Annotated in this window: 102 protein-coding genes and 5 pseudogenes (2 of these 107 only partly in view); 56 read left to right on the top strand and 51 right to left on the bottom strand. The window is 71.1% G+C overall.

What is annotated here, in order from left to right; all coding sequences use genetic code 11:
• A protein-coding gene (locus OHA64_RS05550) for a glycoside hydrolase family 2 TIM barrel-domain containing protein (RefSeq protein ID WP_405608715.1) crosses the window boundary here: on the bottom strand, positions 1-345 show its start. It extends 2748 nt beyond the left edge of the window; 345 of the gene's 3093 nt are visible here — the first part of the coding sequence; the start codon lies at positions 343-345; its stop codon lies off the left edge, out of view.
• Positions 346-610: 265 nt separating this feature from the next.
• Here OHA64_RS05550 and OHA64_RS05555 point away from each other — a divergent pair, with 265 nt between their 5' ends.
• The 3 genes from OHA64_RS05555 to OHA64_RS05565 all read left to right on the top strand — a co-directional run bounded on the left by OHA64_RS05555 (position 611) and on the right by OHA64_RS05565 (position 5369).
• Positions 611-3007, top strand: coding sequence for a SpoIIE family protein phosphatase (locus tag OHA64_RS05555; RefSeq protein WP_405608718.1), 2397 nt, complete (start codon positions 611-613; stop codon positions 3005-3007).
• Positions 3008-3206: 199 nt separating this feature from the next.
• Positions 3207-3881, top strand: a complete 675-nt coding sequence (locus OHA64_RS05560; protein ID WP_405608721.1) for a DUF4232 domain-containing protein — start codon at positions 3207-3209, stop codon at positions 3879-3881.
• Positions 3882-4112: 231 nt separating this feature from the next.
• A complete protein-coding gene (locus OHA64_RS05565) occupies positions 4113-5369 on the top strand; it encodes an arsenic transporter (protein ID WP_405623874.1) in 1257 nt (418 codons plus the stop codon).
• 78 nt (positions 5370-5447) lie between these two features.
• On the opposite strand, the gene OHA64_RS05570 is transcribed toward OHA64_RS05565, so the two are convergent.
• Positions 5448-7454 carry a ricin-type beta-trefoil lectin domain protein gene (locus OHA64_RS05570; RefSeq protein WP_405608724.1) on the bottom strand — a complete coding sequence of 669 codons (2007 nt, stop codon included), beginning with the start codon at positions 7452-7454 and terminating at the stop codon, positions 5448-5450.
• 413 nt (positions 7455-7867) lie between these two features.
• Positions 7868-8788: a helix-turn-helix domain-containing protein gene (locus tag OHA64_RS05575; protein WP_405608727.1), complete on the bottom strand. Its 921-nt coding sequence runs from the start codon at positions 8786-8788 to the stop codon at positions 7868-7870.
• A gap of 63 nt (positions 8789-8851) precedes the next feature.
• Here OHA64_RS05575 and OHA64_RS05580 point away from each other — a divergent pair, with 63 nt between their 5' ends.
• Entirely contained in the window at positions 8852-9670 is an 819-nt protein-coding gene (locus OHA64_RS05580) for a phytanoyl-CoA dioxygenase family protein (protein ID WP_405608730.1), read from the top strand.
• Positions 9671-9737: 67 nt separating this feature from the next.
• Here OHA64_RS05580 and OHA64_RS05585 read toward each other — a convergent pair whose 3' ends face one another.
• From OHA64_RS05585 to OHA64_RS05600, 4 genes and pseudogenes are all read right to left on the bottom strand, one after another.
• Positions 9738-10706, bottom strand: coding sequence for an aldo/keto reductase (locus OHA64_RS05585; RefSeq protein WP_405608733.1), 969 nt, complete (start codon positions 10704-10706; stop codon positions 9738-9740).
• A gap of 63 nt (positions 10707-10769) precedes the next feature.
• A pseudogene (locus OHA64_RS05590) lies at positions 10770-10862 on the bottom strand (flavoprotein); the annotation flags it as partial.
• 169 nt (positions 10863-11031) lie between these two features.
• Positions 11032-11232, bottom strand: a complete 201-nt coding sequence (locus tag OHA64_RS05595; RefSeq protein ID WP_405608736.1) for a ferredoxin — start codon at positions 11230-11232, stop codon at positions 11032-11034.
• A gap of 12 nt (positions 11233-11244) precedes the next feature.
• Positions 11245-12444 (bottom strand): cytochrome P450, encoded by a 1200-nt coding sequence (locus tag OHA64_RS05600; RefSeq protein ID WP_405608739.1) that lies wholly within the window; start codon positions 12442-12444, stop codon positions 11245-11247.
• 332 nt (positions 12445-12776) lie between these two features.
• On the opposite strand from OHA64_RS05600, the gene OHA64_RS05605 reads away from it, so the two are divergent.
• Both OHA64_RS05605 and OHA64_RS05610 read left to right on the top strand, forming a co-directional pair.
• The gene (locus OHA64_RS05605) at positions 12777-13409 is read left to right on the top strand and encodes a LysE/ArgO family amino acid transporter (protein WP_405608742.1); all 633 of its coding nucleotides are present in this window, start codon (positions 12777-12779) and stop codon (positions 13407-13409) included.
• Positions 13410-13553: 144 nt separating this feature from the next.
• Positions 13554-14003: a nitroreductase family deazaflavin-dependent oxidoreductase gene (locus OHA64_RS05610; protein ID WP_405608745.1), complete on the top strand. Its 450-nt coding sequence runs from the start codon at positions 13554-13556 to the stop codon at positions 14001-14003.
• Between the two features lie 62 nt (positions 14004-14065).
• On the opposite strand, the gene OHA64_RS05615 is transcribed toward OHA64_RS05610, so the two are convergent.
• Positions 14066-15037 (bottom strand): cation diffusion facilitator family transporter, encoded by a 972-nt coding sequence (locus OHA64_RS05615; protein ID WP_405608748.1) that lies wholly within the window; start codon positions 15035-15037, stop codon positions 14066-14068.
• Between the two features lie 133 nt (positions 15038-15170).
• Between OHA64_RS05615 and OHA64_RS05620 the strand changes: the two genes are divergently transcribed.
• Together OHA64_RS05620 and OHA64_RS05625 are read left to right on the top strand one after the other, a co-directional pair.
• Positions 15171-16196, top strand: a complete 1026-nt coding sequence (locus tag OHA64_RS05620; protein WP_405608751.1) for a glutathione S-transferase family protein — start codon at positions 15171-15173, stop codon at positions 16194-16196.
• Positions 16197-16239: 43 nt separating this feature from the next.
• Positions 16240-16545 carry a DUF4235 domain-containing protein gene (locus tag OHA64_RS05625; RefSeq protein WP_405608754.1) on the top strand — a complete coding sequence of 102 codons (306 nt, stop codon included), beginning with the start codon at positions 16240-16242 and terminating at the stop codon, positions 16543-16545.
• 30 nt (positions 16546-16575) lie between these two features.
• Here OHA64_RS05625 and OHA64_RS05630 read toward each other — a convergent pair whose 3' ends face one another.
• Positions 16576-16968, bottom strand: coding sequence for a VOC family protein (locus OHA64_RS05630; RefSeq protein ID WP_405608757.1), 393 nt, complete (start codon positions 16966-16968; stop codon positions 16576-16578).
• A 262-nt stretch (positions 16969-17230) separates the two neighbouring features.
• Between OHA64_RS05630 and OHA64_RS05635 the strand changes: the two genes are divergently transcribed.
• Positions 17231-17593, top strand: a complete 363-nt coding sequence (locus tag OHA64_RS05635; protein WP_405608760.1) for a DUF1304 domain-containing protein — start codon at positions 17231-17233, stop codon at positions 17591-17593.
• On the top strand, positions 17590-18153 hold the full coding sequence (locus tag OHA64_RS05640) for a TetR/AcrR family transcriptional regulator (RefSeq protein WP_405608763.1): 564 nt from the start codon (positions 17590-17592) through the stop codon (positions 18151-18153). The genes OHA64_RS05635 and OHA64_RS05640 overlap by 4 nt, the downstream gene beginning before the upstream one ends.
• 16 nt (positions 18154-18169) lie before the next feature.
• Here the strand turns inward: OHA64_RS05640 and OHA64_RS05645 are convergent, their stop codons facing one another.
• The gene (locus tag OHA64_RS05645; RefSeq protein WP_405608766.1) at positions 18170-19129 is read right to left on the bottom strand and encodes a GlxA family transcriptional regulator; all 960 of its coding nucleotides are present in this window, start codon (positions 19127-19129) and stop codon (positions 18170-18172) included.
• Between the two features lie 70 nt (positions 19130-19199).
• Between OHA64_RS05645 and OHA64_RS05650 the strand changes: the two genes are divergently transcribed.
• Positions 19200-20150 carry an NADP-dependent oxidoreductase gene (locus tag OHA64_RS05650; protein WP_405608769.1) on the top strand — a complete coding sequence of 317 codons (951 nt, stop codon included), beginning with the start codon at positions 19200-19202 and terminating at the stop codon, positions 20148-20150.
• 81 nt (positions 20151-20231) lie between these two features.
• Here OHA64_RS05650 and OHA64_RS05655 read toward each other — a convergent pair whose 3' ends face one another.
• Both OHA64_RS05655 and OHA64_RS05660 read right to left on the bottom strand, forming a co-directional pair.
• Entirely contained in the window at positions 20232-21338 is a 1107-nt protein-coding gene (locus OHA64_RS05655; protein ID WP_405608772.1) for an NAD(P)-dependent alcohol dehydrogenase, read from the bottom strand.
• Positions 21339-21363: 25 nt separating this feature from the next.
• Entirely contained in the window at positions 21364-22818 is a 1455-nt protein-coding gene (locus OHA64_RS05660) for an aldehyde dehydrogenase family protein (RefSeq protein ID WP_405608775.1), read from the bottom strand.
• A 103-nt stretch (positions 22819-22921) separates the two neighbouring features.
• On the opposite strand from OHA64_RS05660, the gene OHA64_RS05665 reads away from it, so the two are divergent.
• Both OHA64_RS05665 and OHA64_RS05670 read left to right on the top strand, forming a co-directional pair.
• Entirely contained in the window at positions 22922-23359 is a 438-nt protein-coding gene (locus OHA64_RS05665; protein WP_405608778.1) for a MarR family winged helix-turn-helix transcriptional regulator, read from the top strand.
• Positions 23360-23492: 133 nt separating this feature from the next.
• Positions 23493-23873 carry an anti-sigma factor antagonist gene (locus OHA64_RS05670; RefSeq protein WP_405608781.1) on the top strand — a complete coding sequence of 127 codons (381 nt, stop codon included), beginning with the start codon at positions 23493-23495 and terminating at the stop codon, positions 23871-23873.
• 123 nt (positions 23874-23996) lie between these two features.
• On the opposite strand, the gene OHA64_RS05675 is transcribed toward OHA64_RS05670, so the two are convergent.
• The gene (locus OHA64_RS05675) at positions 23997-24950 is read right to left on the bottom strand and encodes a ribose-phosphate diphosphokinase (protein WP_405608784.1); all 954 of its coding nucleotides are present in this window, start codon (positions 24948-24950) and stop codon (positions 23997-23999) included.
• 199 nt (positions 24951-25149) lie between these two features.
• Here OHA64_RS05675 and otr(A) point away from each other — a divergent pair, with 199 nt between their 5' ends.
• Entirely contained in the window at positions 25150-27009 is a 1860-nt protein-coding gene (otr(A), locus tag OHA64_RS05680; protein WP_405608787.1) for a tetracycline resistance ribosomal protection protein Otr(A), read from the top strand.
• A gap of 72 nt (positions 27010-27081) precedes the next feature.
• Here the strand turns inward: otr(A) and OHA64_RS05685 are convergent, their stop codons facing one another.
• A complete protein-coding gene (locus OHA64_RS05685; RefSeq protein ID WP_405608790.1) occupies positions 27082-28272 on the bottom strand; it encodes a cytochrome P450 in 1191 nt (396 codons plus the stop codon).
• A 143-nt stretch (positions 28273-28415) separates the two neighbouring features.
• Between OHA64_RS05685 and OHA64_RS05690 the strand changes: the two genes are divergently transcribed.
• Both OHA64_RS05690 and OHA64_RS05695 read left to right on the top strand, forming a co-directional pair.
• Complete coding sequence (locus OHA64_RS05690) at positions 28416-29078, top strand: DUF4230 domain-containing protein (protein ID WP_405608793.1); 663 nt, start codon at positions 28416-28418, stop codon at positions 29076-29078.
• A 208-nt stretch (positions 29079-29286) separates the two neighbouring features.
• A complete protein-coding gene (locus tag OHA64_RS05695) occupies positions 29287-29895 on the top strand; it encodes a VanZ family protein (RefSeq protein WP_405608796.1) in 609 nt (202 codons plus the stop codon).
• A gap of 89 nt (positions 29896-29984) precedes the next feature.
• Here the strand turns inward: OHA64_RS05695 and OHA64_RS05700 are convergent, their stop codons facing one another.
• Positions 29985-30221, bottom strand: a complete 237-nt coding sequence (locus OHA64_RS05700) for a hypothetical protein (protein WP_405608799.1) — start codon at positions 30219-30221, stop codon at positions 29985-29987.
• A gap of 204 nt (positions 30222-30425) precedes the next feature.
• Here OHA64_RS05700 and OHA64_RS05705 point away from each other — a divergent pair, with 204 nt between their 5' ends.
• From OHA64_RS05705 to OHA64_RS05720, 4 genes and pseudogenes are all read left to right on the top strand, one after another.
• The gene (locus OHA64_RS05705) at positions 30426-31469 is read left to right on the top strand and encodes a PHP domain-containing protein (protein WP_405608802.1); all 1044 of its coding nucleotides are present in this window, start codon (positions 30426-30428) and stop codon (positions 31467-31469) included.
• Between the two features lie 81 nt (positions 31470-31550).
• Positions 31551-32207, top strand: a complete 657-nt coding sequence (locus OHA64_RS05710; protein WP_405608805.1) for an HAD family hydrolase — start codon at positions 31551-31553, stop codon at positions 32205-32207.
• Positions 32208-32259: 52 nt separating this feature from the next.
• Positions 32260-33200: pseudogene (locus OHA64_RS05715) on the top strand (FUSC family protein).
• Between the two features lie 383 nt (positions 33201-33583).
• Positions 33584-34564 (top strand): SDR family NAD(P)-dependent oxidoreductase, encoded by a 981-nt coding sequence (locus OHA64_RS05720; protein ID WP_405608808.1) that lies wholly within the window; start codon positions 33584-33586, stop codon positions 34562-34564.
• A 128-nt stretch (positions 34565-34692) separates the two neighbouring features.
• Here OHA64_RS05720 and OHA64_RS05725 read toward each other — a convergent pair.
• Positions 34693-34776, bottom strand: a pseudogene (locus tag OHA64_RS05725) (dipeptidase); the annotation flags it as partial.
• 43 nt (positions 34777-34819) lie between these two features.
• On the opposite strand from OHA64_RS05725, the gene OHA64_RS05730 reads away from it, so the two are divergent.
• The 4 genes from OHA64_RS05730 to OHA64_RS05745 are packed head-to-tail and all read left to right on the top strand — an operon-like array spanning position 34820 to position 40621.
• On the top strand, positions 34820-36361 hold the full coding sequence (locus tag OHA64_RS05730; protein WP_405608811.1) for a site-specific integrase: 1542 nt from the start codon (positions 34820-34822) through the stop codon (positions 36359-36361).
• Positions 36358-38091 (top strand): hypothetical protein, encoded by a 1734-nt coding sequence (locus OHA64_RS05735; RefSeq protein ID WP_405608814.1) that lies wholly within the window; start codon positions 36358-36360, stop codon positions 38089-38091. Before OHA64_RS05730 ends, OHA64_RS05735 begins: the two co-directional genes overlap by 4 nt.
• Positions 38088-40211, top strand: coding sequence for an integrase (locus tag OHA64_RS05740; RefSeq protein ID WP_405608817.1), 2124 nt, complete (start codon positions 38088-38090; stop codon positions 40209-40211). Before OHA64_RS05735 ends, OHA64_RS05740 begins: the two co-directional genes overlap by 4 nt.
• Positions 40208-40621 (top strand): hypothetical protein, encoded by a 414-nt coding sequence (locus tag OHA64_RS05745; RefSeq protein WP_405608820.1) that lies wholly within the window; start codon positions 40208-40210, stop codon positions 40619-40621. The genes OHA64_RS05740 and OHA64_RS05745 overlap by 4 nt, the downstream gene beginning before the upstream one ends.
• A 91-nt stretch (positions 40622-40712) precedes the next feature.
• On the opposite strand, the gene OHA64_RS05750 is transcribed toward OHA64_RS05745, so the two are convergent.
• Both OHA64_RS05750 and OHA64_RS05755 read right to left on the bottom strand, forming a co-directional pair.
• Positions 40713-41540, bottom strand: coding sequence for a M55 family metallopeptidase (locus OHA64_RS05750; protein WP_405608823.1), 828 nt, complete (start codon positions 41538-41540; stop codon positions 40713-40715).
• Positions 41541-41772: 232 nt separating this feature from the next.
• Positions 41773-42372: a M15 family metallopeptidase gene (locus OHA64_RS05755; RefSeq protein WP_405608826.1), complete on the bottom strand. Its 600-nt coding sequence runs from the start codon at positions 42370-42372 to the stop codon at positions 41773-41775.
• Positions 42373-42480: 108 nt separating this feature from the next.
• Here OHA64_RS05755 and OHA64_RS05760 point away from each other — a divergent pair, with 108 nt between their 5' ends.
• Positions 42481-43509 carry an SDR family oxidoreductase gene (locus tag OHA64_RS05760; protein ID WP_405608829.1) on the top strand — a complete coding sequence of 343 codons (1029 nt, stop codon included), beginning with the start codon at positions 42481-42483 and terminating at the stop codon, positions 43507-43509.
• A 100-nt stretch (positions 43510-43609) separates the two neighbouring features.
• Here the strand turns inward: OHA64_RS05760 and OHA64_RS05765 are convergent, their stop codons facing one another.
• From OHA64_RS05765 to OHA64_RS05775, 3 genes are all read right to left on the bottom strand, one after another.
• Entirely contained in the window at positions 43610-43891 is a 282-nt protein-coding gene (locus OHA64_RS05765; protein WP_405608832.1) for a hypothetical protein, read from the bottom strand.
• A 418-nt stretch (positions 43892-44309) separates the two neighbouring features.
• Positions 44310-45341, bottom strand: coding sequence for a phosphotransferase family protein (locus OHA64_RS05770; RefSeq protein WP_405608835.1), 1032 nt, complete (start codon positions 45339-45341; stop codon positions 44310-44312).
• Positions 45342-45380: 39 nt separating this feature from the next.
• Positions 45381-48584, bottom strand: a complete 3204-nt coding sequence (locus OHA64_RS05775) for a cytochrome P450 (RefSeq protein ID WP_405608838.1) — start codon at positions 48582-48584, stop codon at positions 45381-45383.
• A gap of 193 nt (positions 48585-48777) precedes the next feature.
• Between OHA64_RS05775 and OHA64_RS05780 the strand changes: the two genes are divergently transcribed.
• Positions 48778-49461, top strand: coding sequence for a PAS domain-containing protein (locus tag OHA64_RS05780; RefSeq protein ID WP_405608841.1), 684 nt, complete (start codon positions 48778-48780; stop codon positions 49459-49461).
• Positions 49462-49691: 230 nt separating this feature from the next.
• Here the strand turns inward: OHA64_RS05780 and OHA64_RS05785 are convergent.
• Positions 49692-50546, bottom strand: a pseudogene (locus tag OHA64_RS05785) (DUF3626 domain-containing protein); the annotation flags it as partial.
• Between the two features lie 91 nt (positions 50547-50637).
• A complete protein-coding gene (locus OHA64_RS05790) occupies positions 50638-51840 on the bottom strand; it encodes an IS110 family transposase (RefSeq protein ID WP_405608844.1) in 1203 nt (400 codons plus the stop codon).
• A gap of 210 nt (positions 51841-52050) precedes the next feature.
• On the opposite strand from OHA64_RS05790, the gene OHA64_RS05795 reads away from it, so the two are divergent.
• The 3 genes from OHA64_RS05795 (at position 52051) to OHA64_RS05805 (ending at position 55289) form a co-directional block, all read left to right on the top strand.
• Positions 52051-52545: an FBP domain-containing protein gene (locus OHA64_RS05795; RefSeq protein ID WP_405608847.1), complete on the top strand. Its 495-nt coding sequence runs from the start codon at positions 52051-52053 to the stop codon at positions 52543-52545.
• 154 nt (positions 52546-52699) lie between these two features.
• On the top strand, positions 52700-53953 hold the full coding sequence (locus OHA64_RS05800) for an FUSC family protein (RefSeq protein ID WP_405608850.1): 1254 nt from the start codon (positions 52700-52702) through the stop codon (positions 53951-53953).
• A gap of 142 nt (positions 53954-54095) precedes the next feature.
• Entirely contained in the window at positions 54096-55289 is a 1194-nt protein-coding gene (locus OHA64_RS05805) for a lactonase family protein (RefSeq protein ID WP_405608853.1), read from the top strand.
• Here the strand turns inward: OHA64_RS05805 and OHA64_RS05810 are convergent.
• Together OHA64_RS05810 and OHA64_RS05815 are read right to left on the bottom strand one after the other, a co-directional pair.
• Entirely contained in the window at positions 55257-55976 is a 720-nt protein-coding gene (locus tag OHA64_RS05810) for a DUF2470 domain-containing protein (RefSeq protein WP_405608856.1), read from the bottom strand. The two genes, OHA64_RS05805 and OHA64_RS05810, sit on opposite strands and share 33 nt — an antisense overlap.
• Before the next feature lie 93 nt (positions 55977-56069).
• On the bottom strand, positions 56070-56678 hold the full coding sequence (locus OHA64_RS05815) for a TetR/AcrR family transcriptional regulator (protein ID WP_405608859.1): 609 nt from the start codon (positions 56676-56678) through the stop codon (positions 56070-56072).
• Positions 56679-56784: 106 nt separating this feature from the next.
• On the opposite strand from OHA64_RS05815, the gene OHA64_RS05820 reads away from it, so the two are divergent.
• Positions 56785-58380: a cytochrome P450 gene (locus OHA64_RS05820; RefSeq protein ID WP_405608862.1), complete on the top strand. Its 1596-nt coding sequence runs from the start codon at positions 56785-56787 to the stop codon at positions 58378-58380.
• Here OHA64_RS05820 and OHA64_RS05825 read toward each other — a convergent pair.
• A complete protein-coding gene (locus OHA64_RS05825; RefSeq protein ID WP_405608865.1) occupies positions 58342-59172 on the bottom strand; it encodes a pentapeptide repeat-containing protein in 831 nt (276 codons plus the stop codon). The two genes, OHA64_RS05820 and OHA64_RS05825, sit on opposite strands and share 39 nt — an antisense overlap.
• A 177-nt stretch (positions 59173-59349) precedes the next feature.
• Here OHA64_RS05825 and OHA64_RS05830 point away from each other — a divergent pair, with 177 nt between their 5' ends.
• The gene (locus tag OHA64_RS05830; RefSeq protein WP_405608868.1) at positions 59350-59550 is read left to right on the top strand and encodes a DUF5999 family protein; all 201 of its coding nucleotides are present in this window, start codon (positions 59350-59352) and stop codon (positions 59548-59550) included.
• A 1-nt stretch (position 59551) separates the two neighbouring features.
• Here OHA64_RS05830 and sigJ read toward each other — a convergent pair whose 3' ends face one another.
• The 9 genes from sigJ to OHA64_RS05875 form a co-directional block, all read right to left on the bottom strand.
• Positions 59552-60451 (bottom strand): RNA polymerase sigma factor SigJ, encoded by a 900-nt coding sequence (sigJ, locus tag OHA64_RS05835; protein ID WP_405608871.1) that lies wholly within the window; start codon positions 60449-60451, stop codon positions 59552-59554.
• Positions 60452-60526: 75 nt separating this feature from the next.
• A complete protein-coding gene (locus OHA64_RS05840; RefSeq protein WP_405608874.1) occupies positions 60527-61270 on the bottom strand; it encodes a PIG-L deacetylase family protein in 744 nt (247 codons plus the stop codon).
• Between the two features lie 45 nt (positions 61271-61315).
• Positions 61316-62347, bottom strand: a complete 1032-nt coding sequence (locus OHA64_RS05845) for a LacI family DNA-binding transcriptional regulator (RefSeq protein ID WP_405608877.1) — start codon at positions 62345-62347, stop codon at positions 61316-61318.
• Positions 62348-62426: 79 nt separating this feature from the next.
• A complete protein-coding gene (locus OHA64_RS05850) occupies positions 62427-63851 on the bottom strand; it encodes a BNR repeat-containing protein (protein WP_405608880.1) in 1425 nt (474 codons plus the stop codon).
• Between the two features lie 80 nt (positions 63852-63931).
• Positions 63932-64252, bottom strand: coding sequence for an L-rhamnose mutarotase (locus tag OHA64_RS05855; protein ID WP_405608883.1), 321 nt, complete (start codon positions 64250-64252; stop codon positions 63932-63934).
• A gap of 31 nt (positions 64253-64283) precedes the next feature.
• A complete protein-coding gene (gene rhaS, locus OHA64_RS05860) occupies positions 64284-65366 on the bottom strand; it encodes a rhamnose ABC transporter substrate-binding protein (RefSeq protein WP_405608886.1) in 1083 nt (360 codons plus the stop codon).
• Between the two features lie 47 nt (positions 65367-65413).
• The gene (locus OHA64_RS05865; RefSeq protein WP_405608889.1) at positions 65414-66427 is read right to left on the bottom strand and encodes an ABC transporter permease; all 1014 of its coding nucleotides are present in this window, start codon (positions 66425-66427) and stop codon (positions 65414-65416) included.
• Positions 66420-67460, bottom strand: coding sequence for an ABC transporter permease (locus OHA64_RS05870; protein ID WP_405608892.1), 1041 nt, complete (start codon positions 67458-67460; stop codon positions 66420-66422). The genes OHA64_RS05865 and OHA64_RS05870 overlap by 8 nt, the downstream gene beginning before the upstream one ends.
• Complete coding sequence (locus tag OHA64_RS05875) at positions 67457-68974, bottom strand: sugar ABC transporter ATP-binding protein (RefSeq protein WP_405608895.1); 1518 nt, start codon at positions 68972-68974, stop codon at positions 67457-67459. Before OHA64_RS05875 ends, OHA64_RS05870 begins: the two co-directional genes overlap by 4 nt.
• Positions 68975-69210: 236 nt before the next feature.
• Here OHA64_RS05875 and rhaI point away from each other — a divergent pair, with 236 nt between their 5' ends.
• The 6 genes from rhaI to OHA64_RS05905 all read left to right on the top strand — a co-directional run bounded on the left by rhaI (position 69211) and on the right by OHA64_RS05905 (position 76979).
• Positions 69211-70380, top strand: a complete 1170-nt coding sequence (rhaI, locus tag OHA64_RS05880) for an L-rhamnose isomerase (RefSeq protein WP_405608898.1) — start codon at positions 69211-69213, stop codon at positions 70378-70380.
• 124 nt (positions 70381-70504) lie between these two features.
• Positions 70505-72544, top strand: coding sequence for a bifunctional aldolase/short-chain dehydrogenase (locus OHA64_RS05885; RefSeq protein WP_405608901.1), 2040 nt, complete (start codon positions 70505-70507; stop codon positions 72542-72544).
• Positions 72541-74004, top strand: coding sequence for a rhamnulokinase family protein (locus OHA64_RS05890; RefSeq protein WP_405608904.1), 1464 nt, complete (start codon positions 72541-72543; stop codon positions 74002-74004). The genes OHA64_RS05885 and OHA64_RS05890 overlap by 4 nt, the downstream gene beginning before the upstream one ends.
• Positions 74005-74074: 70 nt before the next feature.
• Positions 74075-74830 carry a (Fe-S)-binding protein gene (locus tag OHA64_RS05895; RefSeq protein ID WP_405608907.1) on the top strand — a complete coding sequence of 252 codons (756 nt, stop codon included), beginning with the start codon at positions 74075-74077 and terminating at the stop codon, positions 74828-74830.
• Positions 74827-76338, top strand: coding sequence for a LutB/LldF family L-lactate oxidation iron-sulfur protein (locus OHA64_RS05900; protein ID WP_405608910.1), 1512 nt, complete (start codon positions 74827-74829; stop codon positions 76336-76338). The genes OHA64_RS05895 and OHA64_RS05900 overlap by 4 nt, the downstream gene beginning before the upstream one ends.
• Positions 76335-76979, top strand: a complete 645-nt coding sequence (locus OHA64_RS05905) for a lactate utilization protein C (protein ID WP_405608913.1) — start codon at positions 76335-76337, stop codon at positions 76977-76979. Before OHA64_RS05900 ends, OHA64_RS05905 begins: the two co-directional genes overlap by 4 nt.
• A 52-nt stretch (positions 76980-77031) precedes the next feature.
• On the opposite strand, the gene OHA64_RS05910 is transcribed toward OHA64_RS05905, so the two are convergent.
• The 3 genes and pseudogenes from OHA64_RS05910 to OHA64_RS05920 all read right to left on the bottom strand — a co-directional run bounded on the left by OHA64_RS05910 (position 77032) and on the right by OHA64_RS05920 (position 79010).
• A complete protein-coding gene (locus OHA64_RS05910; protein WP_405608916.1) occupies positions 77032-77553 on the bottom strand; it encodes a hypothetical protein in 522 nt (173 codons plus the stop codon).
• Positions 77554-77708: 155 nt separating this feature from the next.
• Positions 77709-78218: pseudogene (locus OHA64_RS05915) on the bottom strand (recombinase family protein).
• 216 nt (positions 78219-78434) lie between these two features.
• Positions 78435-79010 (bottom strand): TetR/AcrR family transcriptional regulator, encoded by a 576-nt coding sequence (locus OHA64_RS05920; protein WP_405608919.1) that lies wholly within the window; start codon positions 79008-79010, stop codon positions 78435-78437.
• 114 nt (positions 79011-79124) lie between these two features.
• Between OHA64_RS05920 and OHA64_RS05925 the strand changes: the two genes are divergently transcribed.
• Positions 79125-80294 carry an FAD-dependent monooxygenase gene (locus tag OHA64_RS05925; protein ID WP_405608922.1) on the top strand — a complete coding sequence of 390 codons (1170 nt, stop codon included), beginning with the start codon at positions 79125-79127 and terminating at the stop codon, positions 80292-80294.
• On the opposite strand, the gene OHA64_RS05930 is transcribed toward OHA64_RS05925, so the two are convergent.
• Positions 80276-80917 carry a TetR/AcrR family transcriptional regulator gene (locus OHA64_RS05930; RefSeq protein ID WP_405608925.1) on the bottom strand — a complete coding sequence of 214 codons (642 nt, stop codon included), beginning with the start codon at positions 80915-80917 and terminating at the stop codon, positions 80276-80278. The two genes, OHA64_RS05925 and OHA64_RS05930, sit on opposite strands and share 19 nt — an antisense overlap.
• A 99-nt stretch (positions 80918-81016) precedes the next feature.
• On the opposite strand from OHA64_RS05930, the gene OHA64_RS05935 reads away from it, so the two are divergent.
• On the top strand, positions 81017-81904 hold the full coding sequence (locus OHA64_RS05935) for an NmrA/HSCARG family protein (protein WP_405608928.1): 888 nt from the start codon (positions 81017-81019) through the stop codon (positions 81902-81904).
• 125 nt (positions 81905-82029) lie between these two features.
• Here OHA64_RS05935 and OHA64_RS05940 read toward each other — a convergent pair whose 3' ends face one another.
• The 3 genes from OHA64_RS05940 to OHA64_RS05950 all read right to left on the bottom strand — a co-directional run bounded on the left by OHA64_RS05940 (position 82030) and on the right by OHA64_RS05950 (position 84491).
• Complete coding sequence (locus OHA64_RS05940) at positions 82030-82959, bottom strand: Tn3 family transposase (RefSeq protein ID WP_405608931.1); 930 nt, start codon at positions 82957-82959, stop codon at positions 82030-82032.
• A gap of 120 nt (positions 82960-83079) precedes the next feature.
• Positions 83080-83223, bottom strand: a complete 144-nt coding sequence (locus tag OHA64_RS05945) for a hypothetical protein (protein ID WP_405608934.1) — start codon at positions 83221-83223, stop codon at positions 83080-83082.
• The gene (locus tag OHA64_RS05950) at positions 83220-84491 is read right to left on the bottom strand and encodes a DUF4158 domain-containing protein (protein WP_405608937.1); all 1272 of its coding nucleotides are present in this window, start codon (positions 84489-84491) and stop codon (positions 83220-83222) included. Before OHA64_RS05950 ends, OHA64_RS05945 begins: the two co-directional genes overlap by 4 nt.
• A gap of 308 nt (positions 84492-84799) precedes the next feature.
• Between OHA64_RS05950 and OHA64_RS05955 the strand changes: the two genes are divergently transcribed.
• From OHA64_RS05955 to OHA64_RS05970, 4 genes are all read left to right on the top strand, one after another.
• Entirely contained in the window at positions 84800-85585 is a 786-nt protein-coding gene (locus tag OHA64_RS05955) for an ABC transporter ATP-binding protein (protein ID WP_405608940.1), read from the top strand.
• A 3-nt stretch (positions 85586-85588) separates the two neighbouring features.
• A complete protein-coding gene (locus tag OHA64_RS05960; protein ID WP_405608943.1) occupies positions 85589-86899 on the top strand; it encodes an FtsX-like permease family protein in 1311 nt (436 codons plus the stop codon).
• Positions 86900-87087: 188 nt separating this feature from the next.
• Complete coding sequence (locus tag OHA64_RS05965) at positions 87088-87945, top strand: AAA family ATPase (protein ID WP_405623875.1); 858 nt, start codon at positions 87088-87090, stop codon at positions 87943-87945.
• Positions 87942-89300 (top strand): vWA domain-containing protein, encoded by a 1359-nt coding sequence (locus tag OHA64_RS05970; RefSeq protein ID WP_405608946.1) that lies wholly within the window; start codon positions 87942-87944, stop codon positions 89298-89300. The genes OHA64_RS05965 and OHA64_RS05970 overlap by 4 nt, the downstream gene beginning before the upstream one ends.
• A 50-nt stretch (positions 89301-89350) precedes the next feature.
• On the opposite strand, the gene OHA64_RS05975 is transcribed toward OHA64_RS05970, so the two are convergent.
• The 3 genes from OHA64_RS05975 to OHA64_RS05985 all read right to left on the bottom strand — a co-directional run bounded on the left by OHA64_RS05975 (position 89351) and on the right by OHA64_RS05985 (position 91530).
• On the bottom strand, positions 89351-89710 hold the full coding sequence (locus tag OHA64_RS05975; protein ID WP_405608949.1) for a cupin domain-containing protein: 360 nt from the start codon (positions 89708-89710) through the stop codon (positions 89351-89353).
• A gap of 150 nt (positions 89711-89860) precedes the next feature.
• Positions 89861-90838: a threo-3-hydroxy-L-aspartate ammonia-lyase gene (locus tag OHA64_RS05980; protein ID WP_405608952.1), complete on the bottom strand. Its 978-nt coding sequence runs from the start codon at positions 90836-90838 to the stop codon at positions 89861-89863.
• Complete coding sequence (locus OHA64_RS05985; RefSeq protein WP_405608955.1) at positions 90835-91530, bottom strand: transcriptional regulator; 696 nt, start codon at positions 91528-91530, stop codon at positions 90835-90837. Before OHA64_RS05985 ends, OHA64_RS05980 begins: the two co-directional genes overlap by 4 nt.
• 227 nt (positions 91531-91757) lie before the next feature.
• Here OHA64_RS05985 and OHA64_RS05990 point away from each other — a divergent pair, with 227 nt between their 5' ends.
• The 6 genes from OHA64_RS05990 (at position 91758) to OHA64_RS06015 (ending at position 100428) form a co-directional block, all read left to right on the top strand.
• Positions 91758-93074 carry an MFS transporter gene (locus OHA64_RS05990; protein ID WP_405608958.1) on the top strand — a complete coding sequence of 439 codons (1317 nt, stop codon included), beginning with the start codon at positions 91758-91760 and terminating at the stop codon, positions 93072-93074.
• Positions 93075-93111: 37 nt separating this feature from the next.
• On the top strand, positions 93112-94872 hold the full coding sequence (locus OHA64_RS05995; RefSeq protein WP_405608961.1) for a beta-galactosidase: 1761 nt from the start codon (positions 93112-93114) through the stop codon (positions 94870-94872).
• Complete coding sequence (locus OHA64_RS06000) at positions 94869-97325, top strand: beta-galactosidase (protein ID WP_405608964.1); 2457 nt, start codon at positions 94869-94871, stop codon at positions 97323-97325. Before OHA64_RS05995 ends, OHA64_RS06000 begins: the two co-directional genes overlap by 4 nt.
• Positions 97326-97458: 133 nt before the next feature.
• On the top strand, positions 97459-98526 hold the full coding sequence (locus OHA64_RS06005; protein WP_405608967.1) for a LacI family DNA-binding transcriptional regulator: 1068 nt from the start codon (positions 97459-97461) through the stop codon (positions 98524-98526).
• A gap of 181 nt (positions 98527-98707) precedes the next feature.
• Entirely contained in the window at positions 98708-99679 is a 972-nt protein-coding gene (locus tag OHA64_RS06010; RefSeq protein WP_405608970.1) for an alpha/beta hydrolase, read from the top strand.
• A 32-nt stretch (positions 99680-99711) separates the two neighbouring features.
• Entirely contained in the window at positions 99712-100428 is a 717-nt protein-coding gene (locus tag OHA64_RS06015; protein WP_405608973.1) for an alpha/beta fold hydrolase, read from the top strand.
• A 285-nt stretch (positions 100429-100713) separates the two neighbouring features.
• On the opposite strand, the gene OHA64_RS06020 is transcribed toward OHA64_RS06015, so the two are convergent.
• Positions 100714-101424 carry a hypothetical protein gene (locus OHA64_RS06020; RefSeq protein ID WP_405608976.1) on the bottom strand — a complete coding sequence of 237 codons (711 nt, stop codon included), beginning with the start codon at positions 101422-101424 and terminating at the stop codon, positions 100714-100716.
• 122 nt (positions 101425-101546) lie between these two features.
• Between OHA64_RS06020 and OHA64_RS06025 the strand changes: the two genes are divergently transcribed.
• A complete protein-coding gene (locus tag OHA64_RS06025; RefSeq protein ID WP_405608979.1) occupies positions 101547-101924 on the top strand; it encodes a DUF952 domain-containing protein in 378 nt (125 codons plus the stop codon).
• Between the two features lie 24 nt (positions 101925-101948).
• Here OHA64_RS06025 and OHA64_RS06030 read toward each other — a convergent pair whose 3' ends face one another.
• A complete protein-coding gene (locus tag OHA64_RS06030; RefSeq protein WP_405608982.1) occupies positions 101949-103307 on the bottom strand; it encodes a CitMHS family transporter in 1359 nt (452 codons plus the stop codon).
• Between the two features lie 145 nt (positions 103308-103452).
• On the opposite strand from OHA64_RS06030, the gene OHA64_RS06035 reads away from it, so the two are divergent.
• From OHA64_RS06035 to OHA64_RS06045, 3 genes are all read left to right on the top strand, one after another.
• On the top strand, positions 103453-104376 hold the full coding sequence (locus OHA64_RS06035; protein ID WP_405608985.1) for a LysR family transcriptional regulator: 924 nt from the start codon (positions 103453-103455) through the stop codon (positions 104374-104376).
• A 125-nt stretch (positions 104377-104501) separates the two neighbouring features.
• Positions 104502-105722, top strand: a complete 1221-nt coding sequence (locus OHA64_RS06040; RefSeq protein WP_405608988.1) for a CaiB/BaiF CoA transferase family protein — start codon at positions 104502-104504, stop codon at positions 105720-105722.
• On the top strand, positions 105712-106626 hold the full coding sequence (locus OHA64_RS06045; RefSeq protein WP_405608991.1) for an HpcH/HpaI aldolase/citrate lyase family protein: 915 nt from the start codon (positions 105712-105714) through the stop codon (positions 106624-106626). The genes OHA64_RS06040 and OHA64_RS06045 overlap by 11 nt, the downstream gene beginning before the upstream one ends.
• A 58-nt stretch (positions 106627-106684) precedes the next feature.
• On the opposite strand, the gene OHA64_RS06050 is transcribed toward OHA64_RS06045, so the two are convergent.
• The 3 genes from OHA64_RS06050 to dctA form a co-directional block, all read right to left on the bottom strand.
• Positions 106685-107776 (bottom strand): tartrate dehydrogenase, encoded by a 1092-nt coding sequence (locus OHA64_RS06050; protein WP_405608994.1) that lies wholly within the window; start codon positions 107774-107776, stop codon positions 106685-106687.
• Positions 107777-107870: 94 nt separating this feature from the next.
• Positions 107871-108788 (bottom strand): LysR family transcriptional regulator, encoded by a 918-nt coding sequence (locus tag OHA64_RS06055; RefSeq protein ID WP_405608997.1) that lies wholly within the window; start codon positions 108786-108788, stop codon positions 107871-107873.
• Positions 108789-108933: 145 nt separating this feature from the next.
• The gene (gene dctA, locus OHA64_RS06060; RefSeq protein ID WP_405609000.1) at positions 108934-110385 is read right to left on the bottom strand and encodes a C4-dicarboxylate transporter DctA; all 1452 of its coding nucleotides are present in this window, start codon (positions 110383-110385) and stop codon (positions 108934-108936) included.
• Positions 110386-110486: 101 nt separating this feature from the next.
• Between dctA and OHA64_RS06065 the strand changes: the two genes are divergently transcribed.
• The 3 genes from OHA64_RS06065 (at position 110487) to OHA64_RS06075 (ending at position 112228) form a co-directional block, all read left to right on the top strand.
• Positions 110487-110753 (top strand): DUF805 domain-containing protein, encoded by a 267-nt coding sequence (locus tag OHA64_RS06065; protein WP_405609003.1) that lies wholly within the window; start codon positions 110487-110489, stop codon positions 110751-110753.
• A 10-nt stretch (positions 110754-110763) separates the two neighbouring features.
• Positions 110764-111729, top strand: a complete 966-nt coding sequence (locus tag OHA64_RS06070) for a pirin family protein (protein WP_405609006.1) — start codon at positions 110764-110766, stop codon at positions 111727-111729.
• 151 nt (positions 111730-111880) lie between these two features.
• Positions 111881-112228 (top strand): tetratricopeptide repeat protein, encoded by a 348-nt coding sequence (locus tag OHA64_RS06075; protein WP_405609009.1) that lies wholly within the window; start codon positions 111881-111883, stop codon positions 112226-112228.
• Between the two features lie 113 nt (positions 112229-112341).
• Here the strand turns inward: OHA64_RS06075 and OHA64_RS06080 are convergent, their stop codons facing one another.
• On the bottom strand, positions 112342-113406 hold the 3' portion of the coding sequence (locus OHA64_RS06080) for a PepSY-associated TM helix domain-containing protein (protein ID WP_405609012.1). 378 nt of this gene lie beyond the right edge of the window; the window shows 1065 of its 1443 coding nt (coding positions 379-1443); its start codon lies off the right edge, out of view; the stop codon is at positions 112342-112344.

Raw genomic sequence — 113406 nt, forward strand, 5'->3', positions numbered from 1 at the left:
GGCGAGGCGGTACCAGCCGAGCCCGCCGGGGAAGAACCCGGTGCCGCTCGTGGTGCCGTTCTGCGTGGTCGGTGCCAGCTCGATGCTCCAGTCGTGGGGCACCGCGACCTCGCGCCATCCGGAGTCGTCGTAGCCGGTCGCTGCGGCGTCGGTGTACGCACCGGTCGGGTCGGTGATGCCGCCCGGGTTGACCAGTGCGAAGCGCCAGCCGTCGCGCAGGGCGACGGTACTGCGGCCCTTCGCGTCCGCCGCGGCCTCGGCGGCCCGTGCCGCCGGGGTGCCCAGCAGCGCTCCGGCAGCCGGTGCGGCCGCGGAGGCGAATAAGACCGATCGACGCGTGACCATGACGACTCTCCCTCATCAGGGCTCAGAAGTACTCACAACTGATCGTGAACAAACAGATTCTGACGGCCGACCACTCGGGCCCGTCAAGAGTGCGGGAACGGCCTTCTGCCCCAGGGGCCACAACGGCCGGATTTCCCTCTTGACCGAGGTCCGGTACCGGACCGCCGGCACTGGGGTTCCCGTACGCGGGAGAGCGCGACGCACTACGCTGGAGCCCAAGTGAAAGCACCTGTTCACTGTGAGTGTGCGCAATGGAGTGGCGCCGATGAGCCCTGGGTACCCCTTCGACGATGCCGCCACCGCGCGGGCGGTCATCGACGACACGGGCACGCTCGTCGAATGGAACGACGGGGCGCGCATACTCCTGGGTCACACCGCCGCCGAGGTCGTGGGCCGCCCCGCAGCCGAACTCCTGGCCGACTCGTCCGCGCCAGGCGTGCCCGAGGGGCCTCGCGAAGACGGCACGCTCACGTTGCGCCACCGCGACGGCTCCACCGTGACCGTATGGCTGCTCGCCCACCACCGGGGCGCCGAGGGGGCCACGCCGGGACACTGGCTCGTGGTCACCCCCCTGGACGGCGACGGACCGCTCCCGCCCGAGGACGACCCCCTGGAGCGGGCCCAGCTCCTCCAGTCCCCCTGCGCGATCGCGATCTACGACGAGCGGCTGCGGCTGCGCCGGATGAACGCCGCCATGGCCGAGGTGCTCGGGCTGCCCGAAGCGCGGGTGCGAGGGCTCCGCGTGGCGGAGATAAGCGGCCGGGCCCAGAGCTCGGACATCGAGCAGCATCTGCACCGGGTGCTCTCCACCGGCCGGGGACACGACGTCCGCGCGTACCTGCCGATCGGCGACGACGGCCGTATGAACGCCTGGCTGGCCCGGATGGCCCCGATCACCGACGACACCGGCCGGGTGCGGGGCGTGTGCGTCGCCGCCCACGACTTCACCGAGCAGTACCTCGCCCAGGAGCGGCTGCAGCTGGTGAACGAGGCGAGCGTCCGCGTCGGCACCACTCTCGACGTGACCCGGACGGCCCAGGAACTCGCGGACGTCTGTGTCCCCGCCCTCGCCGACTTCGTCAGCATCGATCTGCTGGACCCTCCGGAGCCGGGCGGCGAGCCGCTCACCGACCGGCTGACCGCGCCGATCAGTCTGCGCCGGGCGGCCCACCAGTCGGTCAACCACGGCAGCCCGGAGGCGGTGGCCAAGCCCGGCCAGGTTGACGTCTACCCCGCCTCGTCCCCGCAGGCGGACTCCATCGTGGTGGGGCACACCATCGTGGCGTCGACGGACACCGGGGACCTCGCCGACTGGCTCTCCTGGGACACGGTACGGCTGGACCGGATAAGGCAGTACGGCATCCACTCCACGATGTCGGTGCCGATCCAGGCGCGCGGCCAGACCCTCGGGGTGGCCGTCCTCACCCGCTTTCGGCGCCCGGACGGGTTCACGCCGGACGACGTGCTGCTCGCCGAGGAGATCACCGCCCGGGCGGCGGTCTGCATCGACAACGCCCGCCGCTACTCCCGCGAGCGGGAGACCGCCCTCGCCCTCCAGCGCAGCCTGCTCCCCCGGTCGCTGCCGCGTACGGCCGCCGTGGTAGCGGCCTCCCGCTATCTCCCGGCGGCCCGGGCGGGGGTGGGCGGCGACTGGTTCGACGTGATCCCGCTGTCCGGAATGCGGGTCGCGATGGTCGTCGGGGACGTCATCGGCCACGGCATCCAGGCGTCGGCGACGATGGGCCGGCTGCGCACCGCCGTGCGCACGCTCGCCGACATCGACCTGGCACCCGACGAGCTGCTCACCCACCTGGACGACCTGGTGGTACGGCTGTCCGCGGAGGCGGGCGGCAACGGCAGCCCCGGCGAGGTGGGCGCCACCTGCCTGTACGCGGTGTACGACCCGGTGTCCCGGTGCTGCACGCTGGCCCGGGCCGGGCACCCGGCGCCGGTCATGCTCCCGCCGGGCGGCCCACCCCAGGAGATCGACCTGCCCCCGGGGCCGCCACTGGGGCTGGGCGGCCTGCCGTTCGAGAGCGCGGAGATCGAACTGCCCGAGGGCACCGTGCTCTCCCTCTACACCGACGGCCTGATCGAGACCCGGGAGCGGGACGTGGACGCCGGCCACGCGCTGCTCTGCGAGGCGCTGGCGGCCGACTCCGGCTCCCGCTCCGGCTCGCTGGACGAGACCTGCGACCGCATACTGCACGAGCTGCTCCCGCCGGGCGGCGCCCTGGACGACGTGGCCCTGCTGCTGGCGCGCACTCTGGGACTGCCCGCCTCCCAGGTCGCCACCTGGGACATCCCGTCCGACCCGGCGCTGGTCGCGCCGATCCGCAAGCAGGTCGTCGGCCAGCTCAGCCGGTGGGGACAGAGCGACGCGGCGTTCACCGCCGAGCTGGTGGTCAGCGAGCTGGTCACCAACGCCATCCGGTACGGCGCCCACCCGATCAGACTGCGGCTCATCCATGACGCGAGCACTCTGATCTGCGAGGTGTCCGACACCAACCACACGGCTCCGCACCTGCGCCGGGCCAAGACCTGGGACGAGGGCGGCCGCGGTCTGCTGCTGGTCGCCCAGCTCACCGAGCGCTGGGGCAGCCGGCACACGGCGGAGGGCAAGACGATCTGGGCGGAGATCTCCCTCGTCGACGAGGGATGACCCCAGACCGGCGCCGCCCCGGCCACGGACCGCGTTCTGGAGGCCGTTCGCGCCGGAAGCTGACACGATTTGTTGTGGGCGGAGCGCGAACTCCTGCGCCCGTCCACGTCGGACCGCTGTGCCGGGGCACAGCGCACCGTACACACGTGGGGTCATCGACATCCCCGTGTGCGAGGTACCTCCGGGAGTGTGGACAGACATGGCGAAGACATCCCAGAGCGCTCGGCGGGCGACCCGGCTCGCGGGCGCGGTCGCGGTACTCGGCCTGATGACAGCGTGCGGCAGCGGCGACGACACGGCGGGCGCTCCGCGGACGGTGTCCGGCACCACCACGACCACCTCGGCCGCCCCGGCCGACACCGGCCCCACCGCGAGGACCGCGACACCGAGCACCGAGCCCGGTGTCTCCACGCAGCCGGCCTCCACCCGGACCGCCGCCACTCCGGCCGCGGCCCGCGGTCGCTGCCACACCTCCGAGCTGCGCGCGTCCGTCGGCCGCAACGACCCGGGTGCCGGGCAGGAGAACTTCCCGATCGTCCTGACCAACGCGTCCAGCCGTACCTGCACCGTGCGCGGTTACCCGGGGGCCGCCTTCCTCGACGCGTCCGGGAAACAGCTGGGGCCGGACCCGAAGCGGTCCTCCGCTACGCCCGAGACGGTGACGCTGGCGCCGGGAAAGAGCGCGTGGGCGGGGTTGTCGTTCGCCAACCCCGAGGTCAGCGGGGCGCGCGCGGCGACTCCGGCGGCGCTCCTGGTGACCCCGCCCGACGAGCGGGACCCGCTGAAGGTGGCGTGGCGGGCCGGAAAGGTGCCGGTGTCCGGAAACGAGTCGTCCGTGCGTCTGATCCCGTTCAGTCCCGGCACCGGAGCGTGACCGGCGGACACCGGCGGCGGGCGTCGCCTCCCGGGGGGCGCCGCGCGAGGTGACGGTACGGCTGCCCGCGGTCGGGGGGCGCAGTGGTCCGGGGTGACGGCTCCGTGAAGCCGTGCCCGCCGCGCAGCCGCGCCTGCCCGGTGAGCGGTACGTCCTGGGGTGGTCGTGGGGCTCCTACCATCGCCTGCTTTCATTGGCGAGCACCGCCGCATCCCGTTCGAAGGATCCCCCCTGAACACCCCCCTCGCCGAGTCCCTGTCCGTCGTCCTGCTCGTCGCCGTCCTGACGTGGGCCGTGCTGCGCCCGTTCGGATGGCCGGAGGCGGTGGTCGCGGTGCCGGCGGCTGGGGCGGCGGTCGCCTGCGGCGCGATCTCGCTGGAGCACGCGCGGCAGGAGGCCGAGCGGCTGGGCCCGGTGGTCGGGTTCCTCGCCGCGGTGCTGGTGCTCGCCCATTTCTGCGACGTCGAGGGGCTCTTCCAGGCGTGCGGGGCGTGGATGGCCCGCCGGGCGGCGGGGTCGCCGGGACGGCTGCTGACGGCGGTGTTCGTGCTGGCGTCGGCGATCACGGCCGTCCTCAGTCTGGACGCGACCGTGGTGCTGCTGACGCCGGTGGTGTTCGCCACGGCCTCCCGGATGGGGGTGGCCGCGAAGCCGCACGCCTACGCGAGCGCGCACCTGTCGAACACGGCGTCGCTGCTGCTGCCGGTCTCGAACCTCACCAATCTGCTGGCGTTCGCGGCGAGCGGGCTGAGCTTCACCCGGTTCGCGGCGCTGATGGCGCTGCCGTGGCTGGTCGCGATCCTCGCGGAGTACCTGGTCTTCCGGCGTTTCTTCGACCGCGACCTGACGAAGACCACGCACTCCCCCGACCCTGCCGACGAGCCCGAGTTGCCGCTGTTCGCGCTGGTCACCGTCGGCTGCACTCTGGCCGGGTTCGTGGTGACCTCGGCCCTCGGTGTCGAGCCGGCCTGGGCGGCGCTGGCGGGGGCCCTGGTGCTGGCCGGCCGGGCCCTCGTGCGCCGGCGGGCCACCCCGCTCTCCGTGGTGCGGGCCGCGTCGCCCGCCTTCCTCGCTTTCGTCCTCGCGCTGGGCATCGTCGTACGCGCGGTCGTCGACAACGGTCTCGCGGGCGCACTGCGCCATGTGCTGCCGGACGGGACGGGTCTCGCCGCGCTGCTCGGCATCGCCGTGCTGGCCGCCGTGCTGGCGAACCTGATCAACAACCTGCCCGCGGTGCTGGTCCTGCTGCCGCTGACCGCGGCGGCCGGGCCCGGCGCGGTGCTCGCCGTGCTGCTCGGGGTGAACATCGGCCCGAACCTCACCTACGCCGGGTCGCTGGCCACGCTGCTGTGGCGGCGCATCGCGCACGGGCAGGGGCACGATGTCGAGCTGGGCGAGTTCACCCGGCTCGGACTGCTCTCGGTACCGGCCGCCCTCGTACCCGCGGTGTTGGCCCTGTGGGCCTCGCTCCAGGTCGTCGGGGCCTGAACCACGAGCGAGGCCACGGGCGGAGACTGAACCACGGGCTGCGAATGCACGGGGCTGAAGAGGCGGGGCGAGACCCGGTCAGCGCCCGCCGGTGCCGTAGTACGGGCCGTAGCCGCCGTACCCGCCTCCATAACCACCGCCGCCGTACCCGCCTCCGTATCCGCCGCGGTACCCGCCTCCGTACCCACCGCTCCCCGAGCAGTAGTACGGGTTGTAGGTGCAGGACCCGCCCGTCGGATACGAGGGGGACGGCGCCGGTGTCGGCGTGGTCCGCGGGGTCGACGGGGTCGTGGACGGCGTCGCCTCGGGGGTGGACGTGGGGGTCGGGCTCTTGGACGCCTTCGGGGCGGGCGGGGCCTCGGGGGTCCTCGCGAGGGCGCTGTCGGCGTCCCAGTTGACGACCTCCATCTGAAGGTCGGTCTTCGAGGTGTCGATGACCCAGCGCTGGGCCGAGCTGTCGTCGCGGGCCTTCACGACCAGCGCACCCGACGCGTCGGTGGCCGCGGGGGTGAGTGCCAGGTCCTGGTCCCAGCGGGGGACGAGGGCGCCCTGGAGGGTGAAGTCGTAGCGGATGTTCTTGTCGGCGGACTTGGCGGCGCCCTTGCAGGGGGCCAGCACCACCGAGTAGCCGAGGTGGGAGTCCATGCAGAGGTCGGGGGCGTCCGCGCTGCGCAGCAGGCCTTCGGGTTCGTACGACCACTGCTGGTCCTGGTCCGAGGAGCAGGTGGCGAGGGCGGTCTCCGCGCCCTCGACGGCCTTCTTGCCGACGATGCTTACGCAGAGGCCGGAGTTGACGTTGTGCAGCCGTCCGCGCACGGCGCCCTGCTCGGCGTCGCCGGCTTCGACCCAGGACGGGTCGGACGTCGACTTGCCCGAGCCGGTGCCGGGCTCGGCGGAGCGGCCGTCGTCGGCCTGCGGGGCACCCTCCGAGGAGCCGAGTGAGGACCACAGGACCAGCGGCAGCACGATCAGCCCGCTGACGGTGAGGACGGCAGCGGTGAGATTGCGGCGGGAGGCACGGCGGGAAGCTCGGCGGGGCGCTTTGTGAGCGGACCTGCGCGAGGCGCCGCGAGGGCCGGTGCGGGTGCCGGTGCCGGTCGCCGGGGTCGCCGGGGTCGCCGGGGTGGAGGACGCGGAAGCGGGCGTGAAGGGCGCGAAGTTCTCGCCCGGGAACGCGGATGCCGGGGTCTGCGGCACCGAGTCGAAGAAATCGCCCGGGACCGGCACGGGCGTCTGTGCCTCGTCCGGGACGGCGTGCACGTGCGCGCGTGCCTCCAGATAGGCGTGGGCGCCCCAGCCGAGCACGGCTTCGGCCAGCGCGGCGCCGAGCCCCTCGTTGAACTGGTGCAGTTGGTCCGCGGTGTGCCGGCAGTGGCGGCACCGCCCCAGATGCTCACGCAGGTCGGCGTCGACGTCGACGCCGCGGCGCCGGTAGGTCACGTCCAGCAGCCGCAGATAGTGCCGGCACTCCTGCTCGGGGGCGAGTTCACGGTGGACCTGGAGGCACTCCTCGCGCAACCGCTCCCGGGCCCGCCCCAGTTCGACACCGGCGCCCTCCTCGTCCAGGCCCAGCAGCGCGGCGGGTATGGCGAGGGGTTCGGCCTCCACCTCGGTGTGCCAGAGCAGGCAGCGGGCCGACTGGGGCAGCCTCTGGAACGCCCCGGACAGCATCCGGCGGTTCGCGGACGGCAGCAGGCGGGCGGCGACCCGGTCCCCGCCATCCTCGGTTCTCAGTTCCGGGTGCAGCTGTTCGCGTCTGTGGTCGTTGTCCCACTCCGCCGCGATCCGGCGCACGGTGACCAGAAGGTGGGGGCGCCAGGCGGAGCTCGGCCCGGTCTGGCGCAGGGACTCCCCGAAGAGCCGGGTGAACGCGGCGGTGGTGAGCATTCCCGCGGGACGCGGACCGTCGGTGCACAGCCTGGCGTAGGCGAAGGCCGCTTCCCAGTGCCGGTCGAGGAGTTCTCCGACGGGTTGCAGCGCGGGTGTCGCCCCACTCCACTTCTTGAGCTCGGCGCTCAGTTGCTCGTCCGTGGCATCGCTGGGGCGAGCGGGAGTCGGGGAATTCGACAGCCCTGCTTCTTTCACTGCGGCATTCCTCCGAGGACAAACTGCACAAATTCCATACCAACGGGTATGCGGTGCCGCCGACTGGGCGACGGAATCAATCCGCACAGGGTTCGGCATCTCCTACGCCCGCCCGGGACAGCTCTTTTGAAGCGTGGGGAGCGAACGGGAGCAGCCTCGTACGCACGGAGGAGACATTATTGTCCGCGCGTCGACCACGCACACCTTTGCACAGGCCACTGAGTTGTAACAAGAGATCACGCGGTTTTGTGCATTGCGTGCGCGACGAGGCGATTTGACGAAGCGTCAACCCCGAGCCTCCGGAGTTTACCGCGACATCAGTGGGCCGTATTCGGACATGGTATTCAGTTGAATGTGGTCCGCTCAAACCATTGAACGACCACTCCAGCGTGCGTCCTGGCAGTCTACGCGGGTCACGTCCCAACCATTGGGCCGCTCGCCCGGTAGCCGCCGGGCGGCAGACCGTAGCGCTCGCGGAAGACCCGGTTGAAGTGGCAGGGGCTCGCGAAGCCGCAGGCGGCTGCCACGCGTTCCACGGACAGGTCGGTGCCCTCCAGCAGTCGGGCGGCGTGCCGCAGACGTGCCTCGCGCAGCTCCCGCATCGGCGAGCGGCCGAGCTGCCCGGAGAACAGGTGCGCGAACCGGGAGGGGGACAGCGCGACGTCGGCGGCGAGCGAGCGGACGGTGTGCGGGGCCGCCGGGTCGGCCGCGATCAGCTCCTGGGCACGGCGCACCCGGGGGTCGACGCCGGACCGGGCTGAGGGTGCGCGGGCGGCTCCGGCGGTGAGCAGGACGACCTCCTCCAGCGCGCAGAGGGCGAGTTCGCGGGCCGCGGTGCCGTGCGCCACCGCGACCTGTTCCCGGTCGTCCCCGGTGGCGGGCGGCGCACCGGTGCCCGTCCAGCGGGCGTCGGAGAGCATCCGGCGGAAGGCCGCCTCGATCCGGTCGTGCGCGTCGGCCGGGGTGGGGGTGACCACGTGCACGCCGTCGCCGGTGGCGTACGGACGCAGCCAGGCCGGCCAGGACGGTCTGGCCCGGCAGTGCGCCCACCAGAACCGCCAGTGCCGAGCGTCCGGCGCCACGCCGTAGTCGTGCCGGACGCCCGGGGCGAGAACCACCAGATCCCCGGCACCCGCGCGCGTCCGCGTCGCTCCTTGACTCAGCCGCCCCTGTCCGCCGGTCGTCCAGGTGAAGAGCCAACTGTCGGACCCGCGCGGCCGGTTGACGCCGTACCCCGGGGGCCGGTCGTAGCGGCCGACCACCACGAGGCCGGGCGGCGGGGCGAGGTCACCGGATGTGGCAGCCCTGGGCAATCCGTCAGCGGTCACGAGCATCCCCCTTCGGCGGGCGGCGGCCTAGCGTGTCGAACGGACGACACCCGACCGAGGAGCGGACGTATGACAGTCACGGACAACAGCGCCGCCGACGTGCCCATCCTGCCCGAGGCGGGGCGGCGGGCGTTCGAGGAGGACGGCTTCACCGTCGTGCGGGGGCTGTTCGGGTACGACGAGATCGAGCGGTTGTGCGCCGAGTTCGCGGCGCTGCACGCGGCGGGGCCGGTGCCGGGGCACTTCGAGCCCCGTGACTCGGCGGATCCGCTGCGCCGGTATCCGAGGGTGATGCAGCCGCACGAGATCAACGGTCTCGCGCGGAGCGTGCTGCTGGATCCACGGCTGCGCGCCGTGCTGGAGATGCTGCTCGGCGAGGAGGTGCTGGCCGCGCAGAGCATGTTCTACTTCAAGCCGCCGGGGGCCCGGGGCCAGGCGCTGCACCAGGACAACTTCTATCTGCGGGTCGAGCCGGGCACCTGTGTGGCGGCGTGGGTCGCCTGCGACGAGATCGACCGGGACAACGGCGGTCTGGAGGTCGTGCCCCGCACCCACCGGATGGGGGTGTTCTGCCCCGAGGAGGCGGACGCCGAGTTGTCGTTCGCCCGGGAGTACGTGCCCCCGCCGCCGGGGCTCGCCGCCGTACCGGTCGACATGCGGCCGGGGGACGTGCTGTTCTTCAACGGCAGCCTGGTGCACGGCTCGCAGCCCAATCGGACGTCCGACCGTTTCCGGCGGTCGTTCATCGGCCACTACGTGGGGCGTTCCACCGAGCGCATCGGGCACTTCTACCGCACGCTGTCGATGAGCGGAGAACGGGTGCCGCTGCCGGAGAGCGAGGGCGCGGGCCCGTGCGGTACGGAGTTCGCACCGCACGGACCGCATTAGGTCGGCACCAGATCCGCCGGCCGGGAACCTGTGTGTTCGTGCCTGGTCGCCCTCGCCGGGACGGGGCTCAGTGACCGGCGATCGGACGTGCCGTGTACGGCTGTTCCAGCTCCTCGATCTCCTTGTCGCTGAGCTCGAGTTCGACGGCGGCCACGGCGTCCTCGATGTGCCGTGGCTTGGCCGCGCCGACGATCGGGGCGGCCACCGTGTCCCGGTGCAGCAGCCAGGCGAGGGCGACCTGGGCGCGCGGAACACCACGGTCGTTCGCGATACGGGTGACCGCCTCGACGATGGTGCGGTCGCCCTCCTGGTAGAGCCGGCCGCCGAAGTCGTCGTTGGCGCTGCGCTCGGTCACCGTCCCCCAGTCCCGGGTGAGACGCCCCCGGGCGAGCGGGCTCCACGGCAGCGCGCCCACGCCCTGGTCCGCGCAGAGCGGCAGCATCTCCCGTTCCTCCTCGCGGTAGAGGAGGTTGTAGTGGTTCTGCATGGACACGAACCGGGTCCAACCGTGCCGTTCGGCCGTGTACTGCATCTTGGAGAACTGCCAGGCGTACATCGAACTCGCCCCGATGTAGCGGACCTTGCCCGCCTTCACCAGGTCGTGCAGCGCCTCCATGGTCTCCTCGACCGGGGTGTGCGGGTCGTAGCGGTGGATCTGGTAGAGGTCGACGTGGTCGGTGCCGAGGCGGGCGAGGCTGTGGTCGATCTCGGTCATGATCGCCTTGCGGGACAGTCCGGCGCCGTTGGCTCCGGGCCGCATGCGCCCGTTCACCTTGGTGGCGAGCACGATGTCGTCCCGGTGGGCGAAGTCGGCGAGCGCCCTGCCGACGATCTCCTCGCTGGTGCCGTCCGAGTAGACGTTGGCGGTGTCGAAGAAGTTGATCCCCGCCTCCAGTGCCTGCCGGATGAGCGGACGTGACGCCTCCTCGTCGAGGGTCCACTCGTGTGCGCCGCGGTCGGGCACGCCGTAGGTCATGCAGCCCAGACAGATCCGCGACACGTCCAGGCCCGTCGAACCGAGCTTCACGTACTGCATCGTTGCTGCTCCTGCCTTCGGGATGGGTACGAGGCTACGAAGGCGAGCGTACGACCGTCCGACTCACGCCAGCAGGTCCAGCGCCCGTTCCCACCCGAACTCGGGCCGCCCGCCGTCCTCCCCCGCCTCGCCGGAGTACGGCTCGCCGAACCGCACGTCCGATCAACGCGTACGGCGAACTGGGCGCGAGTTCCGCTCCCGTGGCGGCCCAGGTGCGCGCACAGGCGGGCGTTCGGCGAGTACCCGGCCTCGCTGGTGGCCGACGCGGGGCGGCCGGCCGCGCCGGCCGCCCGGATGTTGCTGGGGCCCCGCTGAGGTCGGGGGCTCAGCCCACCGTCTCGGACACCGTGATCGCGGTGACCGGGCAGGCCCGGGCCGCCTCCCGGACCATCGGGTCGCCCGCGCCGTCCTCCCGGCCGGGCAGCAGGGTGCTGAGGCCGTCGTCGTCCTGGGTGAAGACGCCCGGGGCGGCCAGGGCGCACTGACCCGCGCCGATACAGACGTCCTTGTCGATGTCGATGTGCATGAGCGGAGCCTCTTACCAGGTCACGGGGAGTTCCAGCATCCCCTGGATCGTGTCGCCGGGCTTGAAGGGGATCTCGTCCGCCGGGGCCGCGAGGCGGAGCGTGGGCAGTCGGTCGAAGAGTGTCCTCAGGGCGATCTCCAGTTCCGCCCGGGCCAGGTTCTGGCCGAGGCACTGGTGGATGCCGAAGCCGAAGCCGACGTGGTGACGGGCCGACCGTTGCCAGTCCAGGGTGTCGGGGTCGGCGTAGACGCCCTCGTCGCGGTTGATGACCGAGGTCGCGAAGACCACACCGTCACCCGCGCGGATCGTCGTCCCCGCCACCTCGATGTCGTCGGTGGCCAGCCGCAGCAGTCCGTCGGCGATCGACAGCATCCGCATGAGCTCCTCGACCGCGGTGGGCAGCAGCGCGGGGTCGGCGCGCAACTCGGCCAGCCGGTCGGGGTGTTGAAGGAGCGTGTAGGTGCCCAGCGAGATCATGTTGGCGGTGGTCTCGTGGCCCGCGACCAGCAGGATGATCGCCAGGGAGATCACCTCCTGACGGTCGAGTTCGCCGTCGCGCAGCCGCTGGTGGACGAGTTCGTCCAGCACGCCGTCCCCGGGCTCCGACTCCTTCTGCTTGTGGTCGATCAACTCACCGATGTACGCCTCCAGTCGGTCGCGGGCGTCCGAGGTGTCCTCGGCCGTCGGTCCGCGCAGCAACCGCCTGGACTCGCCCTCGAAGAAGTCGTGGTCGGCGTAGGGGACGCCGAGCAGGGCGCAGATCACCGTCGAGGGCACGGGCAGCGCGAAGGCGCTCACCAGCTCGGCGGGCGGCCCCTGCGCGATCATCGCGTCGAGGCGTTCGTCGACGACCTGCTGGATGCGTGGACGCAGTTCGGTGGCGCGTTTCAGGGTGAAGGCGGGGATCATCATGCGCCGCTGGGTCTGGTGCTCCGAGCCGTCGACGCCCAGCAGTGCGGTCCTCCGGTTCCGGGCCGCGGCGAAGCGGGCCGTCGGCGCGGGGAACTCGGGGCGGGTGCGGTCGGAGGACAGGCGCCGGTCGGCCAGCAGGGCGCGAGCGGTGGCGTGCCCGCTGACGAGCCAGGCAGGCCGGCCGTCGAAGAGCGCGATCCGGGTCAGTGGCCGGGTCTCGCGCAGTGCGTCGTAGGCGGTCGGCGGGTGATAAGGGCAGGTGCGGTCCTGCGGGAAGGCGACGGATTCCGTTCCTGGCATGGAGACCTCGCAGACAAGGAGAACGTCGTGCAGATCTTCATTAGATGCTCCAGGCATCTATGAGACGACGACAAGTTCGGCCAGATCAGTGACGCGCGCGATCTGGCCGGGGATGATCGCTTCGCGGGCGCGCGTCGGGAGGGTGGTGTTCGCTTTCGGTGCCGAGTCGGCGAGCGCACCTCGGAAAACGGGTTGTCGCCGCGCGGTCCGCACCCACAGGATCTGGCCATGTCTACGACCGATGCTCTTCTGCCGCCGACCGCCACCGCCATTCGCCCGGTGCGCCTCCAGCAGCAGTCCGGCCGACCGCGGAGTGCGACGCCGCCGCGCTCGTGACCGCCGCACTCGTCGCGGGGCTGCTCGCGGGCTACGGCATCGCCGTGCCCGTCGGCGCGGTCGGCACCTACCTGGTCTCCCTCACCGCTCGTACGTCCCTGCGGACCGGCAGCTGCGCCGCGCTCGGCGTCGCGACCGCCGACGGCCTGTACGCCCTGGTGGCCACGCTCGGCGGCGCCGCCCTCACCGGCGCCCTGCGGCCGGTGCTCGGACCGCTGCGCTGGGCCTCCGCGCTGGTCCTGATCGCGTTGGCGGTCCGGGGCGCGGTCACGGCCGTGCGCCGGTACCGGGGCCACCGCCTCGCCACCCGTTCCGACCCGCCTCCGCCGGGCCCCGCGCGGGCATTCGCGGAACTGCTCGCCATCACCCTGCTCAACCCGACCACCGTGATCTACTTCGCCGCGCTGGTGCTGGGCACCCGGGCCGATGAGGCCGTGCGGCCCCTGGAACAAGGGGTGTTCGTGCTGGCGGCCTTCGCCGCGTCCGTGAGTTGGCAGGTGCTGCTCGCCGGGGGCGGTGCCCTGCTGGGCCGGGCTCTGACCGGGCACCGGGGACGGCTGGTGACGGCGCTGCTGTCGAGCGCCGTGATGACGGCCCTGGCGACGGGGATGCTCGTGACTCCGGCGTGAGGGGGCCGGCGTGACGAACAGGAAGGTGGTGATGGGGGCGCCCTTTGGGTTCGTAAGGGAAACACGGTAAGGATGAATCCCGCACGGTTCGATGTTGAACTGAGCGGGGAGCAAGCCGTAGTCGATGACGATGGGACGGATGCCATGCCTCTTGAGGGCGAGTACGAACCCAGCCCTGAGCAGTGGGTGCGCGACCAGGTGGAGCTGTACGAGAGCTCCGGCGGCACCAAGGGGACGACGCTGATGGACACCGGGATGCCCGTCATCCTGCTCACGACCCGGGGCGCCAAGAGCGGCAAGCTCCGCAAGACGCCGCTGATGCGCGTCGAGCACGAGGGACGCTACGCCGTCGTCGCCTCCAAGGGCGGGGCGCCCGAGCACCCGGTCTGGTTCTACAACGTCAAGGCCGACTCGCAGGTGGAGCTGCAGGACGGCCCGGCGAAGTGGGACATGACGGCCCGTGAGATCACCGGCGCGGAGAAGGCCGAGTGGTGGGAGCGTGCCGTCGCGGCCTATCCGCCGTACGCCGACTACCAGAAGAAGACAGACCGGGAGATTCCGGTCTTCGTGCTGGAGCCCGTCAAGGGGAACTGAACCCGCCGGAAAAAATCCCGTCCGGCGGACGCATGGACCCGCGTCCGCCGGGCACTCGACGGTCAGGCCCCGCCGCGCTCCCCCGTCGCGGCGGGGCTTTCTCGTACCTCCGCGGCAGGTCGGTCGGTCACGTCGAGGAAGATCTGGTCCGCCTCGGCGACGGTGCCGGCGATCGACCGCTTGATCCGTACGGCGACCTCCTCGACCCGTTCGCTGTCCATTCCGGGCATCAGGTCGACGCGGGCCGCGACCAGGACCGAGTCCAGGCCCATCTTCATCGTGAACAGCGCCTCCACGCTGTCGATCTCGGGCTGGGCGTCCAACAGGGCCCGGATCCTGCCACTGGACTCCGGGTCGGCCGCCTCGCCGATCAGCTGGTCCCGTGCCTCGCGTCCGAGCCGGTAGGCGACGTAGACGAGCAGCGCGCCGATCGTCAGTGAGGCGGACGCCTCCCACACGACCTGCCCGGTGACCATGTGCAGCGCCATGCCGATCATCGCGAGGGTGACGCCCAGCACCGCCGTGCCGTCCTCGGCGACGACCGTGCGCAGCGCCGGGTCACGCAGGCCGTCCATGCCCCGGCCCTGTCGGCGGACCTGGTACAGCGCCCTGATCAGCGAAGCCCCCTCGGCGATGAAGGCGACGCCCAGCACGATCAGGCCCGCCACGTATCCGCTGTGTGTCTCCTCGGCCCCGTTGCGGAGCGCCTCGATGCCCTGGAAGAAGGAGAAGCAGCCGCCCATCACGAAGATCCCGACGGCCGCGAGCAGCGACCAGAAGAAGCGCTCCTTTCCGTAGCCGAAGGGGTGGCGCCGGTCGGCGGGGCGGCGGCTGCGGTGCAGCGCGGCCAGGAGGAAGACCTCGTTGAGGCTGTCGGCGACCGAGTGCGCGGCTTCGGAGAGCAGTGCCGGTGAGGCGGCGAAGATCCCGCCCACGGCTTTGGCGACCGCGATCACCAGGTTCGCGGCGAGCGCCACGAGCACCGTGACGCGTGTCTTCCGGTCGGCCTTCTTACTTGAGGATGTCCCTGTCACCTCCGCCGACTGCCCCGGTCATTTCGACTCACACCGTGCCGTCGGCGGAAAACGGGGAACGCGTTCACCAGGGCAGGCGTACCGCGGAGCACGGTGGCGGGCGTACCGCAGCGGACACAGCAGGGAGGACAGCATGACTGCCGGCGAGGACGGCAACAGCGGGTACGGAAGGAAGGCGTTCAAGCGGTCCAAGAGCCACTTCGCGGACCGGATCACAGCGGACGGCCGCGACGGCTGGCCGGTGGAGGCCGGCCGCTACCGTCTGGTGGCCAGCCGCGCCTGTCCGTGGGCGAGCCGTGCGCTGGTCTCCCGGCGCCTTCTCGGTCTGGAGGACGCCCTCTCCCTCGCGATCGCCGATCCGATCCAGGACGACCGCAGTTGGCGCTTCACCCTGGACCCGGACGGCCGGGACCCCGTCCTCGGCATCCGCTACCTGAGTGAGGCGTACGACAAGCGGGAGCGGGACTACCCGGGCGGGGTGAGCGTGCCCGCGATCGTGGACGTGCCCAGCGGGAAGCTGGTCACCAACGACTACCAGCAGATCACCCTGGACCTCGCCACCGAGTGGACGGCCCTGCACCGGGAGGGGGCGCCCGACCTGTATCCGCGTGCGCTGCGCGACGAGATCGACTCGGTGATGGCGGAGGTCTACGAGGACGTCAACAACGGCGTGTACCGGGCGGGCTTCGCGACCGGTCAGGAGGAGTACGAGGCCGCCTGCGCCGGTGTCTTCCGTCGCCTGGAGCTGCTGACACCGCGTCTTGCCCGGCAGCGCTATCTCGTCGGTGACACCCTCACCGAGGCGGACATCCGGCTGTTCACCACTTTGGTCCGTTTCGACGCGGTCTACCACGGTCACTTCAAGTGCAACCGCTGGAAACTGGCGGAGAACCCTGTCCTGTGGGCGTACGTCCGCGATCTCTACCAGACCCCAGGCTTCGGCGACACGGTCGACTTCGACCACATCAAGCGGCACTACCACCAGGTGCACACCGGTATCAATCCGACCGGCATCGTGCCCCTGGGACCGGATCTGTCGGGCTGGCTGACCCCTCATCACAGGGAGGAACTGGGCGGCCGGCCGTTCGGCGACGGGACACCGCCGGGCCCGGTCCCGGCGGCCGAGACGATCCCGGCACAGCACCGACCCACCCACTGACGAACGACCCTCCGAGGACCCGCCCTGGCGGAAGGAGATTCACATGGCGAAGAGGAAGAAGAAGAAGAAGCTGCCCCTCGCCTACAAGCCCATCGGCTTCCTGCTGGGCTGGACGAGCGGAACACTGGCCGGACTGGCCTTCCAGAAGACGTGGAAGGTGATCCGGCACGAGGACGACGCGCCCGACGCGCTCGACCGGGACCGCGGCTGGGGAGAGATCCTCTTCGCCGCCGCGGTCCAGGGCGCCATCTTCGCCGTGGTGCGCAGCGCGGTGGATCGCGCGGGCGCCACGGCCATCGAGCGCTCGACCGGTGCCTGGCCCTCCGACGAGAAGGGCGGCCGGGACTGAGAACCTCCCCGGCCGCCTGTTCGGCGGCGCTCAGCCCTGCTTGGGCGCCGTCGACGGGACGAGGCGAAGAGTGAAGGAGTGGCCGGCCGGGTCGGCGAAACCGCGTTCCTCGTACGGCCCGCTGACGTCCTTGGTCTCCAGCGGCCGTCCGCCGAGCCCGATGACCCTGCGCTCCGCCTCGTCCAGATCCTCCACCACGAAGTCCAGGTGGGCCTGGAGGGCGTTCTCGGGGCGGGGCCAGCTCGGCGGCGTCGCGTTCACGTCACGCCGGAACGCCAGCCGGAGCCCGTCGTCCGCCCTGATCTCCACCCGGTTGGCGCTCTCGTGCGTCTGCTCGGCCTCCAGCAGTTCCTTGTAGAACACCGCGAGCTTCTCCGGCTCGGCACAGTCGAGCACGATGACACCCGCTTTCACCAAGACCATGTCTCCTCCGAAGGATCCGGGGCGCGGGACGTCCGTGCCCGGCCCTGTACCTTGCGGATATCCCGAGCCGCCCGATTCAGTCGGTGACCGGCCACTTCCCGTGGCCCGACGATTACGCCCCGATCGCGGCCGGCTGTGCCCGCCGCCCCCGTCCGGCAGGTCCTGGGCCGCCGGACAGAAGCCCGCGGCAACTCTTGGACAGGTGTCCATGTATGGTGGACACCTGTCCAAGAGTGGTTCGATGCGAAGGAGTGCCCCGCGCGTGGAGACGGTCGCGAACGTACTGGTCGCAGTGGTGGCCGCCCTGCATGCCTACATCCTGGTGATGGAGATGTTCCTGTGGCAGAAGAAGCCCGGCCGGGCGCTGCACGGGTTCGACCCCGAGATGGCCCGGGCGACCGCCCCCATGGCCGCCAACCAGGGGCTCTACAACGGCTTCCTGGCGGCCGGCCTGGTGTGGGGCCTGATCGCCGCCGACCCGACCGGCTTCCGCGCCCAGGTCTTCTTCCTGTGCTGTGTCGTGGTCGCGGGTGTGTACGGGGCCGTCACGGCGAACCGGCGCATCCTGTTCGCTCAGGCTCTGCCGGGCGCGCTCGCCCTGGGCGCCGTCCTGCTCGCACGATGAGCCGCGGCGGACCCGAGGATCCGCGGGCCGCGCGCACCCGGGAGCGGCTGCGCCGCGCCCTCCTCGACGAGTGCGCCGAGCGCCCCCTGTCGGAGGTCGGCGTGGCCGCGCTGGTGCGGCGGGCGGGGGTGGGCCGGGCGACGTTCTACGTCCACTACGCCGACCTGGAGGCGCTGGCGGTCGACGCCTGCGCGGACGTCGTACGCGAGGCCGTGGAGGCGCTGCACGCCTGGCGCGGGCGGCCCGATCCGGTGCACGCGCCGCCCGCGCTGGCGGAGTTCTTCGCCTCCCTCGCCCCGCATGCCCCGCTGTACCGGGCCCTGCTCGCCCCGGGGGGCGGCGGCCCGCTGGGGCGTGTCCTGAACCGGGACCTGCGGGCCTACAGTCTCCGCGAGCGCGAACTCGCGGGCGCGGCCGACGCCCCGCTGGTCGCCTCCGCCGTGGCCGCCACCTTCGCCGGAGTCCTGGCCGACTGGCTGCACGGGCTCCTCGACGCCGACGCCGCCGGCATCGCCGACCAGGTGTGGCAGCTGCTGGTCGCCCTGCACGCGAGCCGATGAGAGCCGCTCGCGACGCTCAGCGGGCGACCTCCTTGAAGGTGCGCCGGTACGTCTGCGGCGACACCCCGATCGAGGCTCGCAGGTGCTGGCGCAGCGAGGCGCCCGTGGCGAACCCGACCCGGCCGGCGATCTGGTCCACCGACAGGTCGCTCGCCTCCAGCAGATGACGGGCCCGCGCGACCCGCTGCTGGATCAGCCAGCGGCCCGGGCTGAGGCCGACCTCGTCGTTGAAGCGGCGGGCGAATGTGCGCAGGCTCATCCGGGCGTGGGCGGCGAGGTCGTCCAGGGTGAGGGGTTCGTCGAGGCGTTCCAGCGCCCACGCGCGCGTGGCGGCCGTGCCGAGGGCGCCGAGCTCGGGAACGGGCTGCTCGATGTACTGGGACTGGCCGCCCTCGCGGAAGGGGGGCACCACGCAGCGCCGGGCCACCCGGTTGGCCAGTTCGGTGCCGTGGTCCGTGCGCACGACGTGCAGGCAGACGTCGACACCGGAGGCCGCGCCCGCCGAGGTGAGGATCCGGCCGTCGTGGACGAAGAGCACATCGGGGTCGAGGTCGACCTTCGGGTACGTACGCCGGAACAGATCGACGACATGCCAGTGCGTGGTGGCCTTCCGGCCGTCGAGGAGGCCCGCCGCTGCCAGGACGAAGGCGGCGGTGCAGATGGAGACGATCCGCGCGTCCGGGCGGATCAGGGCGAGTGCGCCGGCGACCTCGGCGGACAGCTCGGTGGGAATGTGCGAGGGCGTCACGGAGGCGACCACGACCGTGTCGGCCGTCGCCAGGATCTCGGGGCCGTGCTCGACACCGATCGTGAAGTCGGCGCTGGTGCGCACGGGTTGCCCGTCGACGGTGCAGGTCAGCACCTCGTACCGGCCGTCGGCCGCGCCGAAGATCCGGCTGGGGATGCCCAGTTCGAAGGGATACACACCGTCCAGGGCCAGCACCACGACCCGCTCCGCCTGCCGTTCACCACTCATGGCACGATCTTATCGAAGGTTGGCAATCATGCCATTTTCTTGTGGGGCGGTCCCGGGCAGGCTGGTGCACATGAGCAGTGAGAACACGATGCGAGCCATCAGTCAGGACGTCCTCGGCGGTCCCGAGGTACTGAAGGAAGTGGAACTGGCACGTCCCGAGCCACGTGCGAACGAGGTACTGGTGCGGGTCCGAGCCGCCGGGATCAACCCGACCGACTGGAAGCACCGCGCGACCGGCGGTTTCCTGGGCGATCCGCCCTTCGTCCTGGGGTGGGACGTCTCCGGCGTGGTCGAGGCGGTGGGGATCGGCGTGGCCCGCTTCGCGCCCGGCGACGAGGTCTTCGGAATGTTGTCCTACCCGTGGGGCCACGGCTCCCACGCCGAGTACGTCAGCGCTCCGGCGCGGGCCTTCGCGCACAAACCGGCCTCGATCGACCACACGCAGGCGGGCGCGCTGCCACTGGTCTCCCTGACCGCCTGGCAGGCCCTGACGGAGTACGCCGATGTGCAGCCGGGGCAGCGGGTGCTGGTCCACGCGGCGGCCGGCGGTGTCGGGCACGTGGCCGTGCAGATCGCCAAGGCACGCGGCGCCCATGTGATCGGCACCGCGAGCGCGGGCAAGCACGACTTCCTGCGCGAGATCGGCGTGGACGAGACGATCGACTACCGGGAGACGGACTTCGTCGATGCGGTGAAGGACGTCGACGTCGTGCTGGACACGCTGGGCGGTGAGACCTCCGTGCGCTCGCTGCGCGTCCTGCGGCCGGGCGGGATCGTGGTCTCGATCCTGCCGATCGGATCACAGGAGTTCCACGAGGAGGCCGAGCGGCTCGGCGTACGGGCCCTCAGGATGCTCGTGGACGCCGACCGGGCCGGGATGAGGGCGATCGCGGACCTCGTCGAGCAGGGGAAGCTGAGGGCCACGATCGCCGGCACCTTCCCGCTGGCCGATGCCGCCGAGGCGCATGCGCTGGGCGACACCGGCCGGACCACGGGGAAGCTGGTCCTCACGGTCGACTGAACCGGCCCCCGGCCCGCCGCGTCAGAGGGCGGGCACCAGGGTCTTTCGTCTGGAACGGGAGGCCCTGGGGGCAGGGCCGCGTCAGAACGTGAGGACGGGCTTGATCGCCTTGCCCGCGCCCATGTCCCGCACCGCCTGGTCGATGTCCGCGAACGGATACGTGCTGATCAGGCGGTGCAGTGGGAGCCGCCCCTCCTTCACCAGCCGGACCAGGGCGGGGATGAACGTCTGCGTCTCGACGTCACCGAGGGTGAGTCCGACGACCTGCTTGCCGCCGAGCATCCCGTTGACGTCCAGGGCGACCTCGGTGCCGAACGGCGGGGCGCCGACGATGACCAGGGTGCCGCGGGCGGCGAGCGCGTCGACACCCTGGCGCAGGACACCGACGTTGCCGGTGGTCTCCACGACACCGTCCGCGCCCTGCCCGCCGGTGATCTCCGCGAGCGCCTCACCGAGGTCGCTCTCGCCCGCGGTGACGGTGTGGGTGGCACCCAACTCCTTGGCCAGTTGCAGGCGTTCGGCCACCCGGTCGACGGCGACGATGGTGGTGGCGGGGCTGAGGGCGGCCGCCATGACCGCCGACAGGCCGACTGCTCCGGCGCCCAGGACGACGATCGTGCTGCCGTTGACCGGCTTCAGCACGTTCCAGACGGCACCGACACCCGTCTGCACACCGCAGCCCAGCGGGGCGATCGACTCCAGCGGTACGTCCGGGTCGACCTTGACGAGGCTGCGCTCGTCGACCAACGCCCGTTCGGCGAACGAGGACTGACCGAAGAAGTGGCCGCCGAGCGGCTCGCCGTCGCGGCTTATGGTGCTGGTGCCGTCGGCGCGCCGGCCGCCGATGAGGTTCAGCGGCAGCCAGGTGGCACAGTACGCGGGGTGGCCGCCCCGGCAGTTGCGGCAGTCGCCGCAGGAGGTGAAGGACAGCACGACATGGTCGCCGGGCGCGACGCCGGTGACGGCGGACCCGACGGCCTCGACGACGCCCGCGCCCTCGTGCCCGAGAACTCCGGGGAGGGGGAAGGGCAGTCCGCCGCTCGCCACACCGAGGTCGGTGTGGCACAGGCCGGTGGCGACCATACGGACGACCGCCTCGTGCGCGCCGGGCTCGTCCAGCTCGACGTCACTGAGGGTGAAGGGCGCCCCGCCCGACTCGACGACGGCGGCGCGGGTGGTGAGGGACATCGCAGGAACTCCTTGGAGGGCGCGCTCAGTCGAGCGAGACGACGACGGACTTGACCTTGGTGTAGGCGGCGAACGCCTCGGGCCCGTATTCGCGGCCGAAGCCGGAGTCCTTGACCCCGCCGAACGGCACCGCGGGGTCGAGCATCGCCCAGTCGTTGATCCACACGATGCCCGCCTGGAGCCGTTCGGCGACCCGGTGGGCACGGGCGAGGTTGCTGGTCTGGACGCCGGAAGCCAGGCCGTACGGCGTGGAGTTGGCGAGGGTGACGGCCTCTTCCTCGGAGTCGAAGGGCTGCACGGTGAGGACCGGGCCGAAGACCTCCTCCTGCACCACACGGGAGTCGTTGGGGAGGTCCGCGATCACGGTGGGCTTGTAGTAGTAGCCGCCGTCCAGGTCGAGACGCTCACCGCCGCAGACGATGCGGCCGCCCTCCTTGCGGGCCAGGGCGACGTACTCCTCGACCTTCCTCAGGTGCTTCTCCCCCGCCATCGGCCCGACGACGGTCTCGGCGCTGCGCGGGTCGCCGACCGGTACGCCGGGGACGGCGTCGGCGAGGATGCCGAGGAGGGTGCTGTACACCGAGCGTGCGACCAGCAGCCTGGGGCCGCCCATGCAGAACTGTCCGGTGTTGAAGACGAAGCCCTTGATGACCGCGCCGACCGCCTTCTCCAGGTCGGCGTCCTCGAAGACCACGTGGGCCGCGTTGCCGCCGAGTTCCATGGTGAGGGGCTTGAGGGCCTCCCCGGCGACGCTCGCGGCGTGCCGGCCCACGGCGGTGGAGCCGGTGAAGGCGATCTTGTCGACGCCGCTGTGCCGCAGCAGTGCCTCTCCGACCACCGGTCCGGCACCGGTGACGACGTTGACCACACCGTCCGGGATCCCCGCCTTCTGGAAGAGGCGGGCCATGTAGAGGGCGCTGAGCGGGGTCTCGTCGGCCGGCTTGTGCACGACGGTGTTGCCGGCCGCCAGCGCCGGGGCGATCTTGGAACCGGCCAGGATCAGCGGGAAGTTGAAGGGCGTGATCGCGGCGACCACACCGAGCGGCTCGCGCCGGGTGTAGGCGAGGGCGTTCATGGGTGTGTCGCGGTTCGAGCCGTGCAGGGAGTGGGCGAGGGCGGCGAAGTGCTCGTAGTCGTTGGCCGCGTTCGTCACGTCGACGGCGTGGCACAGCGTGATCGGCTTGCCCACGTCGAGGCTCTCCAACCGCGCGATCTCGTCGGCGTTCTCCCGGATCAGCTCGGCGATCCGGTGCAGGATGCGGCCCCGCTCGCGGCCGCTCAGCCCTGACCAGGCGCCCTCGTCGAAGGCCTCGCGGGCGGCTCGCACGGCGGCGTCCACGTCGGCCGCGCCCGCCTCCGCGACGGTCGTGACGACCTCGCCCCGGGACGGGTCGACCACCTCGGTGCGCGCTCCGTCGGCGGCCTCGCGCCACTGACCCCCGATGAAAAGACGGCCGGGTTCGATCTCGAAGGTGGTCATCACCACTCCTCAGCCTCATTGCCAAGATTTCAACAAACAGGATTCCTGTTGGTTCGCAGTCTCTTTACAGACAGGTTTCCTGTCAATGCTCTAGTGTGAACTCATGCTCGAGCCCCAGGTGACCAAAGCGGCCCCGTCGCTCCTCTACATGGTGAAACAGGTGGAGCTCGTCGCGCGCTCCCGCCTGGACGAGCTGGTCAGGCCGTCGGGGATCACCGCTCTCCAGTACACCGCGCTCACAGTCCTGGAGCGACACGACGGACTGTCGGCCGCACAACTGGCCCGCGACTCGTTCGTGACCGCCCAGTCGACCGCCGATCTCGTACGGTCCCTGGAGAACCGCGGGCTCGTGCACCGGGAGCGCAACCCCCGCAACCGCCGCGAACTGCTGATCCTGCTGACCGACGCGGGCCGCGAGCTGCTCGCCCAGCATGAGGAGCTCGTCCGGGAGCTGGAGGAGCGGATGGTGCGGGACCTCACGCGGCACCAGACCCAGCAGTTCCGCGAGGCGCTCACCAAGGCCTGGCACGCCCTGTCGTAGGTCGTCCATCGCAATTCGATGACATATGTCAATCGAACATGCTCAAATTCATCCCATCGAGGGTAACTTGCAGGGCGGGCAAGGGATTTGGGCTCCCCTGCCGCCCGAGCAGCCGGTGGGAGGCGTTGGAGTCGTGCAGCAGGAACCCGCACCGCCCGCCCGGCATCTGCGCGTCCACCAGGACCGGGGACACACGGTGCTGGAGTTCCACGGCGAGATCGACATCGTCGCGGCCATGGAGATCATCCCGTATCTGGACCAGGTAACGGGGCGGTCCGACAGCCCTCTGGTGATCGACCTCAGCCGGGTGGAGTTCTTCGACTGCTCGGGGCTGCGGCTGCTCTACCGCGCGCGGGCCCGGGTGCGGGACCGGGGAGGACGACTGCTCCTGGTGTGCACCCATCCGCTCACCCTGCGCGTCCTGCGGGTCACCGGTCTGGCCCGGCTGCTGCCGCCGATGCCGACACTGGACGCGGCTCTGGAACAGCCCGAGGCCACGTCCGGGTCGGTGTGACCACGGGTCCTTCGGGGTGCCGCCCGTCGCGCGCGTTCCCGGCTGGGCGGGCCATCGCGGCTGCCCACGACCCGGCTGCGCGGTTCGCGGTGGGTCGAGCTGTTCGGTTCGCGGCGCGGGGCCCTAATCGGTTCGCGGCGCGTCGAAGAGGGCGCTGACCGACTCACCGTTGTGGATACGGCGTACGGCCTCCGCGAGCGCCGGGGCGACGGTGAGGATGCGCAGCTTCTCGGTGCGCTCCTCCTCCGGGACCGGCACGGTGTTGGTGCACACGATCTCCAGCACGTCGGGCTGCTCCCCGATCCGCTTCAGCGCTCCGGCCGCGAACAGCCCGTGCGTGCAGGCCACCCGGATCGAACGGGGTCCCAACTCCCGCAGCCGGTCGAGGAGTTCCAGAACCGTGCTGCCCTTGGCTATCTCGTCGTCCAGCACGATGACGTCCCGTCCGGCGACCTCGCCGATGACGGAGCTGATGCTGACGCGGTCGTCCGCGAATCGCTGTTTGGCGCCGGCGGCCACCTGGGCGCCTATCATCCGGGCGAACGCGGCGGCCTCCTTGGCATTGCCGAGGTCCGGCGAGACGACGGTGGTACGGGACAGGTCGTACTGCCGGAAGTGGGCGGCGAGCTCGCGCAGCGCGTGCAGGTGGTCCACCGGGACCGAGAAGAAGCCGTGGACCTGCGGCGAGTGCAGGGTCATCGCCAGGACCCGGCTGGCGCCCGCGGCCACCAGCAGATCGGCGACCAGCCGCCCGCCCAGGGAGATGCGGGGCTCGTCCTTCTTGTCGGAGCGTGCGTAGGAGTAGTGCGGCATCACGACGCTGATCCGGCCCGCCGAGGCCCCGCGCGCCGCGTCGCACATCAGCAGCAGCTCCACCAGATGCTCCTGGACCGGCTTGACCAGCGGCTGGACGAGGAAGACGTCCCGTTCCCGGCAGTTGGCCTGAAGCTGTATCTCCAGACAGTCATTGGCGAACCGACTGACCCGGGTGGGACTGAGCGGCACACCGAGATGCGCGCAGACCTCCTGGGCCAGCTCGGGATGGGCGCTCCCGCTGAACACGGCGATATCTCGCACGAACCGCTCCTAGCATGATCATTCCGGCTTCAGGGGGCCATGCTACGGGCCCCGCGAAAACCGGTTGCGGAGTGTCCACGGGGGCACGCCATGATGGGCGTGCCCGTGTCGCCTCACGTCAGGAAGCCTCGCATGCGCCGACTCCTCGGAATCTCCCAGCGCCCCTACTGGACGACGGTTCTCGAGGACACGACCCCGCATGCACACCCTGAACATCGGCATTCTGGCCCACGTCGACGCCGGTAAGACCAGCCTCACCGAGAGGCTGCTGTTCGACCACGGCGCGATCGACCGGCTCGGCAGCGTCGACGCGGGCGACACCCGCACCGACGACGGCACCATCGAGCGGCAGCGCGGGATCACCATCCGCTCCGCCGTCGCCGCGTTCACCGTCGGCGACACCCAGATCAACCTCATCGACACCCCGGGGCACTCCGACTTCGTCGCGGAGGTCGAGCGGGCCCTGGAGGTCCTCGACGGCGCGGTGCTGCTGCTGTCCGCCGTGGAGGGCGTGCAGGCGCAGACGCGGGTGCTGATGCGGACCCTGCGGCGGCTGCGGCTGCCCACCCTGGTCTTCGTCAACAAGATCGACCGGGCGGGCGCCCGCTCCGACGCCCTGCTCGACGACATCCGGCGCAGACTGACCCCGCACATCGCGCCGCTCACCGAAGTGACCGGCATCGGCACGGACAGGGCCCGGGTGGCGCCGCTGCCGGCCGACCGCCGCAGGGCCGAGGCGCTCGCCGAGGTCGACCCGGGCATCCTGGCCGCACTCGTCGACGGCCCCGACCCGACCCCGGACGACCTGTGCGGGGCCCTCGCCGCGCGCACCGCCGACGGCTCCTTCCACCCCGTCCTCTTCGGCTCGGCCCTCGGCGGCCAGGGCGTCGCCGAGCTGGTCGAGAGCCTGATCCGGCTGATCCCGCCGGCGCCCACCGCCCCCGCTCCCGAACCCGGCGGCACGGTGTTCGCCGTACGGCCCGGTCCCGGTGGCGAGCGCACGGCGTATCTGCGGCTGTACGAGGGCGTGGTGACGAGGCGTCAGCGGCTGAGGTTCCGGCGGCGGGAGGCCGACGGCCGGACCACCGAGGTCACCGGACGAGCGACGCGTCTCGATGTGGTCGGCCGACCCGAGCCGCTCACCGCCGGGAACATCGCGGCTCTGACCGGAGTGCCCGGCGTCCGGGTCGGCGACCGGCTCGGCGATCTCACCGACCGCGCCCCGCAGTTCGCCCCGCCGACACTGGAGACCCTGGTCCGGGCCCGGCGTCCCGAGCAGGCGGCGATGCTGCGCTCCGCCCTCCTCTCCCTCGCCGACCAGGACCCGCTGATCCACGCCCGCCCCGCCGCCGCCGGCGCGACCGCGCTGCTCCTGTACGGCGAGGTCCAGATGGAGGTCCTGGCGGCGACACTGGCCCAGGACTTCGGGGTCGAGGCCGACTTCGAGCCGGGCCGGGTCCGGTACCTGGAGCGTCCACGCGGCACAGGTGAGGCCTGGGACGAGCTGCCGCGGCACGACCACACCCGCTACTGGGCGACGATCGGGCTGCGGGTGGAGGCGGGGCCGCACGGCTCCGGCGGGGTGTTCACGTACGAGACGGAACTCGGCGCGCTCCCCCGCGCCTTCCATCAGGCCGTGGAGGAGACGGTCCACGCGAGCATGGCAACAGGACTGTGCGGCGCGTCGGTCACCGACTACCGGGTCACTCTGATCCGGTCCGGTTTCGTCGGGCCGCTCAGTACCGCGGCGGACTTCCGCGGGCTCACCCCGATCGTGCTGCGACGGGCGCTGGAGCGGGCGGGGACCCGGCTGTACGAGCCGTACCACGCGTTCGAGGCCGAGGTCCCGCTGGACGCGCTGGCTCCGGTGACGTCGCAACTGGCCTCTTTCGGAACGGAGTTCACGGGCACCACGGGTGGCGAGACGGCGTGGCTGATCACCGGGGAGCTGCCGGCCCGGCGGGTGCGCGAGGTCGAACTGCGGCTGCCCGGGCTCACCCACGGGGAGGGGGTGTGGTGGTCGCGGCCCTCGGGAGACCGTGAACTCAGGCCGCACTAGACGGGCGTCACGCACTCTCCGGGCCGTGGGCCCAGGGCCGGCGGCCGACGCCTCGTACCTTCGACGGGATGCTCACCAGGACACCGGCAGCCGTCGTGGACTGCGCGTCATCTGACCCTCCCGCCACTCGATCGTGTCAGCCGTGAACTCGGCTCGCAGACGGGGGAATCGGGCGGCCAGGCGGTGCAGGGCCAGTCCGAGTTCCAGGCGGGCGAGCCAGGCGCCGAGGCAGTGATGGGGGCCGGCGCCGAAGACCACGCTGGGCGGGCTCAGCGGGGCGAACAGGTCGGGCGGGCCCGGCGGGAAGACGTCCGGGTCACGGTTGGCCGAGTTGGTCTGCACCGCGACCACACCGCCCGCCGGGATCGTCACTCCGCCGATCTCGACGTCCGCGAGGGCGCGGCGGATCAGACCGGGCAGCACCCTGCCCTCGCTGAGCGGGACCGTCCGCAGCAGCTGTTCGACGGCCGTCGCCGCGGCCTGTTCGTCCTCGGCCAGCCCCGGCCAGGCGTCCTTCCGGTCGGTGAGGAGGTGGACGACGATATTGCCGAGGGCGGTCATGGTCGTCTCGTGTCCGGCCACGACCAGCCCAAGGACCAGCATCACCAGCTGCCGTTCCTCGATCCCGAGCTCGTCGCCCGCCGTCACCAGCCCGCTCACCAGGTCGTCGCCCGGTTCCTTGCGGCGCTCGGCGACGAGGTCGGCGGCGAAGACCCCGAACTCCCGCATCGCGAGGCCGACTTCCTCGGCGGTGTGCGCGCCGCCGGACAGGGCGTGGTCGGCCCAGGAGCGGATACGTTCCCAGTCCGCGTGGCCGAGACCCATCAGCCGGGAGACGACCGAGACCGGCAGCGGACGCGTGAACCCCTCGATGATGTCGGCGGGGCGGGCCCGCTCGGCGAACTCGTCGAGGAGGGTGTCCACCACCGAGGCCACCCAGGGCCGCCAGCGGGCGACGGCACGGGGCGTGAACGCCCGCTGGACCGTGCCGCGCAGCCGCTGGTGGGCGGGTCCGTCCTGGTTGATGAGCCCGTCCGGGGCGTCCAGCAGGTTCGGTACGACGAGCAGCGGTGGCGCGTCCTCGGCCTGCAGGGACCGCCGGTCGAAGCGTGGGTCCATGAGCACCTCGCGCGCTTCGGCGTACCGGGTCACGAGCCAGACCGGGGTGCCGGTGGCGAGGGTGACCGGCCGGGGCGGCCCGGACTCGGGGAAGGTCATGTGGTGCATGGGGCAAAGGGAGCGGGCGGTGCGGTCTGCGCTCATCCGGGTCTCCAGATCCGCCGGTCGGGAGGTTTCCTTCACGCTAGTGCGCCCCCTTGCCCCCGTCAGCGGTGTCAATCGGCCAACACGTCGGTCTGCCAAGGCCTTCGAGGGGCATGCGAACGGTAGGAAGGAGGGCCGTCGCCATGACGACTCCCATCAGGAGCACCTCCCGTCGCATGCCCGGCTGGGCGAAGGCGGTGAGCGCCGTGGTACTCGTGCTCGTCGTGTTCTTTGCGGGGATCCGGCTGAGTGTGCTGCCGGGCCTCAAGGACCTGTTCGGCACCGAGACCCACGACCGAACCGGCCCCGCACTGCTCCAGTCCATCCAGGACATCAGCCGTTACGACGCCGCCTCCGGCAATTTCCAGGTCGTCGTGGACCTGGAAAAGGACACCAAGTACCTGCCCGACGCGATCCGCGGCTCCCGCACCCTGTACGTCGGGGCGGGCTCCGTCGACGCCTACGTCGACCTCGGCAAGGTCGCCAAGAACGACGTGACGGTCAACGCCGACCGTACGTCCGCCACTCTGCGGCTGCCGCACGCCCGGCTCGGCAAGGCAGCTCTGGACGCCGACCGCTCCTACGCCGTCTCCAAGCAACGCGGTCTCCTCGACCGCTTCGGCGACCTCTTCTCGGACAACCCCAACAGCGAGCAGGCCGTGCAGAAGCTCGCCGTGCGGCACATCACCGACGCCGCGAAGGAGAGCGAACTGACCAGGCGTGCCGAGACCAACACCACCACCATGCTGAAGGGGCTGCTCGGCTCCCTCGGCTTCAAGGAGGTGAAGGTCGCCTACGGCACCTGATCACCCGCCGTGGATCCCCGGCAGGACGAGGGAATCCAGCAGGGGCCCCACCAGCAGCCAGGCCATGTGGTCGCCGACGTGGCCTGGCTGCTGGCGAACGGGACCGTTCTTCGCCTCTGCGTGACCCCGGAGGTACAGGGGGTGAATCGTCTGGCCGTTCGCGGGTAACCGCGTCACGACACGGGGAACTTGCACTCTGGAGGACTGGATGGCCTGGGCAGCCGAACGAACGCGCGCAGTGTTGCGCACCCGCACCCGCACCTCCAAGACCGAGCGCCCTCCGCGGAAGCCGAGCCGGGAACGGCGTTCGGAGCGGGCTTCAGCGCGGCGTTCGGAGCAGAGATCGAGCCGGGAACGGCGTCCCCTGCCCTGGCCCCTGCGTCTGCTGGCGGTGCTCTGCGCGTTCGCCTTCATGGTGGCGTTCGCCGTCGTCCTGGCGCGGCTGACCCTGGAGCCCTCCCCCGCGTCGGTGGATCTGACGCACACCAACATCCATCCGGGCCGTTCCCTGCGGGCCTATGTGGATCAGCCCGAACTGCGGGACGCCGTCAAGCAGATCGGCGGCAACCTGCTGCTGGGCATCCCGTTCGGCATCCTGGTGCCGGTCGTGGCTCCCGGCACCCGCGGGATCCTGCGCATCCTGCTGCTGACCGCGATCGTGATGCTCATGGTGGAGTTCGCCCAGGGAGCGTTGATCACCGGGCGGGCCTTCGACATCGACGACGTCATCCTCAACACCACCGGCGCGCTCGTCGGCTACCTCCTGCTGGGGCGGCGGCTGAGCCGGGCGGTGCACGCGCGCAAGCCGAAGGTGTGACCGAGGCCGCCCGCGCGAACGCACCGCGGACGGTTCGGCCGCCCAGCCTTGGGTCGGCGTCCGCCGGACGTGGACGCCGACCCGGTCGATCAGTGCCGGTGCCAGGTGAACTTGTCCCCGCCCACCCAGCGGACCACCTCCGGGTCGTCCAGGTCGTGGACCGTGATGCCGAAAGCCGCCGCGGCCTCCAGGACGTCGGTGACGGTCTTCGCCTCGCCGATCACCTGGCCGTCGATCTCCACGATCCGGAACGGCGGCGTGCCCGGCTGCACCCCGAGCACCAGGATCCGCGGCTGGGCGATGTGTGGGCTCGCGCTTTCGGTCATGGATAGAGCCTAGAGCGCATCGTGCGAGAGGGAGAGGCGTACGTCACCCGACCAGCGGGCCGAGCACCGCCGCCCTCCACCGCGCGAGGCTGATGCCGACGTCCCGTTCCCGCCCGATCGCGTACCGGAGGAGCCACCCACTCGTCGTGCGGTCCCCGGGCAGCTGGGGAACGCTGGAGGTTCCAGGTGGAGGTGGAGGTGGTGATGGATCCCGTCGAGGCCTTGGAACGGATCGCCTTTCTGCTGGAGCGGTCCAGCGCGCCCACGTACCGCGTGCGCGCCTTCCGTACGGCCTCCCGTGTGCTGTCCCCGATGTCCGACGCGGAGGTCCGCGAGCGGGCGGACGCCGGGACGCTGGAGGCCCTGAAGGGGGTCGGCCCGAAGACGGCGCAGGTGGTGCGCGAGGCGCTGGAGGGGCGGGTGCCCGGCTATCTGGAGAAGCTGGAGGGCGAGGCCGACGCCGCGGCGCCGTCGACGCCGGGCGGGGATGGGCTGCGGGCCCTGCTGCGCGGGGACTGCCATCTGCACTCGGACTGGTCCGACGGCGGCAGCCCGATCGACGAGATGGGCCGGGCCGCGGCCGAGATCGGCCACGAGTGGGCCGCGCTGACCGACCACTCGCCGCGGCTGACCGTGGCTCGCGGGCTGTCGCCCGAGCGGCTGCGCCACCAGCTGGAGGTGGTGGCGGAGCTGAACGAGACATGGGCGCCGTTCCGGCTGCTGACGGGCATCGAGTGCGACATCCTCGACGACGGCTCGCTCGACCAGGAACCCGACCTGCTCGATCAGCTGGACGTCGTGGTGGTGTCCGTGCACTCCAAGCTGCGGATGGACGCCCGCTCGATGACCCGGCGCATGGTGGCCGCCGTACGCGATCCGCACGCGGACGTCCTCGGGCACTGCACCGGTCGGCTGGTGACGGGGCGGGGGCGGCCCGAGTCGGAGTTCGACGCCGAGGAGGTGTTCGCGGCGTGCGCCGAGTCCGGTACGGCGGTGGAGATCAACAGCCGCCCCGAGCGCCTCGATCCGCCACGGCGACTGCTGCGCGCGGCCGTACGGGCGGGCGTGCTGTTCTCGATCGACACCGACGCGCACGCACCCGGCCAGCTGGACTGGCAGATCCACGGCTGCGCCCGTGCGCAGGAGTGCGAGGTGCCCGCCGACCGTGTGGTCACGACCTGGTCCCTGGCGGAGCTGCTGGCCTGGACCCGGGAGGGCCGGATTCCGGCTCGCGTGGCGAGCGGCTGACGTGGTACTCGACGCGCTGACCGGGCGGCCGGCGGGGTACGCGACGCGCCGACCGGCGGTATGGGACGAAAGGACGGGTATATGGGACGGGCCGCGGTGTTCGACGTCGACGGGACCCTCGTCGACACCAACCACCTCCACGTGGTGACCTGGTGGGAGGCCTTCCGACAGGCGGGGCACCGGGTACCGACGCACGCCATCCACCGGGCGATCGGGCTCGGCTCCACCGACCTGATCGCCCACCTCCTCGGCGACGACCGGGACCCGGCACGGGACGCGGAACTGAGCGCCGCGCACAAGGCGCTGTACGGGCAGTACTTCGACCGGCTGCCCGCGTTCCAGGACGCCGGGCGGCTGCTGCGGCGGCTCGACCGGGACGGCTGGACGGTGGTGCTCGCCACGTCGGCGGGCGGTGCCGAGCTGTCCGCGCTGCGTCGCGCGCTCGACGCGGACGACGCGATCACCGACACGGCGAGCGCCGACGACGTCGACGAGGGCAAGCCCTCGCCCGAGCCCGTCGAACACGCCCTGGAGCTGGCCGGTGTCGCCCCCGAGCAGGCGGTCTTCGTCGGCGACACCGTCTGGGACATGCGCGCGGGCAGCCGGGCCGGGGTGCGCTGCGTCGGCGTCCTGTGCGGCGGCATCCCGCGGACCGACCTGGCCGGGGCGGGGGCGACCGAGATCTACGACGACCCCGCGGACCTGCTGGCCTCCCTGGCGGACAGCCCCCTGGCATGATCCGACCGAAAAACCCAGGTGAGGGGCCTCTCGACGCGGATACCCACCGTGCATGACGCGTATGACAGATGCGGTACGACCGTACGGTGGCCGTCCGGCCGACGCGCTGCGCCGGGATGCCCTTGCCGTCGCCCGGGCCGCCCGGGCCGTCCGGCGCGGTCCCGGCCGGGAGCGCGATCTGGTCGTGCAGTCGTTGAAGGCGGCAGCGGAAGGCACTGATCGCCTGGTTCGTGGCGAGCGACCTGCGGGGCGATCCGATGGCGTTGATGGCGCCCTGGGTGGCGCTGGTGCTGGTGCAGGCCACCGTCTACAGCTCGCTGCGGCAGGGCGCGCAGCAATGGGTGGCCCTCTGTGCCGGAACCCTGCTGGCGTCGGCGGCCCAGGCCCTCGCCGGCAGCACGCTGGGCGCGCTGGCCCTGTCCGTGCCGGTGCTGATGCTGCTCGCGAACTGGTCCCGCTTCGGCGACCAGGGGATCTACGGCGCGACCACCGCCGTCTTCACCCTCGGGAACCCTCTCGGCGTCGGCGGTCGGGCACCGCGTCGGACAGGCACTGCTGGGCGCGGTGATCGGGGCCGCGATCAATGCCCTCGTCCTGCCGCCGATCCATCTGCGGGACGTGCGGGAGAACCTCGCGGCACTCGCCCGGGAGGCCGGCGACGTGTTGCACACCGTCGGCGCGGATCTGCGGGAGACGGAGTGGGACGCGCGGACCGCGGCGCGCTGGTCGAGCGCTTCGGCCCGGTTGGAGCGGTGCCTGGAGGCGCTGCGGTCGGCCCGCGGCTGGAGCCGGGAGAGCCTGAAGCTGACCTCCGGCCCGCTGCGACCGGCGGGAGGCTCCGAGGACGCGATGCGGGAGCTGCACGAACGGTTGCAGCACGGTCTGCGGGAGCACTCCGCGCACGGAGCCACCACGACGGCCGTCCTGGGAACCCTTTTGTTGCAGGCCGAGAAACTCTGGACCGAGGCCGTTCCGGCCGCTGACGAGCGGTGACACGGATCACCCCGGTTCGCGGCCAACCACGGAACACCCAGGGGTGGTTGTCCGTTGAACAGACCGTGGGTGCGGATGGGACAGTGTCCCCGGGCCTCACCTTTTGCCCACAGGGACGATCGTTCGGCTGAAGCCCTGTGGAGCGTTTCGCCGAGAGGCGACCGCCATCCGCGCCCACACGAGACCAGCCCCGACCGTGATTCCCCCGTCCGGTCGGGGCTTCCCTCTGTCCGGACACCGCCTGCCCCGTGCCGGAACCGCGCTGCCCCGGCCCAGCGCGCTCGACGTCGAGGATGCCTGACCTCGATCACCCTTGACCTCGAGGACGCCTGACCTCGAGGACGCTTGACTTGGAGCACGCTCCAATCCGTAGCGTTTCGGACATGAGCACTGCACGCACCGCACGTACCGCACAGCACAAGATCGGCTCGGGGTTCGGCGCCCACAGCAGCGCCGCCGACGTCCTGGCCGGCATCGACCTGACCGGAAAGCTCGCGCTCGTCACCGGCGGCTACTCGGGTCTCGGCCTGGAGACCTCCCGCGCCCTGCACGCGGCCGGCGCCCGGGTCGTCGTCCCGGCCCGCCGCCCCGCCGCCGCACGGGAAGCCCTGGCCGGCGTCGACGGGGTCGAGGTGGACGAACTGGACCTCGGCGACCTGGACAGCGTCCGCGCCTTCGCCGAGCGGTTCCTCGCCTCGGGCCGCACGCTCGACCTCGTCATCGACAACGCCGGGATCATGGCCTGCCCGGAGACCAGGGTGGGGCCCGGCTGGGAGGCGCAGTTCGCCACGAACCACCTGGGCCACTTCGCCCTCGTCAACCGGCTGTGGCCGGCGATCGAGCCCGGTGGTGCCCGGGTGGTGTCGGTGTCCTCGCGCGGCCACCACTTCTCCGGCATCCGCTGGGACGACGTCGACTGGCAGGACGGCTACGACAAGTGGCAGGCATACGGGCAGGCCAAGACCGCGAACGTCCTGTTGGCCGTCCACCTCGACCGGCTCGCCCGGGACCGCGGCGTACAGGCCTTCGCGCTGCACCCCGGTGGCATCCTCACCCCTCTCCAGCGGCACCTGCCCAGGGAGGAGATGGTGGCGAACGGCTGGATCGACGAGGACGGCACCCCGATCCCGCAGGAGGGCATGAAGACTCCCGAGCAGGGCGCGGCCACCCAGGTCTGGGCGGCGACCTCACCCCGGCTGGCCGGCCTGGGCGGCGTCTACCTGGAGGACTGCGACATCGCGGACCCGGCACCGGCCGACGGCGAGCGCACAGGCGTCAAGGACTACGCGATCGACCCCGAGCAGGCGGCCCGGCTGTGGGACCTGTCGGCCGAGCGGACGGGCGTGAACGCGTTCGCCGACTGAACTAGGGAAGAAATCTCTTCTCCGCGAAGCGGTCACTGTTGGGCGTCCCCGGAGCGCATCGGGCGCGCGGGGGCAGGGTCCGGGGCGAGGAGCGGGGCGGGGGACATGGTCGACGACGTCGTTGCGGGCAGTTCGCTCGGCCCGTAGAGCGCGGTCGGCGCGCCGGTCTCCAGAGCCCAGTAGCGGTCTCCGTACGACCAGTGCCAGAACTTCCCTGATGATTGGATGTGTTCAAGCATCAGGGGAGGAGCGAGTGTGAGTGAGTGGCATGTGGTGTGGGTGCCCGACCCGGGCCGGTGGGGGACGCTTCCTGAAGCGGGAGTGTTGGGGGTCGAGGACCTGCCGACGGCGGTCGAGCGGATCGGCTTGATGCCGGGTGATCCTGTCTTCATCGCCCCAGATTTCACCATCGACTCCGACCTGTTGGAATTCGTTCTGTCGAAGCACTTCCGCTTCCTTGCGCGGGAGACGAAGCGGAACTACGCCACGGACATTCGAATCCTCCTGACATTCCTGTCGTCGCGCGGGATCGACTGGCGCCGGGCCTCCGAGCAGGACCTGCTCAACTACAGGACTTGGCGTTGTGATGCTCCGCGGAATCCCGAGCGAATCAGCGGGTCGAAATGGAACCGTGAGGCAGCCGCCTTCACCCGCCTGTTCAAGTGGGCGAGGGTGAGCCCGCGACCGGTGGATGCGTCCCGGCGGGAGGACCGTGCGGCTGACTCGGTCAGCGCCCGGGTGTCGTGGCTGACACCGCGTACGTGGAGCTTGTGGTCGGACGTCGGGCTGCGCGGTCACGGCCGCGACAGAGTGCCGAGTTGGGGATGGGACGCACGGACCGAGGCCCGTAACACCTCGTTTGTGCAGTTCATCTTGAGTTCGGGGCTTCGGCGGCAGGAGGGCGGGTCGCTGTTGACGTTCGAGCTGCCCGCTCAGCGGTTGCAGCACGGGCGCTACCAGCATGGCCAGCTCGCCGGGGCAGTGACCCGGTCGAAGAACGGCCGCACTTTCTATACCTCGCTGGATGCCCTGGGGCAGGTCGAGACCTACGTACAGTCGGAGCGCGCTTGGGCGGTAAAGCGCGCTCAGCAGATGGGCCGTTACGAGCGGGTCGAGCAGATGCGTCTCGTCACGAAGGTGACTCGTGGCCGGGCGCCACGGGTCTTCTGGGTCGACCGGGATGGTGTCGAAGGCCATCAGTACTTGACTCATCTGGGCTGGCGGGAACGGCAGTGGCTGTTCATCGAGGGCCCGGAGGGGCCGGAGCCTGCGTGGCTGTGGCTGACCGAGCAGGGCTTGCCGATGCTTCCCGACCGTTGGAACACGGTGTTCACCACGGCGAACCTGCGCTGCGAGCAGGTTTTGTTGACCCCCGCCGAGCGGGAAGTGGGCCGGAACCTCCGCGCCGCAGAAGTCCGGGGCCGGACTCCGTACGCGACCCCACACTCCACGCGTCACTCCTTCGCGCTGTACATGCTCATCGTGCTGAACCAGCTGATGGAAGCCCGTTTCGGATTGACCGCGCAGGACCGCCGGGACTTCGCGATGCTGTTCGGCGATCCCTGGTGGCTGGTCAAGACCCTCCTCGGGCACGCGGACGTCGAGACGACCAAGCGTCATTACCTGGCTCCGGTCGCACATCTGCAGCTCGAAGCAATCCTGGCGACAGCCGAGGCCGACGGGCCCGACCGCGAGGTCGAGGACATCGACGGCGTGTTCGCGCGGCTCGCGAAGGAGTCGGCCGGGATCCAGGACATCGACGTCATTGTCGACCGGCTGCCGGAGGCCGGCCGGTGAGCCGCCGCGGGCGTCGGGCGGTCCTGCCGCCGACCGACTTCACGACTGAGCCACCGCTTGCCGCAAACGGCCTGGTGGTCACCATCGTCAACAAGGCCGGCCACGGGAAGGACTTCGACTTCTCCGACCTGCCGGTCCCGCAGCCGATGCAGCGCTCCCTGGCAACGGTGTTCGCTGCCCAGCAGGGGAGATGGACCAGCCACTACAGCGCCACAGCCGCCTGGAACAGGCTGAAGGTGTTCGCCGACTTCGTCTCCGGTCTCGAGACTCTTCCCGACGATTTGACCGACCTGGACGCGGCGACGCTCAAGCGCTGGCGGCTGCAGAACATCAGCACCAACACCGGTCGCACCACGCTGCGGGTAGTCCATCGGATACTCCGCGGCGACCCCCGGTTGAGCGAAGGGCCGGTCGCAGAGGAGCTGGCCCGTCGCGTTCCCGCACCGAAGCCCGTCAGGAAGTCCTACGACGAGGCGGAACGCGAGCACGTGCTGCTGGCAGCAGGCCGTCAGTTCCGGGCTGCCTGGCTCAGGATCCGGGAGAACAGTGAACTGCTGGAGAGGTGGCGGGCGGGAGCCCTGGATGAGGGCAGCCGTGACTGGCGGCTCGCGGAAGCGCTGGACCATGTGGCTCGTGTCGGGGACGTGCCCCGTACGCAGTTGCCGAGTGGTCGACAGGCCATCACCAACCGCGGATTGCTGGGCGGCCGCGACGTCGAGCACACGTGGGGCCGACTGTTCCTGACCCCGTCGGAGCTGACAGCCCTGGCCGTACTGCTGACCGATCGCTTCGGCTGGAACCTCTCCGCCTATGACCGTATGCCGGCCCCGACCAGGGCTCCGTCGGTCGCGGAGAGCACGAACGTGACCTACCACGTGAAGGTCGAGAAGCGCCGGGCCGGGAACGGCCGCTGGTTCTCCACGGAGAACATCACCGACTCCGGGGCCGACTCCCCAGGGCGATTGATCACACAGGCACTGCAGGCCACGCTCCATGGACGGCTCCTGGCTGCGCAACTGGCTCCGGGCACGGACCTGTTGATGACAGCCCGCGCGGTTCGGCAGAAGGGCGGACGCAAGGACATGGACCGTCCCCCGGCAGTGGGCCCGATCGTTTTCGGTGTCTCGGGTGTCGACGGAAAGTCCTGGGCGATCGAACACAAGCTGAACGGCTCGCCCTTCCGCCAGATCCGACGCACAACGGTGACTCGGGAGGGCAAGCCTCTCCAGCAAACGCAAGGGACGCACGAGAGCGTCTACGTGCTGCCCGACCAAAAGGTCCGGCAAGCCTCGCAGCAGACCTTCGAGGACGGCGCGCTCGAAGCTCTCGACCAAGCGCAGAAGATCTTCTTCCGCGGCCACCTCGCCCAAGGTCCGGACCCGGCCCACGGGCAGACCGCGACCGCGGACTGCGCGGACGAGACCACCACACCATGGCCTGCCCCGGACGGCGGCTGCGGAGCCGACTTCCTCCTCTGCCTCGCCTGCCCTAACGCACACGTCCACCCAGGTCACCACCCCCGCCTCGCCCTCCTTCACGAACACATCCAGGGCCTGCGGTCGGCGATGCCTGAACACAGATGGCACCAGCGCTGGTACGAGCACTGGCAGCGGCTCGACGACCTGGCGGACAAGGTCGGCCGTCCGTCCTGGGCTGCCGCTCGGGTACGGGCCAGCGACACCGACCGCTCCCTGGTCGATCTCCTGCTGAAGGGACAACTTGCCTCATGAGCCTCCCTCTTGCCTCGGAGAGCGACCCCTATCTGCTGCCGATCCCCACCCCGGACAGCCCGGTCGTCCTTCCTCGTTGGATCAGCTCCGGAAACGCCAACCCCAACGGTCGTTACCAGGAGCCGGTCTGGCCGCTCGGGCCGCTCATCGACCGTCCCGGCGCCAGCCTGATCAAGATCCACTGGAGGAACTGCCCTGATCCGATGACGGGGCAGATCAAGCAGGTGACCTGGATTCTGTTGAACGGCCAGCTGCGACCCACCTACCTCCAGAGCCGAGGGATGCGGGCCCGTCCCAGAGGCTCCGCCAATGAGATGCGGGAAACCTGCTACGAGTGGATGCGACTCGGCCGCTGGCTGTACACCGCTGGCGTCAAAGATCTGCGTGGCTGCACCGACGACCACTGGACTGCTTACGTCACGGACCGCTTCCGCACCAATCCGACCCGGCACCGCGCTGAGGAAGCTCTGAGTCGCCTCACCGATCTGTGGGCATTCGACCAGCTCTGCACTCAGCCCATCGGCGTCACGCAACCACCATGGGAACGGGAAGGCGTCGACGACTATCTGCCATCCTCCACCCCGCAGGACACCGGCGAGAACACAACCGAGCCGCTGGATCCGAGCGTGGTGAGCCCGCTACTGATGTGGGCGATCCGCATGGTCGACGACCTCGCGGACAACATCCTGGCCGCCTGGGTGGAATGGCGCCGCATGCAGCAGGCGGCCATCACCAACCCGAGCTCGCCCGCAGGATTGGCCGCGCTTGATGACTACCTCTTGCCCCGACTCGCCGCGGGCACGGGCCTGCCGACCACCGGGTGGCGCGGCAAGACTGTCCTGGCCGCAACATTCATCGCGGCCACCGTCGGCTGCAGCGTCAACCAGGTCAGTGGCTTTCGACAACGCCATGAGCTCAGCACGCTGCGGCCAGGGCCCTGCCCGCTCCCGGTAGCCGTGACCGGGCAGATCAACGGCAGGCCCTGGCGCGAGCACCTCGACTTCAACGAGGTCTCGACCTTGATGAGGCAGTTGGCCACCGCCGCGATGATCGTCTGCCTCTATCTGACCGGCATGCGACCGCAGGAAGTACAAGGTCTGCGGTCCGGCTGCTGCCCCGACCCTGAGGACGGCGGCCGCCATCTCATCCGCAGTCACCACTACAAGAACGTCACCGACGACGACGGCCGGCACGTCTCGGCCGGTGAGGAACGGGAGGTCCCCTGGGTCGCCATCACCCCGGTCGTCCGCGCGATCCGAGTCCTTGAGCGCATGGTCCCCGAGGGCGAACTGCTCTTCAGCTCCGCCCATCACGACTTTGCCCGCGGCCGCCAGCGCGGCGGCGCTTTGAAGAACAGCAGCATGAACCAGCGGATCGAGGACTTCATCGCCTGGAGCAACCGGGAGACCGAATCCCACGGGTTGCAGGACCAGGGCGTCCCCCAAGACCCTCACGGCGCCATCGGGCTCGGGCGGTTCCGCCGGACCCTGGCGTGGCACATCGCCCGCAGACCTGGTGGCCTCGTCGCACTCGCGATCCAGTACGGCCACATGCGCACCGTCCTCGACGCCCGTACGTCCAGCGGGTACGGCAGCCGAAGCCGCCGCGGCATCCACAGTGTCCTTGATGTCGAGACCGCTCTGGCCGCCGCTGACACCGCCGCGCGGCTGCGGGACCGCCTCGCCGCCGGCGAGAAGATTTCCGGGCCTGCCGCCCGACGAGCCCTCACCGCCGCCGTCCAGGCGCCACGATTCGAGGGCCGTACCGTCACCCAGAAGTTCGCCAAACAGGCCGCCGACTACCTGGCCCGCGACGGCCTGGTCCTCTTCGACAACCCAGACGCTTCGCTGATCTGCGTCTTCAAGCGCGACAACGCGCTCTGCGAACCAGGCCCCGACGCAACCGCCCCGAACCAGTTCGACTGCCGCCCCGGCTGCGGGAACGCCGTCCGCCTCGACAGCCACGCGACCGAACTGCTGGAAGAGACCGACCGCATCAACAAACTCGCGGCCCTCTCCCCTCAGCCGCTGGCCAGGCGCCTTCGCATCACCGCCGAGCAATACCGCGCCATCGCCGACACTCACCACGCCACCGCCCAACCTGCCGAGGACCTGTCGTGACCGAGCAATCCACCGACGAGCGGACACGCATCCGTGCCGCCATGGACCGGCTACTCACCGGCCGGCCCACAGCCTCCGACGGCGCACTGACCGTCGTCGCTCTCGCGGCCGAAGCCGGTGTTCACCGCATGGCCCTTCAGAAGCGCCATGCGGACCTGAAGGCCGAGTTCTACGAACGCGTCCGCACCGAGACGAAGCAACCCCCGGAATCGGAAAAGCGGCTCCGCAAGACCGTGTCCGACCTGAAGGAAACCGTTGCCGCACAGAAGGCTGAAATCACGGCGCTCCGGCACCAAGTCACTCAACTCGCACTCGCGAACGCCGTCCTCACCCGTCACGGCGGGAGGGCGGGGAAGCCCCCGGAAGAGGTGCCGGACAATGTCGTTCCCCTCCATACGACGGGAGGGTGACCACCTGACCTATTCTGCCTGCCGGATGGCCATCCACAGCGGTACCTCGGAATGAACTTGACCTGGAGCGATACAGTTCTGTGCACAGAGGTCAGCAGTAAGGTGGCTGGTTGGTCATGGAAGCTGCCACACGCATCCACACTCCGAACTGTCGATAGAGGTCGGGTAGAGCACCTTGTGCCTGAACGGTGCGGAAGTCCGTGGCAGAGACCCCAGGGATTCCCTGAAGCGCAGAGGCCACTGAGGCCGACTGCCATCGGACAGTGAGGGTTGCCGATTCCGAAGCCGTCGATGTTGTCCGCGGTGAAACGAGACCGGCGGCAACGGCCTTTTCGATTGCTGCGCGTGCCTCATCCGCTGGGCGTAGTTCGGCCGCGAAGCGGTCGTGGGCGAACTTCACAGCCACGGTGGTGACCGAAGCATCCCACTCGGTCATTTCTTCGCAGGCCCGGTCGTCGCCGGTGAGGACCACCACGGGGACGCCGAGGGCTGCTGCCGTGGCGTGGGCCAGGCCGATCTCCCCCACCGGCTGGCCGTCCAGCCACATGTCCTCGATCTCATGGCCCATGAAACTGTGGCTCAGCACACCGAGCGTGCCGGCCCGGGAGTGGTAGCCGACGCAGAGCACGGCGTCGTGGCCGGCAGAGAGACCGTCGAGCATGCCCATGTTCTTGGGTTTGCCGCGGATGAGACGCGCCGCAGGGTGCAGGGCCTCGGGCAGGAGGTTACGCATGGGACCATGTGCGTCGTTCACGGTGATGTGGGTGGCACCTGCAGTCACTGCTCCCCGGATGGCCGCGTTGACGTCCTCGGCCATCATCTGACGCCCGTGCTCATAGTCCCGGCCGCCGGGCTGAACATCGTCAGCGTCGACGAGCCCTGTAATGCCTTCCATGTCCACACTGATGTAGATCCGCACCTGGCCAGCTCCTCATCCTTGATCACATGGACGACGTCAGCCGCACCATCGACGGTTCCCCCATCTGCGGCGCCTTCAGGCTCGACTTCGGACGACTTCCTGCGCCGCCAGGCAGGACTGCTTCCGTCGCTTAGCGCCACGCATCACAGAAGTTGAGGCAGAACCGAAATTCGTGAACATCTCTCCAGACGAAGACGACCGGGCGCCGCCCGAAGCGCTGCCTACGGTGACCTCAAGCCTGAACACAAGAACTTGACTGGGAACACCACTCGGTGGGGTAGTTGATCAGGCCGGCCGCGCTCAGGGCCGCTCCCAGAACGGCCCGGTTGGCCCGTGCCTCGTCGGAGATGTGGGCGGCGGCGGTGTAGCAGGCGCCGTCGCTCTGTTCCGGGGACGCGTTCATGGGTGTGCCGAGGTCGAGTTCGCGGCCGTCCGCGTGGGCCAGGGTCAGGTCCACGGCGGCGCCCGCCGAGTGCGGGGCGATCTCGGGCGGGGACACATAGCGGCTGGCCGCCGTGCGGATGCCATCGGCGGGCCAGTCCGGGTGATCGGCGCGCAGTTCGTCGGCGTACTTCTCGAAGTAGGACCGCTGCAGGGCAGGGGGCCGGTATCCCTCGACGAAGAGCAGCCGCAGACCCTGCGGCAGCAGGGCCTCGGCCCGCAGCAGGCGGTCGAGGACGCCCTGCCGCAGGAGGGCCTCGGCGCCGTGGGAGTCCTTGTGCTTCCGGTCGTCGACGCGAAGGGAGCCCCGTACGTCGACCAGCGCTTCGCCGCACTCCTCGACCGGAACGGCGGCGACCCTGGCGTCGGACATCAGGATGATCTCACTCATAAGGTGATCGTCTCCTGGGCGGAAGTGCGGTCGCCAGCCGCGTGCACCACTCCCAGCGGGGTACTCGGGGCGCTCCCCCGTCGAACCACCGGCCGTGAGGAGCCGAAGGTGAGCACTTCAACGGGCAGCAGGATTGTCGTCACGGGCGCCACCGGCAATGTCGGTACCAGCGTGGTGCGCCTTCTCTCCGAGGATTCGGCGGTCGGTTCCGTGCGGGGGCTGGCCCGCCGGATCCCGGACTGGGCGCCGCCGAAGACGGAATGGTCGGCGGTCGACCTGGCGTCCGACCAGTCCGATCTCGTCAAGGAGTTCGAGGGCGCCACCGCCGTCATCCATCTGGCCTGGGCGTTCCAGCCCACCCACGACCCGGCGGCGACCTGGCGCACCAATGTGCTCGGCTCGATCCGGGTCTTCGAGGCGGTGGCCTCGGCGGGCGTGCCGACGCTGGTGCACGCGTCGTCGGTCGGCGCGTACTCCCCGGGGCCGAAGGAGCACGCGGTCGACGAGTCGTGGCCCACCCACGGCTGGCCGGATGCCGCGTACTGCCGGGAGAAGGCCTATCTGGAGCGTGCCCTGGACACCTTCGAGCGCGACCACCCCGAAGTCCGGGTGGTCCGTATGCGCCCGGCCTTCCTGTTCAAGCGGGCGTCGGCGAGCGAGCAGCGCCGTATCTTCGGCGGGCGTTTTCTGCCCGGGCCGCTGGCCCGGCCCGAGCTGTTGCCGTTCCTGCCCGACATCCCGGGCCTGCGCGTGCAGGCGCTGCACACCGACGACGCGGCGAAGGCGTACCGTCTCGCGCTGCACTCCGACGTCCACGGCGCCTTCAACCTGGCAGGCGAGCCGACCGTCGACGCGGAGCTGCTCGGTGAGATGCTCGGCGCCCGTCCGGTCCGGCTGCCGCGTACCGCGGCCCGCTCGGCGGTCGCCGCCGCGTGGGGGCTGCATCTGCTGCCGGCCTCTCCCCATCTCTTCGACGCGGTGCTGAGGCTTCCGCTGATGCACTGCAGCCGCGCCCGCACGGAACTGGGCTGGCGCCCGGACCACACGGCGGCGGAGGTGCTGGAGGAGTTCCTGCACGGCATGCAGCAGGGCGCGGGGGCGCGGACGGAGCCGATGCAGGGCCACAAGGTCGGCTGACCTCGGCGGCGGTACGGCGGTAGGCGGTACGTGGGAGGTACGGGCACGCGATCCGGGCCCCCGAGGGCCGCCCGACGGCCGGGACGCCTCGGGCGGCCGGTCAGCCGGTGGGTTCGTCCGGGACCGGGTGCTCGGGGTCCACGGCGCCCGAGTGCGGGGCGCCCCGCCTGCCCGTTCCCGACTCGTCGGTGTCGGGGACGTCGGCGGCCGCCTCGTCGGGATCCTCGGAGTCGTCGGGCTCGGTGGTGTCGAGGGTGTCGCCCCGCGCGCTGCCGGCACCCACCTCCCAGGGGTCCTCGCCGTCGTGCGCCTGCTGGTCCGGCGGGTCGCGCGGTACGGGCTCACCGTTCTCTCCGGGTCCTTCGCTGCGGTGGTCGTCCACGGCGCACTCCCTTCGCTTCGTGGGGTTCGGGGCGCCACGCGAGTACCTCCGCGCCGATCAGCGAAACGTCAGTGCGGCACCCGCTCCTAGCCGTCCACATGGCGACCGGCGCCCACACCTGCGGTCACTCGCGTTCGTGGGGCGTGGCCGACTCGGTCCGGGCGCCGTGCGCCACCCGGGCGGCCGGCCCTCGGGAGCCGACTCGGGTCGCCCGCCGCCGCGCGCGAAGTAGGCGGCGTCGCCAGGATCGCCGCCCCGACGGTGACCGCGTCCGGCCCGGGCCGCCCGAGCTCGACGCTCGCCTTCCCGGCTGGATGACGCAGGGTGCACGACATCGCGCAGCGTCGTACGGCGTCGTACGGCGTCGTACGGCGGGCAGGATCCGGGCGCCCGGGCTGGAGCCCGCCCCAGCAACCGATCAGGACGCGCTCCGGCTGGACGAGGAAGCGGCGGGCGCCCCCTTCTCGATCTCCTCCAGGGCCGCGACGAGTTCCGGGGCGACATTCTCCTGGACCCATCGCCGCTGGCCCGCGTCGACCGCCCGGGGCACTGTCTCCGTGAGCATGATCAGGTAGAGGTAGGCGCGGTAGAGGGCGAGGCGCAGGCGGGCGGGGCCGTCGAACACCCCCCGGCCGCCGGCCTCCCGGTAGCCCGCGAGGAAGGCCTCGTCCCGCTTGATGTCCCCGAGCAGCGCCAGGGAGACGAAGTCGGCCAGTGGGTCGCCCCAGAACATGCGCTCCCCGTCGATGAGCCCGCCGATCCGGGGCGCCTCCCCCGCCGGGCGGTCCACCAGGATGTTCCCCGGCCACAGGTCGAAGTGGACCAGGCACGGGACGGTGACCTCGTCCAACGCGCCGTGGGCGGACCGGAGGGTACGGGCCACCTCGTCGACGGGGCGGGGCAGGCGGGCCCGGTAGTGGCGGGCGTCTTCGAGGACGGCATCGGTCATGGCCGTGAAGGCGGTGCGCCAGTCGGGGACGAGCGGGCCGAGGGCACCGGACGGGTAGCCGAAGCCGGGCCCGGTCACCTCGTGCAGACGGGCGAGGTGGCGGCCCAACTCGGCGCGCAGAGAGGCCTGTTCGGTGGGCGTCAGCGAACCGTTCCAGGGTTCGCCTGGGCAGGCCGTCATCAGCAGATGCCCTGGGGCGGTGTCCGTGTACCCGCCGAGCGCGAGGACGTGCGGCGCCGGGACGCCGGCCCCGGCCGCCGCACGGTAGAACTCCGCCTCGGAGAGCAGCAGTCGCTGCTCGTGGCGCAGACCGGGGACGGTCGCGGCGGGAGGGACCTTCAGCACGTAGCGGCTGCCGTCGGTGAGGACGAGTTCCTCGACGGTGTTGTACGTGCCGCCGGTCAGGGGGCGCAGCCGGTCGAGCCGGTCGGGGGCCAGGCGGGCACCTTCCAGCACCTGCCGCGCCCGTCTCCAGGAATCCGATGTGCCCGCCTGATCCACGGAGTCCGCCACCTGCGCCCGCCCTTCCCTGTCTCCCGGTCAGCCGGCCGCGTACACGTCCTCCACGTAGCGGCCGTCCCGCACCAGCCCGTCGAGCCACCGCTCGGCGGCCGACTCGTCGGCGTCCGGGGTGCGCTCCCGGTACAGGGTACGGAACGCGTCCCGCACCCCCGGCGCCATCCGCGAACCGTCGCCGCAGACGTACACCCGGGCGCCCGCGTCGAGCAATTCCCAGACCTCGTCGGCCTCGGCGGCGACGCGGTGCTGCACGAAGGCCACCCCGGCCTCCGGGGCGGTGCTGAAGGCGGGGCGGAGCCGTACCGCGCCGGCGGCCTCGGCGGCGCGCAGTTCGTCGGCGTGCAGGAAGTCGGCGTCGGGGGCGTCGCAACCGAAGTAGCAGATCGCGGGCGGGAGTTGCTCGCCCCGAGCCATGGTGGCGACACGGTCGGCGACGGCTCCGCGGAAGGGGGCCAGGCCGGTGCCGGCCGCGATCATGACGACCGGTCGGGCGTGGTCGACGCGGAAGGCGTCCCGGCAGGGCTGGACGCGGGCCAGGACGGTGTCCCCGGGCTGCACGCCGACGAGGTAGCCGGAGCCGACGCCCCGGTAGGTGCCGTCGCCCACGGGCGTCCTTCCGCTCGAGCTCAGCCGGGAGTGGGAGCGGGCGGGTGCCTCCAGGAGCGAGACCATCAGGTCGACGTGCCCGGGGGAGGCCGCCGGGGACGAGGACACCGAGTAGTGGCGCGGGCGCAGCGGCGGGAGGAGGTCGAGCAGGGCGGGCCAGTCGAGGGAGCCGCGCAGGGCGGGGTAGGACTCGAAGAGCTCCACCAGCGTGCGCGGGTCGTCCACGAGGGCGGCCAGGTGAGCGCGCTCCGGCGGGCAGGGGTTGGCGGCGGCCAGGACGGACAGCTGGTCGGCGGTCGGGCGGTGCTGCAACTCCACGTGGTGGGCGAGTAGTTGACGTACCGTCAAGGGGCGGTCCACGGCGAGTCCGTCGCGGCGCGGGCGGGAAGGACGGATGTCCAGCACGTCGTCGAGGTCGACACCGAACGCGTCCGCGGACCGCTCGACGAGCGTCTTGTCGTTGGCGGGGAGGACGGTGACGTGGTCGGCGGTGCGGTAGGTGGTGCCGGCCGGCAGGGCGAGCCGGACGAACCGCTTGAGGCGGGGGTGGCCGGGCGCGGTGAGGTCGTACGCCTCCGCCACGGTGATCGGGACCAGGCCGTGCCGCTCGGCCAGGGCGTCCAGCGGGCCGCCGGTCAGGGTCCGGACCTCGTACCCGGCGGTCGGCTCCGGCTCGGCGGCGACGAGGGCGTCCGGGTCGCCGTATGCCTCGAGAAGCGCGGTGCGGAGCCCGGCGGTGAAGGCGCGGACGGTGCCGGTGAGGTCGCCGGAGGCGTCCGCGGCCGCGCGGTCCAGGAGACGGGTCGCGCCGAGGCCGGCGAGACGTTCGTCGATGCGGGTGGGGACGTGCTGGTAGGTCGCGGCCCAGTTGCGGTCGCCGACGCCGAGGACCGCGTAGCGGATGCCGGTCGCGTCGGTGATCTCGTCGAGTCGGCCGGCGAACTCCCTTGCGTCGTCGGTGGGTTGGCCATTGTATGAGGCGGCGGTGATCACGACCGGACGGTCCGTGGGAAGGTGATCGGCGTACGCGTCCAGGGGCGCGACCTCCGTCTCGCAGCCCAGTGCGGCGGCCTCGTCGGCGAGTTGGGCTGCGAAGTCGCGGCAGGTGCCGTAGTTGCTGCCGTGCAGGAAGAGGGCGCGGGTGCCGGCGCGGACCCGGGCCGGGAGCTCGGCCTCGACCCGGGTGTCGTCAGCGGTCGTCGGGACCGCGCCCGGCAGGGGCGGGTGGGCGCGGTCGGCGGCGGTGCGCGGGGCCAGGGTGAGGGTGAAGCCGTCCGGCTTGAGGGTGAGGGCCTCCTTGATGGTGAGCCGGTAGTCGGCGTGGTCGTTCAGCCGGTAGCGGTGCACCAGCAGGGCGAGCAGCATGGTGGCCTCGTGCAGGGCGAACTGCCGCCCGATGCAGGCGCGTTCGCCGGTGCCGAAGGGCTTGAAGGCGTGCGGTGAGCGGGTGGTCTCCGCCTCGGGGGTGAAACGGGCGGGGTCGAACAGCTCGGGGTTGTCGCCCCATGCGGGCTGCCGGTGCAGCATCGGCGCGATCACGGTGAGGGTCTGTCCGGCGCGCAGCGGGATGGTCCCGCCGAGCAGGGTGTCCTCGCGGGCCTGTCGGCTGAAGGCGGCGGCGGTGGGCCACAGCCGCAGGGCCTCGTTGAGGACCTGTCGGGTGTAGGTGAGCCGCCCGACCTCGTCGAAGGTCGGCTCGGGGTCGGCGGTGTCGCCCCACAGCTGGTCGACCTCGCGCTGGACGAGCTGGAGCACTGCCGGGTGCTTGGCCAGGTAGTACATCGCGAAGGACATCGCGCCGGAGGTGGTCTCGTGTCCGGCGATCAGGAAGGTGATGACCTGGTTGCGGATGTTGGTGGTGTCGAGGGTGGTGCCGTCGGCGGGGTGTGTGGCGGTGAGCATGAGCCCGAGGAGGTCGTCGGTACCGCTCTCGCCGGAGGCCACCCGGGCGCTGATCACGTCGTCGACGACCTGCGCCAGATAGCCGGCGTTCGTGGCGAACGCCTCGTCGGCGGCCGTGTAGTCGCCCCCGGGAGTGCGGGCCAGGCGGGTCATCGCCCACTCCAGGCAGCGCACCATCGACTCGACGAAGGGGTGGGGCTCGTCCCGGTCGAAGGAGCCGAAGTCGTAGCCGAACCCGGCGAGCCCGATGGTGTCGAGGGTCATCCGGGTCATGTCGTCGGGGATGTTCACCGGCTGCCCGGCGCGGGCGGCCCGGTCCCAGGAGCCGATCATGCGCTGGGCGACGCGCAGCATCACCGGGTGGTACGTACGCATCGAGCCGAGGGCGAAGGCGGGCATCAGGATGTCGTGGGCCTTGGCCCAGTTGGGCTCGTCGTTGTACGCGGTGAACAGTCCGTCGGCGGCGAACTCGCGGACGTTCTCCAGCGCGGGGCCGATGGCCTTGGCGAACCGGGTCTCGTCGGCGAGTTCGGTGACCAGGTCGAGGTCGGCGACGAAGGTGACGTCCCTCCCGTGCAGCCGCCGCACGAGCACGGGGCCGTGTTCCCGCATCAGCTCCATCACCTGCTGGAGGGGCGTTCGGCCGGGGCCGGTGGCGGAGATGTCGACGAGGGGAACGCCGGGGAGGGACGACGCGGTCTGCGCGGTGGGGGGCATGGACGGGCAACTGCCTTTCGCGGTACGGGAGTACTGCGATCCAGGTTGGTCCACCGAGCCCGTCGGTCCGTACCGACCGCCTACATGATTGTGTAGTACATGCGGGTGCGTGGCCCTTGCGCCGGGCGGCACACCGTGGCAGGGCGGACTCCGGGGCGGTGAGCGCCGACACCGAGGCGGGAGGTGCGGGTGGATGCGGGTGGATGCGGATCGGCGGGAAGCCGTGGTGTGGCGCAACCGCGCCCTGATGCTCTTCGACCGGGTGTCGATGCCGGTCGCGGTGTGCGACGTTTACGGCGCCGTCCTGCTCGCCAATCCCGCGATGGCCACCGAGTGCGGTACGACTCCGGGGCGGTTGCGCGGCCGTGAGGTGCTGGAGCTGTTCCGGCCGCAGGAGGTGCCCCAGGTGGACCGGATCGCTCAGGCGCTGCGGCTGCGGCACCGGTCGCGCTACCAGGTGTCGGTGCGCTGGGAGGCACCCTGCGGCGGCGAGCGGTACGGGGAGCTGACCGCGGACCCGGTGAGCGACACGGTCGAGGAGACGCCCGCCCTGCTGGTGATGCTGCGTGTCCAGGGCGGGCGCGAGTCCCGCGCCGAGGAACCCGTGCGGGTGACCGCGACGGAGGCCCGGATCCTGGCACTCCTCGCCGGCGGGGCGACCACGGCCCGGGCGGCCCGCGAGACCGGCCTCACGACCGACGGCGTCACGTATCACCTGCGGCGCATGTCCGCGCGCTGGGGCGCGGGCAACCGTACGGAACTGGTCGCCCGCGCCTACGCGTTGGGGGTGCTGACCCCGGGGGTCTGGCCGCCGGCACCTGCCGAGGCACCCTCGCAAGCCACCTACTCCTCGGAAGCCACCGCGCCCGAGGAGTAGGCCGCGCCCGGGGAGTAGGCCGCGCCCGAGGAGAGGGCGGAGTCCGAGGAGTCGGCAGTCTCCGAGGAGAGGGCGGTGTCCGGGGAAGGGACCGCGACCATGGCCGAACTGCCGACCGCCTCCCTGGAGCAGGCCGTGTCGGCCGCCTCCCTCGCCGCACCGTCGGCCGCGACTGTGACCGCACCGCCGGCCGCGACCGTGGCCGCCCCGTCTGCCACCTCCCTGAAGCAGGCCGTGCCCGCGCCTTCCGGGGCGCCGAAGCGGGCGAGGGTGTGCCACACCATCTTCAGGTCCTGGAGTTCGTGGCGCCCGGTGCGGGCGGCGTCGCCGATGATCCGCGGGTCGATGCGGCCGTCCTCGGCGATCCGGGCGCCCAGGTCGACGTACTCCCGGCCGCGGTAGTCGGCGTGGCGGTACAGGTCGGCCACGGTGAGGCGGTATCCGGGGTGCCACTCCACCGGGCAGGGCAGCAATCGGGCGGCCGTCTCGACGGATGTGCCGCGGTAGCTCGCGTCGAGGACGAGCGCCTCGACGTCCCGGTCGAGGACCACCCCGGCGTGGACCTGGGCCTCGATGTAGTCGTTCAGGGCGTCCTGGTGGTCCGCCTCGGCGAGCGCGACCAGGGACATCCGGGCCGCGACGCCGAAGTCGCCCGGCTCGGCCGCGCTGTCCGGGTAGCAGAAGGTGGTCCGGGCGAGCACGGCACCGGTGAGCCGGAAGTGCGAGGAGCCGAAGCGCGGGGCGGCGCCGACCACTTGGCGGCGGAAGTTCAGCGCGCCGTACACGGGACGCTCGGCGGCGGCCGCGTCGTCGTAGGCACCCCCGAAGATCCGGCTCTCCCACCGTTGACGGTCGCCGCCCGGGTGCGCGGTGAGCCCGCCGTTGCTGGTGCCGGTGACGAACTGGGAGTGGTACACGCCGTCCTCGGCGAGCGCGCGCAGGATGGGCAGCCAACGCACCAGGCGGTCCGGATGGAAGTTCAGCGTGATGCGCGGTCCGGGGTCGAGGGCCGGCCCCTCGGAGAGAGCCGCCACATGGAGAAGTGCTGCCCGCGCCCGCGGTGCTGCGATGTCCCTGAAATCCATTGGCCTCTCCCACTGTGCCTGAGTACCGTAGCCGTGAACCTAGTTGCCCTAGGTTTCACCACGGGCCCCCAGGAGAATCTCAATGATCGTGTCAAGCCGCCTGTGTGACCGGCGGGGCGGAGGTGAACAGCCTCTTGTCACGCAACATCGCCCAGAGCACGTCGACCCGGCGTCGGGCGAGCGAGAGCAGTGCCTGGGTGTGCAGCAGCCCTTCGGATCGCTTCCTGAGGTAGTAGTCCCGCGACGGTCCGGGCCGCATCATCGCGGTCTGCGCGGCCATGTAGAAGACGTGCCGCAGGCGCCGGTTGTAGCGCTTGGGCCGGTGGTAGCTGCCGGTCCGGCGGCCGGAGTCCCGGGCGACCGGAGCCAGGCCCGCGTGGGAGGCCAGGCGGCCGGCGTCCTTGTAGCCGGACAGATCGCCGACGATGGCGACGAACTCGGCGCCCAGGATGGGGCCCATGCCGGGCATGGACTCGATGATCTCGGCGCGTTCGTCGGTGTGGAAGGCCTCTCGGATCTCTCGGCCGTTGTTCTTGATCCGTTCGTCCAGGGCCAGGAGCTGGTGGGCCAGATCGCAGACCAGCTTGGCGGCCCGCTTCTCCCCGGGCAGTGCGGTCATCTGGGACTGGGCGGCCTCCACTGCCTTGGCTGCGACATCCCCGGCGCCGCGGACCTTGCGGCGTTCCAGCCAGGTCGTCAGCCGCTTGACGCCGATACGACGCAGGGCGGCCGGGGTCTGGTACTCGGTAAGCATGACGACGGGGCCTTTGGCCGCGGAGTAGTCGAAGGCCCGCTCCAGCGCGGGGCAGATGCCCACCAGCAGGTCACGGAGCCGGTTGATCAGCCGCACTCGGTCAGCGATGAGGTCGGACCGGTAGTTGGTCAGCAGCTGGAGGGTGGTGACCAGTTCCGGGGGCGTGTTCAGCGAGGCGAAGTCACGTCGCATGCGGGCTTGGTCGGCGATGACGCGAGCGTCCTTGGCATCGGTCTTCGCCTCGCCCCGGTATGCGCCGGACATGCGGTTGACCGTCCGGCCGGGCACGTAGACCACCTGCTGGCCATGCGCGATGAGCAGGGCCAGCAACAACGTGGATGCGCGGCCGGAGATGTCCACTGCCCACCGCACATCGTCCGCTCTCTCACGGGCCGTGTCGATGAGCGTCAGGATCTGTGCTTCGTCGTTGATGACCTTCGTCGAGAACAGCGTTTCGCCGTCGGCGTCGACCGCCACCGCCCAGTGGTGCCCCTTGCCGGCGTCAATGCCAACCCATATCCGTGCGTGAGACGTGCTCAATCCCGTCGCTCCGTTCCACCGTGACCAGTACTTCCGTGGCCCGGAGAACACTCCGCCGACAGGTCCCTAACCAGCGATGACCGCAGTTCTCAATCAGTGGTCGGAGCGTCCCGGAGGACCGGGCGGCCATTCTCCGCGAGCCATCAACGGCAACACCTCATCAGCCACACCCGGCCCTCCCGGACCGCCTCACATTCTTAGGGACACCTCATGAGATCACTCACCGAGCAGGACATCCGCAACTCGTTCGTCAACTGCTCGAAAGGCGAGGCCAAACGCCTGGCCACGCCCCGTGAGCTCGACCAACTCCCCTGGGAACACCTGGACTTCCTGGGCTGGCGAGATCCGGGCGCGCCCGACCGCAGCTATCTGGTCACCGAACGGAACGGGACACTCGTCGGCGTGACACTGCGGTTCCAGTCGTCGCGGCGAGGGTTCCTGCACCGCAGCATGTGTTCCCTGTGCCTGACCACCCATCCGGGAGGCGGGGTCTCCCTGATGACGGCTCGCAAGGCGGGTCCGGCGGGCCGCGAGGGCAACTCCGTCGGCTTGTACATGTGCACCGACCTCGCCTGTTCCCTCTATGTGCGCGGCAGGAAGGCGCCGGGCGGCGGGTCCCGCCTGGAGGAGAGCCTCACCGTGGCGCAGCAGGTCGCCCGCACGACGGACAACCTGTCCGCCTTCCTGGACAAGCTGTACGACTGAGACGCAGCCACTCCCGCACCGACGTTCCGACGCTCCGGCCGCGCCACAGCCGTACGGCACACTGTGGTGGCGGAACGACAACCTACGCTTCTTTACGGACAGTTCCGGTCCTATGCGTACCTTCGGTACATCTGTGGAAGGGGACAGCCCGAGGATGCGAGACGTACGTGAGTGGACGGCGCCCCTCGTGCGGTTCGTGAGGCTGCACCGGGACCCGGTGGTCGTCCGGGCGCTGCGGTCGGCCGCCGCGGCGACGGTCGCCTATGTGATCGCGTTGCGCCTCAGCCCCGAGGTAGCGCCGCTCACCGCCCCGCTGACCGCGCTGCTGGTCGTCCAGGTCACGCTCTACTCCACGCTCACCACCGGTATCCGCCGGGTGAACGCCGTGGTGGCCGGGGTCCTGGTGGCCATCGCCTTCAGTCTGCTGGTGGGGCTGACCTGGTGGAGTCTCGGGCTGCTGATCGTGGCGGCACTGGCCGTCGGGCACCTGGTGCGGGTCGACGAGTTCGTGCCCGAGGTGGCGATCAGCGCGATGCTGGTGCTCGGGGTCACGACCGTCGGGGACACGGCGTGGGCGCGGGTACTGGAGACGCTGATCGGCGCGGTCGTCGGGCTCGGCTGCAATCTGCTGCTCGCTCCCCCGGTGTGGGTGGGCGAGGCCGGCGAGTCGATCGAGGGGCTGGCCCGCCGGGTCAGACAGCTGATGCTGCGCATGGGCGAGGAGGCCGCGGGCCTGACACCCGTCGAGCACGCGACCGAGCGACTGCACGAGGCGCGCCGCCTCGACCACGACATCGTCGAGGTGGACGCGGCCCTGCGGCAGGCCGAGGACAGTCTGCGGCTCAATCCCCGGGTGCGCGAGGGACTGCTGCACCGGGTGGTGCTGCGTACGGGGCTGGACACCCTGGAGATCTGCACGGTCGTGATGCGGGTGCTCGCGCGCACCTTCACCGACCTCGCGAAGGAACGCGATCCCGATCCGCTGTTCGCACCGGAGACCGGTGCCGCCGTGGAACAGCTGCTGTCGGAGATCGCCGACGCCGTGGTCAGCTTCGCGGTACTGGTCACCACGCCGGTGAGCCTGAACGCGGACGCCGCGGAGTCCCGGCTGACCGCCGAGCTGCGGCAGGCCGCGGCCACCCGCGACAAGCTGGCCCAGCTGCTCCTGGACGAGGTCCGGCGCGACGCGAGCCAGTGGCAGTTGCAGGGCGCGGTACTGACCGAGGTGAACCGCATCCTCGACGAGCTGGACACCGAGCACCGCTCGCGTCGGCTGCTGGAGGAACTGGACCGCACCTCCCGCGAGCAGCGGGAGCGCATGCGGCGGCTCACCCGGCTGCGGGAGGGCCTGCGCGTGCCCGAGCAGCTGCGCCGCGACCGCGGGGTGTCCGAACGTCGTCCCGGCTGAGGCCGTTCTCCCGTCCGAGCCGGGCACCTGTGGCGAAACGGCCGCGTCCCGTGCGCCGCGAGGTGCCTTTGTTGCGCCTGGCGGGTGATCCACGTCAAGGTGGCTGTCACGGCCGGAACCAACGAGGACCTGAGGTGGAGACATGGACCGGGGCGGCTGGACCAGGCGGCGCTTCGTCGGCGCCCTGACGGGGACGGCCGCCGCAGCCGCGCTGCCCGCCTGCGGCACCGAGCCCGGGCCGACCGCCGCCTCCACTCCCGAGGCCAGCCCGAGTGCCTCGACGGCACCGGGCGCGACCGTGCGTCCCACCGGCCCCCGGCCTCTCTACGTCGGCACCTACACCTCGATCGAGGGCGGCGGCACGGGTGTCGCCCTCGCCACCTACGACGCCGACAGCGGCCGTATCAAGGGCAGCGGGACCATCACCCGGGTGGCCAACCCGTCGTACCTCGCGGCGCACCCCGACGGCCGCACCCTGTACGCGGTGAACGAGGGCGACGACGGCGCGGTGACTGCCGTCCGGCTGGCCGACCGCGCGATCCTGGCCGCCCGGAGCACGGGAGGGGCTGGTCCCTGTCATCTGTCCGTGCATCCGGGCGGGCGCTGGCTGCTGAGCGCGAACTACGGCTCCGGCAGCGTGGCCGTGCATCCCATCGACGCCTCGGGCTCCCTCGGTGAGCGCACCGACCTGGTCACACACTCCAGTCCGGCGCCCGGGCCGGGCCAACAGGGCCCGCACGCGCACCAGTTCATCACGAGTCCCGACGGCGGCCATGTGCTCGCCGTCGACCTGGGCACGGACACGGTGTACACGTACCGCCTGGACGAGCGCACCGGCAGGCTCACCGAGGTCGCGCAGGCCCACACCCGCCCGGGCGCCGGACCGCGCCACCTCACCTTCCATCCGAAGGGCCGGTACGCCTACCTGGCGAACGAGGTCGACAACACGGTCGCGGTCTGCGCCTACGATCCGGACACCGGCCGCCTGACCGTGGGCGAGGCCCAGTCGACGGGCACGGGGTCCGGCACCAACTACCCGGCCCAGTTCCTGGTGACCTCGGACGGCGCGTACGCCTATCTCGCCAACCGGGGCCACAACAGCCTCACGCGTTACGCGGTGGAGGCCGACGGCGCCCGGCTCAGGCTGCTGGACACGGTGCCGGTGTCCGGCGACTTCCCCCGGCAGATCGCCTTCTCGCCGGACGGGAAGCTGCTGTTCGCGGCGAACCAGAAGTCCTCCACCGTCAGCGTGTTCCGGGTGAGTGCGAACGGAGAACTCCGGCTCACGGGTGAGCCGTTCGCCTCACCCGTCGCCGTCTGTGCGCTGCCGCTGTAGCGCCCGCGGGCAGGAGGCGGCCTGGGTGAGCAGGACGTGCATGCGTTCGGTGAGCCGGGTGACGTCGTCGGCGGGCGCGTGGAACGCCAGTCGTACGTCGCCGTGGGAGCGGGCGCGCTCGATACGCAGCGTCACTCCGTGCCGGTCGACCGCCAGCGGCTGTACGCGGACCGCGCCGTGCAGGCTGTCGGGGTCGACGAGGCGGGTGAGCCGCTCGACCGCGTCGGCGTGGCAGTCCGCGAGGTGGGTGAGCAGGCGGGCCTCGGCGGTGGCGAGCGGGTCGGGCGCGGCGGCCGCGAACTCGTCGAGGTCGACGACGACCGCGCCGGACGCCCCGCGCAGCACCACGCGCGTGGCCCGGAACGCCAGTCGGCCGCCCTCGGGAACGAACCAGCCGGCCATCCAGAGCCGGGCGCGGATCCGGCTGCGCACGGGGACGGGCGCGACGTCGGCGAACTCGATGACGGCCGAGGGCTCGCCGCGGGGCGCGCAGACCGCCGCCGCGAGCAGCCTGCTGTCCTCGGGCGCCTCCAGGAGCACCCGGCCGTCATCGGCCACGGTGTGCGCGCCGACGAACTCCTCGCGCCCGCCGCCCGCGGTCACCGCGCAGGACCACGCGGCGGCGAGCACTGATCGGGCCCGTTCCGCCGCGGAAGGCGCGGCCGTCCAGCTCTGGCTGTCACCCATCCGAAACCTCCTAAGGTAAGGCTTGCCTAACCTATCGAAGATCGGCGACGAAGCCAACCACGGGGGCCATGAATCGGGTTCGCGCGCACCCCTTCAGGGCGCGATGACCCCCAGCAGCGCCCGTGCGCACAGGTCCCGTACCTGGGCGTGGGAGAGGTTCGAGCCGCGCAGCCACTCCAGGCAGACGGCGGTGGTGAAGGCCAGCCAGCCGCGGACGGCCAGGGCGAGATCGGGGCGCGCCTCGGAGAGGGGACCGAACTCCGGGTCCGCGGCGAGTGCGGCGAGGATCTGGCGCTCCTGGGCGGCCAGCGCCCGCCGGTAGACCCTGCGCACCGTGCGGTCGCCGGCCGCGTCGGCACGGTGGAAGGCGCGGTAGCCGTGCGCGTGGGCCCTGACGTATTCCAGGTAGGTGTCGAGGCCGGCGGTGAGTTGCTCACGGACCGGAACGCCGGGAACGGCCTCCGTCATGCGCAGCATGCGCGCGCTCTCACGGTCGACGACCGCCGCGAAGAAGTCCCGTTTGGTCGGGAAGTAGTGGTAGAGCAGCCCGCGGGAGACTCCCGCGATCTCCGCGACCTGCTCGATGCGGACCTCGTCGTAGGGACTCTCCGAGAACAGCCGCGCGCCCACCGAGAGCAACTGGTCCCTGCGCTCCTCGGTGCTGAGCCGACGGCGCGCTCGCTCGCCCTGGTCCGCGGACATGCCCGCACTGTACTTGACCTCGATTCACCAGCCGGACGAGACTGAGGTGCTATTGAACCCGTGTACAACATGGTCGACCTGCCGCTGGACCAAGGGAGTTGGCGTCATGGCGGATACGAGGACAGGGCCCGGGCTGCCGAAGGGATTCCGTGGCGCCGAACTCGGCTGGCCGGAGCTGCACCGCATCCCGCACCCGCCCCGTCGGCTGCCCCTGCTGGGTGACGTGATCGGCGCCAGCGGGCGCACACCGCTGCAGGACGCCCTCCGCCACGCCCGCCGGCTGGGGCCCGTCTTCCGGCGCAAGGCCTTCGGGCGGGAGTTCGTGTTCACCTGGGGCGCCGATCTCGTGGCCGACCTGGCGGACGAGTCGCGGTTCGCCAAGCACGTGGGCCTCGGGGTCGCCAATCTGCGGCCGGTGGCCGGGGACGGGCTGTTCACGGCGTACAACCACGAGCCCAACTGGCAGCGGGCGCACGACGTCCTGGCCCCCGGCTTCAACCGGGAGGCCATGGAGGGCTACCACGCGATGATGCTGGCGGTGGCCGGCCGGCTCACCGACCACTGGGACCGCGCGCTGACCACGGGCCGGGCGGTGGACGTGCCCGGGGACATGACCAAGCTGACCCTGGAGACCATCGCGCGGACCGGCTTCGGGCACGACTTCGGTTCCTTCGAACGCGCCCGTCCGCATCCCTTCGTGACCGCGATGGTGGGCACCCTCACCTACGCACAGCTCCTCAACACCGTGCCCTCCCCGCTGCTGCTGCGCCGGGCCGCCCGTCGCAACCAGGCCGACGTCGCCCACCTCAACCGCACGGTGGACGAGCTGGTCCGGGTCCGGCGCGCAGGCCGGGGCGGGGACGGAGATCTGCTGGACCGGATGCTGGACACGGCTCATCCGGAGACCGGGGAGCGGCTGTCGTCCCAGAACGTCCGGCGCCAGGTCATCACCTTCCTGATCGCGGGCCACGAGACCACCTCGGGCGCGCTCTCCTTCGCCCTGCACTACCTCTCCCGCCACCCCGAGGTCGCCGCCCGCGCCCGCGCCGAGGTGGACCGGGTGTGGGGCGGGACCGAGGTGCCCGGCTACGACCAGGTGGCCAAGCTGCGGTACGTGCGCCGGGTGCTGGACGAGTCGCTGCGGCTGTGGCCGACGGCGCCCGCCTTCGCCCGGGAGGCCCGCGAGGACACCGTGCTGGCCGGGTCGTATCCGATGCGGCGGGGCGCCTGGACGCTGGTCCTGCTGCCGATGCTGCACCGGGACCCCTCGGTCTGGGGCGCCGGGGCGGAACGGTTCGACCCGGACCGCTTCGAGGCGAAGGCGATACGGTCCCGGCCGCCCCACACCTACAAGCCGTTCGGGACCGGGGCGCGGGCCTGCATCGGCCGGCAGTTCGCGCTGCACGAGGCCACCCTGGTCCTCGGCCTGCTGCTGCGCCGCTACGAGTTCCGGGCCGACCCGGCGTACCGGCTGCGGGTGACCGAACGGCTCACCCTGATGCCGGACGGGCTGCGGCTGCGCCTGGAACGGCGGTCCGGTACGGCGACGGGCTCCACCGAAGACCGCACACCGCCGGTGCGGCAGCAGGCCCGCGCCGCGGACGCCACCCCCGGTACCCGCTCTGTGGAAGTGTCTTCCGCGGCGGACCTGTCCGAGGCTCCGTCAGGGCCGCGGTGTCCAGTGCGCCGGGCGGGTGACTGACCCGGGCAGTCGGGTGTCGGGACCGCCCTTGGCCGCGTTCAGCTGGGGCTGGGTGAGGAAGAAGGCGCCGGTCAGGTCCGCGTCCGTGAGGTCGGTGTCGCGCAGGTCGGCGCCTATCAGGTCCGCCCCGCGCAGATCGGCCCCGGTGAGGTCGGCGGCGATGAGATAGGCGCCCCGCAGGTTGGCGCCCCTGAGATCGGCGCCCTTGAGACGGGCCCCCATCAGGTCCGCGCCCCGGCGGTTCTTCTTCCGGCCGCCCACGCCGGCCCGCACCAGCTCGCTGGTCCGCAGCAGAAGGACGTTCACCTCCTGCCGGTGCGCGCCCACGTCCAGCGTGCCGAGTTCGTCCGGGGTTCCACGGGTGAGTGCCTCGGTCCGCTCCAGCGCCTCGCGCAGGTCGGCGTGGACCGGGCGGGCCGCCGGGAGGGTGAGGGCCTCGGTGAGGTACCAGAGCAGTTCGTGGAGCTGCCGGACGACCGGGAACACGTCGACCATGCGCCGAGCCTGCTCGCGCGGGCCCGTGCGCCAGTCCTGCCCGCCGAAGGTGACCTGCGAGACTTTCTGGCCGGCGCCGAAGCAGTCGTAGACCGTGCAGCCGTTGAACCCCTTCGTGCGCAGTTCGGCGTGGATGCCGCAGCGGTGGTCGCCCCGGAGGTTCGGGCAGGGCTTTCCCGCCTCCTTGTCGATGGCGAAGTCCGCCGAGGCGGCGAACGGCAGGGCGACGCAGCACAGCCCGAAGCACCGCTCGCAGTCGCCGCGCAGGTCGGCCCGGTCCGTCGTGAGGTCTCGCATCCCGCCAGCGTACTTACCCGCAGGTCATGTCCTGGACCCCGCCCGTCCGCGAGGAGAACTCACCGGTGCGTTTCCGGCGCTGTGGGGATCCCCTCATCCAACGGTAAACAAGCTCGGCTATCACAGAGACACGAGCCGACCGAGGCAGGAGCCCGACCCGGACCGAGGAGAGACGTCATGTGCAGCCACCAGCCGGCGTGCCCCGCCGCAGACCGCCCTGACCACCAGGTCGCCGTCACCGTGTCGGCCCACCCCGAACAGGGGTGGAGCCTGCTGTGCAACGGCACCATCGTCTTCGACGACACCGGTGAACTCCTGCCGGACGGACGGGCGGTGGGACCTCGGCGCATCCCGGACACGCCGGCCGTGGCCGCCTGAGTCACCCGAGATCGAGGGTGTCCGACAGGTCGAGGTCCGCCAGGCGCTCCGGGTCGGCCAGGATGTACATCTCGACGATCCGGCCGTCGGCGACGGTGACGCCCATGACCGACTGCAGCCGCCCGTCAGGGGTGTTGACCATGCCGACCGCGCCGTTGACGAGTGCCAGCCTGGCGAACGGGGTGAACTGCCGGAACAGCATGGCCTGTTCGGCCACCGCCCGCGCCCCGCGCACCAGCTTCGACGCGGCCGCGCCGCCGACCAGGGCGCCGGAGTCGACCCGCAGCACGATGTCCGGGTGCAGCACCGCGAGCAGGGCGTCGAAGTCGCCCGCCACGGAGGCCGCCATGAAGGCGTCGACGACCGCACGCTGCCGGCCGAGGTCCGGGTCGGCCGAGGGGGTGGCACCCTGGACGCGACGCCGGGCGCGGCTGGCGAGTTGGCGGGTCGCGGCCGAACCGCGGTCCAGGATCGGGGCGATGTCGTCGAAGGGCACCGCGAACATGTCGTGCAGGACGAACGCGAGCCGCTCGGCGGGCTCCAGCGTCTCCAGGACGATCATGAGGGCGATACCCACTGAGTCGGCCTGGAGGACCTCTCGTTCCGGGTCGGTCCGGTCCAGGGGCCGGATGAGGGGGTCGGGGAGGAAGGTGTCGTCCAGCGGGTCCTCACGGCGGGCGGTGCGCGAGCGCAGCAGGTCGAGGCAGACCCGGCCGACCGCGGTGGTCAGCCAGCCGCCGAGGTTGCGGATCTCCCCGGCGTCGACGCGGCCCAGCTTCAGCCAGGTCTCCTGGACGGCGTCCTCCGCCTCGGCCAGCGAGCCGAGCATGCGGTAGGCCACCGCCCGCAGGTGTCCGCGGTGTTCCTCGAAGCGGTCCGCCAGCAGTTCCGTCTCGTTCACGCCGTCCCCCACACCGTCCCCCCGCATCCAGCCCGGCCCCGTGCCGGGACCTGATGATCCAACCACGTCGGTCCGCTACCGGCCGAAGACCTCGAACGCGACAGCCGGCTTCCCGCCGAAGCGCTCCCCGGTCGCCGCGGCGTTGCCCGTCAGGAAGCCGCGTGCGTACGTCTCCGGGTCCTCGTCCGTCAGCGCCTGGATGTAGGTGCGGTGTTCCAGGAGCGAGAGCACCGCCCGCTCCAGACCGGGCCCCGCGTCCACGGCGTGGGTGGGCGTGCTGGAGCCGGCGACGGCGACCCAGCGCACGCCGTCCCACGGCCGCAGGCCCTGCTCGCCGAGCTCCGGGAAGATCCACCGGTTGCCCGCGTCGCCCGCCGCGTCCAGCGTGGCACGCCCCACCGCCACGTGGTCCGGGGTGTTCCAGGCGACCCCGCCCCAGGTGTCCCGGTGGTTGAGGGTGATGACCAGCTCGGGCCGGTGCCGGCGGATCGCGGCGGCGATGTCGCGACGCAGCGCGGTGCCGTACTCGATGATCCCGTCGCGGTGGTCGAGGAACTCCACCACCGACACCCCCACCCTGGCCGCGCTCGCCCGCTGCTCGCGCTCGCGCAGCGGTCCGCACTCGGCGGGCTCCAGCGTGTCGATGCCGGCCTCACCGCGGCTGGCGAGGACGTAGGCGACCTCGCGGCCGACGTCGGTCCAGGCGGCGACCGCCGCCGAGCAGCCGTACTCGAGGTCGTCCGGGTGCGCCACGACCGCGAGGGCACGCTGCCAGTCGTCGGGCATGGGCTGGAGCTGAGGGGTCTTCGGCTCGGTCATGGCCGCAGACTAGTGCGAGCCGACGGCCTCGGCGGGCGACACGGTTCAGCGCGCCGAGAGGCTGGAGCGCCGGACCACCAGTTCGGGCTGGAGTACGACCCGCCGGTGCTCGTGGCCCCGAGGTGCGCCCTCCGCCTCCGCCTCGGTCTCCTCCAGGAGGAGTTCGGCGGCAAGCGCGCCCATGGTGACGGCGGGCTGGCGGACCGAGGTGAGCGGGACGGCCGCGGCGGCCGCGAACTCGATGTCGTCGTAGCCGACGATCGCGAGGTCGTCGGGGACGCCGACGCCGGCCGCGTACATGGCCTGCAGGACACCGAGGGCGAGCAGGTCGTTGGCGCAGAACACGGCGGTCGGGCGGGCGGCGAGGCCGAGCAGGCGGGCGCCGGCGTCGCGTCCGGCGGCCACGTCCAGCCGCTCGGTGGGGAGCTCGCGCATGCACTCCGGTCCGAGGCCCGCCTCGGCGAGCGCGTTCAGGGCGCCGGTACGGCGGTCACGGACCTGGTTGAGTCCGGGCGGGCCACTGACGTACGCGATTGAACGGTGTCCGGCGTCCACGAGGTGGCGCACGGCGAGCGCGCCGCCCGCCACGTCGTCGACGGAGACCGAGCACTCGGTGGTGCCCTCGGCGACCCGGTCGACGAGGACGAAGGGGATGCCGTGGCGCCGGAACGACTCGATGTTGCGTCCGGTGGCGTCCGCGGGCGTCAGCAGCACACCCCGCACGCGCTGCTCGGCGAACAGTGAGAGGTAGTCCGCTTCCTCGCCCGGATTCTGGGCGCTGTTGCAGACCATCACGCCGAGTCCGGCCTCCCGCGCGGCCCGCTCGGCACCGCGCGCGACGTCGACGAAGAAGGGGTTGCCCATGTCGAGGACGAGCAGCCCCATGATCCGGCTGCGCCCCGCGCGCAGCTGGCGCGCGGACTCGCTGCGGACGTAACCGAGCCGGTCTATCGCGGAGAGCACCCGGGCCCGGGTCTCGGTCGCGACCGTGTCCGGGCGGTTGATGACGTTCGACACCGTGCCGACGGAGACTCCGGCGGCACGGGCGACGTCCTTGATACCCACCGACTGGGCCATCAGGCAGGGACCTCCACGAGGGTGAGGGGTGGCCGGAAAGCCCTCACATTACCGTCATCACACCGCGTATCCGGCCCGGTCACGCGGGGAGTGCGAAGTCGACGACGTGCAGCGCCGAGGGGGTCGTGCCGCTGGACTTCTCCTGGTACATGAACGACAGGACGTTGCCGGCCCTGACCCGCAACTCGTCGATCACGACCTCGCCGAAGGCGTTGAGGCCGCTGCCGTCGAAGAGGATCTTCCAGTCGGTGTACCCGGAGGCCGCGGACGCTCCGGCGATCCGGCCGAAGGGGAAGATCGCGTACGCGTTGTCGTACTTGTCCAGGACCAGTTTCGTGCGCTGGCTGGAGTTCAGCGGGACCGGGATCTCGGTCTTCTGCCAGGCGCCCGAGGAGTTCTTGCGGAGGTGGAAGGCGCGGCCGTTGGTCGTGCGGTCTGTGACGTAGTTGGTGGTGCACTGGCCGAAGCGGCCGGGGACGTAGCTGATGATCGCGTGCGGTCGGCCGGCCGAGTCGGTGGTCTGGCTCTCCTGGTTCATCAGGGAGTGGTCGGGGTTGAGCGGGTCGACGACCAGGCCCGTGTCCGTGACCGAGACCTTGTCGGAGCCGCCGGTCGTGCCGACGACCGTGCCCGCGTTGTTGCGCCAGGTCCGCCCGCGGTCGTCGGAGTAGACGTAGCCGGTGTCGTGGTTGGTGATGCCGCCGCCATTGCACATCACGGCGCCGTTCTGCTCACGCCAGGTGAAGAAGGAGTGCAGCCGGCCGTTGGCGTCGTAGTCGATGCCGTGCAGGTACATGTTGCGGGCCGTGCTGGAGCCGTGCTCGCTGGTGTAGGTGCCGGTGGAGCTCGACCACTCGCCGAGCGCCGTCCAGCTCGAACCGTCGTACTCCGCGAGCGCGTTGCGGCCGTTGCCGGAGATCGCGACCCGGTAGCTGAGCTGGAGTCTGCCCTCCGGGGTGGAGACGAACTGCGGGTACGTGAACTGCGTGGTGAGCGCGAGTCCGTCGAGCGTCGGCTGAGGTGCGCCGAAGCGTGCCGCCGTCCAGCTGAGCCCGGCCGGGTTGTCCATCAGGCCGGCCACCGACTTGACGTAGGTGAAGCCGTCGCTGTGCGAGTCCATGTTGAGGTGGAGGCGGCCGTCGACCTTGGAGACGCCCATGGAGATGACGTTGTGGGAGTCGCTGGCCTTGAGCGTGTGGCCGACCTGGACGGTGGACCAGGTGCCGCCGCCGAGGACACGGCGGGCGACGACGGCGTTGCGGTCGGCGGTGTACCAGGCGGCGTACTGGTAGCCCTTGTAGGTCAGCAGCCCGTTCTTCTGGAACGAGTTGTTGTTGACCAGTCCGTCGTACGACACGAAGAAGACAGCCTGGGTGTCGAGCGTGGTGGTCCCGGTGCGGGTGACCGAGGGGCCGGGATCGGCGGCCCTGGCCGTGCCGGCGCTGAAGGCCGGGGTCACTGCGGCAGCGGCGAGGGCGGCGCCCAGCAGCGTACGTCTCTTCATCTCGGGGGACTCCGTTGTCGGCGAGAGGTGCGGGAGCGGAACGGGGGGATGCGGGGAGATACAGGGAGTGCTGGGTGAGATCAGGCGAGGTGGAACACCTCGGTGAGCGGTTTCATGGCCTCGTCGGGTCGGGCGCCGTCCAGTGACTCGAAGAACGGTGCCATCTCCGCCTGCCACCGGGCGTTGACCTCGGTGGCCTCCATGCCGGCCTGGGCCGCGGCGAAGTCCTCGGTCTCCAGGTAGCCGACGAGCAGGCCGTCGTCGCGCAGAAAGAGGGAGTAGTTGTGCCAGCCGGTGGCCGAGAGCGCGGCGAGCATCTCGGGCCACACGGCGGCATGACGTTCGCGGTACTCGGCGAGCCGGTCCTCACGGACCTTGAGCAGAAAACAGACGCGCTGCATGAAGTACCGCTCCTCCAGGGTGACTTGGGGACTAGAAGTTGAACTGGTCGATGTTCTTCGCGTTGAAGACGGTCGGCTTGCCGAGGCTGATCACGCCGTCCTTGCCGATGGTGTACGAGCCCATGTCACCGGCCTTGAAGGTCTCGCCCTCCTTGCCCGTGATCTGCCCCGAGGACAGCGCGACCGCGGTGCGCGCGGCCAGCTCGCCGAGCTTCGCCGGGTCCCACAGCTCGAACCCGTCGACCGTGCCGTTCTTGACGTACTTGCGCATGTCGTTGGGGGTGCCGAGGCCGGTCAGCTTGACCTTGCCCTTGTACTTGGAGCCGGAGAGGTACTGGGCGGCGGCCTTGATGCCGACGGTGGTCGGGGAGATGATCCCCTTCAGGTTCGGGTGCTCCTGCAGCAGGCCCTGGGTCTGCTGGAAGGACTGCTGGGCGTCGTCGTTGCCGTACGCGACCTTCACCAGCTTCATGTCCTTGTACTTCGGATCCTTGAGCTCGTCCTTCATGAACTCGATCCAGGTGTTCTGGTTGGTCGCGGTCTGCGCGGCGGACAGGATCGCGATCTCGCCCTTGTAGCCGATCTGTTCGGCGAGCAGCTGCACCTCGGTGCGGCCCAGGTCCTCGGCGCTGGCCTGCGAGACGAAGGCGTTGCGGCAGTCGGGCTTGGTGTCGGAGTCGTACGTGACGACCTTGATGTCGTTCTTCATGGCCTGCTTGAGCGCGGTGCACAGGGCGCCCGGGTCCTGCGCGGACACGGCCATCGCGTCGACCTGCTGCTGGGTGAGCGTGTTGACGTAACTCACCTGGCCCGAGGTGTCCGTGGCGTTGCTGGTGCCGACCTCCTTGTACTTCGAACCCAGCTCCGTGAGGGCCTTCTCGCCGCCCTTGTCCGCGGAGGTGAAGTACGGGTTGTTGACGGCCTTGGGCAGGAAGCCGACGGTCAGGCCCTTCTTGGTGGCGGCGTTCGGGTCGGCCTTGCCGGCCGAGGCGGCCGGGCCGGTGTCGTCCTTGACGTCGTCCTTGCTGGTACCGCCGCAGGCGGTGGCGGCCAGGGCGAAGGAGGTGACGGCCGCGAGGGCCGCACAGGCACGGCGAACTGATGACTTGCGCATGGTGGAGAGTCCTTTACGAAGACGAGCGAAGAAGACGAGCGAAGCGGTTACGAGGTCGGGGCGGGCACCTTGGGGACCGGCGCCGAGGCGGCTCTGCGTCCAGCCCTCGCGACGGAGATCTGCCGTGCGACCCGGGGGCCGAGCACGGAGAGGACGAGCAGCACGCCGGTGACGACGATCTGCGACTGGGCGGAGACGTCCTTGAGGCTCATCACGTTCTGCAGCGCGCCGAGCAGGAAGACTCCCGCGATCGCGCCGCCCAGCGTGCCCTTGCCACCGTCGAAGTCGATGCCGCCGAGCAGGACGGCCGCGACGACGGAGAGTTCGAGTCCGGTGGCGTTGTCGTAGCGGGCGCTGGCGTAGTGCAGGGCCCAGAAGATGCCGGTGAGCGAGGCCATCAGGCCGGTCACGGTGAACAGGATCAGCTTCTGCCGCTTGACGCGGACACCGGCGAACCGGGCGGCCTCCTCACTGGCGCCCACCGCGAACAGGGACCGCCCGAACGGGGTGGCGTGCAGGGCGACCACGCCGATCGCGAGCAGCACGAGGAAGGGCAGGAGCGCGTAGGGGATGAACGTGTCGCCGATGCGTCCGGAGGCGAAGTCCAGGTACTGGGTGGGGAAGTCGGTGACCGCGTCGGAGCCGAGCACGATCTGCGCGATGCCCCGGTAGGCGGCCATCGTGCCGATGGTGACGGCGAGGGACGGCAGTCCGAGCCGGGTCACCAGCAGTCCGTTGATCAGTCCGCAGACCACACCCAGGAGCAGACAGACCGGGATGATCGTCTCGATCGTCATGCCCTCGTTCCACAGGGCGCCCATCACCGCACCGGACAGACCGGCCGTGGAGGCGACCGACAGATCGATCTCGCCCGACACCACGAGAAGGGTCATCGGGAGGGCGATCAGGGCGATGGGCAGGGTGTTGCCGATCAGGAACGACAGATTGAGGGCGTTGCCGAAGCCGTCCACGGTGGAGAAGGAAAGCAGCAGGACGACGATGAGGAGGGCGCCTACAACCGTGTCCCAGCGGACGGCGCGCGCGAGAGCGGAGTCAGCCATGGCGGGCGTTCCTCTTCTTCAGTGCGGTCGCCACGCGCAGGGCGACGATCCGGTCGACCGCGATGGCGAGGATGAGCAGGATGCCGTTGATGGCCAGCACCCACACCGAGCTGACACCGAGGGCGGGCAGCACGCTGTTGATGGAGGTGAGGAGCAGGGCGCCGAGGGCGGCCCCGTAGACGCTGCCGGAGCCGCCGGTGAAGACGACGCCACCGACCACGACCGCGCTGACGACGGTGAGTTCGTAACCGTTGCCGGTGCCGGAGTCGACGTTGCCGAACCGGGCGAGGTACAGCGCGCCCGCGAGTCCCGCGAGGGCTCCGCAGAAGGTGTACGCAGCCAGGATCCGCTTGCGCACGGGGATGCCGGCGAGGCGGGCGGCCTCGGGGTTGGAGCCGAGCGCGTACAGCTCGCGGCCGCTGCCGAAGTGCTTGAGGTAGTACGCCGTGGCGACGAGCACCGCGAGCGCGACCAGCGCCAGGTACGGCACGGCGGAGATGCCGTCGGAGCCGAAGTCGACGAAGCCGTCCGGGAGGCCCGCCGCGGTGATCTGCCGGGAGCCGACCCAGATGGAGTCGACACCGCGGATGATGTAGAGCGTGCCGAGGGTGACGACCAGCGCGGGCACCTGACCGAGGCTGACGAGCAGCCCGTTCACGATGCCGCAGCCGATGCCGAGCAGGACCGCGAGGGCGATCGCCACGACGGAGTTGCCGCCGCCCTGGAGATACGTACCGGCCGCGAAGGCGCTGATGCCGAGCGTCGAGCCGACCGACAGGTCGACGTTCCGGGTGATCACGACCAGCGACTGGCCGGTGGCGACCAGCACCAGGATGGTCGCGTTCAGCAGGAGGTCCTTGATGCCCTGCTCGGACAGGAAGTCGCTGTTGCCGATCTGGGTGATGACGATCATCACCAGGAAGACGGCCAGGATGGCGAGTTCGCGCATCTTGAAGACACGGTCCACCAGCCGGGTACCGCTGGACTTGGGCACTTCGGCGGCGGGGGCGGGATTGGGAGCGGTCACCGTCACGCGGCTGCCCTCCCCGTGGCTGCGGCCATGACGGATTCCTCGGTGGCGTCGGAGCGTGGGATCTCGGCGGTGAGCCGGCCCTCGTGCATCACGAGGACCCGGTCGGCCATGCCGAGGATCTCGGGCAGGTCGGAGGAGATCATCAGGACGGCCACACCGTCCGCGGCCAGCTGGCTCAGCAGCCTGTGCACCTCGGCCTTCGTCCCGACGTCGATGCCGCGGGTCGGCTCGTCGACGATCAGCACCTTCGGGCCGGTGGCGAGCCACTTCGCGAGGACGACCTTCTGCTGGTTGCCGCCGGAGAGCGTGTTGACGGTGTCGGCGATCCGCGCGTACTTGACCTGGAGCTTGACGGCCCAGTCGAGGGAGCGGCTGCGCTCGGCACCGCGGTCCATCAGACCTGCCTTGACCGTCGTGCGCAGTCCGGTCAGGCCGATGTTGCGCTCGATGGACATGTCCATCACCAGACCCTGGGCGCGGCGGTCCTCGGGCACGAGGGCGAGGCCCGCGGCCATGGCCGTGGAGGGCGCGCCGCTCGTCAGCTTCCTGCCGTCGATCTCGACCTCCCCCGCGTCCCAGCGGTCGACGCCGAAGACGGCACGGGCGACCTCCGTGCGTCCGGCGCCGACGAGTCCGGCGAGGCCGACGATCTCGCCGCGGCGGACGTCGAAGGAGACATCGGTGAAGACGCCTTCGCGGGTCAGCCGCCGTACGCTCAGCGCGACTTCGCCGGCGTCGACGTTCTGCTTGGGGTAGAGCTCTTCGAGGTCGCGACCGACCATGCGGCGTACGAGGTCGTCCTCGGTCATGCCGTCGATCGGCTCGCTGGAGATCCAGGCGCCGTCGCGGAGGGTGGTGACGCGCCGGCAGATCTGGAAGATCTCCTCCAGTCGGTGCGAGATGAACAGCACGGCCGATCCCTGCTCGCGCAGGGTGCGCACGACGCCGAACAGCCGGGCCACCTCGCTGCCGGTGAGGGCGGCGGTCGGCTCGTCCATGATCAGGACGCGGGCGTCGAAGGAGAGGGCCTTGGCGATCTCGACGATCTGCTGGTCGGCGATCGACAGGCCGCGGGCGGGACGGTCGGGGTCGAGTTCGACGCCGAGGCGCTGCATCAGGGCCAGGGTCGCCGCGTGCGTGGCCTTGTGGTCGATCCGGCCGAGCGCGCGCCGCGGCTGGCGGCCCATGAAGATGTTCTCGGCGATCGACAGGTCGGGGAAGAGCGTGGGCTCCTGGTAGATGACGGCGATTCCCGCGTCGCGGGCGTCGCCGGGGCCGTGGAACTGGACGGGCTCGCCGTCGAGGAGCACCTGACCGGCGTCCGGTCGGTGCACCCCTGCGAGGGTCTTGATGAGGGTCGACTTGCCCGCGCCGTTCTCGCCGGCGAGGGCGTGGACCTCACCGGGGAACAGCTCCAGGGACACGTCCCGCAGGGCGCGCACCGCTCCGAAGGACTTGGAGACGTCCTTGAGCGACAACACCGGGGCCGGACCCGCTTCGGACGGGTGGGTCATGAGGGGCTCCTCGACGACGCCGGCGGAATCCGTCACAGCGTCGTGAAAGGTTTCAACTTGGTTGCCGGGACGTTAGGCGCGCCGCGCATGTCACGTCAATGGGTCCGCCTCGAAAAAGTTTCGATAGCCAAAGGTCACGGTCAGGGCACGGTATAAGAGGTGTGCAGTACCCCTTGACACCCCTACGGGCGCCCCATAGCTTCGCGCTCTGAATCGATTCATACAGAGGAGCCCCGATGACCGAGCTCGCCGCGGTGAAGTCCGCTCTCAGGACCCAGGCAGTCGAAACGCCGTCATGGGCGTACGGGAACTCGGGCACACGCTTCAAGGTGTTCGCCCAGCAAGGCGTTCCGCGGACGCCGCAGGAGAAACTGGACGACGCGGCGAAGGTGCACGAGTTCACCGGAGCGGCGCCCACGGTCGCCCTGCACATTCCCTGGGACAAGGTCGACGGCTCCGACGGATACGCAGAGCTGGCGAAGCACGCCGAGGACCGGGGGGTGCGGCTCGGCGCGATCAACTCGAACACCTTCCAGGACGACGACTACAAGCTCGGCAGCATCTGCCACCCGGACGCCGCGGTGCGCCGCAAGGCACTGGATCACCTGCTGGAGTGCGTCGACATCATGGACGCCACCGGTTCGCGGGACCTGAAGCTGTGGTTCGCCGACGGGACGAACTATCCCGGTCAGGACGACCTCCGGGGACGCCAGGACCGGCTCGCCGAGGGCCTGGCAGAGGTGTACGAACGACTCGGTGACGACCAGCGGATGCTGCTGGAGTACAAATTCTTCGAGCCCGCCTTCTACGCGACGGACGTGCCGGACTGGGGCACGGCGTACGCGCACTGTCTCAAGCTCGGCGACAAGGCGCAGGTCGTGGTCGACACCGGGCACCACGCCCCGGGCACCAACATCGAGTTCATCGTCGCCACGCTGCTGCGCGAGGAGAAGCTGGGCGGCTTCGACTTCAACTCGCGGTTCTACGCGGACGACGACCTCATGGTCGGAGCCGCCGATCCCTTCCAGCTGTTCCGGATCATGTACGAGGTCGTCCGCGGCGGCGGGTTCTCGTCCGAGGTCGCGTTCATGCTGGACCAGTGCCACAACATCGAGGCGAAGATCCCCGCGATCATCCGGTCCGTGATGAACGTCCAGGAGGCCACCGCGAAGGCCCTCCTCGTGGACGGGGAGGCGCTGGCGAAGGCACAGCGGTCCGGTGACGTGCTGGAGGCGAACGCCGTGATCATGGATGCGTACAACACGGACGTACGGCCGCTGCTCGCCTCGCTCCGCGAGGAGATGGGGCTCGACCCCGACCCGATCGCCGCGTACCGGCGGTCCGGGTGGGCGGAGAAGATCGTGGCGGAGCGGGTCGGTGGCGAGCAGGCCGGCTGGGGAGCGTGAGCGGCCCTTTCGCGTCCGCCGGGCGGCCCGCAGCCCGCGACCGGGCTCACCCCGCACATTGACACAGAGCCGCGCCCCTGAAGGGGCGCTCACCCACACCCTCGTCAAGAAGGACTGAACAGACATGGCACCCCATCCCGAAGCCGCCGCTCTCCTCGCCCGGTCCCACCGGCTCGGCGCCGATCCCCGCAACACCAACTACGCCGGCGGCAACACGTCCGCCAAGGGCACCGACACCGACCCCGTGACCGGCGGGGACGTCGAGCTGATGTGGGTGAAGGGGTCCGGTGGGGATCTCGGCACCCTGACCGAGGGCGGGCTGGCCGTGCTGCGGCTGGACCGGATGCGGGCGCTCGTCGACGTCTACCCGGGGGTGGAACGCGAGGACGAGATGGTCGCCGCGTTCGACTACTGCCTGCACGGCAAGGGCGGGGCCGCTCCCTCCATCGACACGGCCATGCACGGCCTCGTCGAGGCCGCGCACGTCGACCACCTGCACCCGGACTCGGGGATCGCGCTGGCCTGCGCCGCCGACGGGGAGAAGCTCACCGCGGAGTGTTTCGGCGACACGGTGGTGTGGGTGCCGTGGCGGCGGCCCGGCTTCCAGCTCGGGCTGGACATCGCGGCGGTGAAGGAGGCCAACCCGCAGGCGATCGGCTGTGTCCTCGGCGGGCACGGGATCACGGCGTGGGGTGACACGTCCGAGGAGTGCGAGCGCAACTCGCTGCACATCATCCGGACCGCGGAGGCGTTCCTGGCCGAGCGGGGCAGGCCCGAGCCGTTCGGTCCGGTGATCGACGGATACGAGGCGCTCGCGGAGGGCGAGCGGCGGGAGCGGGCCGCGGCCCTGGCGCCGTACGTCCGCGCCGTGGCGTCCCAGGACAGGCCGCAGGTCGGGCACTTCACCGACTCCGACGTGGTGCTCGACTTCCTGGCCGCCGCCGAGCATCCGCGGCTCGCCGCGCTCGGCACCTCCTGCCCCGACCACTTCCTGCGCACCAAGGTCCGCCCGCTGGTCCTGGACCTGCCGCCGACGGCCCCGCTCGACGAGGCGATCGCCCGGCTGAAGGAGCTGCACGCCGAGTACCGCGAGGAGTACGCGGCGTACTACCAGCGGCACGCCGAGCCCGACTCCCCCGCGATGCGCGGCGCCGACCCGGCGATCGTGCTGGTCCCGGGCGTCGGCATGTTCTCCTTCGGCAAGGACAAGCAGACCGCCCGGGTGGCCGGCGAGTTCTACGTCAACGCGATCAACGTGATGCGCGGGGCCGAGGCGGTCTCGACGTACGCGCCGATCGAGGAGTCGGAGAAGTTCCGTATCGAGTACTGGGCCCTCGAGGAGGCCAAGCTCCAGCGGATGCCGAAGCCCAAGCCGCTCGCGACGCGCGTCGCGCTGGTCACGGGTGCGGGCAGCGGGATCGGGAAGGCGATCGCGCAGCGGCTGGTCGCCGAGGGCGCGTGTGTGGTGGTCGCGGACCTCGACGCCCAGAACGCCGCTCAGGTCGCCGAGGATCTCGGCGGGAGCGACAAGGCCGTCGCGGTGACCGTGGACGTCACCTCCGAGGAGCAGATCGCCGACGCGTTCAAGGCGGCGGCGCTGGCCTTCGGGGGCGTCGACCTCGTGGTGAACAACGCCGGCATCTCCATCTCCAAGCCGCTCCTCGAGACCTCGGCGAAGGACTGGGACCTCCAGCACGACATCATGGCGCGCGGTTCCTTCCTGGTCTCGCGCGAGGCGGCCCGGGTGATGATCGCGCAGGAGCTCGGCGGTGACATCGTCTACATCGCCTCGAAGAACGCCGTGTTCGCCGGGCCCAACAACATCGCCTACTCGGCGACCAAGGCCGACCAGGCCCACCAGGTGCGGCTGCTGGCCGCCGAGCTGGGCGAGCACGGCATCCGCGTCAACGGGGTCAACCCGGACGGTGTGGTGCGCGGCTCGGGCATCTTCGCGGGCGGCTGGGGAGCCAAGCGTGCGGCCGTGTACGGCGTGCCGGAGGAGAAGCTGGGCGAGTTCTACGCCCAGCGGACCATCCTCAAGCGCGAGGTGCTGCCCGACCACGTGGCCAACGCGGTCTTCGCGCTGACCGGCGGGGAGCTGACGCACACCACCGGGCTGCACGTCCCGGTCGACGCCGGCGTCGCGGCCGCCTTCCTGCGATGAGCGCGAGCGTGAAGTCGTACGCCGCGGTCGACCTCGGCGCGTCCAGCGGACGTGTCATGGTCGGCCGCGTCGGCCCCGACAGCCTGGAGCTGACCGAGGCGCACCGCTTCCCCAACCGGCCCCTCCGGGTGCCGGAGGGGCTGCGCTGGGACGTGCTCGGGCTGTACGGGGGCGTCCTGGACGGGCTGCGCGCGGCGGGAGCCCACTGCGGTGGACGGCTCGACTCCCTCGGCATCGACAGCTGGGCCGTGGACTACGGCCTCCTCGACGCCGACGGGGCGCTGCTCGGCAACCCTGTGCACTACCGGGACTCCCGGACCGAGGGGGTCGCGGAGAAGGTGTGGGCGACCGTGCCCGCTCCCGAGCTGTACGCGGCGACCGGCCTGCAGTACGCCCCCTTCAACACCCTCTACCAGCTGACGGCGGCCCGCTCGTCTGACCAACTTGCGCACGCCAGGAGGCTGTTGCTCATCCCCGACCTGCTGACCTACTGGCTGACGGGCGAGCAGGGCACCGAACTGACCAACGCGTCGACCACCCAGCTGATCGACCCCCGCACGCGCGAGTGGTCGTACGACATCGCCTCCCGTCTCGGCATCGACCTCGGCCTGTTCGCGCCGCTGCGACAGCCCGGTGACCCGGCGGGCGTGCTGCGGCCCCAAGTGCTGGAGGAGGTCGGGTTCAGCGGTCCGGTGCCGGTCACGGCTGTCGGGTCGCACGACACCGCGTCCGCGGTCGCGGCCGTCCCGGCGGGCGGCGAGCGGTTCGCGTACATCTGCACCGGCACCTGGTCCCTGGCCGGCCTGGAGCTGGCCGCGCCGGTGCTGAGCGAGAAGAGCCGACTGGCCAACTTCACCAACGAGTTGGGGCTGGACGGCACGGTCCGGTATCTGCGCAACATCATGGGCCTGTGGCTGCTCCAGGAGTGCGTACGGGCCTGGGGGGAGACCGATCTGGGAGCGCTGCTCCTCGACGCCGCCAAGGTGCCGGCGCTGCGGTTCGTGGTGGACGCGGGGGACGAGGCGTTCCTGGCGCCGGGCCGGATGCCGGAGCGGATCGCCGAGGCGTGCCGCGTCTCGGGGCAGCCGGTGCCCGCGTCCCCCGCCGAGATCACCCGCTGCATCCTCGACTCCCTCGCCCTGGCCCATCGCCGGGCCGTGGCGGACGCGCAGCGGCTGGCCGACCATCCGGTCGACGTCGTGCACATCGTGGGCGGCGGCACCCGCAACGCACTGCTGTGCCAGCTGACCGCCGACGCCTGCGGGCTGCCGGTGGTCGCGGGTCCGACGGAGGCGGCGGCCCTGGGGAACGTGCTGGTGCAGGCCCGGGCCCACGGGTTCGTGGGCGACCTGGCGGGGATGCGCGAGCTGCTCGTCCGCACCCAGCCGCTGACCCGCTACGAGCCCCGGGGCGACGCGGCCCGGTGGCGCGAGGCACAGGCCCGGCTCGCCAAGGGGTGACCGGGTCTCCCCCGGGATCCCGGCCCGGACTAGGCTTCACCCATCCGATGACCGACCACAAGGAGCCGCGATGCGTGTCGCCCTGTTCCTGACCTGCGTCAACGACACGCTGTATCCGGACACCGGGCGCGCCGTGGTGAAACTGCTGACCAGATTGGGCGTCGAGGTCGACTTCCCGATGGCCCAGACCTGCTGCGGGCAGGCGCACTACAACACCGGGTACCGGCATGAGGCGGAGCCACTGGCCCGGCATTTCTCCGATGTCTTCCGGGACTACGAGGCGATCGTGACACCGTCCGGGTCGTGCGGGGCAATGGTGCGGGAGCTGTATCCGCGGATGGGTGAGCGGGCCCGGGCCGAGGGGCGCGGGGACACCCTCGCGGCCACCCTGGCGCCGGTGGTGCCGAAGACGTACGAGCTCACGGAGTTCCTGGTGGACGTACTGGGGGTGACGGACGTCGGCGCGTACTACCCGCACACGGTGACGTACCACCCGACCTGCCACGGCCTGCGCGGGCTCGGACTCGGTGACCGGCCCCGGCGGCTGCTGCAGTCCGTGAAGGGGCTGGACCTGGTCGAGTTGCCGGGTGCCGACGAGTGCTGCGGCTTCGGCGGTACGTTCGCGCTGAAGAACCCGGATGTCTCGGCGGCGATGGGCGCGGACAAGGTGCGCAACGCCGAGTCGACGGGCGCCGAGGTGCTGTGCGCGGCCGACAACTCCTGTCTGATGCACCTCGGCGGGACGATGACCCGGCTGCGGACGGGTATGCGGCCGGTGCACATCGCGGAGATCCTGGCGAGCACGGAGGAGGAACCGGCGGCATGAGCGGCACGTTCGTAGGAATGCCAGTGTTTTCCCCGACCACCCAGCCGGCGTTCCCGGAGGCCGCGCACGAGGCGGTCGGGAACCAGACCCTGCGCGGCAATCTGCGCCACGCCACACACACCATCCGCGCCAAGCGCGAGAAGGCCGTGGCCGAGGTGTCCGACTGGTCCGCGCTGCGGGAGGCGGGCAAGCAGATCAAGGACCACACGCTGCGCCATCTGGACCGCTATCTGGTGCAGCTGGAGGAGGCGGTGACGGCCGCGGGCGGCACGGTCCACTGGGCCGCCGACGCAGCCGAGGCCAACCGGATCGTCACCGAACTCGTCCAGGAGACGGGCGAGTCGGAGGTCGTCAAGGTCAAGTCGATGGCCACGCAGGAGATCGGCCTCAACGAGGCCCTGGAGGCCGCGGGCATCCGCGCCTACGAGACCGATCTCGCCGAGCTGATCGTGCAGTTGGGCAAGGACCGGCCCTCGCACATCCTCGTCCCCGCGATCCACCGCAACCGGGGTGAGATCCGGGACATCTTCGCGCGCGAGATGAGCGAGTGGGGGCGTCCGGCGCCCGAGGGCCTGACCGACACGCCCGCCGAACTCGCCGAGGCGGCCCGGCTGCACCTGCGGGAGAAGTTCCTGCGCGCCAAGGTCGGCGTCTCCGGCGCCAACTTCATGGTCGCCGAGACCGGCACGCTGGTGGTCGTGGAGTCCGAGGGCAACGGGCGGATGTGCCTGACCCTGCCCGAGACGCTGATCTCGGTCGTCGGCATCGAGAAGATCGTGCCGACCTGGCGGGACCTGGAGGTCTTCCTGCAGACCCTCCCCCGCTCCTCGACGGCCGAGCGCATGAACCCGTACACGTCCACGTGGACCGGCACGACGAACTCCGAGACCGCTGACGGACCGCGGACCTTCCACCTGGTCCTCCTCGACAACGGCCGCACCGACACCCTCGCCGACGAGGTCGGCCGCCAGGCCCTGCGCTGCATCCGCTGCTCGGCGTGCCTGAACGTGTGCCCGGTGTACGAGCGGGCCGGCGGGCACGCCTACGGCTCGGTCTACCCGGGTCCGATCGGCGCCATCCTGAGCCCCCAGCTGCGGGGTACGGGAAGCGCGATCGACGCCTCCCTGCCGTACGCCTCGTCGCTGTGCGGGGCCTGTTACGAGGTGTGTCCGGTGGCGATCGACATTCCCGAGGTGCTGGTGCATCTGCGGGAGCGGGTCGTGGAGGGCGGCCAGGTGACACGGGAGGGCAACAAGGTGGTCCTCAAGCCGGCCAAGGGGCACGCCGCCGAGCGGGCGGCGATGCGCGCGGCACGGTGGGCGTTCTCGCGCCCGGGGGCGTTGCGCACCGGCCAGCGGCTCGCGTCACGCACTCGTCGCTTCCATCCCCGCACCCTGCCCGGCCCCGGCAGCGCGTGGAGCGGCACCCGGGACCTGCCGCCGGTGCCGGCGGAGCCGTTCCGCGACTGGTGGCAGCGCACGAACGGCGGAAAGGACAACGCGAAGTGAGCAGCAGGGATCGGATCCTGGGCCGGGTGCGACGCGCGCTCGCGGACGTACCGTCGGACGACACGCCGTATCAGCAGGCGGTCGCGCGCGACTACGTGCGTGAGCACGGCGACCGGAGCGTCGAGCAGACCGTGGATCTGCTGGCCGAGAACCTGGCGGACTACCGGGCGATCGTGCACCGCTGCGGTGCCGCGGACCTGGCGGCGACGATCGCCGGGATGCTGGCCGCGCGGGGCTCGACGTCCGTGGTCGTGCCGCCGGGTCTGGAGCCGGAGTGGCTCGCGCAGACGGAGGCCGAGCGGATCCCCGACCGGGCGGAGAGCACTCCGTACGAACTGGACCGGGTGGACAGCGTGGTGACCGCGTGTGCGGTGGCGGTCGCCGAGACCGGCACCATCGTCCTGGACGGCTCCCCCGACCAGGGTCGCCGCCGCATCACCCTCGTCCCCGACCACCACATCTGTGTCGTACGGGTACCCGAGCAGGTCGTCTCCTCAGTGCCCCAGGGCCTCGAACGCCTCGACCCGGCCCGCCCGTTGACCTGGATCTCCGGCCCGTCGGCGACCAGCGACATCGAGCTGGACCGGGTGGAGGGGGTGCACGGGCCGCGCACGCTGGAAGTGGTGCTGGTGACCGACTGAGCGGCGACCCGTCCGGTACGGGCTCGTCGGGGGGGAACCCGTACGGCCCGTCTCAGTGGCCGGGGGCGGGTTGGACGCAGCCGCCCTCCAGGTAGGGTCCGTGGGCCTCGATCATGTTCCGCTTCGGCATCAGTGTGCCCGCGACACACACGCCGTCCAGGCCGATGACGAAGTGAACCGTGCCGTCCACGGACTGGAACCGCTCGACCTTGTCGCCGTAGCCGAGGCGGGACAGTTCGGTGTCAACCCGCGCCCTGTCCACGGGGACCTCCCGGAGGTTCTCGGTCAGCCGTCGGGCGTGGACCTCGCCCCGGCAGTCGGCCAGGCCCTTGAGGGGCAGCGTCCGCCGGTAGGCGTGGTTGTCGGCGTAGTTCGGGGGCCGGTCCATCGCTCCCGTGGCGGACGGCGAGGAGGATTTCCTGGCCGGCGGCCGGGGCGTCGTACCGCAGGCCGTGTCCTCCAGCCGCCGCAACTCTGCGCTGACGCGACGCGTCGGCTGCGCCGACGACACGGGAGCGGCAGGAGTGCTCAGCGCGCTCGGGTCGGCGGCGGGCCCGGTCCCGTCACCGTCCACTCTCGCCGCATCCGGCGAGGGTGAGGAGGATCCCGGACGCCAGGGTCGCCAGGGCCGCGCGGCCCACTGTGTTTCTTCGCATCCGCCGAGTCGACCAGAGCGGGGCCGGCCGAGGCAGTGGCGGAAGCCATACCTCCGGTCACAGCCCTGTAGTCCTAGCTCGGACACCAGGGAGCAAGTAACCCGCCGGTAGCTTTCAAGTCTTCGCCGCGGCGACCGGCCTGGTCTGCTGTGAGCTTCGGCCGGCGCCCGCCGACGCGGCCGCGGGCCCGCGCGGAGGCAAGCCCATCGTTCGTGTTCGCCACGATCAGCTCTCTCTGGAGTTCCGCAAGCACGCTGAGTATCCCGAACATGGCGCGGCCTTCCATGGTGGAGGTGTCGATGCCCTGCTCGATGACGTGCAGGCCGATCCCGCGCGCGCAGGTCGGCACCGAGGGTGACCAGGTGTAGGACGGAACGGGAGAGCCGGTCGAGCCGGGTGACCTTCAAGGTGTCGCCCTCGCGCACCAGTTGCATGACAGGTCGAGCTTGGGGCGGGAGGCTTTCGCGCCGCTGGCGACATCGACATGGATGTTGTCGCGGTCGACGCCGTTGCGGAGAAGCGCGTCGATCTGGTGGTCGGGGTTCTGGTCGGCTGTCGAAGTGCGGCAGTAGCCAAGAAGTATTGTCGGAAACTACCTCGACGACCGTTCACCGACGTTGATTTCCGTCGCGCGTTGTCGACAGTTCCCACCTGCGGGTTCGTGATCACGGGTGCGAGTGTCGGCAGACGATCGTTTGCCGACACTCACCGCCATGCCGCCCGGTCTTCGGTATGGCGATCCATGGATCGTCGCCTTGGCTGAGTGCGGCGGATCGGGCCCATGACTGCGGACGGCAAGTCATGAGGTGCGCTGCGACCGCGGACCCTCTTTGCTGCCAGGGCCGGGCGATTGGGGGCGGAGCCCGTCCATCAGGACGGCGAGGTAGGCATGCACGATCTCTTCGGACACGGGCTGCCCCTGCGCGATCGCGAAGGCGGTCCGACCGACGAGGGTGACGAGGTCGCCAGTGTCGAGGTCGGTGCGGATCGCGCCGTCCCGGCGCGCCCCGACGATCATCTCCTCCACGGCGCTCACCAACTGCTGGCGCAGGGCCGTCGTGGAGGGTGCCTCCAGGCCGTCGAGTTGGCGGCTGATGGCGTGGTGCGCGGACTGGAACGCGATCAGCTCGGCCAGGAAGGTGCGCAGGGCCTGCTCTGGTCCGGCCTGCTCCAGCAATTGCCCGGCGCGGTCGACCACCGGGGCAAGCAGGCCGGCAACTGCGGCGTCGAGCAGGGCCTCCTTGCCGCCGAACGCCCGCACCACGGTCGCGGCCCCCAGGCCGGCCTTCTTCGCGATGGCCTCGACCGTGAGGGTGCCGCCCGGCTCGGCCAGCAGCTGGGTGGCCGCCTGAAGGGCGAGCTGCCTGTTGCGCACGGCATCCGCCCTGCGGCCGCGTCCGGTTTCTTCGGGTGTTGACAACTGAAACGCCTCTTCCACATAATCAACTGGAACGTGCATTTCAGTTAGCTTACCGCGAGGGAGAGCCCCATGAACGAGCGCATCCTGATCTCGGGCGCGAGCATCGCCGGCCTGACCCTGGCGCACTGGCTGGCCCGGCACGGCTTCCACCCCACCGTGGTCGAGCGGGCCCCCGGCCTTCGCGCCGGAGGCAACGGGGTGGACGTGCGGGACCAAGCCGTCGAGGTCGCCGAACGGATGGGGATCATGCCGCGGATCCGTGAACTTGCCACCGATGTCCAGGGCATGAAGTTCGTCGACACCGCCGACCGGGCCGTCGCCCGCATCGACACCCGGGACCCTGCCTCCATCGAGATCATGCGCGGCGACCTGGTCGCGCTGCTGCACCAGGTGACCGACGCCGAGTACCTGTTCGGCGACTCCGTCCGCGGCTTGGAGCAGGACGACGACGGCGTGACGGTCACCTTCGAGCACGCGCCCACCCGCCGCTTCGACCTGGTCATCGGCGCCGACGGCATGCACTCCACTGTCCGCCGACTCGCCTTCGGCCCCGAAGAGCAGTTCATCGACTTCAAGGACCACTACTTCGCCTTCGCCAACGCCGACGCCTCGCTCGGCGAGGACCGGTGGGTGACGATGTTCAACACCCCGGGCGCGATGACCGGTATCTATCGCTCCGGCAACCACGCCCAGGCCAAGGCGTACTTCATGTTCCGTTCCACGTCTCTGGACTACGACCACCGCGACATCGCCGAGCACAAGCGCCTGATCGGCGAGCGGTTCGCCGACGACACGTCCTGGCGGACCCGGGAACTGCTCGAATCGGCGCTGGCCGACCCGGACTTCTACTTCGACGCCCTGGGGCAGGTCCGGATGGACTCATGGTCCAGCGGACGGATCGCGCTCGTTGGTGACGCCGCCTGGTGCGCCTCGCCGGCTTCAGGCGCGGGCGCCGAGCTCGCCTTGGTCGGCGCCTACCGGCTCGCCGGGGAACTCGCCGCCGTCGGCGGCGACCACCGCATTGCCTTCGTCCGCTACAACACCGTCCATCGCCGGCTGGTCGAGAAGAAGCAGCAGATCGGCCCCAACGTCCGCCTCCTGGTCCCCAAGACCGCCGGCGGCCGGTGCGTGCGCGACGTCTTCGCCCGCCTCCCGCTGATGAACGCGATCGGCGCGGTCGAACGCCTCACCCGGGCCAAGGGCCCCCGCCTGCTCCCGGACTACTCCCCGGCGGCCTGACGCCACGGCTGCAGTGCCAGTTCCGTCACCTGCCGCACCCGCGTCCGCAAGTGCTCGGCGTCCGCACCGTCGGTGCCCTCCTCGTCCATGAGTGCGTCGAGTGCCCCACTCACCGCTCCCGTTAGGGCCCCGGCGAGCGCCGCCGCGCTCACCCGGTCCAACTCGTCGGGGAACGCTACGTGCAGCTCCTGGGCGATCTCCCGCTGGGCCGCGAGCTGGACCTGCAGCGCCTTGCCCCGCACCGCCGGGACGGTGTGGAACAGCCGCATCCGCACGGCGGCCATCGGGCTCACCATGTCGGCGTCGCTCTCGGCGATGGTGTCGAGTGCCCGCAGCAGCACGTCCACCGGACCGTCGGCCGGGTCGCGGTCGGCGATCGCCGCGATCGTGGCCCGGGCCCTCGCGTCGCTGTCGGGGAAGAGGATGTCCTCCTTGCCGGCGAAGTACCCGAAGAAGGTCCGGGTGCCGATCTCCGCCGCCGCCGCGATTTCCGCGACGGTCGTCTCGTCGTACCCCTGGCGTTCGAACAGTTCCGCCGCCGCGTCGATCAGCGCCTGGCGGGTGCGCGCCTGCTTCCGTTCACGCAAGGAGGGCTGTGGGGTTTTGCGCTCGGGTCTGACCATGGCACGCAGATTACCGCATTGACAGCAAGTTCGCACTCGATGCAAACTTGCATCAAGTGCAGATATCTTCTCGAGGGTCAGACGTACAAGGAGACCGCCATGGACACGTACGACAAGACCGTTCTCGTCACCGGCGCCACCGGGAACCAGGGCGGGGCGACCGCCCGCCATCTGCTCGCCGCCGGCTGGCGCGTCCGCGCCCTCGTCCGCGACGAGACCACTCCGGCCGCCGCCCAACTCGCCGCCGCCGGCGCCGAACTCGTCCGCGGGAACCTCGACGACCGCGCCTCCCTCGACGCGGCGATACGCGGCGCGTACGGCGTCTACAGCGTCCAGTCCGACAACCCCAACGAGATCACCCAGGCAACGAACATCGCGGACGCCGCCAAGGCCGCGGGCGTGCAGCACCTGGTGTACTCCTCAGTCGGCGGCATGGAGCAGCAGAACCGCTTCTACGTCGAGCACGGCTGGGGCCCCATCGACAAGTGGCAGATCGAGCAGCACATCCACGAGCTGGGCCTGCCCTCGACAATCCTGCGTCCCGCCGGGTTCATGGAGGACTTCACCAGCCCGGCACGGTTCTTCCAGAACGGCTCACTCAACGTGCCCTGGCACGACGAAATGGTCATGAACCTCATCGCCATCGACGATGTCGGTGCCTTCGCCGCGCTGGCCCTCGCGGATCCGGACACCTACGTGGGCCGGACAATGGAGATCGCCGGTGACCGGCTGACGGCCCCACAGATCGCCGACGCGCTGGGCAAGGCCGCCGACCGAACCGTCCCCCGCACACAGATTCCGCTCGGGGTGCTGTGGGAGCACGCCCCCGAGGTCGCGAAGGTGATGACCTGGGCGAACGAAACCTTCTACGACATCGACCTCGCACCCGTACGCAAGGCCCTCCCCGACCTCATGGACTTCGACACCTGGCTGAACCGATCGGGCAAGGCGCGACTCCTGGCACAGCTGGACTCCCAGCAGGCGTAACCGGCCACGCAGCCGAGTACACCGCTGTCTGCGAGGAGTTTCGTACCCCGCAGATCGGCTTGTGCGGGGGTGTAGAAGGTGGGAATAAGGGTCCTCTCTCGAAGCCCCTTCGACTGCACAAGCAGTCAGCTCCGTGCTACCGGGGAGCCTTCGGCGGTTCGAGGCAGAGGTACCACGTCGTTCGTAAGGCCCAGGTCGAGCCGTTTTTGTCCATGTCGAGGCGGAAGGTGCCGTACGGGTTGATGTTCGACCAGAACAGCGCGGTCAGGCCGCGCCGGTCCTCGTCGGTCAGCTTCTGTGCCCAGGCCGGTTCGGCGAGGACCTGCTGAAGCCGCAGAGTTCTCCACCATCTGGAGACCGCCGTGGATCTCGCGGCGCAGGGCCGGGCTGGCGAGGTAGTCGCAGGCGAAGATCGTGCGTACGGCACGGCCGAGTTCTTCGAGCGCGGCGTAGGTGGGGTGCTTGGGGCCGCCGCGGGTGAAGCGCCGCAGCACCTGCTCGGCCTCGGCGGTGCCCAGGCGCAGTGCGGTGGCGTACTTGACCATCTGGTCGTACTGCTGCTCGATCAGGTTCCAGCGGATCGGCCGGGTCAGCGAGCCGCCGAGCGAGGGCCAGCCGGGCGGGTCGTCGTCCGGGCGGTACAGGCGGATGCTGCCGATGTTCTTCAGTCTCGGCAGCAGGCGGAAGTTGAGCAGCTCGGTGAAGGCGAACCCGACCACGCTCGCGCCGTGCGTGTCCACGTAGTTGGACTCGATCTCGGCGTCCGTGCAGTGCCGCAGCAGGCCCTCGTTCGAGGACCACGAGCCGAACTTCTTCGAGTCCGAGGCGCACGCCGTGCCACGGCCCCACCACACGGCATTGCGGGCGGCGAAGGTGGCGTTCACCAGTGTGGTGACGGCGGCCCGCAGGTTGTCGACGGTGATGAATCGCCGGCGAATGTGCCGCAGCGCCGGCCTCGGTCTCCCCGTGCTCGCCGGTCGCCACGATCGCGCGGATGCCCATGTTCGTGTCCAGCGCGAACAGCGCGAGCAACAGACGGCGCTGGAGAGTGGCACGGTCGATGCGCCCGTACGCAGCAACGGAGGCGAACTCGTCGGTGAAGCCGGTCGTGAAGTCGGCGTTCTTCAGCACGTCCAGGAGGTCGAGGACGCCCCAGCGGCGTACGACCTCCTCCTTCAGGGCCGCCAGGCCGGTGGGCTCGTCCAGCTTCTCCAGCTTGGCACGGTGATCCACGGCTCGCCCTTGCGGGTGGTGACCTGCACCCCACCCGCCGAGCCGTCCGCCAGAGCGGTACTCAGCCGGTCCAGGCCGTCCGTCATGCGCCGCTCCAGGTCCGTGATGAACTCCTTGGGTTCCTCGGGCTGGCGGATCGCGGCATAGTGCACGGTGCGCGTGGCCTCGAAGTCGCCGGGCAGGTCGTCCTCCGGGTTGCGCCACCGCATCGCGCCCTCGACGTAGATTTCGCGGCGCCGGATCGCGTCCCGCAGCGCGACCAACTCGCACGGCTCGTACGGGATGCGTTCGGTCTTCCCCTTGTCGTCCACGACCGCCTCACGCCAGTCCTTGCGTACGACGCCGTCCATCGGCACCTCGTCGGCGGTGTCATAGAACGGGTCTTGCCGTCGACCTCCGCGTCGGCGAGCTTGAAGAGGATGCCCTCCTTGCCGCGGACCTTCTTCAGCTCCGCCGTCAGCTGCCTCTCCACCCGCCGCTCGGCCCGCGCGTTGATCTTGTGGACCAGAGCCACCAACAGCTCCACCAGCGCGTCCGTGATCTCCGCCTGGCGGGAGGAGTACAGCGCCGCGAGCAGCGTGATCCGTACGTCCTCGGCGGTGTCGCGGAAATCAGAGGGGTACATCTTGATCGCCCGCGCCCGCCACGCAGCCACCATCTTCTCCGAGCAGTCCACGAACAACCCCTCGGGAAGGCAGAGTCTGCGCACGTCGTTCAGCTTGGTGATCTCGGCCAGCAGCGAGTCCAAACCGACCGCGCCCGGGTCACGCTTGAGCGCGGCCAGCAGAGCGGCACCGTCCTCCCTGCCCTCCGCCACCAGCGCCAGCAGGCGGGCCGTGCCCACGTCGCCCAGGCGCTCGATGGTCCGCGTACAGAACGCCCGCTCCCACCGGTTGCGGGCCGCCACCAGCACCTTCTCAACACGAGTCCGCCCCGGCGGCTCGATCCGCTCAACGCGGCACTGCACCAGCAGGGCCTCCCGCTGCCGGTCCTCGACCAGATAGACCGGGCAGACCTCCGTCGACAGCCACTCCGCCAGCCGTTCCTCGTCCGCCACAGTCGACGGCCGGAACCCCAGTGCCTCGCGGATCTGCTTCCGGTGCCGCTTCGCGCCCGCCAGGTCGTACTTCGCGAGTTCGGCCGCCGGCACCTTGACCAGACCGGCGACGTACTGGACAGCGGGCTGCGGGAACTCCTCGACGAACTCCGGGAACCGGCCCTCCATCTCGAAGAACTCGAGCATCAGGCAGAAACCGAGCCTGGTCGGGCCGGACTTGTTGGCCACCAGGTCCCAGTCGCCATCCACCAGCGTCCAGCACGCCACCACGTCTTCCGGCGACCACTCCTGACGCACACCCACCCCTTGCCGTCGACCCTTCGGACACTCACCCGATCAGCCCAACGAGGCCCATCAGCAACAGGAAACGGCAGACCCAAGCCCCTCGGAACCTACTGGCGGGTGACTTGCTCCCTGGTGTCCGAGCTGGGACTACAGGGCCGTCACAGACGGGTCACAGTGCGTGCCGACTCCCCGGCGGCCCCTACCGCGAGGTGTCGCTGAGTACACCTCCCGATACGGGTTCTGCGCCCCATGTGCCCCGTCCTTGGTCTCCGTAGCTTCTTCAGCAGGGCACACGGCGTGCCGGACGGAGAGGGACGACGATGTTTCGCACAGGCTCGCGACGTACCCACGACACGGAGCCCGCCGCCGAGGCGCTGCGGCTGGTCAAGATCTGCAAGACCTACGGCACGGACGACAGTGCCGTGACCGCGCTGGACGGAGTCACCCTGTGCCTCGGTCGCGGCACCTTCACCGCGGTGATGGGGCCGTCGGGCTCCGGCAAGTCCACCCTGTTGCAGTGCGCGGCGGGGCTGGACCTCCCCGACAGCGGGATCGTGCGGGTGGACGGCACCGAGCTGACCGGCGGCGGCGAGGCCGAGTTGACGAGGTTCCGGCGCGGCCGGATCGGGTTCGTGTTCCAGCAGTACAACCTGCTGGACACGTTGACCGTCGCGCAGAACACGGTGCTGCCCCTCAAGCTCGCCGGGCAGCGCGTGGACCGCCGGCGGACCCGGGAGATCCTGACGGCGGTCGGCCTGGGCGACCGCCTCGGCCACCGGCCCGACCAGTTGTCCGGCGGTCAGCGGCAGCGCGTGGCGATCGCCCGTGCGCTGGTCACCGAACCCCGGGTGATCTTCGCGGACGAGCCGACCGGCGCCCTGGACACCCGCAGCGCCCGGGGTGTGCTGAGCCTGCTGCAGGACTCGGTGCGGGTGCACGGCCGGACCGTGGTGATGGTGACCCACGATCCGGTCGCCGCGTCCTACGCCGACTGCGTGCTGTTCCTCGCCGACGGCCGGCTGGACGGGCGGATGGACGACCCGACGCCGGACGCGGTGGCCGAGCGACTGGCGCACCTGGGCGACGACACGATGGCGGGGGTGTGAGCGATGTTCATGCTGTCGATGCGGTCGATACGCAAACGGCCCGGACGGTTCCTCGCGACGCTGCTGGCCGCCTTTCTGGGCGCGGCGATCATCATGACGTTCAACTCGCTGTACGACACGGCGGGACAGGCCGGCGTCGACTCGGTGAGCGCGGAGACGCTGACCACGTCGGCGAGCGTGGTCGGCGGTTACGGCACCCTGCTGGTGTTCTTCGCCGTCGCCTCGACACTGACGGTCAACGTCCGTCAGCGGACTGCGGAGTTGGAGCTGCTGCGCTGCTCGGGCGCGACCCCGGCTCAGCTGAGGCGGATGGTCGTGGGTGAGGCGGTGGCGGTGGCCCTGGTGGGCGCCGTGCTGGCGATCGGTCCGGCCATGCTCGGCGGGCGGGCCCTGCTGGGGATGTTCCAGGACAGCGGGCAGGTCGCGCGGTCGGTCGACCACTCCTTCGGGCCGGTCGCGCTGATGTCGGGCGTCGACATCACGCTGCTCGCCGCGGCGGGCGCCGCGCTCCTCGCCGTACGGCGGGCGACGCGCGGGCACCGGCGCCGGGACGGGGCACGGAGGTTCCTCGCGTACGCCGCGCTGCTGACGGGTGCCATGGGGACGCTGTCCACCTTCGCCTTCTCGGCTACGGACCCGGGGTTGATGGCGGCGCCGGCGTACGGGGCGATCCTGTTGTCGGTGGGCTTCGCGCTGCTGTCGCCGCGACTGCTGAAGGGCGTGCTGGACCGGCTGCCGCTGACCGGTGCGAGCGGTTGGCTGGCGGTGCGCAATCTGCGCCGTCGGGCGGACCGCCTCGCGGGGATCCTGATGTCGCTGATCCTGTTCACGGCGGTGGCCACGGCCACGTTGTACATGCAGGCGGTGGAGAGCGATGCCATCGAGGCCTCGGGCCTGACCAAGTCGGTCGACGCCAAGAACCTGGAGACGCTGAACCTCACCATCGTCGGCATCATCGTGGTGTTCGTCTGCGTGATGCTGGTCAACTCCCTGTACGCGGCGACCTCTTACCGCGGCCGGGAGTTCGGGCAGCAGCGCCTCGCGGGTGCGACTCCAGGGCAGGTGCTCGGCACGGTCGGTGTCGAGGGGCTGATCCTGACGGTCACGGGTCTGTTCTTCGGCACGGTGGCCGCGCTGGCCGGGATCCTTCCGTTCACCGTCGTCCGTACCGACTCGGTACTGCCCGACCGGGGCCTGGGCATCTGGCTGGCGGTCGTGTCGATCGCGGCGGCGGCGACGCTGGGGACCGGTCTGGTCACGGCCCGGCGGGTGCTGCGCACTCCGGCGGTGGGGGCGGTGGGACTGGCCGCGTGAGCCGGGCCGGCCGCGTGAGCGATACAGGACCGGCCAGAGGCACAGGGGCAGTCACTTCGGTGGCTGCCCCATCTCGGTTCCCTCGGTGGCTGCCCCGCGGTGAGAGGCACCATCCCCGTGACATGGGCGGTGAACAAGCGCTTAGATAGTGATCCGATCTGGTCCGCGCCCAGCTGGAGGCCCCGTTGCTGTTCACTTCCGTCGACGACGTCTCCGCACGCCTGGCCGGGACCGGCTACCTGGCCTCCCCCGCCGTCGCCACCACCGTCTTCCTCGCCGACCGCCTCGGCAAGCCGCTTCTCGTCGAAGGCCCCGCCGGTGTCGGCAAGACCGAGCTCGCGAAGGCCGTGGCCCAGGTCGCGCAGGCGCGCCTGGTCCGTCTGCAGTGCTACGAGGGCGTCGACGAGTCCCGCGCTCTGTACGAGTGGAACCATGCCAAGCAGCTGTTGCGCATCAGCGCCGGCCGCGACGAGAGCTGGGACGAGACCCGCACCGACATCTTCAGCGAGGAGTTCCTGCTCCCGCGCCCGCTGCTGACCGCGATCCGGGGCGACGAGCCGAAGGTGCTGCTGATCGACGAGACCGACAAGGCGGACGTCGAGGTGGAGGGCCTGCTTCTGGAGGTGCTCAGCGACTTCCAGGTGACGGTGCCCGAGCTGGGCACGGTCACCGCGACCCGCCGCCCCTTCGTGGTCCTCACCTCGAACGCGAGCCGCGAACTGTCGGAGGCGCTGCGCCGCCGCTGTCTGTTCCTGCACATCGGCTTCCCCGAGGAGGAACTGGAGCGCCGGATCGTACGGCTGAAGGTTCCCGGCCTGGACGAAACGCTGGCCGAGTCGGTGGTACGGGTCGTCGGGGCGCTGCGGGCGATGGACCTGCGGAAGGTGCCGTCGGTGGCCGAGACCATCGACTGGGCGCGCACGCTCCTCGCACTCGGCGCCGACACCCTCGACGAGACCGTCGTACGGGACAGCCTGGGCGTGCTCCTCAAGCACCAGGACGACATCCTCAAGGCCTCCGCGAAGCTGGATCTGGGGGCCCTGTGACCGCGCCGACCGGTGTCGCGGAGCGGCTGACGTCACTCGTCGGGGCGCTGCGCGCGCACGGCATCCGGGTCGGCACCGGCGAGAGCGTGGACGCCGCGCGGGCGGTGGAGGCGCTGGGCCTCGCCGACCGGGAACGGCTGCGCGAGGGACTGGCGGCGACCCTGCTGCACGGCACGGCCCAGCGGCCGGTGTTCGACCCGGTCTTCGACCTGTACTTCCCGCGGGGCGTCGGCGCGCCCGGGACCGAGCCCGTGGACCGGGACGACCTGCGCGAGCGGCTCGCCGCCGCGCTGGCCGCGAACGACCGGGCGCTCCTTGACCGGTTGGCCGCCGAGGCGGTCGACGGGTTCGGCGGCTACGGTTCCGCGCCGGCGTCGGACGGCTGGTCGTCACACCAGGCGCTGGACCGGCTGCGTCCGCAGACGCTCCTCGCGCGCGTCCGGGATGACATCCGCGCGCAGGGCGGCGGTTCGGGGTTCACCGACCGGCTGCTGGAGGACGAGATCCGGCAGCGCATCGAGGTCTTTCGCCGGATGGTGGCCGCGGAGGCGCGGCGCCGGGTCGCCGAGCGGCGCGGCCGGGACGAGATCGCCCGGCGGGCGGTGGCCCCGACCGCCGACCGGGTCGACTTCCTGTTCGCGGGGAAGGCCCAGCTCGCCGAGTTGCGCAGGACGGTACAGCCACTGGCCCGCAAGCTGGCCACCCGGCTGGCGGCACGCCGCCGGAGAAGCTCCCGGGGCACGATCGACCTGCGGCGCACTCTGCGCGGGTCGCTGTCCACGGGTGGGGTCCCGATGCGCCCGGTACTGCGCCGCCGCCGTCCCGCTCGCCCCGAACTGGTGCTGTTGTGCGATGTGTCGGGCTCGGTGTCCGGGTTCTCCGACTTCACGATGCTGCTGGTGCAGGCGTTGCACGACCAGTTCAGCAAGGTGCGGGTGTTCGCCTTCGTCAACCGGATCGACGAGGTGACCGGGCTGCTCGAGCACGGCGCGGCCGATCCGGAGGGGCTCGGCGCCCGGATTCGCTCGGAAGCCGTGCTCACCGGCTGGCACGGCAGCAGCGACTACGGTGTGGCGCTGGGCGAGTTCGCCGAGCGGTACGGCGACGCGGTCGGCCCGAGAACGACCGTCCTGATCCTCGGTGACGCCCGCACCAACATGAGCGACCCGAACCTGCCCGCCCTGCGGCGGATCGCCGAACGAGCCCGTCGCATCCACTGGTTGAACCCGGAGGGCGGCACGCAGTGGGGCAGTGGTGACTCCGCCGCCCCCGCCTACGCCGAACTGGTCGAGATGCACGAGTGCCGCACCGCCCGGCAACTCAGCGCCCTGGTCGGACGCCTGCTGCCGGTCTGACCGCGCACCCGCGAGGGGACGCTCTCCCGCGTCCCCGCCCTCGGCCGGGCTTACTTGGCCTTCGCGTAGTCCGTGGCCATGCCGCCCGCGAAGTCGTACACCACGGCCTGTTCGTCGCCCACGACCCAGGCGTCGTGTCCGGGCGCGACGACGAAGACGTCACCAGGGCCCACCTCGCTCTCGGCGCCGTCGTCCATACGGATGCGCATGCGCCCCTGGACCACATAGCCGTTGTGGTGCACCTGGCAGCTGTCCGTGCCCGCTATCGGCGCCACGGATTCCGTCCAGCGCCATCCCGGCTCGAACGTCGCCACGGCGAAGTCGAGGCCGGTGAGGTGGACGGCTTCGAGGTGCCCTCGGGGGAAATCGCGGCGCTCATCAGCCTTTTCGAGTGTCTTGATCTCCAGCATGACGGCTCTCCCTTCCGGCCGTTCTCCGAACGGCCGAGGCCGGTCTCCGTCTCCCCGCCCACCACGAGCGGAACCGGCGGGGGCCGAGCCCCACCACTCCATCGTCCGCCCGTATGCCCGCAACCGCCATCCGGGTGACGGCGCCCGAGGTCAGGCCCCGGACGCGCACAGCCGCGCGAAGCGTTCCGCGTCGACGTTCCCGCCGGAGACGATCACTCCGACCCGGCGCGGGAGCGGACCCGCCCGCCCGGCGAGCAGGGCGGCCAGCGGGGTGGCGCCGCTGGGCTCGACGACGATCTTCAGGCGCTCGAACGCGAACCGCATCGCGTCCCGGATCTCGTCGTCGGACACCAGGGCGATCTCGTCGACGAGCCGCCGGTTGACGGAGAAGGTCAGCTCCCCCGGGGTCTCCGCGGCCTGGCCGTCGGCGATGGTTCGGGGCACCGGGATCGTGACCCGCCGACCCGCCTCCAGTGACCGCCGGGTGTCGTCCCCCGCCTCCGGCTCCACCCCGATCACCCGGATACCGGCGTCCAGGCCCTTGGCCGCGGTGGCACTGCCGGCGATCAGTCCGCCGCCGCCGACCGGAGTCATCAGGGCACCCAACTCCCCTACTTCTTCGAGGAGTTCCAGTGCCGCGGTGCCCTGTCCCGCCATCACGTGCGGATGTTCGTAAGGCGGGATGAGAGCCAGGTTCCGCTCAGCGGCCAGCGCCTCGCCGATGGCCACGCGGTCGCCGGTGTAGCGGTCGTACGTCACGATCTCGGCGCCGTAGCCGGCGGTGGCCGCACGCTTGGAAGCCGGGGTGTCCTCCGGCATGACGATCACCGCGGTGGTGCCGAGTTCACGGGCGGCCAGAGCGACGGCCTGGGCGTGGTTGCCGGAGGAGTAGGCGGCGATACCCCTGGCCAGCTGCTCCGGAGTGAGCCGGGAGGCCGCGTTGTAGGCACCGCGGAACTTGAAGGCGCCCACGCGCTGGAAGTTCTCGCACTTGAGGAAGACCTCGGCGCCGACCCGTTCGTCGAGGGTGCGCGAGCGGAGGACGGGGGTGCGGTGGGCGACGCCCTTGAGTCGGGCGGCCGCGTCACGGACGTTGTCGAGAGTGACCGGCGGAGTGGTGGTCGTCACGCGTGTCCTCCATGGGAATCGGATGCCGAGTCGGTCGCGGCCCGGGCCTGGGAGAGGTAGCTGTACGCGGAGGCGCGGGAGATGCCGAGCCGGGCGGCGACCTGTTCGACCGCGCGTCGCACGGCGAACACTCCGCGGTCGTCGAGACCGCGGAACAGCTCCAGGCGTTCCGCACGGTCCAGTACCGCCCAGGGGCGGTTCTGGTGGAGCTGATGGGCGTCGAGTATCACGTCGACAACGGAGTCGATGTCGTTGCCGAACGTGGTCACCGGCAGTTCGGCCGGCTCCCGGCCGATCCCGGCCAGGGCACCGAGGAGGCTGTGGGCCTCGGTGACCGCGGAGACGTCGAGGTTGACACAGACCGCGCCGAACACCGCGCCCGTCGAGTCCCGCAGCACCATCGTGGAGGACTTGACGATCTGTCCGGTGCCCGTGCGGGTGCGGTAGTTCAGCTCGTCGGCGGCCGCGTCTCCGCGCGCGACCATCCGCATGCCGATCTCGCTCATCGCTCCGCCCACCGCACGCCCGGTCACCGAACCGGCGAGGGCGACCACCGACTCCTCCGGGCGCCGGTAGTCATGAAGGACCACCTCGCACATCGGCCCGAAGGTCGCCACAAGCCCGTCCGCGACCGGCTTCAGCGCGTTGAGGATCGCGTCCCGCTCACCTTCCAGGCCCTCTTCGACCGACATCACGCCCCCATTTCTCGACCGTGAATCTAGACTACACGTCCAATCACTGGACTGAAAGTCCAATTCACATTCGCCTTTCCCCCGCGGCCCCACTGTGCGCGCACCGTTCACCACTGTCCGGGATCTTGACGGCGGTGATGTTACCGGTAACATCACTGATTGCCGTCGGAGAGAACGAGGGGTGTGCCGTGCCGGGGGAAGAACGCGTCGATGACAGCAACAGGCAGGTGCCTTCCACCGAGGCCCGGCCGGGCACCCCGGTCTTCAGCCCCGCCGCCGTGGTGGCGTCCTGCGTGGGCTTCGTCCTCATCGGCGCCCTCCAGGCCCTCTACGGACCGGCCGTTCCGGCGTTCCGCGAGGAGTTCGGCCTGACTCCCTCGGCCGCCGGCCTGGGACTGAGTGCCCACTTCGTCGGCGGGGTGGCCGGTGTGCTGCTGTTCGACCGGCTCTACGGCCGCCTCGGCAACCGGCAGATACTCGGCGCCTCGTACCTCCTCATGGCGATCGGCGCGGCGTGCTTCGCACTGGCGCCCAACTGGCCGGTCGCGCTGGCCTCGGCCCTGTTCGCCGGGCTCGGCTTCGGCGGCATCGACTACGGCCTCAACCAGTTGTTCGCGGTCGGCTTCGGTCACCGTTCGACCGCGATGCTGAACATTCTCAACGCGCACTTCGGCGTCGGCGCGATCCTCGGTCCCGCGCTCGTCGGCGCGGTCGGCTCCGCGCACTATCCGGCGGTCTTCCTCGGCTTCGCCCTCGCCAACCTGCCGCTGCTGCTGTGTCTGAAGGGCGTCCGCGACCGGGCACCGCAGCCGTCCGGCGTCCCGGAGTCCGCCCTTCCGGCGTCCGACGGGGCGCGGGTCCGCGGCCGCAGCCTGGGCTCGGTGCTGGCCGTGTTCGTCGCGCTGTACGTCCTGCACGTGGGCGTCGAGGCGGGAGTCGGCGGCTGGGAACCCACCCACCTGGAGACCGTCGGGTACGGCGCCGGTGTCGCCGCGACCGCCACCTCCGTGTACTGGCTGATGATGACCGTCGGCCGGTTCCTGGTCGCCCCAATCGCGCTGCGCTTCTCGGCGCAGACCATCATCACCCTCTCGTGCGCGGGCATGACGGTCTGTCTGCTGCTGGCCTCGGTCCCGGCCCTCGCGCCGTACGCCTACGCCGGGGTCGGTCTGTTCATCGCCCCGATCTTCCCCACCGGCCTGCCCTGGCTGCACCGGGCGGCACCGAGGGCCCGCCGTGCCGGTGCCCTCGTCATCGCCGCGTCCATGGTCGGCGGGGTCGCCGCCGGTCCGGCGCTCGGCGGGGCCATCGAGGCGTCCGGCATCCGCGCGGTCCCGCTCCTGCTGTGCGGGGTCTCGGCGCTGTGCCTGGCCGCGACGCTCTGGCTGATCCACGCCACCCGCACCGCCGACACCTCTCTCACCACGGACGCCTCCCCCACCACCAAGACCCCTCGCACCATTGACACCCCTCGTACTACTGACGCCTCCCCCACCACCGGTACCTGTCCTCCCAGCGCTGCCGGCACCCCCGGCACCCGCTGAACCGGCCTGCCGCACCCGACCCGAAGGGAAGCCCCCCATGCCCGCTCTGACGACGTCGTCCGACGGTTTCCTCCTGCACGGCGAGCCGTTCCGGATCCTCTCCGGAGCTCTGCACTACTTCCGCGTCCACCCCGACCAGTGGGCCGACCGGCTGCGCAAGGCACGGCTGATGGGGCTCAACACCGTCGAGACGTACCTGCCGTGGAACCTCCACGAACCCGAGCCCGGCACGCTCGTCCTCGACGGTCTGCTCGACCTGCCGCGCTTCCTGCGGCTGGCGCGGGCGGAGGGCCTGCACGTGCTGCTGCGCCCCGGCCCGTACATCTGCGCCGAGTGGGACGACGGCGGGCTGCCCGCGTGGCTGATCGCGGATCCCGGCATCCGGCTGCGCACCAGCGATCCGCGGTTCACCGATGCCCTCGACCGCTACCTGGACCAGCTCCTGCCCCCGCTGCGGCCGTATCTCGCCGCGAACGGCGGGCCGGTGATCGCCGTACAGGTGGAGAACGAGTACGGCGCGTACGGCGACGACACCGCGTACCTCAAGCACGTCGAGCAGGCACTGCGTTCCCGGGGTGTCGACGAGCTGCTGTTCACCTGCGACCAGGCCAACTCCGCGCACCTGACCGCCGGCAGCCTGCCCGGCACGCTCAGCACCGGCACCTTCGGCGGCCGTGTCGACGAGCACCTGGCCGCGCTGCGCGCGCATCAGAGCGAGGGCCCGTTGATGTGCGCGGAGTTCTGGATCGGCTGGTTCGACCACTGGGGCGGCCCGCACCATGTGCGCTCCGCCGAGGAGGCCGCGGCGAACCTGGACCGGCTGCTGTCCGCGGGCGCGTCGGTCAACATCTACATGTTCCACGGCGGCACCAACTTCGGCTTCACCAACGGCGCCAACCACCACCACACCTACGCGCCCACCGTCACGTCGTACGACTACGACGCCCCGCTCACCGAGAGCGGCGACCCCGGCCCCAAGTACCACGCCTTCCGCGAGGTCATCGCCCGGCACGCGCCGGTCCCCGACGAACCGGCGCCGGCCCCGGGCCCCAAACTCCCGCCGGTCACCGTCGACCTGGACCACCGGGCGCCGCTGCTGCCGTACGCCCGGGCGCTGGAGGGGGTCGTGCGCGCGCAGGACCCCGTCACGATGAACGAACTCGGCGTGCACGGCGGCCATGTGCTGTACCGCACCACCCTTCCCGCCGCGGGGGACGGGCTGTTGCACTTCGAGGGCGGGGTCGGCGACCGCGCGCAGGTGTTCGTGGACGGCGCCGCCGTCGGCGTACTGGAACGCGAACGCCGCGACGAGACGCTGCCCGTGCGGGTGCCGCATGCCGGTGCCGTGCTGGAGGTTCTGGTGGAGAACCAGGGCGGGGTCAACTACGGGCCGCGCATCGGCGCGCCCAAGGGACTGCTCGGCCCGGTGTCCTTCCAGGGTGCCGCGCTGCACGGCTGGGAGTGCCGGCCCGTGCCCCTGGGCGACCTGGACGCGCTGCCGTTCGCACCGTCCGACGCGGTCAGGGACGCCGTTCCCGCCTTCCACCGGGGCACGTTCGAGGTGGACACCCCGGCCGACACGTTCCTCGCGCTGCCGGGCTGGACCAAGGGCCAGGCGTGGGTCAACGGCTTCCACCTCGGCCGTTACTGGAACCGGGGTCCGCAGCAGACCCTGTACGTCCCCGGCCCGGTGCTGCGTCCGGGCGCCAACGAGCTCGTCCTGCTGGAGCTGCACGCCACCACCGGCACCCGCGCCCAGCTCACCGACACCGCCGATCTCGGACCGGTGGGCGAGTGACGACCCGCCCGCACCGCCTGCGCGTCCCCGCCCCGGCCGGCCCGCCGCTGACCGGTCATCTGCCCTTCGCCGACGCCCCCGGCGTGCCCGATCCGATCGAGGTCACCAGCCGTTGGCTCACACGCGGCGGGCGCCCCTGGTTCCCGGTCTCGGGCGAGTTCCACTACTCCCGCTACCCGGCCGCCGAGTGGGAGGAGGAACTGCTGAAGATGAAGGCGGGCGGAGTCACCGCCGTCGCCAGTTACCTCATCTGGATCCACCACGAGGAGATCGAGGGCCGGGTCCGCTTCGACGGCGACCGCGACCTCAGGCGTTTCGCGGAGCTGTGCGCACGGCACGACCTGGACTTCGTCCCGCGCATCGGCCCCTGGTCGCACGCGGAGGTCCGCAACGGCGGCCTGCCCGACTGGCTGCTGGCCCGCGACTGTGTCCCACGCACCGACGACCCCGCCTATCTGGAGCCGGTACGCGGCTGGTTCACGGCCGTCGCGGAGCAGTTGCGGGGCCTGGACCGGGCGCACGGGGGGCCGATCGTGGCGATCCAGATCGAGAACGAGCTCTACGACCAGCCCGGCCACCTGCTCACCCTCAAGCGGATGGCCCAGGAAGCCGGACTGAGTGCCCCGCTGTGGACGTCGACCGCCTGGGGCGGGGTCCGCCTCCCGCCCGACGAACTGCTTCCGCTGTACGGCGGCTACACCGAGACGTTCTGGACCGAGGCGGACGCCGGCTGGCCCGACACCTGCCGCAAGCACTTCTTCTTCACCCACCAGCGCGACGACGAGGGCATCGGCGCCGATCTCCGGCCCACCACCGTGCGGGGCGGAGATCCGGACGCGTTCGCGGACCGATTCCCCTGGGCCACCTGCGAGTTGGGCGGCGGCATGGCGGTGTCGTACCACCGCAGGCCGCGCGTCGACGCCGACGACATCGGTGCGCTCGGCCTCACCAAGATCGGCTGCGGCTCGGTCTGGCAGGGCTTCTACATGTTCCACGGCGGCACCAATCCCGCCGGTGAGCTCACCCCGCTGCAGGAGTCCCATGCCACCGGCTATCCCAACGACCTGCCCGTCCTGACGTACGACTTCCAGGCGCCGCTCGGCGAGTACGGCCAGTACCGGCGGACGTACCACGAACTGCGGTTGCAGCACCTGCTGTTGGCGGACTTCGGGCATCTCGTCGCCCCGATGCAGTCCGTGCTGCCCGAGCTGCGGCCCGCGGGGCAGGGCGACCGGGAGACCCTGCGCTGGGCGGTGCGCGCCGACGGCGGTTCGGGCTTCCTGTTCGTCACCAACCACCAGCCCCACGAGCCACTGCCGGACCACCCCGACACGTCGTTCACGGTCGAATTCCCGGGTGACGCAGGGGCGTTGACGCTGCCGAGCACCCCCGTCACCGTCCCGACGGGCGCCTACTTCTGCTGGCCGTTGCGGCTCGCCGTCGCGGGGCTGCGGCTGGAGTGGGCCACCGCGCAGCCCATGTGCCTGCTCGACTTGGACGGCCGTACGGTCCTGGTGCTGGCCGCCGTCGACGGTATCGGTCCCGAACTCGCCCTGGACGCGGCCACGGTGACATCGGTCAGCACACCTTCCGGGGAGACCGTCCCGGTCGCCGACCGGCTGCTGGTGACCGGACTGAGGCCGGGCACCGACGCCCTGGTCGAGGTGGAGACCGTGGCCGGCGAGCGGGTCGGCCTGCTCGTCCTGGACGCGGCGACGGCCCGCACCGCCTACCGGGGCCGGGCCTGGGGTGCCGAGCGGCTGGTGCTGAGCGAGGCGGGTGTCGTCTTCGACCGTGAGGAGGTACGGCTGCACGGCTGGCCCGCCGCGGTCTCGTTCGCGGTGCTGCCCGCGCCGACGCGGGCACCCGTGGTGGACGGGGCGGCGGTGACCGAGTCGGCGGACGGCGTGTTCACGCGGTACTCGGCGCGGGCTGAAGCGGGGGCCGGGACGGGGGCCGGGAACGCTGTGGAGCCGACCCGGACTGGGGCTGGGGACGTTGCAGTGCGGTGGGCCGGGGGCGCTGACGCTCAGCTCGTGCTGTTGCGGCCCGCCGGGCCGGTGCCGGAGCCGGCGACGGGCGTGCAGGGCCGGGCGAGCGCGCCCGCGGAGAAGTACTTCGACAGCGCGGCCGCCGAGTACCGGATCGACGTACCGGACGGCCTGCCGCCGGGGACGCTGCTGCGGCTGCACTGGACCGGGGACGTGGGACGGGCGTACGTCGGAGACATGCTGGTCGCGGACCAGTTCTTCTCCGGGCGGGTCTGGGACATCGGCCTGGACCGGCTCCCCGCCGAGACCCTGCGGACGGAGGGCCTGCGGCTGCGGGTGCTGCCGTCGCACCCGGACGCGGCGGTCTACGTGCCGCGGGAGGCGGGCGCCACGGGCCGGACGGCGGCGGTGACGCGCGCCGAGTGGGTCACCTCCCGCACCTGGGCGCCACGGGCCGGCTGAGCCTCCCGCCCGGGCGGGGTTCCGGGGACCCGGCGCCCCGAGTCCTCGGAACCGTCCGTCGTACGCCCGGCCTATGCTGTGGGTCTGCCGGGCGAGACACAACCGCCGCATCGACGTCGAGGAAACCGCCACCATGACCCGAAGCGCCGCCGACGGAGCCGTTCCGAAGTGGCGCAGCAGACGGAACTTCGCGGGGTCGCGCCCCGTGATGGACGACGTGGCCCGGCTGGCCGGCGTCTCCAAACAGACCGTCTCCCGCGTGCTCAACGACCATCCGTCCGTCCGCGCCCAGACGCGCGAGGCGGTCCTGGAGGCCATGCGCACGCTCGGCTACCGCCCCAGCCGCAGTGCCAGGTCGCTGGCGAGCGGCCGGACCCGGATGCTCGGTGTGATCTCCTTCGACGCGGCCCGTTACGGACCCGCGTCGATCCTCACGGCGATCAACACGGCGGCGCAGGACGCCAACTACCTGGTCAGTTCCATCGCGCTCGACACCGCCGACCACGACACGGTCGTGGAGGCGGTGGACCGGCTCTCGGCCGAGGGGGCGGACGGGGTGATCGCCATCGCGCCGCAGCTGTGGGTGGGTCGGGCGCTGGCCGACACCCACCTGGACATTCCGCTGGTGGTGCTGGAGAACGGCCTCGACACCGAGACGGCGCTGGTCACGGGCGACTCGCGGGCGGGGGCACGCAAGGCCACCGAGCATCTGCTGCGGCTCGGGCACGCCACGGTCGAGCACATCGCGGGTCCGACCGGCTGGACCTCCGCCGACCATCGTCTGGCCAGCTGGCGGTCGACGCTGGAGGACGCCGGGGCGCGGATTCCCGAGCCTCTGGTGGGTGACTGGAGCGCCGACTCGGGGTACGAACTGGGCCGACGACTGGCCGCGCGCCCGGACGTGACGGCGGTGTTCGTGTCCAACGACCAGATGGCGCTGGGCCTTTTGCACGCTCTCCACGAGGCCGGGCGTTCCGTCCCCGGCGAGGTCAGCGTCGTCGGCTACGACGACATCCCGGAAGCCGCACACCTCCTGCCGCCCCTGACGACGGTCCGCACGGACTTCGCGGAGATCGGCACCCGCTGCCTGCGACTCCTCCTGAACCGCATCGACGGCTCCACCGAACCGCCCCGCCCCGAGTCCCTGGTCCCGGTCGACCTGGTGATCCGCGCCAGCAGCGGGCCCGCGCCGGGACGCTGACCGACCTCCGTCCTCCCGTTCGTCTCGTGCGCTGTGAGGCCAGTACCGGTGCGCTGACAGTCGTTCACCCCCGCGTTCACGGGTTTAGCGTGACGATCGGCGGCCCCGCGGATCCCCGTGTCTGCCCGAAGCCGCCCCGCCGGAGAGACCGGCGCATCGCACGAAACGCAGGAGACAACACATGTCCGACGTCGCTGAGCCGGTTCAGCCGGTCCTGGAGCCGGCGGCGGCCGCGTTCGCCGCGGCGACCGCCAACCCGCCCTATCTCTTCGACCTGCCGCCCGCCGAGGGCCGCAAGGCCGTCGACGAGGTGCAGTCCGGCGACATCGAGAAGCCGGCCGTCGACGAGGAGTGGATCACGGTGCCCGGCGGCCCGACGGGCACCGTGCGGGCTCGACTGGTCAGGCCGGCCGGCGCCACCGGGGTCCTCCCGGTCATCCTCTACATCCACGGCGCGGGCTGGGTGTTCGGCAACGCGCACACCCACGACCGCCTGGTGCGGGAACTCGCCGTGGGCGCGAACGCCGCCGTCGCCTTCCCGGAGTACGACCTCTCCCCCGAGGCCCGCTACCCCGTCGCCATCGAGCAGAACTACACGGTCGCGCGCTGGATCGTGGAGCAGGGCGCGACCAAGGATCTGGACGCCTCCAGGATGGCGGTCGCAGGTGACTCCGTCGGCGGCAACATGGCCGCCGCGCTCACGCTGATGGCCAAGCAGCGCGGTGACGTGCCCCTGGTCCAGCAGGTCCTTTTCTACCCGGTCACCGACGCGAACCTCGACACCGGTTCCTACCACCAGTTCGCCACCGGCTACTTCCTGCGCCGCGACGGCATGCGGTGGTTCTGGGACCAGTACACGACCGACGAGGCCGAGCGCGCGCAGATCACCGCGTCGCCGCTGCGCGCCACCACCGAGCAGCTGACCGGTCTGCCGCCCGCCCTGGTCATCACCGGTGAGGCCGACGTGCTCCGCGACGAGGGCGAGGCCTACGCCAACAAGCTGCGCGCGGCCGGGGTCCCGGTGACCGCGGTGCGCTTCCAGGGCATCATCCACGACTTCGTGATGCTCAACGCCCTGCGTGAGACCCACGCCGCCGAGGCCGCGATCACGCTGGCCGTCGGCACCCTGCGCGGCGCGCTGCACGGCAACTGAGACATCCAGAAGGCCAGAAGGAGAGCTTTTTCATGTCAACCACCCCCACCGTCCTGCTCGTGCACGGCGCCTTCGCGGACGCCGGCAGCTGGTCCGGGGTCATCGCGGAACTCCAGAACCACGGCGTCCCCGTGGTGGCGCCGCCCAACCCGCTGCGCGGTCTCGCCTCGGACGCCGCGTACGTCGCCTCCGTGGCCGCCCAGATCGACGGTCCGGTCGTGCTGGTCGGCCACTCCTACGGCGGTGCGCTCATCACCGTGGCCGGCACCACGGAGAACGTCGTCGGTCTGGTCTACGTCGCGGCCTACGTGCTCGAAGAGGGCGAGAGCCTCGGCGAGTTGCAGGGCAGATTCCCGCTCTCGCCGCTCGTCGAGAACCTGAAGGAGTGGACGTACCCGGTCGAGGGCGCCCAGTCCGCGGTCGAGGTCACCATCAAGGCCGAGTCGTATCCGGCGATCTTCGCCGCGGATGTCCCGGACACCGTCACCAAGGTGCTGGCCGCGGCTCAACGCCCGCTCGCCGCCTCGGCGTTCGAGGAGACCGCCGCGGCCGCCGCGTGGCGGACCAAGCCGTCCTGGGCGCTGGTGGCCGCCGCCGACCAGGCGATCAACCCCGAGGTGGAGCGCTTCGGCGCCGAGCGGGCCGGGGCCACGATCGTCGAGGTGGAGGGCGCCTCGCACGCCGTGGCGGTGTCCCGGCCGAAGGAGGTCGCCGACCTGATCCTCGACGCGGTGCGCGCGACTGGCTGACGCGGGGGCGAGAGACGCGGGGAGCGGGCGGCGCGGACGGATGCCGGGGGGGCCGTCCGCGCCGGACGCTGTGCGTGGCGTGCCAGGGCTGTCGGCTGTTCGGCCGGGCGGTTCGAGGACCCGCCGGACTGCGGCGTCCAGCCCACGGCGTGCAGCCCACGGCGTGCGGGAGGGCCGCCAACGGCCGTGCGGGGGCGCACTGTTGGGTGCCGTCGCCGACCGGCCTGGTCGGTGGTCGGTCTGGTCGGTGGTCGGTCTGGCCGATGGTCGGTCTGGCCGGCCCGGTCACCCGTGCAGCCAGACCCGCAGCGGCCCTACCGGCTCGAAGCCCTGTCGGACGGCTGCCGTCAGGTCGTCGCCGTGCTCGTAACCGACCACCGGCAGGGTGGGGAAGAGCCGGTGCGCCGCACCGAGGACGACCGGCCAGGCCAGGTCGGGGCCGCCCTCGCGGGCGAAGAGGTTGGAGATGCCGACCACGTGTTCACCGCGGCTCGCCACCGCTCCGGTGAGGACCCGGCCGTCGGCGGAATGTCCGGCGAGGACGAACGTGTCGGGGTCGTCGAGGAGTTCCGGCCGGAAGAGGTCCGCTGCGCCGCCGTCGTCGTCCCAGGCGAGCGCCCACTCGCGCAGCGCTTCCCGGTCCCCGACCACGTCCCAGCCGAGATCCGACGTGAGGCAGGGCGCGCCCGCGGGACGGTGGATCCACTGCGCGTCGAACAGGACCCGGTAGCCGGCCTCGGTCAGGTCGAGGTCGGCGAAGCTGTCCTTCACCGACGCGCCGGGCGTGGTGGTGTCGATCCGGGCCGCCAGCGCGTCCGGGTCGGCGCCCGGCACCAGCGTCACCGCGTCGGGGTAGTACGGCGGTGTGCGGGCGGCCGCGGCCCAGGCCTGCGCCCCGAACTCGCCCGCCACCCCGTGCGATCGACTCATCACCGCACACCACTCGGCGTTGTTGCGGGCGGCGGCCCGGACCAGGAACTGCTTCGACGTCGTCACGAGTGCGGATCATGACCGGTGACGGGCCGGATGGTCGAACCCTTTTCCGGCGGGCTGGTCCGTGCCGAGCCCGGACGCAGCTAGTTTGGATCCCTCGCCCGCACCCTGGAGGGACCCCGCTCATGTCTGGCCGTGCCACCATCCAGCACGTGGTTCCGCTCGAGGAATGGAACGCCGACCCCGATCACCCGTACGCGCCCGCGTCCCTCGCGGTGGACGGTTTCGTCCACTGCTCCCCGGACACGGAGACCACGCTGGCCATCGTCAACGCCTTCTACCGGACGGCGCCCAGGCCGCTGCTGACGCTGGTCCTCGCCGCGGACCGGCTTGCCTCCCGACTGGAGTGGGAGGCCGCGGCGCCCGTCCCGCCGCCCGGAGTCCCGGCGAGCACCTTGTTCCCGCACGTGTTCGGGCCCCTCAACCGCGACGCGGTCGAGGGCGTTCTGGAGGTGCAGTGGGACGACCAGGGACAGGCGACGGCCCTGCGGGACATGAGGTGAGAGAACGTCACAACTGCTCTGTCCTCAGAGCGAGATGGCCCCGGTGAGCAGTGCCACGGCGGTCATCACCAGCGTGGTGCCGAAGGCCCAGCGGAAGATGAAGCGCTGGTGCTCGCCGAGTTGTACCCCGCTCATGCCGACGAGGATGAACGTGGACGCGGTGAGCGGGCTGAGCGGGAAGCCGGTGGTCATCTGACCGAGGATGGCGGCCCGGGCGATCTCGGCCTGGTCGGTGCCGAATCCGGACGCGGTGTGCGACAGGACGGGCAGCACTCCGAAGTAGTAGGCGTCCGGGGTGAAGACCAGGCTCAGCGGCATCCCGGTGACGGCCACCAGGGCGGGCAGATGGCCGCCGAGGGAGTCGGGGACGACGGACACCAGCGCCTCGGCCATCTCCGAGATCATCTTGGTTCCGGTCAGCACCCCGGTCAGCACCCCCGCCGCGAAGATCATCGTGGTGACCAGGACGACGCTCTTGGCATGCTTCTCCAACAGGGCCTGCTGCGCTTCCCAGGTCGGGTGGTTGACCAGCAGGGCCAGCGCGAAGGCAAGGGCGAACAGTGCCGGCAGCGGCATGACTTCCAGGACGAGACCGACCAGCAGGACCACCGTCAGCAGGGCGTTGAAGGCGGTCAGCCACACCGGCGGCCGCCGCTCCGTCGGCCGCACGAGCGGGGTGCCGGGCCCGTCCCCGGCCACGGGCACGGACACCGGCGCCGTCTGCTCGACCGTCTCCCCCGCCTCCCCCGTTGCCCCCGTCGCCGCCACGGCGGCCAGCCGGCGCCGCTCGCGCCGGCCGATCCAGTACGAGGCCAGCAGAACCCAGAGGACCCCGGCCCCCATCGCGGGCAGTACCGGCGTGAAGACCTCCGAACTCTCCAGCTTCAGCGCCGCCATGGCCCGGACCGTCGGTCCGCCCCAGGGGATCATGTTCATCACGCCCGCACCCAGGCACACGGTGCCGGACAGGACCAGCGGGCTCATGCCGAGCCGTTTGTAGACGGGCAGCAGCGCCGAGACGGTGATGAGGAAGGTCGAGGCACCGTCGCCGTCGAGGGACACGCACAGGGTGAGCACGGCGGTGCCGACGGCTATCCGGGCCGGATCGTTGCGGGCCGCGCCGAGGATCACACGGATCAGCGGGTCGAAGAGTCCGGCGTCGACCATCAACGTGAAGTAGAGGACCGCGAAGGCGATCATGATCCCGGTGGGCGCCACCGTGGTCAGTCCGGTCAGGATCATCTCGCCCACGTCACCGGAGAAGCCCCCGACGAGTGCGGCCAGGACCGGCAGCAGCACCAGCGCCACCAGCACGGAGACCCGCTTCGTCATGGTGAGCAGCAGGAACAGGCCGATCGTGGAAAACCCCAGCGCTGCCAGCATCTGTGTCGCTCACTTCCTCGTCTACGGCTCCATGCGTCGCGGACGAGTGTCGAAGCGGCGAGAGGTCGGCGTCCAGCATCAAACCGAGATCTATCCATGTCGTCTGCGCATCAATGTCCCGTGCGCGTGCCTATGCTCACTCGCCATGGAGAACAATCTGCGCCAACTGGCGGCGTACGCGGCCGTCGCCCGCGCGAAGAGCTTCACCGCGGCCGCCGCCCGTCTGCATGTCTCCCAGTCCTCACTGAGCCGTGCCGTCGCCGACCTGGAGCGGCAGTTGGGGACCCTGCTCCTCGAACGGGACACCAGGAACGTCCAGTTGACGGTCGCGGGCGTGGAGGCACTGCGGATAGCCGAGCAGATCGTGAACTCCCACCGCTCGGGCATGAAGGAACTCGAACGGTTCCTGCTCGGCGAGTCGGGGACGGTGGCCGTGGCCACGCTCCCGTCCGTGGCCGCCGTACTGCTGCCTTCGGCGATCGCCGGCTTCCGCAGACAGTGGCCCCGGGTGGCGATGCAGATCATGGACGGGCTCGAACAGTCGGTTCTCGGCAAGGTCCTGTCGGGGGACGCCGACTTCGCCATCACCACCGGTGAGCCCTCGGGGCAGTTGGAGCACCGGCCGCTCGTACGGGACCGCTTCGTCGCGGTCCTGCCGCAGGACCATCCGCTGGCCGAGGGACCGGAGGTCTCCTGGGAGGCTCTGGCCCGCGAGCCCTTCCTCGCCGTGGGGCCGGAGTCGAGCGTACGCCGGCTCACCGACGCCGCCTTCGCACAGATCGGCGTGCGGGCCGCGCCCGCCGCCGAGGCCGGGAACGTGGCGACGGTGGGCGGGCTGGTCGCGGCCGGCCTGGGCGTGTCAGCGCTGCCCGCCCTCGTCCTGCCGCTGCTCGGCACCGGATCCATCGTGCATCGTCCGCTCGTCGGGCCCGTGGTCGACCGGCGCCTGGACATCGCCCTGCGCCCGCGACGGGCCCTGCCGGTGGCGGCCCAACGGTTCCTGGAGACCTTGCAGAACTCCCGCGCCCGGCAGAACGACCTTCCGCCCGGGGTCTCCTGGGCCTCCTGACCTTCGACTCATGCGGAAACAGCATGGATTGATGGCTCTCTCTTGCTGGACAGGCATCCTCGGGTCTCGGCACGCTGAAGTGGACGGCAGGCCTGCCGGGCCGACGGATCCGACGAGGGAGCACAGTGGTTTCGAACGGGCATCCTGACCTGCCGGGCCGTGGGCAGCTCCGCGGCCTGAAGGTGGTCGAGTTCGCACATGTGGTGGCCGGCCCGTTGGCGGGTTCCCTGCTCGCCGACCAGGGCGCCGACGTGGTGCACGTGGAACCGCCCGGTGCCGGGGACGCGGCCCGCGCGATGGGGCCGCGCAAGGACGGACACCCCCTGTGGTTCAAGGTCGCGGGGCGCAACAAACGGTCGGTCACCCTGGATCTGCACCACGAGGCCGGCCGCGACGTCGCCCACCGGCTCGTGGCCTGGGCGGACGTCGTGATCGTCACTCTGCGCAGTGGGCGGCTGCGTACATGGGGTCTGGACTGGGAGTCCGTGCACCGCATCAACCCCAAGGTCGTCCTGCTCCAGATATCCGGCTTCGGGGCGACCTCCTCGCAGGCCGACGCGCCCGGCTTCGGCAAGGTCGGCGAGGCACGCAGCGGGGTCGTGCACCTGACCGGTTTCCCCGACGGCCCTCCCGTGCACACCGGCTTCTCGCACGGGGACTCCGTGACCGGGCTGATGGGCGCGTACGCCGTCCTCGCCGCGCTGCACCGCCGCGACCACGATCCCGACTTCGACGGCGAGTGGATCGACCTCGCCCTCTTCGAGCCTCTGTTCCGGCTCGTCGAGTGGCAGGTCATCGTCCACGACCAGCTGGGATCGGTGCCCGAGCGCTCCGGCAACCAGCTGGCGGTCGCCCCCGCGGCCGTGATCAACACCTACCGGTCCCGTGACGACGAGTGGATCACCGTGACCTCGGCGACCCTGCGCTCCGTACGCAACATCGCCCGGCTGCTCGGGCTCGACGAGGAGCGGTTCGCGACGGCGCGTCAGCAGCACGCGGGGCGCGCCGAACTGGACGACGGACTACGGGCCTGGGTGGTGGAGCGCCCCGCCGCCGAGTGCCTGGAGGCGTTCGCCGACGCGGAAGTGGTGGCCTCACGGGTGTTCAGCGTCGCCGACATCGCCGACGACCCGGTCTACGCCGAGCGCGAGGACATCGTCACCGTCGACGACGCGGACCTCGGCCCCGTCCGCATGCAGGCGGTGCTTCCCCACTTCAGGCAGCGTCCGGGACATGTCTGGCGGACCGGGCCGGCCCTGGGGCAGGACAACGACCTCGTCTACCGCGACTGGCTCGGCCTCGGAGAGGAAGAACTCGCGGAGCTGGAGAAGCACGATGTCGTCTGAGGCCGGCGCCTCCCCGCCGCCCCGTCCGCGGCTGCGCTCCCTGCTGTTCGTGCCCGGCACCAGAACGGACTGGCTGCCCAAGGCCGCCGCGGCGGGCGCCGACGCCGTGATCCTGGACCTCGAGGACGCGGTGGCGCACAGCAGCCGGACATCGGCCCGTGACCAGGTGGCCGAGGCCGTCACCCGGGCGGCGGACGACTCCCCGGCCCTCTTCGTCCGCGTCAACCCGCTCGACAGCTGGGCAGCCGCCGAGGAACTGCGGGCCGTCGCGCGTCCGGGGCTCAGCGGCATCGTGCTGCCCAAGGTGAGCGGCCCCCTCGACGTACACCACGCCGACCGGTTGCTCTCCTGGTGCGAACGTGAACACGGCCTGCCCCAGGGGCACTTCACGCTGGTCCCGCTGCTGGAGACGGCCTCCGCCCTCCGTGAGGCATACGCCTGCGCGGCCGCAGCCCCTCGCGTCGCCCACCTGGGCGCGATCACCGGAGCCGGGGGCGACGTCGAGCGCGCCGTGGGGTACCGCTGGAGCCCCGAGGGAACCGAGACGCACGCCCTGCGCTCCCGGGTCCTGCTCGACGTACGCGCCGCGGGAGCACCCCACCCGGTGACGGGCCTGTGGACCCGCGTGGGCGACCTCGACGGCCTGCGCGCCTTCGCCGAGCAGAACCGCTCCCTCGGCTACACGGGGATGATGGCGATCCACCCGTCTCACGTCCCCGTCCTCAATGAGGTGTTCTCCCCCTCGCCCGCCGAACTCGCCCGCGCCGCACGGCTGGTCGCCGCCGTGGAGGAGGCACAGGCCCGGGGCGAGGGAGCGGTGGCCTTCGAGGGAGAGATGGTCGACGAAGCCATGGCCACGACAGCGCGCGCGGTCCTGCGGACCGAGTCCCGCCGCCCGGGGTGAGCGCGCGGTTCGGTACGTCCCGCGCCCGCCGCCGAGAACTCGCCGACTTCACACGCCGTCAGACGTTCAGCGCCTCGATGAGTGCCTTGGTGACGTTCTCGGTGGTGGCGGTGCCGCCGACGTCACGGGTGAGGATGCCCGCGGCGGTCGTGGCCTCGATCGCCCTGTTCAGGCGGGCGGCCTGGTCGGGCAGGCCGAGGTGTTCCAGCATCAGGGCCGCGCTGCCGACCGCACCGATCGGGTTGGCCAGGCCCTGGCCCGCGATGTCCGGCGCGGAGCCGTGGACCGGTTCGAACATGCTGGGGAAGCGGCGCTCGGGGTTGAGGTTGGCGCTGGCAGCGAGCCCCAGACTGCCGGCCAGCGCGCTGCCGAGGTCGGAGAGGATGTCGGCGTTGAGGTTGGAGGCCACGACGACCGACAGGTCCTCGGGGCGGAGCACGAACTTCGCTGACATCGCGTCGACGAGGACACTCTCCGTCTCCACGTCCGGGTAGTCGGCGGCGACCCGCTTGAAGACGTCGTCCCACAGGACCATGCCGTACTGCTGCGCGTTGCTCTTGGTGACCGAGGAGACCTTGCGGCGGGTGCGGGTGCGGGCCAGGTCGAAGGCGAAGCGCATGATGCGCTCGCAGCCGACCTCCGTGAACAGCGCGGACTGGACGGCGACTTCGCCGCCCTGCCCGCGGGCGGAGAGGTTGCGGCCGCCCAGACCGGCGTACTCCCCCTCGCTGTTCTCGCGGACGACGACCCAGTCGAGTTCGGTGTCGTCGGCCTTGCGCAGGGGGCTGGTGGTGCCGGGCAGAAACGTGACGGGACGGACGTTGGCCCACTGGTCGAAGTTCTGGCAGATCTTCAGGCGCAGGCCCCACAGGCTGATGTGGTCGGGGACGGTGGGCCAGCCGACGGCACCGAAGTAGATGGCGTCGAAGTCCTTCAGGCGGTCCAGGCCGTCGTCGTCGATCATCTTGCCGGTGCGCTCGTAGAACTCGCAGCCCCAGGGGAACTCCTCCCAGGCGAAGGCGAATTCGGCGTCCGAGCCGCGGGAGTCGTCGGCCAGCGCGTCCAGGACGGCACGCCCTGCGGCGACGACCTCCTTGCCCACACCGTCGGCGGGGATGGCGGCGATACGGAACGTGCGGGGTGCGGTCATGGGGGCCTCCGGCTTGCTCTGGTGCGGTCGCTTTCGAGTCAACACACCGCCGTCCCCACCCGTCCAAGACCTGCTTTCGATCCCACTCATAGGCTCAGCCGATCGGTTCGCCGTCGGCCTCGCGTGCCCGGCGCTGCGCCAGTGATCCGGTGAGGGCGAGGAACGCGCGGGCCGCAGGGGTGAGGTGCGCGGGGAGGCTGACCATCGCCACGTGCAGATGGGCGGTGGGCTCGATGGGCGCCACCGCGGCGCCGCAGCGCCGGGCCAGCCTGGTCCAGGAGGAGGGCAGGACGGCGACGCCCACACCGGTGAGGACCAGGGGCAGGATCGAGGTCCGGTGGTCGACGACCGTCACGATCTGGGTGCCGGTGCCGCCCGCGGTGACATCGTCCACGATGCTGCGCATCAGGCTCCCCGTGCGGGAGGCGATGAGCTTCTGCCCGGCGAGGTCGTCGGGCCGGATCGTGACCCCGTCCTCGATGGCCCCGCCGGGCGCCGCGACCACCACGAACGGCTGGTCCTCGACGTACAGGACGTCCAGCCCGGACGGGTTCACCGGACTCGCCGAGCCCAGCAGGCCCAGCTCGCAGGCGCCGCTGCGGACCAGGGTGACGACCTCGTCGGGGGTGAAGGCGGCCTGGGTGCTCACCGTGACGGAGGGGTGCAGTTCGGCGAAGCGGTCGATGAGGGTGGTCAGGGGTTCGATGCCCGGGGAGGGCATGGTGGCCAGCTCGACCGTGCCACCGTGGAGTCCGGCGAGAGCCGCGGCGGTGTCGCGTACGGCGGCCAGGTCCCGTAGGACGCGTCGGCTCGGCTCCAGGAGTTCCGTACCGGCCTCGCTCAGGACGACGCCCCGACCCACCCGGTGGAAGAGGGCCACTCCGAGGTCGGCCTCCAGGTTGGCCATGGCCTGCGACAGCGAAGGCTGCGCCACATGCAGCGCGGCGGCCGCCCTGCTGAATCCGCCGTGCTCGACGATGGCGAGGAAGTACTCCAGTTGCCGGGCATCCATGGCGTCTCCCGGTCGTAGCGTCGATCGACGGGCTCAGCCTACTTTTCCGGCGGCAGGAGGCTGTCAGGGGCGTCTCATGGTCACCGGAACCCCGACGGGCCAGTGACGTGATCGACATGGGGCTGGACAACCAGGACGGAGGGCCTCAGCGCTCCGCCTCGGCCGGTACCGGGGCGGCAGCGACCCCGGCGTCCTGTCCGGGTGCGGAGGACGTGCGGGCGGCCTCAGTGGCCGGCGGCGGAACGGTCGGGGCGCCTTCTGGAGCCCCTGTCTCGGGCATCGCCTCCGAGACGTCGCCCGACAGCACCGCGCGGGCCCTCGCCAGGTCCAGGTTGTTCTCCCACTTGGCGACGAACAGGGTGGCGACGGCGTTGCCGGAGAAGTTCACCATGGCCCGGCACTCCGACATGAACTTGTCGATGCCGAAGACGAGCATGATGCCGGCCGCCGGGACCGTACCGACCGTGGACAGGGTCGCCGTGAGGGCGATGAAACCGCCGCCTGCGACGCCCGCGGCACCCTTGGAGGTCAGCAACATGACGGCGAGCAGGCCGAGTTGCTGGGTGATCGACAAGGGTGTGTCGGTGGCCTGCGCGATGTAGAGGGTGGCGAGGGACAGGTAGATCGCGGCGCCGTCGAGGTTGAAGCTGTAGCCGGTCGGCACGACCAGGCCGACCGTGGACCGCTCGACGCCCATGTGCTGCAGCTTGCGCATGAGTCCCGGCAGGGCCGGCTCGGCGGTGGAGGTGCCCAGGATCAGGAAGAACTCCTCCTTGAAGTAGCGGAACAGCTGGAAGATGTTCAGCCGTACGTACGCGGCGAGCACACCGCCGAGCACCACCACGACGAAGAGTGCGGAGGTGACGTAGAAGAGCAGGATCAGCGAGCCGAGGCTGGTCAGCGTCGACAGGCCGAACTTCCCGATGGCGTAGGCCATCGCGCCGAACGCACCGAGCGGCGCGACCTTCATGACGAAGGAGAGCACCTTGAAGACGACCTCGGTGAGACGGTTGACGCCGGCGATGATCGGCTCGCCCACCGCGCCGACCGACTTCAGTGCGATACCGAAGATCACCGCCAGGAAGATGACCTGGAGGATGTCGCCCTCGACGAACGGGCCGAAGACACTGTCCGGCACGATGTGGGTGAGGAACTCCCACCAGCGCTGGCTCTCGCCCTTCGCGATGTAGTCCCCGGCCTCGCCCGAGGTGTGCAGGGTGGCCGGATCGGCGTGCACGCCGTCACCGAGACGGAAGATGTTCATGGCCACCAGGCCCGTCGCCATGGCGAGGATCGTGCCGACCTGGAAGTAGGTCAGCGCCTTGATGCCGGTGAGCCCGACCTGCTTCAGGTTCGCGACTCCGGAGATGCCGCCGATGATCGTCAGGAACACGATCGGCCCGATCAGCAGCTTCATCGCGGTGATGAACGTCGTGCCGATCGGCTCCATGGCGGTGGCCAGATCCGGCCACCGCCAGCCGAGCACGATGCCGATCACGATCGCCACCAGCACGTGGACGTACAACTGCCGGTACCACGGCTTGGCCGCGATGCGCGCGGCTTGTGCGGCTCGCTCGTTGCCCGGGGTTTGCGTCATTGCAGCCTCCCTGATCGCGCGACACCGAGCCCGATCGGCACGCGCCAGCTTGCGCCACAGTGAACCGGCCGCCGCCGGAAGCGGTCCACGACCAAAAATCGATGCCCCGTATAGGCGTGGCCTATCTGTTCTCCGTCCGGACCGGAGCAACGCGACGTCGGGGCCGGAGCACCTCGAAAAGCCTGCTGCGCGTCTCCGTCCGCCGCTTGAACGACACCGGCAAGTCCGGCTGGAGGGCGCTCATCGGCCTGGTTCCGGTCGTCGCCCCGGTGGTCCACCTCGTGGGCATGTCCGCATCCCGACCCCTCGTCTGCGCAGAGCAGGGCCGGGGAGCCGGTCTGTCTCCACAGCCCGCCGGGCCCGGCTAAGTTGTGCCGCATGAGCAACCTTGACCGCGCCCCGGTACCGAGCCTGTGCGGCGGCCGTGGGTTCGTCGTCGCCGAACCCGTCCGCGAGCTGCTGAGTCCCCGCCGAGTGCAGCTCGGCGAGTCGACCGAGGTGCGCCGGCTGCTGCCGAACCTCGGCCGACGCATGATCGCCGCATGGGCCTTCGTCGACCACTACGGCCCCGACGACATCGCCGAGGAGCCCGGCATGCAGGTGCCCCCGCATCCGCACATGGGCCTGCAAACAGTCAGTTGGCTGCACGACGGCGAGGTGCTGCACCGCGACTCGACCGGCAGCCTGCAGACCATCCGCCCGCGCGAGCTCGGGCTGATGACGTCGGGCCGGGCGATCAGCCACTCGGAGGAGAGCCCGAAGTCGCATGCCCGCTTCCTGCATGGCGCGCAACTGTGGGTCGCGTTGCCGGACGCACACCGGCACACCGACCCGAAGTTCGAGCATCACGCCGAGCTGCCGACGGTCACGGCGCCCGGTCTCACGGCGACCGTGATTCTCGGCGACCTCGACGGCTCGACGTCGCCCGGCTCGACGTACACGCCGATCGTCGGCGCCGACCTCACCCTCGCCCGTGGCGCCGACGTCCGGCTGCCGCTCGTGCCCGACTTCGAGTACGGGGTGCTCTCGATGTCCGGCGAGGTACACGTGGACGGCGTGCCCGTGCTGCCCGGCTCGATGCTGTACCTCGGCTGCGGGCGCAGCGAACTGCCGTTGCGGGCCGAGTCCGACGCCGGACTCATGTTGCTCGGCGGCGAGCCGTTCGACGAGGAACTGATCATGTGGTGGAACTTCGTCGGGCGGACGCAGGCCGAGATCGAGCAGGCTCGCGCCGACTGGACGACGGGCAGCCGGTTCGGCGAGGTGCGCGGGTACGACGGCATCCCGCTCACCGCGCCCGAACTACCGCCGACCCCGCTCAAGCCGCGCGGCCGCGTGCGATAGCTCGACGAGACGAACGCCCCTGCCCGCAGCTCCGCGGGTGGGGGCGTTCGCATGTCGAGGAGAGCCATGACCGCCGCGACCACACCCACCTCCCCAGGTAGTGGAATGTTTGACCATCTCGTGGAGTTGTAGGCCGCGAAGGAGGTCAGCAGTGGACATGACGTACTACGACCACGGAACACCGGCGGAGCGCTGGGAGCGCGCCCGGATGTTCTTCGACGCGAAGGACTACGCGGCCGCCGCGCGCGTTCTGGGCGGGCTGGTCGAGGAGGTGCCGGAGCAGACCGGACCGCGGTTGCTGCTGGCCCGCGCCTACTACCACTCGGCCCAACTGCAGCGCGCGGAGAGCGAGTTGCGGGTCATCGTCGAGCGTGACCCGGTGGAGCACTACGCCCGGCTGATGCTCGGTCGCACCTTGCAGCGGCAGGACCGGGCGGACGAGGCGGAGTCGCACCTGCGTCTCGCCTCGGCCCTCGCGGGCGACTTCGAACAACTCTGATCCCGCCGTCGCGATCCGACCGGATCTCGGGCCCGGCTCCATCGTGGAGCCGGGCCCGAGGCGCGCCTTACGACGCACCGCCTCCCACCACTACGCCCCCACCCAGCCCACCATCAAGCGTCCGCACGGCTCGTCCGTGCCCGCCCCCGCCGGTGGTCGACCTCGCCGAGGACGACGTCCACGGCGATGAAGGCGGCCAGTGGGATGCCCAGCAGCGGCACGAAGTAGCCGACCACGGCGACGACCGCCACGCACGGCAGCAGGATCTGAGGCGGGACCTGCTGCCAGGCGCCTCGCGGGATCGGCCGACCGAAGGCGGAGCCACGGCCGCGCTGCCACCACATGCGGTAGCCCCACACGATCAGCAGGATCAGGGAGAGCGCGAGGAACATCAGGGCGATCTGGTTGACCAGCCCGAAGAGGGAGCCGGTGTGCAGGTCGATGCCCCAGCGGGTCAGCTTGGCCAGCAGCGGGTAGTCCGCGAACCGCAGGACGTCGGTGACCTCACCGGTGTTCGGGTCGACCGCGACGGCGTCCTGCTTCTCGGGCCAGCTGCGCTGGATCTGCCGCACCACGTACGCGGAGGACGCGTCGGCGGGCGGGACCATCTCGACGGGGTCGCCGAGCCCTTCGGAGCGGGCGGCGGCCAGGACCTTGTCGAGGCCGACGCCGTGCTGTGCGTCCCCGGCCGATGCGGAGGCGCCGTGACCCGCGTGGTCGCCACCCGCGGTGGCCGTGACGGACGGGGTGGCCTGGCCCAGGGAGGTGCGCAGTTCGTCGATGTTCGCTCCGGCGTACGTCGACCAGGTCAGCCCGGTCGCCGAGAGGAACAGGAACCCCGCCGCCGCCCAGGCGCCGACGACGCCGTGCCGGCCGAGGGTGCGGCGCCGCCCGCTGGTGCCGCGCAGCTTGCGCAGGGCACGGCGGCGGGAGAACCACAGCACCAGGCCACCGAGCGCGATCACCCCGAGCCAGCTCGCCGCGAACTCGCTGTAGAGGCGCCCCGTCTCGCCCAGATGCAGATCGCGGTGGAGTTCGTCGATCCAGGTGCGCAGCGGCAGCGCGCCGGTCGAGCCGTACTGCTCCAGCGCACCCCGCACCTTCGCGGTGTACGGGTCGACGAACACGGCGAGCGTGTGGTCGGCGTCGACGCCCTTGACGCCGGACAGCAGCACCCT

This window comes from Streptomyces sp. NBC_00076 (genome assembly GCF_045041235.1).
GTDB lineage: Bacteria > Actinomycetota > Actinomycetes > Streptomycetales > Streptomycetaceae > Streptomyces.

Bases quoted from the DNA above. Each gene is read 5' to 3' on its own strand.
- OHA64_RS05555 (WP_405608718.1), top strand. From the start codon at position 611: ATGAGCCCTGGGTACCCCTTCGACGATGCCGCCACCGCGCGGGCGGTC.
- OHA64_RS05560 (WP_405608721.1), top strand. From the start codon at position 3,207: ATGGCGAAGACATCCCAGAGCGCTCGGCGGGCGACCCGGCTCGCGGGC.
- OHA64_RS05575 (WP_405608727.1), bottom strand. From the start codon at position 8,788: ATGCTCGTGACCGCTGACGGATTGCCCAGGGCTGCCACATCCGGTGAC.
- OHA64_RS05580 (WP_405608730.1), top strand. From the start codon at position 8,852: ATGACAGTCACGGACAACAGCGCCGCCGACGTGCCCATCCTGCCCGAG.
- OHA64_RS05585 (WP_405608733.1), bottom strand. From the start codon at position 10,706: ATGCAGTACGTGAAGCTCGGTTCGACGGGCCTGGACGTGTCGCGGATC.
- OHA64_RS05595 (WP_405608736.1), bottom strand. From the start codon at position 11,232: ATGCACATCGACATCGACAAGGACGTCTGTATCGGCGCGGGTCAGTGC.
- OHA64_RS05600 (WP_405608739.1), bottom strand. From the start codon at position 12,444: ATGCCAGGAACGGAATCCGTCGCCTTCCCGCAGGACCGCACCTGCCCT.
- OHA64_RS05610 (WP_405608745.1), top strand. From the start codon at position 13,554: ATGCCTCTTGAGGGCGAGTACGAACCCAGCCCTGAGCAGTGGGTGCGC.
- OHA64_RS05620 (WP_405608751.1), top strand. From the start codon at position 15,171: ATGACTGCCGGCGAGGACGGCAACAGCGGGTACGGAAGGAAGGCGTTC.
- OHA64_RS05625 (WP_405608754.1), top strand. From the start codon at position 16,240: ATGGCGAAGAGGAAGAAGAAGAAGAAGCTGCCCCTCGCCTACAAGCCC.
- OHA64_RS05630 (WP_405608757.1), bottom strand. From the start codon at position 16,968: ATGGTCTTGGTGAAAGCGGGTGTCATCGTGCTCGACTGTGCCGAGCCG.
- OHA64_RS05640 (WP_405608763.1), top strand. From the start codon at position 17,590: ATGAGCCGCGGCGGACCCGAGGATCCGCGGGCCGCGCGCACCCGGGAG.
- OHA64_RS05645 (WP_405608766.1), bottom strand. From the start codon at position 19,129: ATGAGTGGTGAACGGCAGGCGGAGCGGGTCGTGGTGCTGGCCCTGGAC.
- OHA64_RS05650 (WP_405608769.1), top strand. From the start codon at position 19,200: ATGAGCAGTGAGAACACGATGCGAGCCATCAGTCAGGACGTCCTCGGC.
- OHA64_RS05655 (WP_405608772.1), bottom strand. From the start codon at position 21,338: ATGTCCCTCACCACCCGCGCCGCCGTCGTCGAGTCGGGCGGGGCGCCC.
- OHA64_RS05660 (WP_405608775.1), bottom strand. From the start codon at position 22,818: ATGACCACCTTCGAGATCGAACCCGGCCGTCTTTTCATCGGGGGTCAG.
- OHA64_RS05665 (WP_405608778.1), top strand. From the start codon at position 22,922: ATGCTCGAGCCCCAGGTGACCAAAGCGGCCCCGTCGCTCCTCTACATG.
- OHA64_RS05685 (WP_405608790.1), bottom strand. From the start codon at position 28,272: ATGAGCGCAGACCGCACCGCCCGCTCCCTTTGCCCCATGCACCACATG.
- OHA64_RS05690 (WP_405608793.1), top strand. From the start codon at position 28,416: ATGACGACTCCCATCAGGAGCACCTCCCGTCGCATGCCCGGCTGGGCG.
- OHA64_RS05695 (WP_405608796.1), top strand. From the start codon at position 29,287: ATGGCCTGGGCAGCCGAACGAACGCGCGCAGTGTTGCGCACCCGCACC.
- OHA64_RS05700 (WP_405608799.1), bottom strand. From the start codon at position 30,221: ATGACCGAAAGCGCGAGCCCACACATCGCCCAGCCGCGGATCCTGGTG.
- OHA64_RS05705 (WP_405608802.1), top strand. From the start codon at position 30,426: ATGGATCCCGTCGAGGCCTTGGAACGGATCGCCTTTCTGCTGGAGCGG.
- OHA64_RS05710 (WP_405608805.1), top strand. From the start codon at position 31,551: ATGGGACGGGCCGCGGTGTTCGACGTCGACGGGACCCTCGTCGACACC.
- OHA64_RS05720 (WP_405608808.1), top strand. From the start codon at position 33,584: ATGAGCACTGCACGCACCGCACGTACCGCACAGCACAAGATCGGCTCG.
- OHA64_RS05740 (WP_405608817.1), top strand. From the start codon at position 38,088: ATGAGCCTCCCTCTTGCCTCGGAGAGCGACCCCTATCTGCTGCCGATC.
- OHA64_RS05755 (WP_405608826.1), bottom strand. From the start codon at position 42,372: ATGAGTGAGATCATCCTGATGTCCGACGCCAGGGTCGCCGCCGTTCCG.
- OHA64_RS05775 (WP_405608838.1), bottom strand. From the start codon at position 48,584: ATGCCCCCCACCGCGCAGACCGCGTCGTCCCTCCCCGGCGTTCCCCTC.
- OHA64_RS05780 (WP_405608841.1), top strand. From the start codon at position 48,778: ATGCGGGTGGATGCGGATCGGCGGGAAGCCGTGGTGTGGCGCAACCGC.
- OHA64_RS05795 (WP_405608847.1), top strand. From the start codon at position 52,051: ATGAGATCACTCACCGAGCAGGACATCCGCAACTCGTTCGTCAACTGC.
- OHA64_RS05800 (WP_405608850.1), top strand. From the start codon at position 52,700: ATGCGAGACGTACGTGAGTGGACGGCGCCCCTCGTGCGGTTCGTGAGG.
- OHA64_RS05805 (WP_405608853.1), top strand. From the start codon at position 54,096: ATGGACCGGGGCGGCTGGACCAGGCGGCGCTTCGTCGGCGCCCTGACG.
- OHA64_RS05810 (WP_405608856.1), bottom strand. From the start codon at position 55,976: ATGGGTGACAGCCAGAGCTGGACGGCCGCGCCTTCCGCGGCGGAACGG.
- OHA64_RS05815 (WP_405608859.1), bottom strand. From the start codon at position 56,678: ATGTCCGCGGACCAGGGCGAGCGAGCGCGCCGTCGGCTCAGCACCGAG.
- OHA64_RS05820 (WP_405608862.1), top strand. From the start codon at position 56,785: ATGGCGGATACGAGGACAGGGCCCGGGCTGCCGAAGGGATTCCGTGGC.
- OHA64_RS05825 (WP_405608865.1), bottom strand. From the start codon at position 59,172: ATGCGAGACCTCACGACGGACCGGGCCGACCTGCGCGGCGACTGCGAG.
- OHA64_RS05830 (WP_405608868.1), top strand. From the start codon at position 59,350: ATGTGCAGCCACCAGCCGGCGTGCCCCGCCGCAGACCGCCCTGACCAC.
- OHA64_RS05840 (WP_405608874.1), bottom strand. From the start codon at position 61,270: ATGACCGAGCCGAAGACCCCTCAGCTCCAGCCCATGCCCGACGACTGG.
- OHA64_RS05845 (WP_405608877.1), bottom strand. From the start codon at position 62,347: ATGGCCCAGTCGGTGGGTATCAAGGACGTCGCCCGTGCCGCCGGAGTC.
- OHA64_RS05850 (WP_405608880.1), bottom strand. From the start codon at position 63,851: ATGAAGAGACGTACGCTGCTGGGCGCCGCCCTCGCCGCTGCCGCAGTG.
- OHA64_RS05855 (WP_405608883.1), bottom strand. From the start codon at position 64,252: ATGCAGCGCGTCTGTTTTCTGCTCAAGGTCCGTGAGGACCGGCTCGCC.
- rhaS (WP_405608886.1), bottom strand. From the start codon at position 65,366: ATGCGCAAGTCATCAGTTCGCCGTGCCTGTGCGGCCCTCGCGGCCGTC.
- OHA64_RS05865 (WP_405608889.1), bottom strand. From the start codon at position 66,427: ATGGCTGACTCCGCTCTCGCGCGCGCCGTCCGCTGGGACACGGTTGTA.
- OHA64_RS05875 (WP_405608895.1), bottom strand. From the start codon at position 68,974: ATGACCCACCCGTCCGAAGCGGGTCCGGCCCCGGTGTTGTCGCTCAAG.
- rhaI (WP_405608898.1), top strand. From the start codon at position 69,211: ATGACCGAGCTCGCCGCGGTGAAGTCCGCTCTCAGGACCCAGGCAGTC.
- OHA64_RS05885 (WP_405608901.1), top strand. From the start codon at position 70,505: ATGGCACCCCATCCCGAAGCCGCCGCTCTCCTCGCCCGGTCCCACCGG.
- OHA64_RS05890 (WP_405608904.1), top strand. From the start codon at position 72,541: ATGAGCGCGAGCGTGAAGTCGTACGCCGCGGTCGACCTCGGCGCGTCC.
- OHA64_RS05895 (WP_405608907.1), top strand. From the start codon at position 74,075: ATGCGTGTCGCCCTGTTCCTGACCTGCGTCAACGACACGCTGTATCCG.
- OHA64_RS05900 (WP_405608910.1), top strand. From the start codon at position 74,827: ATGAGCGGCACGTTCGTAGGAATGCCAGTGTTTTCCCCGACCACCCAG.
- OHA64_RS05925 (WP_405608922.1), top strand. From the start codon at position 79,125: ATGAACGAGCGCATCCTGATCTCGGGCGCGAGCATCGCCGGCCTGACC.
- OHA64_RS05930 (WP_405608925.1), bottom strand. From the start codon at position 80,917: ATGGTCAGACCCGAGCGCAAAACCCCACAGCCCTCCTTGCGTGAACGG.
- OHA64_RS05935 (WP_405608928.1), top strand. From the start codon at position 81,017: ATGGACACGTACGACAAGACCGTTCTCGTCACCGGCGCCACCGGGAAC.
- OHA64_RS05945 (WP_405608934.1), bottom strand. From the start codon at position 83,223: ATGACGGACGGCCTGGACCGGCTGAGTACCGCTCTGGCGGACGGCTCG.
- OHA64_RS05955 (WP_405608940.1), top strand. From the start codon at position 84,800: ATGTTTCGCACAGGCTCGCGACGTACCCACGACACGGAGCCCGCCGCC.
- OHA64_RS05960 (WP_405608943.1), top strand. From the start codon at position 85,589: ATGTTCATGCTGTCGATGCGGTCGATACGCAAACGGCCCGGACGGTTC.
- OHA64_RS05975 (WP_405608949.1), bottom strand. From the start codon at position 89,710: ATGCTGGAGATCAAGACACTCGAAAAGGCTGATGAGCGCCGCGATTTC.
- OHA64_RS05985 (WP_405608955.1), bottom strand. From the start codon at position 91,530: ATGTCGGTCGAAGAGGGCCTGGAAGGTGAGCGGGACGCGATCCTCAAC.
- OHA64_RS05995 (WP_405608961.1), top strand. From the start codon at position 93,112: ATGCCCGCTCTGACGACGTCGTCCGACGGTTTCCTCCTGCACGGCGAG.
- OHA64_RS06005 (WP_405608967.1), top strand. From the start codon at position 97,459: ATGACCCGAAGCGCCGCCGACGGAGCCGTTCCGAAGTGGCGCAGCAGA.
- OHA64_RS06010 (WP_405608970.1), top strand. From the start codon at position 98,708: ATGTCCGACGTCGCTGAGCCGGTTCAGCCGGTCCTGGAGCCGGCGGCG.
- OHA64_RS06015 (WP_405608973.1), top strand. From the start codon at position 99,712: ATGTCAACCACCCCCACCGTCCTGCTCGTGCACGGCGCCTTCGCGGAC.
- OHA64_RS06025 (WP_405608979.1), top strand. From the start codon at position 101,547: ATGTCTGGCCGTGCCACCATCCAGCACGTGGTTCCGCTCGAGGAATGG.
- OHA64_RS06030 (WP_405608982.1), bottom strand. From the start codon at position 103,307: ATGCTGGCAGCGCTGGGGTTTTCCACGATCGGCCTGTTCCTGCTGCTC.
- OHA64_RS06035 (WP_405608985.1), top strand. From the start codon at position 103,453: ATGGAGAACAATCTGCGCCAACTGGCGGCGTACGCGGCCGTCGCCCGC.
- OHA64_RS06045 (WP_405608991.1), top strand. From the start codon at position 105,712: ATGTCGTCTGAGGCCGGCGCCTCCCCGCCGCCCCGTCCGCGGCTGCGC.
- OHA64_RS06050 (WP_405608994.1), bottom strand. From the start codon at position 107,776: ATGACCGCACCCCGCACGTTCCGTATCGCCGCCATCCCCGCCGACGGT.
- OHA64_RS06055 (WP_405608997.1), bottom strand. From the start codon at position 108,788: ATGGATGCCCGGCAACTGGAGTACTTCCTCGCCATCGTCGAGCACGGC.
- dctA (WP_405609000.1), bottom strand. From the start codon at position 110,385: ATGACGCAAACCCCGGGCAACGAGCGAGCCGCACAAGCCGCGCGCATC.
- OHA64_RS06065 (WP_405609003.1), top strand. From the start codon at position 110,487: ATGCCCCGTATAGGCGTGGCCTATCTGTTCTCCGTCCGGACCGGAGCA.
- OHA64_RS06070 (WP_405609006.1), top strand. From the start codon at position 110,764: ATGAGCAACCTTGACCGCGCCCCGGTACCGAGCCTGTGCGGCGGCCGT.